Annotated in this window: 110 protein-coding genes, 1 rRNA gene and 1 riboswitch (1 of these 112 cut by a window edge); of the genes, 34 read left to right on the top strand and 77 right to left on the bottom strand. The window is 38.6% G+C overall.

The genetic code is table 11. The features are described 5' to 3' along the window. Positions 1 to 59, bottom strand: a 16S ribosomal RNA gene (locus ACIQCO_RS12515); the annotation flags it as partial. A 459-nt stretch (positions 60 to 518) separates the two neighbouring features. On the opposite strand from ACIQCO_RS12515, the gene ACIQCO_RS12510 reads away from it, so the two are divergent. Together ACIQCO_RS12510 and ACIQCO_RS12505 are read left to right on the top strand one after the other, a co-directional pair. Further along, entirely contained in the window at positions 519 to 1,340 is an 822-nt protein-coding gene (locus ACIQCO_RS12510; RefSeq protein WP_400428889.1) for a YitT family protein, read from the top strand. A gap of 71 nt (positions 1,341 to 1,411) precedes the next feature. Further along, a complete protein-coding gene (locus ACIQCO_RS12505) occupies positions 1,412 to 1,549 on the top strand; it encodes a hypothetical protein (protein WP_400428888.1) in 138 nt (45 codons plus the stop codon). Positions 1,550 to 1,603: 54 nt separating this feature from the next. Here the strand turns inward: ACIQCO_RS12505 and ACIQCO_RS12500 are convergent, their stop codons facing one another. From ACIQCO_RS12500 to ACIQCO_RS12475, 6 genes are all read right to left on the bottom strand, one after another. Then, complete coding sequence (locus tag ACIQCO_RS12500; protein ID WP_400428887.1) at positions 1,604 to 2,374, bottom strand: class I SAM-dependent methyltransferase; 771 nt, start codon at positions 2,372 to 2,374, stop codon at positions 1,604 to 1,606. A 112-nt stretch (positions 2,375 to 2,486) separates the two neighbouring features. Continuing rightward, positions 2,487 to 3,239 carry an exodeoxyribonuclease III gene (locus ACIQCO_RS12495; RefSeq protein ID WP_400428912.1) on the bottom strand — a complete coding sequence of 251 codons (753 nt, stop codon included), beginning with the start codon at positions 3,237 to 3,239 and terminating at the stop codon, positions 2,487 to 2,489. A 98-nt stretch (positions 3,240 to 3,337) separates the two neighbouring features. Next, positions 3,338 to 4,123 (bottom strand): divergent polysaccharide deacetylase family protein, encoded by a 786-nt coding sequence (locus tag ACIQCO_RS12490; protein ID WP_400428886.1) that lies wholly within the window; start codon positions 4,121 to 4,123, stop codon positions 3,338 to 3,340. A 108-nt stretch (positions 4,124 to 4,231) separates the two neighbouring features. Further along, positions 4,232 to 4,672, bottom strand: a complete 441-nt coding sequence (locus ACIQCO_RS12485) for a peptidylprolyl isomerase (protein ID WP_400428885.1) — start codon at positions 4,670 to 4,672, stop codon at positions 4,232 to 4,234. Between the two features lie 218 nt (positions 4,673 to 4,890). Then, entirely contained in the window at positions 4,891 to 5,292 is a 402-nt protein-coding gene (locus ACIQCO_RS12480; RefSeq protein WP_400428884.1) for a CBO0543 family protein, read from the bottom strand. Continuing rightward, positions 5,261 to 6,388, bottom strand: coding sequence for a DUF2515 domain-containing protein (locus ACIQCO_RS12475; RefSeq protein WP_400428910.1), 1,128 nt, complete (start codon positions 6,386 to 6,388; stop codon positions 5,261 to 5,263). Before ACIQCO_RS12475 ends, ACIQCO_RS12480 begins: the two co-directional genes overlap by 32 nt. Before the next feature lie 85 nt (positions 6,389 to 6,473). Here ACIQCO_RS12475 and shc point away from each other — a divergent pair, with 85 nt between their 5' ends. Further along, positions 6,474 to 8,360 (top strand): squalene--hopene cyclase, encoded by a 1,887-nt coding sequence (gene shc / locus ACIQCO_RS12470; protein WP_400428882.1) that lies wholly within the window; start codon positions 6,474 to 6,476, stop codon positions 8,358 to 8,360. A gap of 17 nt (positions 8,361 to 8,377) precedes the next feature. Here the strand turns inward: shc and mug are convergent, their stop codons facing one another. From mug to ACIQCO_RS12425, 9 genes are all read right to left on the bottom strand, one after another. Further along, positions 8,378 to 8,884, bottom strand: a complete 507-nt coding sequence (mug, locus tag ACIQCO_RS12465) for a G/U mismatch-specific DNA glycosylase (protein WP_400428880.1) — start codon at positions 8,882 to 8,884, stop codon at positions 8,378 to 8,380. 50 nt (positions 8,885 to 8,934) lie between these two features. Beyond that, complete coding sequence (locus tag ACIQCO_RS12460; RefSeq protein WP_400428878.1) at positions 8,935 to 9,519, bottom strand: YitT family protein; 585 nt, start codon at positions 9,517 to 9,519, stop codon at positions 8,935 to 8,937. A 123-nt stretch (positions 9,520 to 9,642) separates the two neighbouring features. Then, on the bottom strand, positions 9,643 to 11,511 hold the full coding sequence (gene abc-f, locus ACIQCO_RS12455; protein WP_400428876.1) for a ribosomal protection-like ABC-F family protein: 1,869 nt from the start codon (positions 11,509 to 11,511) through the stop codon (positions 9,643 to 9,645). A 159-nt stretch (positions 11,512 to 11,670) separates the two neighbouring features. Beyond that, positions 11,671 to 11,805, bottom strand: coding sequence for an RAxF-45 family protein (locus tag ACIQCO_RS12450; RefSeq protein WP_400428875.1), 135 nt, complete (start codon positions 11,803 to 11,805; stop codon positions 11,671 to 11,673). A 169-nt stretch (positions 11,806 to 11,974) separates the two neighbouring features. After that, the gene (locus ACIQCO_RS12445) at positions 11,975 to 13,426 is read right to left on the bottom strand and encodes a S1C family serine protease (protein WP_400428873.1); all 1,452 of its coding nucleotides are present in this window, start codon (positions 13,424 to 13,426) and stop codon (positions 11,975 to 11,977) included. Between the two features lie 170 nt (positions 13,427 to 13,596). Further along, a complete protein-coding gene (locus tag ACIQCO_RS12440) occupies positions 13,597 to 15,009 on the bottom strand; it encodes an ATP-binding protein (protein WP_400428871.1) in 1,413 nt (470 codons plus the stop codon). Continuing rightward, positions 14,999 to 15,700, bottom strand: a complete 702-nt coding sequence (locus ACIQCO_RS12435; protein ID WP_400428908.1) for a winged helix-turn-helix domain-containing protein — start codon at positions 15,698 to 15,700, stop codon at positions 14,999 to 15,001. The genes ACIQCO_RS12440 and ACIQCO_RS12435 overlap by 11 nt, the downstream gene beginning before the upstream one ends. A 177-nt stretch (positions 15,701 to 15,877) precedes the next feature. Next, entirely contained in the window at positions 15,878 to 16,444 is a 567-nt protein-coding gene (locus ACIQCO_RS12430; protein WP_400428869.1) for a TetR/AcrR family transcriptional regulator, read from the bottom strand. Between the two features lie 111 nt (positions 16,445 to 16,555). Further along, positions 16,556 to 16,753 carry a hypothetical protein gene (locus ACIQCO_RS12425; protein WP_024028964.1) on the bottom strand — a complete coding sequence of 66 codons (198 nt, stop codon included), beginning with the start codon at positions 16,751 to 16,753 and terminating at the stop codon, positions 16,556 to 16,558. Between the two features lie 191 nt (positions 16,754 to 16,944). Between ACIQCO_RS12425 and ACIQCO_RS12420 the strand changes: the two genes are divergently transcribed. Beyond that, the gene (locus tag ACIQCO_RS12420; RefSeq protein WP_400428866.1) at positions 16,945 to 17,826 is read left to right on the top strand and encodes a VanW family protein; all 882 of its coding nucleotides are present in this window, start codon (positions 16,945 to 16,947) and stop codon (positions 17,824 to 17,826) included. A gap of 32 nt (positions 17,827 to 17,858) precedes the next feature. On the opposite strand, the gene ACIQCO_RS12415 is transcribed toward ACIQCO_RS12420, so the two are convergent. The 3 genes from ACIQCO_RS12415 to ACIQCO_RS12405 all read right to left on the bottom strand — a co-directional run bounded on the left by ACIQCO_RS12415 (position 17,859) and on the right by ACIQCO_RS12405 (position 19,738). Further along, positions 17,859 to 18,134, bottom strand: a complete 276-nt coding sequence (locus ACIQCO_RS12415) for a hypothetical protein (RefSeq protein ID WP_400428865.1) — start codon at positions 18,132 to 18,134, stop codon at positions 17,859 to 17,861. Between the two features lie 107 nt (positions 18,135 to 18,241). After that, entirely contained in the window at positions 18,242 to 18,814 is a 573-nt protein-coding gene (locus ACIQCO_RS12410) for a YkoP family protein (RefSeq protein WP_400428863.1), read from the bottom strand. 117 nt (positions 18,815 to 18,931) lie between these two features. Continuing rightward, positions 18,932 to 19,738: a metallophosphoesterase gene (locus ACIQCO_RS12405; protein WP_400428907.1), complete on the bottom strand. Its 807-nt coding sequence runs from the start codon at positions 19,736 to 19,738 to the stop codon at positions 18,932 to 18,934. Between the two features lie 172 nt (positions 19,739 to 19,910). On the opposite strand from ACIQCO_RS12405, the gene ACIQCO_RS12400 reads away from it, so the two are divergent. From ACIQCO_RS12400 to ACIQCO_RS12390, 3 genes are all read left to right on the top strand, one after another. Beyond that, on the top strand, positions 19,911 to 20,621 hold the full coding sequence (locus ACIQCO_RS12400; protein WP_400428861.1) for a class I SAM-dependent methyltransferase: 711 nt from the start codon (positions 19,911 to 19,913) through the stop codon (positions 20,619 to 20,621). Between the two features lie 351 nt (positions 20,622 to 20,972). Then, positions 20,973 to 21,209, top strand: coding sequence for a hypothetical protein (locus tag ACIQCO_RS12395; RefSeq protein WP_400428859.1), 237 nt, complete (start codon positions 20,973 to 20,975; stop codon positions 21,207 to 21,209). Between the two features lie 135 nt (positions 21,210 to 21,344). Next, positions 21,345 to 21,596, top strand: a complete 252-nt coding sequence (locus ACIQCO_RS12390; protein ID WP_400428857.1) for a sigma-G-dependent sporulation-specific acid-soluble spore protein CsgA — start codon at positions 21,345 to 21,347, stop codon at positions 21,594 to 21,596. Positions 21,597 to 21,814: 218 nt separating this feature from the next. Here ACIQCO_RS12390 and ACIQCO_RS12385 read toward each other — a convergent pair whose 3' ends face one another. The 3 genes from ACIQCO_RS12385 to ACIQCO_RS12375 all read right to left on the bottom strand — a co-directional run bounded on the left by ACIQCO_RS12385 (position 21,815) and on the right by ACIQCO_RS12375 (position 23,717). Next, the gene (locus ACIQCO_RS12385) at positions 21,815 to 22,732 is read right to left on the bottom strand and encodes a YitT family protein (protein ID WP_400428855.1); all 918 of its coding nucleotides are present in this window, start codon (positions 22,730 to 22,732) and stop codon (positions 21,815 to 21,817) included. A 130-nt stretch (positions 22,733 to 22,862) separates the two neighbouring features. After that, complete coding sequence (locus ACIQCO_RS12380) at positions 22,863 to 23,021, bottom strand: hypothetical protein (RefSeq protein ID WP_400428854.1); 159 nt, start codon at positions 23,019 to 23,021, stop codon at positions 22,863 to 22,865. Positions 23,022 to 23,111: 90 nt separating this feature from the next. Then, positions 23,112 to 23,717, bottom strand: coding sequence for a hypothetical protein (locus ACIQCO_RS12375; protein ID WP_400428852.1), 606 nt, complete (start codon positions 23,715 to 23,717; stop codon positions 23,112 to 23,114). A 240-nt stretch (positions 23,718 to 23,957) separates the two neighbouring features. Between ACIQCO_RS12375 and ACIQCO_RS12370 the strand changes: the two genes are divergently transcribed. From ACIQCO_RS12370 to ACIQCO_RS12360, 3 genes are all read left to right on the top strand, one after another. Beyond that, on the top strand, positions 23,958 to 24,161 hold the full coding sequence (locus ACIQCO_RS12370) for a DUF1657 domain-containing protein (RefSeq protein WP_400428850.1): 204 nt from the start codon (positions 23,958 to 23,960) through the stop codon (positions 24,159 to 24,161). An 87-nt stretch (positions 24,162 to 24,248) separates the two neighbouring features. Beyond that, the gene (locus ACIQCO_RS12365; RefSeq protein WP_400428848.1) at positions 24,249 to 24,455 is read left to right on the top strand and encodes a DUF1657 domain-containing protein; all 207 of its coding nucleotides are present in this window, start codon (positions 24,249 to 24,251) and stop codon (positions 24,453 to 24,455) included. A gap of 20 nt (positions 24,456 to 24,475) precedes the next feature. Further along, complete coding sequence (locus ACIQCO_RS12360) at positions 24,476 to 25,336, top strand: DUF421 domain-containing protein (protein ID WP_400428846.1); 861 nt, start codon at positions 24,476 to 24,478, stop codon at positions 25,334 to 25,336. Positions 25,337 to 25,380: 44 nt separating this feature from the next. Here the strand turns inward: ACIQCO_RS12360 and ACIQCO_RS12355 are convergent, their stop codons facing one another. The 3 genes from ACIQCO_RS12355 to ACIQCO_RS12345 all read right to left on the bottom strand — a co-directional run bounded on the left by ACIQCO_RS12355 (position 25,381) and on the right by ACIQCO_RS12345 (position 28,675). Beyond that, on the bottom strand, positions 25,381 to 26,367 hold the full coding sequence (locus tag ACIQCO_RS12355; protein ID WP_400428844.1) for a DMT family transporter: 987 nt from the start codon (positions 26,365 to 26,367) through the stop codon (positions 25,381 to 25,383). An 81-nt stretch (positions 26,368 to 26,448) separates the two neighbouring features. Beyond that, positions 26,449 to 27,678, bottom strand: coding sequence for an MFS transporter (locus ACIQCO_RS12350; protein ID WP_400428842.1), 1,230 nt, complete (start codon positions 27,676 to 27,678; stop codon positions 26,449 to 26,451). A gap of 181 nt (positions 27,679 to 27,859) precedes the next feature. Beyond that, positions 27,860 to 28,675 carry a YitT family protein gene (locus ACIQCO_RS12345; RefSeq protein ID WP_400428840.1) on the bottom strand — a complete coding sequence of 272 codons (816 nt, stop codon included), beginning with the start codon at positions 28,673 to 28,675 and terminating at the stop codon, positions 27,860 to 27,862. Between the two features lie 179 nt (positions 28,676 to 28,854). Then, a riboswitch (Lysine riboswitch) is annotated at positions 28,855 to 29,046 on the top strand. A gap of 139 nt (positions 29,047 to 29,185) precedes the next feature. Between ACIQCO_RS12345 and ACIQCO_RS12340 the strand changes: the two genes are divergently transcribed. Continuing rightward, positions 29,186 to 30,673 (top strand): amino acid permease, encoded by a 1,488-nt coding sequence (locus ACIQCO_RS12340; RefSeq protein ID WP_400428839.1) that lies wholly within the window; start codon positions 29,186 to 29,188, stop codon positions 30,671 to 30,673. 87 nt (positions 30,674 to 30,760) lie between these two features. Here ACIQCO_RS12340 and ACIQCO_RS12335 read toward each other — a convergent pair whose 3' ends face one another. The 4 genes from ACIQCO_RS12335 to ACIQCO_RS12320 form a co-directional block, all read right to left on the bottom strand. Further along, entirely contained in the window at positions 30,761 to 31,030 is a 270-nt protein-coding gene (locus tag ACIQCO_RS12335) for a hypothetical protein (protein WP_400428838.1), read from the bottom strand. 3 nt (positions 31,031 to 31,033) lie between these two features. Beyond that, entirely contained in the window at positions 31,034 to 31,417 is a 384-nt protein-coding gene (locus ACIQCO_RS12330) for an SHOCT-like domain-containing protein (RefSeq protein WP_066061813.1), read from the bottom strand. After that, positions 31,418 to 31,789, bottom strand: a complete 372-nt coding sequence (locus ACIQCO_RS12325; RefSeq protein WP_400428836.1) for a DUF2089 domain-containing protein — start codon at positions 31,787 to 31,789, stop codon at positions 31,418 to 31,420. Positions 31,790 to 31,985: 196 nt separating this feature from the next. Continuing rightward, complete coding sequence (locus ACIQCO_RS12320) at positions 31,986 to 32,204, bottom strand: helix-turn-helix domain-containing protein (protein WP_400428835.1); 219 nt, start codon at positions 32,202 to 32,204, stop codon at positions 31,986 to 31,988. A 154-nt stretch (positions 32,205 to 32,358) separates the two neighbouring features. Between ACIQCO_RS12320 and ACIQCO_RS12315 the strand changes: the two genes are divergently transcribed. Continuing rightward, on the top strand, positions 32,359 to 32,532 hold the full coding sequence (locus ACIQCO_RS12315) for a hypothetical protein (RefSeq protein ID WP_169802710.1): 174 nt from the start codon (positions 32,359 to 32,361) through the stop codon (positions 32,530 to 32,532). A 68-nt stretch (positions 32,533 to 32,600) separates the two neighbouring features. Here the strand turns inward: ACIQCO_RS12315 and asnS are convergent, their stop codons facing one another. After that, a complete protein-coding gene (asnS, locus tag ACIQCO_RS12310) occupies positions 32,601 to 33,992 on the bottom strand; it encodes an asparagine--tRNA ligase (RefSeq protein ID WP_400428833.1) in 1,392 nt (463 codons plus the stop codon). Between the two features lie 269 nt (positions 33,993 to 34,261). Between asnS and ACIQCO_RS12305 the strand changes: the two genes are divergently transcribed. Both ACIQCO_RS12305 and ACIQCO_RS12300 read left to right on the top strand, forming a co-directional pair. Next, positions 34,262 to 34,492 carry a hypothetical protein gene (locus tag ACIQCO_RS12305; RefSeq protein WP_400428831.1) on the top strand — a complete coding sequence of 77 codons (231 nt, stop codon included), beginning with the start codon at positions 34,262 to 34,264 and terminating at the stop codon, positions 34,490 to 34,492. 126 nt (positions 34,493 to 34,618) lie between these two features. After that, on the top strand, positions 34,619 to 34,753 hold the full coding sequence (locus ACIQCO_RS12300; protein ID WP_400428829.1) for a BA3454 family stress response protein: 135 nt from the start codon (positions 34,619 to 34,621) through the stop codon (positions 34,751 to 34,753). Positions 34,754 to 34,818: 65 nt separating this feature from the next. On the opposite strand, the gene helD is transcribed toward ACIQCO_RS12300, so the two are convergent. Further along, entirely contained in the window at positions 34,819 to 37,143 is a 2,325-nt protein-coding gene (helD, locus tag ACIQCO_RS12295) for an RNA polymerase recycling motor HelD (RefSeq protein WP_400428827.1), read from the bottom strand. 370 nt (positions 37,144 to 37,513) lie between these two features. On the opposite strand from helD, the gene ACIQCO_RS12290 reads away from it, so the two are divergent. Beyond that, the gene (locus ACIQCO_RS12290) at positions 37,514 to 38,047 is read left to right on the top strand and encodes a YceI family protein (RefSeq protein WP_400428825.1); all 534 of its coding nucleotides are present in this window, start codon (positions 37,514 to 37,516) and stop codon (positions 38,045 to 38,047) included. A 36-nt stretch (positions 38,048 to 38,083) separates the two neighbouring features. Here ACIQCO_RS12290 and ACIQCO_RS12285 read toward each other — a convergent pair whose 3' ends face one another. Beyond that, a complete protein-coding gene (locus tag ACIQCO_RS12285; protein ID WP_400428823.1) occupies positions 38,084 to 39,016 on the bottom strand; it encodes an ATP-grasp domain-containing protein in 933 nt (310 codons plus the stop codon). Between the two features lie 198 nt (positions 39,017 to 39,214). On the opposite strand from ACIQCO_RS12285, the gene ACIQCO_RS12280 reads away from it, so the two are divergent. After that, positions 39,215 to 40,174 (top strand): urea transporter, encoded by a 960-nt coding sequence (locus ACIQCO_RS12280; RefSeq protein ID WP_400428822.1) that lies wholly within the window; start codon positions 39,215 to 39,217, stop codon positions 40,172 to 40,174. A gap of 44 nt (positions 40,175 to 40,218) precedes the next feature. Here the strand turns inward: ACIQCO_RS12280 and ACIQCO_RS12275 are convergent, their stop codons facing one another. The 15 genes from ACIQCO_RS12275 to ACIQCO_RS12205 all read right to left on the bottom strand — a co-directional run bounded on the left by ACIQCO_RS12275 (position 40,219) and on the right by ACIQCO_RS12205 (position 51,228). Beyond that, entirely contained in the window at positions 40,219 to 40,437 is a 219-nt protein-coding gene (locus ACIQCO_RS12275; RefSeq protein ID WP_400428820.1) for a hypothetical protein, read from the bottom strand. 127 nt (positions 40,438 to 40,564) lie between these two features. Continuing rightward, positions 40,565 to 41,389, bottom strand: coding sequence for an urease accessory protein UreD (locus ACIQCO_RS12270; RefSeq protein WP_400428818.1), 825 nt, complete (start codon positions 41,387 to 41,389; stop codon positions 40,565 to 40,567). Between the two features lies 1 nt (position 41,390). After that, positions 41,391 to 42,002 (bottom strand): urease accessory protein UreG, encoded by a 612-nt coding sequence (gene ureG, locus ACIQCO_RS12265; protein WP_400428816.1) that lies wholly within the window; start codon positions 42,000 to 42,002, stop codon positions 41,391 to 41,393. A gap of 23 nt (positions 42,003 to 42,025) precedes the next feature. Then, positions 42,026 to 42,712, bottom strand: coding sequence for an urease accessory protein UreF (locus ACIQCO_RS12260; protein WP_400428814.1), 687 nt, complete (start codon positions 42,710 to 42,712; stop codon positions 42,026 to 42,028). Then, on the bottom strand, positions 42,702 to 43,160 hold the full coding sequence (ureE, locus tag ACIQCO_RS12255) for an urease accessory protein UreE (protein WP_400428812.1): 459 nt from the start codon (positions 43,158 to 43,160) through the stop codon (positions 42,702 to 42,704). Before ureE ends, ACIQCO_RS12260 begins: the two co-directional genes overlap by 11 nt. Positions 43,161 to 43,170: 10 nt before the next feature. Then, entirely contained in the window at positions 43,171 to 44,883 is a 1,713-nt protein-coding gene (gene ureC / locus ACIQCO_RS12250; protein WP_400428810.1) for an urease subunit alpha, read from the bottom strand. Next, positions 44,880 to 45,203: an urease subunit beta gene (locus ACIQCO_RS12245; RefSeq protein ID WP_400428905.1), complete on the bottom strand. Its 324-nt coding sequence runs from the start codon at positions 45,201 to 45,203 to the stop codon at positions 44,880 to 44,882. Before ACIQCO_RS12245 ends, ureC begins: the two co-directional genes overlap by 4 nt. 32 nt (positions 45,204 to 45,235) lie before the next feature. After that, entirely contained in the window at positions 45,236 to 45,538 is a 303-nt protein-coding gene (locus ACIQCO_RS12240; RefSeq protein ID WP_400428808.1) for an urease subunit gamma, read from the bottom strand. Between the two features lie 190 nt (positions 45,539 to 45,728). Beyond that, positions 45,729 to 47,237, bottom strand: a complete 1,509-nt coding sequence (locus ACIQCO_RS12235) for an aminotransferase class V-fold PLP-dependent enzyme (protein ID WP_400428806.1) — start codon at positions 47,235 to 47,237, stop codon at positions 45,729 to 45,731. A 156-nt stretch (positions 47,238 to 47,393) separates the two neighbouring features. Further along, positions 47,394 to 47,741, bottom strand: coding sequence for a hypothetical protein (locus ACIQCO_RS12230; RefSeq protein ID WP_066088620.1), 348 nt, complete (start codon positions 47,739 to 47,741; stop codon positions 47,394 to 47,396). 122 nt (positions 47,742 to 47,863) lie between these two features. After that, complete coding sequence (locus tag ACIQCO_RS12225) at positions 47,864 to 48,604, bottom strand: polysaccharide deacetylase family protein (RefSeq protein WP_400428804.1); 741 nt, start codon at positions 48,602 to 48,604, stop codon at positions 47,864 to 47,866. Positions 48,605 to 48,694: 90 nt separating this feature from the next. Continuing rightward, positions 48,695 to 49,357 carry a DUF2306 domain-containing protein gene (locus ACIQCO_RS12220; RefSeq protein WP_400428802.1) on the bottom strand — a complete coding sequence of 221 codons (663 nt, stop codon included), beginning with the start codon at positions 49,355 to 49,357 and terminating at the stop codon, positions 48,695 to 48,697. Positions 49,358 to 49,369: 12 nt separating this feature from the next. Further along, a complete protein-coding gene (locus ACIQCO_RS12215) occupies positions 49,370 to 49,873 on the bottom strand; it encodes a GNAT family N-acetyltransferase (RefSeq protein WP_400428800.1) in 504 nt (167 codons plus the stop codon). A gap of 79 nt (positions 49,874 to 49,952) precedes the next feature. After that, positions 49,953 to 50,549 carry a TetR/AcrR family transcriptional regulator gene (locus tag ACIQCO_RS12210; RefSeq protein ID WP_400428798.1) on the bottom strand — a complete coding sequence of 199 codons (597 nt, stop codon included), beginning with the start codon at positions 50,547 to 50,549 and terminating at the stop codon, positions 49,953 to 49,955. 34 nt (positions 50,550 to 50,583) lie between these two features. Further along, positions 50,584 to 51,228, bottom strand: coding sequence for a VC0807 family protein (locus ACIQCO_RS12205; protein ID WP_400428796.1), 645 nt, complete (start codon positions 51,226 to 51,228; stop codon positions 50,584 to 50,586). A gap of 245 nt (positions 51,229 to 51,473) precedes the next feature. Between ACIQCO_RS12205 and ACIQCO_RS12200 the strand changes: the two genes are divergently transcribed. Together ACIQCO_RS12200 and ACIQCO_RS12195 are read left to right on the top strand one after the other, a co-directional pair. Then, positions 51,474 to 52,382: a MerR family transcriptional regulator gene (locus ACIQCO_RS12200; RefSeq protein ID WP_400428794.1), complete on the top strand. Its 909-nt coding sequence runs from the start codon at positions 51,474 to 51,476 to the stop codon at positions 52,380 to 52,382. Beyond that, positions 52,369 to 52,893: a MerR family transcriptional regulator gene (locus tag ACIQCO_RS12195; protein ID WP_400428793.1), complete on the top strand. Its 525-nt coding sequence runs from the start codon at positions 52,369 to 52,371 to the stop codon at positions 52,891 to 52,893. Before ACIQCO_RS12200 ends, ACIQCO_RS12195 begins: the two co-directional genes overlap by 14 nt. Before the next feature lie 76 nt (positions 52,894 to 52,969). On the opposite strand, the gene ACIQCO_RS12190 is transcribed toward ACIQCO_RS12195, so the two are convergent. Then, the gene (locus tag ACIQCO_RS12190) at positions 52,970 to 53,434 is read right to left on the bottom strand and encodes a GreA/GreB family elongation factor (RefSeq protein WP_400428791.1); all 465 of its coding nucleotides are present in this window, start codon (positions 53,432 to 53,434) and stop codon (positions 52,970 to 52,972) included. 398 nt (positions 53,435 to 53,832) lie between these two features. Between ACIQCO_RS12190 and ACIQCO_RS12185 the strand changes: the two genes are divergently transcribed. Then, a complete protein-coding gene (locus ACIQCO_RS12185; RefSeq protein ID WP_400428904.1) occupies positions 53,833 to 54,768 on the top strand; it encodes an NAD(P)H-dependent flavin oxidoreductase in 936 nt (311 codons plus the stop codon). Between the two features lie 58 nt (positions 54,769 to 54,826). Here ACIQCO_RS12185 and ACIQCO_RS12180 read toward each other — a convergent pair whose 3' ends face one another. Next, positions 54,827 to 55,510, bottom strand: a complete 684-nt coding sequence (locus tag ACIQCO_RS12180; RefSeq protein ID WP_400428789.1) for a M50 family metallopeptidase — start codon at positions 55,508 to 55,510, stop codon at positions 54,827 to 54,829. Between the two features lie 203 nt (positions 55,511 to 55,713). Here ACIQCO_RS12180 and ACIQCO_RS12175 point away from each other — a divergent pair, with 203 nt between their 5' ends. Both ACIQCO_RS12175 and ACIQCO_RS12170 read left to right on the top strand, forming a co-directional pair. Beyond that, complete coding sequence (locus ACIQCO_RS12175; RefSeq protein WP_400428787.1) at positions 55,714 to 56,838, top strand: ABC transporter ATP-binding protein; 1,125 nt, start codon at positions 55,714 to 55,716, stop codon at positions 56,836 to 56,838. Next, the gene (locus ACIQCO_RS12170; protein ID WP_400428785.1) at positions 56,838 to 58,397 is read left to right on the top strand and encodes an ABC transporter permease/substrate-binding protein; all 1,560 of its coding nucleotides are present in this window, start codon (positions 56,838 to 56,840) and stop codon (positions 58,395 to 58,397) included. The genes ACIQCO_RS12175 and ACIQCO_RS12170 overlap by 1 nt, the downstream gene beginning before the upstream one ends. Positions 58,398 to 58,428: 31 nt before the next feature. Here ACIQCO_RS12170 and ACIQCO_RS12165 read toward each other — a convergent pair whose 3' ends face one another. Then, positions 58,429 to 59,046 carry a GntR family transcriptional regulator gene (locus tag ACIQCO_RS12165; RefSeq protein ID WP_400428783.1) on the bottom strand — a complete coding sequence of 206 codons (618 nt, stop codon included), beginning with the start codon at positions 59,044 to 59,046 and terminating at the stop codon, positions 58,429 to 58,431. Between the two features lie 166 nt (positions 59,047 to 59,212). Between ACIQCO_RS12165 and ACIQCO_RS12160 the strand changes: the two genes are divergently transcribed. Then, on the top strand, positions 59,213 to 59,779 hold the full coding sequence (locus tag ACIQCO_RS12160) for a DUF2238 domain-containing protein (protein ID WP_400428781.1): 567 nt from the start codon (positions 59,213 to 59,215) through the stop codon (positions 59,777 to 59,779). A 54-nt stretch (positions 59,780 to 59,833) separates the two neighbouring features. Here the strand turns inward: ACIQCO_RS12160 and ACIQCO_RS12155 are convergent, their stop codons facing one another. The 11 genes from ACIQCO_RS12155 to ACIQCO_RS12105 form a co-directional block, all read right to left on the bottom strand. Continuing rightward, a complete protein-coding gene (locus tag ACIQCO_RS12155) occupies positions 59,834 to 61,195 on the bottom strand; it encodes an aspartate kinase (RefSeq protein ID WP_400428779.1) in 1,362 nt (453 codons plus the stop codon). Positions 61,196 to 61,386: 191 nt separating this feature from the next. Then, positions 61,387 to 62,001, bottom strand: a complete 615-nt coding sequence (locus ACIQCO_RS12150; RefSeq protein WP_400428777.1) for an NUDIX hydrolase — start codon at positions 61,999 to 62,001, stop codon at positions 61,387 to 61,389. Between the two features lie 114 nt (positions 62,002 to 62,115). Continuing rightward, positions 62,116 to 63,279 (bottom strand): homogentisate 1,2-dioxygenase, encoded by a 1,164-nt coding sequence (locus ACIQCO_RS12145; RefSeq protein WP_400428776.1) that lies wholly within the window; start codon positions 63,277 to 63,279, stop codon positions 62,116 to 62,118. Beyond that, positions 63,279 to 64,211 (bottom strand): fumarylacetoacetate hydrolase family protein, encoded by a 933-nt coding sequence (locus ACIQCO_RS12140; RefSeq protein WP_400428774.1) that lies wholly within the window; start codon positions 64,209 to 64,211, stop codon positions 63,279 to 63,281. Before ACIQCO_RS12140 ends, ACIQCO_RS12145 begins: the two co-directional genes overlap by 1 nt. Positions 64,212 to 64,317: 106 nt before the next feature. After that, positions 64,318 to 65,433: a 4-hydroxyphenylpyruvate dioxygenase gene (gene hppD, locus ACIQCO_RS12135; RefSeq protein ID WP_400428773.1), complete on the bottom strand. Its 1,116-nt coding sequence runs from the start codon at positions 65,431 to 65,433 to the stop codon at positions 64,318 to 64,320. A 245-nt stretch (positions 65,434 to 65,678) separates the two neighbouring features. Further along, positions 65,679 to 66,473 carry an ABC transporter ATP-binding protein gene (locus ACIQCO_RS12130; RefSeq protein WP_400428771.1) on the bottom strand — a complete coding sequence of 265 codons (795 nt, stop codon included), beginning with the start codon at positions 66,471 to 66,473 and terminating at the stop codon, positions 65,679 to 65,681. Then, positions 66,448 to 67,479 (bottom strand): ABC transporter permease, encoded by a 1,032-nt coding sequence (locus tag ACIQCO_RS12125; RefSeq protein WP_400428769.1) that lies wholly within the window; start codon positions 67,477 to 67,479, stop codon positions 66,448 to 66,450. Before ACIQCO_RS12125 ends, ACIQCO_RS12130 begins: the two co-directional genes overlap by 26 nt. An 86-nt stretch (positions 67,480 to 67,565) precedes the next feature. After that, positions 67,566 to 68,564 (bottom strand): ABC transporter substrate-binding protein, encoded by a 999-nt coding sequence (locus tag ACIQCO_RS12120; protein WP_400428767.1) that lies wholly within the window; start codon positions 68,562 to 68,564, stop codon positions 67,566 to 67,568. Between the two features lie 260 nt (positions 68,565 to 68,824). Then, a complete protein-coding gene (locus ACIQCO_RS12115; RefSeq protein WP_400428765.1) occupies positions 68,825 to 68,953 on the bottom strand; it encodes a hypothetical protein in 129 nt (42 codons plus the stop codon). A 200-nt stretch (positions 68,954 to 69,153) separates the two neighbouring features. After that, positions 69,154 to 70,314, bottom strand: coding sequence for a cation:proton antiporter (locus ACIQCO_RS12110; RefSeq protein ID WP_400428763.1), 1,161 nt, complete (start codon positions 70,312 to 70,314; stop codon positions 69,154 to 69,156). Between the two features lie 188 nt (positions 70,315 to 70,502). After that, positions 70,503 to 73,946, bottom strand: coding sequence for a hypothetical protein (locus tag ACIQCO_RS12105; RefSeq protein WP_400428761.1), 3,444 nt, complete (start codon positions 73,944 to 73,946; stop codon positions 70,503 to 70,505). 212 nt (positions 73,947 to 74,158) lie between these two features. Between ACIQCO_RS12105 and ACIQCO_RS12100 the strand changes: the two genes are divergently transcribed. Beyond that, the gene (locus tag ACIQCO_RS12100; protein ID WP_400428759.1) at positions 74,159 to 74,635 is read left to right on the top strand and encodes a hypothetical protein; all 477 of its coding nucleotides are present in this window, start codon (positions 74,159 to 74,161) and stop codon (positions 74,633 to 74,635) included. 83 nt (positions 74,636 to 74,718) lie between these two features. Here ACIQCO_RS12100 and ltaS read toward each other — a convergent pair whose 3' ends face one another. Next, a complete protein-coding gene (gene ltaS / locus ACIQCO_RS12095; protein WP_400428757.1) occupies positions 74,719 to 76,677 on the bottom strand; it encodes a lipoteichoic acid synthase in 1,959 nt (652 codons plus the stop codon). Between the two features lie 419 nt (positions 76,678 to 77,096). Here ltaS and ACIQCO_RS12090 point away from each other — a divergent pair, with 419 nt between their 5' ends. Then, complete coding sequence (locus tag ACIQCO_RS12090; RefSeq protein WP_400428755.1) at positions 77,097 to 77,285, top strand: hypothetical protein; 189 nt, start codon at positions 77,097 to 77,099, stop codon at positions 77,283 to 77,285. A 63-nt stretch (positions 77,286 to 77,348) separates the two neighbouring features. Further along, entirely contained in the window at positions 77,349 to 77,552 is a 204-nt protein-coding gene (locus tag ACIQCO_RS12085) for a hypothetical protein (protein ID WP_400428753.1), read from the top strand. A gap of 52 nt (positions 77,553 to 77,604) precedes the next feature. Here the strand turns inward: ACIQCO_RS12085 and ACIQCO_RS12080 are convergent, their stop codons facing one another. Both ACIQCO_RS12080 and ACIQCO_RS12075 read right to left on the bottom strand, forming a co-directional pair. Further along, positions 77,605 to 78,258 (bottom strand): potassium channel family protein, encoded by a 654-nt coding sequence (locus tag ACIQCO_RS12080; RefSeq protein ID WP_400428751.1) that lies wholly within the window; start codon positions 78,256 to 78,258, stop codon positions 77,605 to 77,607. Between the two features lie 30 nt (positions 78,259 to 78,288). Continuing rightward, complete coding sequence (locus ACIQCO_RS12075; RefSeq protein WP_400428750.1) at positions 78,289 to 79,626, bottom strand: TrkH family potassium uptake protein; 1,338 nt, start codon at positions 79,624 to 79,626, stop codon at positions 78,289 to 78,291. Between the two features lie 405 nt (positions 79,627 to 80,031). Here ACIQCO_RS12075 and ACIQCO_RS12070 point away from each other — a divergent pair, with 405 nt between their 5' ends. Further along, entirely contained in the window at positions 80,032 to 81,537 is a 1,506-nt protein-coding gene (locus ACIQCO_RS12070) for an MFS transporter (RefSeq protein WP_400428748.1), read from the top strand. Between the two features lie 215 nt (positions 81,538 to 81,752). Beyond that, the gene (locus ACIQCO_RS12065) at positions 81,753 to 83,051 is read left to right on the top strand and encodes an MFS transporter (RefSeq protein WP_400428746.1); all 1,299 of its coding nucleotides are present in this window, start codon (positions 81,753 to 81,755) and stop codon (positions 83,049 to 83,051) included. Between the two features lie 49 nt (positions 83,052 to 83,100). Here ACIQCO_RS12065 and ACIQCO_RS12060 read toward each other — a convergent pair whose 3' ends face one another. From ACIQCO_RS12060 to ACIQCO_RS12050, 3 genes are all read right to left on the bottom strand, one after another. Continuing rightward, positions 83,101 to 83,931, bottom strand: coding sequence for a LysM peptidoglycan-binding and 3D domain-containing protein (locus ACIQCO_RS12060; RefSeq protein WP_400428744.1), 831 nt, complete (start codon positions 83,929 to 83,931; stop codon positions 83,101 to 83,103). Between the two features lie 189 nt (positions 83,932 to 84,120). Then, positions 84,121 to 86,160, bottom strand: a complete 2,040-nt coding sequence (gene fdhF, locus ACIQCO_RS12055; RefSeq protein ID WP_400428902.1) for a formate dehydrogenase subunit alpha — start codon at positions 86,158 to 86,160, stop codon at positions 84,121 to 84,123. 165 nt (positions 86,161 to 86,325) lie between these two features. Beyond that, a complete protein-coding gene (locus ACIQCO_RS12050) occupies positions 86,326 to 88,479 on the bottom strand; it encodes a PAS domain S-box protein (protein ID WP_400428742.1) in 2,154 nt (717 codons plus the stop codon). Positions 88,480 to 88,759: 280 nt separating this feature from the next. Between ACIQCO_RS12050 and yhfH the strand changes: the two genes are divergently transcribed. Both yhfH and ACIQCO_RS12040 read left to right on the top strand, forming a co-directional pair. Further along, the gene (gene yhfH / locus ACIQCO_RS12045) at positions 88,760 to 88,897 is read left to right on the top strand and encodes a protein YhfH (RefSeq protein ID WP_007086707.1); all 138 of its coding nucleotides are present in this window, start codon (positions 88,760 to 88,762) and stop codon (positions 88,895 to 88,897) included. A gap of 119 nt (positions 88,898 to 89,016) precedes the next feature. Beyond that, positions 89,017 to 89,202 (top strand): hypothetical protein, encoded by a 186-nt coding sequence (locus ACIQCO_RS12040; protein WP_400428740.1) that lies wholly within the window; start codon positions 89,017 to 89,019, stop codon positions 89,200 to 89,202. A 69-nt stretch (positions 89,203 to 89,271) separates the two neighbouring features. Here the strand turns inward: ACIQCO_RS12040 and ACIQCO_RS12035 are convergent, their stop codons facing one another. After that, positions 89,272 to 89,475 carry a cold-inducible protein YdjO-related protein gene (locus tag ACIQCO_RS12035; RefSeq protein ID WP_400428738.1) on the bottom strand — a complete coding sequence of 68 codons (204 nt, stop codon included), beginning with the start codon at positions 89,473 to 89,475 and terminating at the stop codon, positions 89,272 to 89,274. 62 nt (positions 89,476 to 89,537) lie between these two features. Here ACIQCO_RS12035 and ACIQCO_RS12030 point away from each other — a divergent pair, with 62 nt between their 5' ends. Continuing rightward, positions 89,538 to 89,669: a hypothetical protein gene (locus ACIQCO_RS12030; RefSeq protein ID WP_400428736.1), complete on the top strand. Its 132-nt coding sequence runs from the start codon at positions 89,538 to 89,540 to the stop codon at positions 89,667 to 89,669. A gap of 44 nt (positions 89,670 to 89,713) precedes the next feature. Here ACIQCO_RS12030 and ACIQCO_RS12025 read toward each other — a convergent pair whose 3' ends face one another. The 3 genes from ACIQCO_RS12025 to ACIQCO_RS12015 all read right to left on the bottom strand — a co-directional run bounded on the left by ACIQCO_RS12025 (position 89,714) and on the right by ACIQCO_RS12015 (position 93,069). After that, the gene (locus tag ACIQCO_RS12025; RefSeq protein WP_400428735.1) at positions 89,714 to 91,642 is read right to left on the bottom strand and encodes an endonuclease MutS2; all 1,929 of its coding nucleotides are present in this window, start codon (positions 91,640 to 91,642) and stop codon (positions 89,714 to 89,716) included. A 370-nt stretch (positions 91,643 to 92,012) separates the two neighbouring features. After that, positions 92,013 to 92,690 carry an LrgB family protein gene (locus tag ACIQCO_RS12020; protein WP_400428733.1) on the bottom strand — a complete coding sequence of 226 codons (678 nt, stop codon included), beginning with the start codon at positions 92,688 to 92,690 and terminating at the stop codon, positions 92,013 to 92,015. Continuing rightward, positions 92,674 to 93,069 (bottom strand): CidA/LrgA family protein, encoded by a 396-nt coding sequence (locus tag ACIQCO_RS12015; RefSeq protein WP_400428731.1) that lies wholly within the window; start codon positions 93,067 to 93,069, stop codon positions 92,674 to 92,676. The genes ACIQCO_RS12020 and ACIQCO_RS12015 overlap by 17 nt, the downstream gene beginning before the upstream one ends. Before the next feature lie 138 nt (positions 93,070 to 93,207). Here ACIQCO_RS12015 and ACIQCO_RS12010 point away from each other — a divergent pair, with 138 nt between their 5' ends. Beyond that, a complete protein-coding gene (locus ACIQCO_RS12010) occupies positions 93,208 to 93,810 on the top strand; it encodes an SCO family protein (protein ID WP_400428729.1) in 603 nt (200 codons plus the stop codon). A 58-nt stretch (positions 93,811 to 93,868) separates the two neighbouring features. Here the strand turns inward: ACIQCO_RS12010 and ACIQCO_RS12005 are convergent, their stop codons facing one another. Beyond that, entirely contained in the window at positions 93,869 to 94,003 is a 135-nt protein-coding gene (locus tag ACIQCO_RS12005; protein ID WP_400428728.1) for a hypothetical protein, read from the bottom strand. 187 nt (positions 94,004 to 94,190) lie between these two features. Between ACIQCO_RS12005 and ACIQCO_RS12000 the strand changes: the two genes are divergently transcribed. After that, positions 94,191 to 95,810: an ABC-F family ATP-binding cassette domain-containing protein gene (locus ACIQCO_RS12000; RefSeq protein WP_400428726.1), complete on the top strand. Its 1,620-nt coding sequence runs from the start codon at positions 94,191 to 94,193 to the stop codon at positions 95,808 to 95,810. Between the two features lie 51 nt (positions 95,811 to 95,861). Here the strand turns inward: ACIQCO_RS12000 and ACIQCO_RS11995 are convergent, their stop codons facing one another. Next, positions 95,862 to 95,993: a YuzL family protein gene (locus ACIQCO_RS11995; protein WP_400428725.1), complete on the bottom strand. Its 132-nt coding sequence runs from the start codon at positions 95,991 to 95,993 to the stop codon at positions 95,862 to 95,864. A gap of 99 nt (positions 95,994 to 96,092) precedes the next feature. Here ACIQCO_RS11995 and ACIQCO_RS11990 point away from each other — a divergent pair, with 99 nt between their 5' ends. Further along, a complete protein-coding gene (locus ACIQCO_RS11990; protein ID WP_400428724.1) occupies positions 96,093 to 96,335 on the top strand; it encodes a YkuS family protein in 243 nt (80 codons plus the stop codon). A gap of 29 nt (positions 96,336 to 96,364) precedes the next feature. On the opposite strand, the gene ACIQCO_RS11985 is transcribed toward ACIQCO_RS11990, so the two are convergent. Together ACIQCO_RS11985 and ACIQCO_RS11980 are read right to left on the bottom strand one after the other, a co-directional pair. Next, entirely contained in the window at positions 96,365 to 96,775 is a 411-nt protein-coding gene (locus ACIQCO_RS11985) for a hypothetical protein (RefSeq protein ID WP_400428722.1), read from the bottom strand. Between the two features lie 92 nt (positions 96,776 to 96,867). Continuing rightward, complete coding sequence (locus tag ACIQCO_RS11980; protein ID WP_400428720.1) at positions 96,868 to 97,356, bottom strand: Hsp20/alpha crystallin family protein; 489 nt, start codon at positions 97,354 to 97,356, stop codon at positions 96,868 to 96,870. Positions 97,357 to 97,530: 174 nt separating this feature from the next. Here ACIQCO_RS11980 and ACIQCO_RS11975 point away from each other — a divergent pair, with 174 nt between their 5' ends. Further along, complete coding sequence (locus tag ACIQCO_RS11975) at positions 97,531 to 97,785, top strand: hypothetical protein (protein WP_400428718.1); 255 nt, start codon at positions 97,531 to 97,533, stop codon at positions 97,783 to 97,785. A 40-nt stretch (positions 97,786 to 97,825) separates the two neighbouring features. On the opposite strand, the gene ACIQCO_RS11970 is transcribed toward ACIQCO_RS11975, so the two are convergent. Together ACIQCO_RS11970 and mprF are read right to left on the bottom strand one after the other, a co-directional pair. Further along, positions 97,826 to 98,995, bottom strand: a complete 1,170-nt coding sequence (locus ACIQCO_RS11970) for a D-alanyl-D-alanine carboxypeptidase family protein (protein WP_400428716.1) — start codon at positions 98,993 to 98,995, stop codon at positions 97,826 to 97,828. A 145-nt stretch (positions 98,996 to 99,140) separates the two neighbouring features. Then, positions 99,141 to 101,376 carry the 3' portion of a bifunctional lysylphosphatidylglycerol flippase/synthetase MprF gene (mprF, locus tag ACIQCO_RS11965; protein ID WP_400428714.1) on the bottom strand. Its footprint extends 290 nt past the window's final position, so 2,236 of the gene's 2,526 nt are visible here — the last part of the coding sequence; the start codon falls outside the window, past its right edge — the gene reads right to left on this strand; it ends in the stop codon at positions 99,141 to 99,143.

Here is a 101,376-nt window from a genome sequence, read left to right as displayed (position 1 = left end):
TGCATGTATTAGGCACGCCGCCAGCGTTCGTCCTGAGCCAGGATCAAACTCTCCAAGAAAGTTGATTAGCTCATTTGTTACGTTGGCTTAGTTTTATAAAAAAACTAAAAAATATTGTTTGTTGACGTTTTTGTTTGTTTAGTTTTCAAAGAACAAAACTTCTACTATCCGCCTCCTAATCTATCAATTAGCGGCGTTTATTATCTTAATAATATTTTTCCACCCTGTCAAGCTACTTTTTTAAAAATTGATTGCTTATTAATTCAGCAAAAATATAATATTTCGTAACAGCGACATTAACTATCATACTATCCCAAATCACTTTCGTCAACTATTAATTCTTTGCTATTTGAATTCCTTCCCTAAACACTTTCATCTTTTTATAAAAAAATTCTCCATTCTCAAAGCCTATGTCACAATTTATACTCTGGTCAATACATACTAAAGCTAATAAACTACTAAATAGATAGTATAGCAGTTCAATTAAATAAAAATGAATTTAATGAGGTGCGTTAAAAGTGAAACAAACTGTTGTTCAAACCATTGCTGTAACCTTTTTCACATTAATTATGGGTTATGCTTTGAATACCTTCCTAATTCCCCATAAAGTTCTGACTGGTGGAATTGCCGGGGTGGCAATCATTATTAATAATTATCTTCAATTTAACACTGGCTGGATTATACTTGCTATTAATCTCCCATTATTTGTTATCGGCTATATTCATTTAGGAAAAAAGTTTATGTTCTTAACCGTTTATTCAGTCATTCTTTTGTCAGTTTCAATGAAATTGATTCCTATCCATGCTTTTAGCGAAGACATCTTATTATCCAGCGTATTTGGTGGTGTGCTATTCGGATTAAGCGTTGGAGCCAATATTCGCGTCGGTGCTTCAGCTGGCGGTGTCGATATCATTAGTTTAATTTTAGCCAAAAAGAAGGATATGTCAGTTGGCTTTATCATTACTTGTTTGAATTTTGCCATTGTATTTGTTTCAGCACTCGTATTTGGTGTAGATAAAACACTTTATACGCTCTTTGCCATCTTTGCCTCTGGCAGGGCGGTCGATGCCGTTCACACGAATCATACAAAACTAACAATCACGATTGTCACAGATAAATGGAGTGAATTGAGTGAAGCGTTACTGAAATTGCATCCACGCGGGATTACAATGACCGACGCCGAGGGCGTATACTCCCACCATCCTAAAAAAGTTTTAACTACCGTTATCACAAAATATGAATTAGCAGAGACGAAAGAAACGATTAAAAAAAATGACCCCGGTGCATTTGTTCATATTACAAAAGCGATAGAAGTGATGGGAAAATTCCGCAGAGATTAAAAAAAGGTTAATTTCCTTATTTTACGGAAAAAATACTAACGTAAATCAATTAAAAAGGAGATGCCGCTGCTGTGACATTAATTCAGCCGAGAAATGAGGATGACACTGGGTCTGTCAATTCTGCCGGCCAAGACGAACTAGAGAATTCGGGGCAAAAGGAGAAAACACCTGAATTCGATGTAATCGGTACCGCTCTTAACGATATCTAGGTTTTAAAAAATCCTTTACAAAAAGAGAGTCCTCCCTTCTTGCAAAGGATTTTTTTATTTTTTTATAGCCTTTAACACGATGGCTTCCCCTTGAAAGGAAATCACATGATTATTTTCAATCACAATCCTAAATTTATCTTTTACTTTTTGGGAAGCCCCGAGGATGTGCTCGGATAATTTGTCCATTTCACTTTGAGGTAAATTCATCCGCTTACACCATGGTTCAAAACGGAAGGTTTTTTCAAAACGATGCCACTCGCTTATTTCAAAACCGGTCATTTCCAGCATTCGAAGCCATTCGGTTTTTTTCCAGGCCCGAAAGTGACTGTAATCCCGCCATTTTTCTATTGTGTTATAAAATAGATCATAATCATCATTTTCGGGAACAACATTGTCATCAAGCAAAAATTGGCCATTGGATTTTAGAACGCGATAGACCTCTTCGACAAATTTATTTACATTCGGAAAATGATGCGGGGCAATTCGGCAGGTCACAATCGCAAAGGCTTCATTAACAAATGGGAGCTGTTCCGCATCAGCTTGTTTGAATTCAACATTTTGATGTCCATTTTCATTAATAAATGTTTCTGCCTCCCGCAACATTTCAGCCGTCAAATCTACTGCAATTACTTTTTTAACGAACGGAGCAAAGGCGTTTGCTGTATGACCGCCGCCTGTCGCAATATCAAGCAGCTCTTCTTCCCCATTAATCGCCGCCATCTGCACTAACTTTTGTAAGTCCTTCCCGTCTTTATGAATTGTGCTGCTGACGTAGGAAGCCGCACTTTTTCCAAATTGCTGCTGCACATCATTTTTGATATCCATGATTCATTCACTCCCCGAAATTTCCTTTGTACTGTAACTATAAAACAGAAATAACATAAAGAAAATTACGGGTTTTTTATAATTTAACATAAGAAAATGTTATCACCAAACATTATTGAATTTCCAGAACTACCGGACAATGATCACTTCCCATTATCTCGCAATGAATATCAGCATTTTTTAGTCTCTTTTTCATTGATTCGGATACAATAAAATAATCAATCCGCCAGCCAATATTCCGCTCGCGTACCTTATTCATGTACGACCACCACGTATAGGCGCCTTCTTGATTTGGATAAAAATAACGATAGCTATCCACAAATCCTTCAGAAAGCAAGGCGGTCATTTTTCCTCGTTCTTCATTAGTAAACCCTGAATTACCGACATTGGATTTTGGATTACGCAGGTCAATTTCTTGATGGGCGACATTAAGATCGCCACAAAGGATGACGGGCTTAATGGCATTTAATTCTTGCAAATGTTGTAGAATCCTATCTTCCCATTCAAGGCGATAACCAATTCTCGCCAAGTCACGCTGTGAATTCGGTGTATAAACATTGACGAGAAAAAACTCAGAAAACTCTAACGTAAGGATTCTTCCTTCTCCTTCCGATTCTTCATTTCCTACACCATATCTAACCGAAATCGGTTTAGCCTTCGTAAAAACAGCCGTTCCGGAATAGCCTTTTTTGAGGGCATAATTCCAAAATTGGTGGTACCCTTCTAATTCCAAGCTGATTTGTCCATCCTGTAATTTTGTTTCCTGTATGCAGAAAATATCCGCATCAACATCATGAAAATAATCCAAAAAACCTTTTTTCACGCATGCCCTGAGGCCATTAACATTCCATGAAACTAATTTCATTTTTTCCGTTCCTTCTCCCTTGCTGACTTTGTCACTAATTAAATTCATTTTAATTTAAATAATAAATTTCAGCAAAAAAAGCGACTCGCGGCCGCTTTTTACTGTGGTGATAATAACTTTTCCGTTAATCTGTATGAAAATAGATATGAGACTGGCACAATTTTGATATTCCGCTTATCAAGCTCATCTTTTGACTTAAAAATTCCAAGGGAGCAAACTTTTCCAGTCACCCCTACATGCCCAATCGCAATTCCTGTTCCCTTCATTTCAGTTACCTTTGCCAAGCGGATCATTTGTCTAAATACATAAGAAGATGAGGAGATGTCATCAAGAAATACATCTCTTTTTAAGAGGGGTACGCCAAGTTCATTCGCAATTTCCGGGAATTTTGATTTTGGGCTTGTACCGCTATCGATAATATAAAGACTTTTTTCTTTTGCCACTTCTACAATTGCTCGGACAATTTCTTTGTTTTCAACGGCACGAGACCCCATATGATTGTTAAGCCCGACTGCATGTGGCACAGTCATGATTGCCTCGTTTACGCGCTGTTTAACTTCTTTAGGAGAAAGGTCCACTGTTATCGGCTTTGGTCCAAGCCATGATCGTTTCCCTCGTTTTGGCTCCATTGGCAGGTGAATCATGACTTCAAAACCATTTTTATGGGCCCAATCGGCATGTTTTCTTGAGTTTTCGGTGAATGGCATAACCGCAGCGGTAATTGGAATATCACCTTCTAAAAAGTCGCGTACTCCACCAGTACCGCCGCCAAAGTCATCAATGATAATGGCAGCTCTCAATTCTTTCGTTTCACTTTTTTCGGCAGCATTTACTTGAAATGAAATCAATAGCATGGGAATAAACATGAACGGAAACCTTTTCATAATTACCTCCAAAAGTAATCTCTTTCAAGGTAATTTGCCCACAATATGCTGCATAAATTCTAAAAAATGTATCTAAAAAAGAGAGCTATTTCAGCTCCCTTATCCTACTTATTCAGCATCAAAAACCTTAACTTCGACCATTTTGTCGCCATTTCTCATTGCCTTTGCAGCTTCTAAACCAGATGTCACTTGACCAAACACGGTATGAACCCCGTTTAAGTGCGGCTGTGATTCATGAACGATAAAGAATTGGCTTCCCCCTGTGTCTTTTCCTGCGTGAGCCATTGATAGTGATCCAGGAATATGTTTGTGCGGGTTTCCTTCTGTCTCACATTTAATTGTGTAACCAGGACCGCCTGTTCCACGACCTTCTGGGCAGCCCCCTTGGCTTACAAATCCAGGAATAACACGGTGGAAGGTTAATCCGTCGTAGAAACCTTTGTTTACTAATGTTTCAAAGTTCTCAACTGTTCCAGGTGCTTCATTTGGAAATAAATCAAACTCAATCTTATCTCCGTTTTCCATTAATATGTATCCTTTTTTCGCCATTTCCAACACTCCTTATGTAAAAAATTCATTTTAATCATACACTTTTCAAAAAAGAAAAGAAAGTATTGGCACTTTTGACCATTATCTTTTTACTATGGTTGTGGTAAAATATTATTAAGGCTCCCTTCCGAACATTCGCTTGTTGCGGGACACTTAACCACTGTACGGACGGAAGGGAGCCCCCAACAAAAAGCCGGGACTCTTCCCGGCTTTTTGTTTTATTTATCTAACCATTGATAATATCCAGAAATAATCGACAGAAACAGGAAGTACCCAAAAAACGTGTACAGATGCTCCCACTGATTGGAATGAACAAAGAAGCCAAGCTCTTCCGCAAATTTTTCAATAATGGGCATTAATAAGCTGGCAAATAAAATCAGACCTGCCCTTCCCCATTTATTCACTTGAGAAGTGCAATAAACAAAAACAAGCACGAAAATAGGCAGTCCAATTAGCGTAAAAGCAATATTGACGGAAAAAATCTCAGGGAGCGGTCTTACCGGAAACTGATACATTTGCATCCCAACAAAATAAAGGTCTAAATACGTTCCAAGCAAGGTGCCGAGGACCATACAAGCAAAATAATTCTTATTCCAAAAAGTTAATCGTTTTTTTGGCAAGGGCTGCAACCTCGAGCCGTTCAAGTGTTTTACAGTATTCATTTCTTATCTCCCCATCTATCGGATCGTCATCATCCACTAAATAATCCACAACCCGCCAGTCATCAAACCAATCCCCCTTTTCCGCTTCCCGCTGGCTGACATTTTTCCAGGCATTTTCAAGTCTTGGACTATAAAACCTTTTTGCTCCTTTTCTAAGCTGGCATGCTTTTAACCGAATCGGATAGGTAAAGCCTGGAAGTCCTTCCTTGATATTATTAAAGAGATGCGGCCAATAATCTTTTCTTGAACCCGTATGCGGATGACTTTTTGCCCACTCCACAGCCCCCTTTAGAAAATCATTATTTTTAAAGAGGACAGAATATAACCTTTTTCCAAGTAATATCCGTTCGTTTACGGATTCAAATTGATGAAGTGTCTGTCCCGCCAGCTCCCCGTCATCATACGGAAAAAGAATGTGATTAAATGACAGCAGGTCCTGGAGCATGAATTCAAACTTGTTTAACACTTCCTTCTGATAAACCGGATTCTGAACCACTCTTTTTTCCAAGTAGCTTTGTTCATTTATGACTAGGGCAATACAAAGAATATAGGTATCCTGATTACTCCAAAAATGGTTCCAAATCGTCTCCATGAACGTCGAGATATTTAAATAAGTTAATAAGTAAAACAAGGGTTTCTTTTGTTTTAAGCTTTCCTGATAAAGCAGGAATTGCGGATAGACGTCTTGAAATATCAGCCAGTTGCCGCGCTCTAAAAAGTGAAAAAACGAATTTCGTTCCTTTTTAGACAACAAACGAGTAAGAAACTCCCCCTTTAAATCCGTCATATTCCAACCGCCATTCCGGGAAACCATATGTCCTAAAAACGCCCATTGGATTTCCGGATAGAGCAAATAAAAATCCAGATAGGCCTTCGTTCTCGTGACATTGTTTAGATTATGTTCCCCCGTCACAACTCTTATTTTTTCTAATAACTTCCGATCGTTTAAAGTTAAATGATGGGAGGTAACAAAGTTGTTGCTGCTTTTTTTCTTTAGTTCATCCCTAATGTCTACAAGTGGTGCTTTTTCGTGACTTCTCGCAAAAAAAATGATAGTTTCCCCCCTTAAGAATTCTCCTTGCCTAAACTGAATATGTATGAATTGAGAATACTTTCTGGGAGAGGAATGATTACCTGAGATGTTCGATACTAGGAAAGGCATGGAATGGATCATTAACGCGCTTAGAAAAGACCAATCTCCCGACGGCTCGTGGGACTATCCATTTGATACAGGGATTTCTACTGATGCTTATATGATCATTTTATTACGGACCTTGGAGATAAATGATGAGGAATTAATTCAAGGGCTTACAAAGAGGATTTTAAGCAGACAGGAAAAGAATGGGGCTTGGAAGTTATTTTTTGATGAAGGCGACGGGAATGTAACGGCAACCTTGGAGGCCTATTACGCCCTCCTTTATTCAGGATATTACCCGAAAAATGACAAGCGGCTCCGGGCAGCGAAAAAATTTATTTTAGCTAATGGAGGGATTAAACAGGCCAGCACGTATACAAAAATCATGCTTGCTTTAACTGGACAACAAAAATGGCCGGCATTTTCCCCGTTTCCGATTGAGGTGATTCTATTACCAGAGGTGTTCCCGCTCAATTTCTATTCCTTCTCTGTTTTTGGGAGAGCAAACTTAACACCAATCATGATTCTTGCAGAAAAAAAATTATCAATCAGGACGGCTAACAGTCCGGACCTCTCAGAATTACATTTACACCGGGATGAGGAGGACGCATGGATTCGCTCCACCGAAATGCGCTCGTTGTTATCTTTTCTAGACGATGGTGTAAAAAGTTTAATTGGCATTCCTAAAGAACTTCGCCGGTTAGCGATTGAGCGGGCGAAAAAGTATATGCTCAATCACATTGAAGCAGATGGGACCTTCTACAGTTATTACAGCTGCACCTTTTTAATGATCTTCGCCTTGCTTTCATTAGGGTATAAGAAAACCGACCCTGTTATCTTAAAGGCAATTGAAGGTATAAAGTCGATGAAATGTGAAATCAACGGTTTGCCCCATATGCAGTATACAACAGCCAACGTCTGGAACACTTCATTGATTGGCTTTGCCCTGCAAGCTGCGGGAATCCCTACAACAGATCCGATGGTGGAAAATGCCAATCGATACCTCCTCGAGCGGCAGCACCATAAATTCGGCGATTGGGTGATTCATAATCCCAATACTTTACCAGGCGGCTGGGGCTTTTCCGATGTGAATACCATCCTGCCTGACGTTGATGATACAACCGCCACTCTTAGATCGATTTCGAGAATCGTTCCAACCGAACTTTCTGCCTGGGAACGGGGGATCAACTGGACGTTTTCGATGCAAAACGATGACGGCGGCTGGCCGGCTTTTGAAAGAAATACGGATTCAAAGCTGGTTGAATTTTTACCGCTTGAGAAAGCTGAATTCCTTCTGATGGACCCTTCTTGTGCCGATCTTACCGGAAGAACGTTAGAGTTTTTCGGAAACTATACGAATCTCCCTAAAGATCACACTGCAATTAAAAAAGGGATCAAGTGGCTGATGAAGGATCAAAAGCGGGATGGTTCTTGGTATGGCCGCTGGGGTATTTGCTATCTTTATGGAACATGGGGCGCTATAACAGGACTATCAGCTGTTGGGGTACCGAAAAATAATCCAAGCATTCAAAAGGCGGCCAGTTGGTTACAGGGCATCCAAAACGAAAATGGCGGCTGGGGTGAATCGTGTCATAGTGATAGTAAGAAAAGGTATATACCGCTGCGCGCAAGTACTTTAACACATACCTCATGGGCGCTGGATGCCTTGATCACCGTGTCAGAAAAACCAACATCTGAGATTCGCAAGGGAATTCAATATTTATTAGATTCTCTCGATAAAGAGGATTGGACCACTGCCTACCCAAAAGGGCAGGGCATGGGAGGCGCCTTTTATATTCACTATCACAGCTACCGCTATATTTTTCCACTGCTGACATTAGCACACTTTCAAAAAAAATTTGAACAAAAAGAAAAAACATCGACGGTTTAGTGTCCCCGTCGGTGTTTTTATTTAGATATTATGGCCGGTAACTTCTTATAGATATCGACCATTTCTTCCAGCCGCATCCTAACTAACCCACTTGAGGAAGGAGCAACAAAGTCAATCGTCCCCGGCACTACCGCCCCTGCCTGGACTCCCCATGGAACTGTTTTCCGGCCGCTATATTGTTGATAAACCCCTTTTCCGACAAAACAAATGACTTTGGGCATAAATCGGTGGATCTTCTCCTTTAAAATCTCTCTTCCCGCAATGTATTCTTCCTTGGTAATTTCATCGGCTGCTTTCGTTGGTCTTTGAACGATATTAGAAAAACCAAATCCCAAGTCTAATAGCGCTGCATCCTCATGAGGCTCATACTTGCGGTCCGTCAAGCCCGCTAAGTGAATAATTTTCCAAAACCGATTATTGGGATTGGCATAATGATGCCCAAGCTCACTGGAACGAATACTCGGGTTAAATCCAACAAATAAAATCTGCAAACCTTCTTTTAGATGATCACTAACCGGGTTCATGATTTCTCCCTCTTTTCCTCCAATAAGGATTTCTTTTTATTTTACCCTATTCAAGTTGTTGGAGTAATCCCATTTCGAAAGGAAGTAATAATAGTGGCCAGCAAGCCAACAATCGCAACAATGATCAACGAATAAAAAAATCGTGCATCCTGAAGGAGAAGGAGCCCAGTAATGATGATCACCGTGTCAGTAGCAAAGATAATCACACCTACATTCACTTTTGACCATTTTGCGATTAATAGGGCAAGCAGGTCCATTCCGCCCGGACTGATATGGGATCGTAACATGACCCCTACCCCAATTCCAATGATTATAGCTCCGATAATCACACTGCAGATAATCGGCAGCTGGATAGTCCCATTTAATGGCAGCAAAATTTCAATCATCATACCTGAAACGATGGCTCCCATCAATCCATTAATGAAATATAATGGGTCAGCCTTATAAGCAAATAAGTACACAGGTATATTTAGGAGAATAAACATTACTCCAGCTTTCAAACCCCATATATAGTTCAGCAAAAGACTGATACCAAAAAAACCCCCATTAATCAAATGAAAAGGAAGAATGAAACCGTTTATTCCTACCCCAATCAGCGTGCTTCCAAATCCGATTATTGCCAATCTCTTCAACATATTATCAGCCCTTGTCCACGTTCATTATTACACTAATATGTTTAAAATAGCTAGTTCATTCGATGTGGGGGTGATTTAAGAAAAATAGAGCCGCTTTTGGCGGCCCCATATAAATAAAAAAGGTTAATATTCATCTAATTGGAGGTAAAGATCTTCACATTCACTTTCCCTTAGCTCGATTACACGATAAATTCTTTGCAGCTTTTCCAATTCATTTTCAGCTTCAAGCTGTTGTTTTAACTTATGAATTTCAGCTTCGATTTTCTCTATCTTGTCTTCAATTTTATTTATATTTAATTCTTCTTCCACTTTCCTCACTTTTTGCGGCTTGATTTTATTTTGCACAGCCCGTTCAATCGGCTTTACCTCAAGCTCGTTCAGCTTTGTTTTTGCCCAATCATAATTTCCAGCGAAAGAGTGAACCGTCCCATCCTGAAGCCAATAGATTTTATTAAACAATTTATTGAGAAAATAACGGTCATGGGAAACGGCTAAAATCGTGCCATTAAATTGTTCCAAGGCTTCCTCGAGTACTTCGCACGAATCAACATCCAAGTGATTAGTTGGTTCATCCAAAATTAGCAGATTGATATCCTGGTACATCAATTGCGCAAGGCGCAGCCGCATCCTCTCACCGCCGCTTAGCTGGTTTACCTTACGAAACACTGCTGGACCGTAGAATAAAAATCGCGCTAAAATATGACGGGCCTCTCCTTCATTTACAACAACTTCAGAGCGAAATACGTCAATGAGTTGTTCATCGCCAATATCCTCGAACACATGCTGTGATAAATAGCCAATCTTTACATTGCTTCCAACCTTTACGACTCCGCTATCTGTTTCGCATTCTTTAAGAATCATTTTTAAAATAGTGGATTTTCCTGTACCGTTTTCACCGACAATCGCCGTTCGATCCTTATATTGGATGTGCATATTCACATGGTCAAATAGGGTTCGAATTCCAAAGCGCTTCGAAACATCTTCCAAAACGATAACATCCTTACCACTCCGATTATTCGCTTCAAAATCAATCGCCATTTTTTTAACATCGATTTTTGGGCGATCAAATTTTTCGATGCGATCAAGCGCCCGCTGCATATTAGTTGCACGTTTATGAAGGGCTGCACTTGGCGGATTCGCCCTGTTAGCCCAGTCTCGCAGCCGCTTTATTGCTTCTTTCATCTTTTTTATTTTTCGCTGTTGTTCTTGAAACTCCTGAAATTCGCGTAAAAGTTTTTCCTCTTTCTCCTTTACATAGCCGCTGAAATTCGTATGGTACAAATCAATTTCACCATCCTCCATCTCCAGCACTTTTGTCACGACCTCGTCTAAAAAGTAACGATCATGGGAAATCAAAATTATTGTTCCTTTGTAGTCTTTAAGAAAGGAACCCAGCCATTCAATCGCCATCAGGTCGAGGTGATTCGTCGGCTCATCCAGTAATAGTAATTCTGGATTTTTTAATAAACTTAACCCAAGCCCGACCTTCGTTTTTTCTCCACCACTTAATGTGGAAAACGTTTTATCAAGAAGGCTGGTAATATTCAAACCGTTAGCAATCCGCTCTAACTGCGCATCCATTTCATAGCCGCCATTAAGGATAAAATCATCCTGGAGCTTTCCATATTGCTCCATTAATCTTTGCAGCAAATCAGGGTCCAATTCATGCCCCATTTCCTTTTCTAATTGTCGCAGCATCGTTTCCGTTTCCGTCAAATGATCAAAGGCTGTTTTTAAAACTTCCTTGGCAGTTAATTCATGAAAGTCAGGAATCTGTGCTAAATAGCCGATTTTCAGTCCCTTTTTCCAATGAATAACCCCCTCGTCTATAGTTTCCTGATTGGCTAACAGTTTTAATAATGTCGTTTTTCCGCCGCCGTTACGACCGACAAGGCCAATCCGGCTTCCTTCTAGCACTTCAAATGATAAATCTTTAAAAATGATATTACCGCCAAATGATTTCGCTATATGATTTACACTACAAATAATCATGTTCATTCTCCTCACTAATAATAATTAAGATGAACATCTCTCCAACGTAAAAAAAGCCGCAGGCATCTTTAATAACCCGCAGCTTGTATATTTGGGCATGAAAAAAGAGTGCATGGACGCACTCTTTACATACCTAATTATAGTGGGTAAAGAGATGTGTTATCGTTCCATATTCACAATGAATTTTCGTAAAAAGGGCAGACTCCCCCCTTTGAAAACTACATCATGAAAAATTGCACGATAAATAGTAAGGGCTTCAAGCCACTGTAAGCGTGCAAAAATAGAACATTTCATCTCTTATCCACCTCCGTTTCCAAATAAGTTAGTTTCATTGTAATTTTTTCCGGTCAAAATAGCAAGACCATTTTAGCTGAATTGTCTAAAGTTTCAAATTCAGAGCGAAAAGAGCGAACATCTCCTGTTCGCTCTTTCGTTTAATGGTCTTATTGAAATTTTAGAGTACTCAGGCCCCTTTATTAGCAGATAATTTTGCCTTCAAAGTAATCAATTTGCCCTCGCGATACACTTCAAATTTAATCTCATCACCGGTCTTCACTTTTGAATATAAATATTTTCGTAATTCCGATGAATTAGCTATTTTCGTTCCATTCATCGAAACAATGACATCCTTCGGCTGGAATCCGGCCCGGGCTGCGGTTGAATTAGGATCAATATTCATTACCAGCACACCCTGCTTCACGTTGTTTGGAAGGCTTTGCCAATAAACTTGCGGAACTTGGTCAAGATCGGCAAGGCCGACACCAAGATACGGTCTGTCAACTTTGCCGCTTTTGATTAATTGGTTCACGATGGGAATCAAATCATTACTAGGAATCGCAAAGCCTAATCCTTCGACACCACTCTCAGAAATTTTCAGACTATTAATGCCAATTACCTGTCCCTGTGGATTAATTAAAGCGCCGCCGCTGTTTCCAGGGTTAATTGCTGCATCCGTTTGAATAACATTGGTCTCCCAGTTTCCTGCCGAAGTCGAAACAGGAATGCTGCGGTCGACGGCACTGACAATTCCCTGTGTAACTGTCCTTGAAAGGTTAAGGCCAAGCGGGTTCCCAATCGCAAAAACCTGATCCCCGGGGCGAAGTTTTGCAGAATCCCCAAAATCAGCCGTTGAAATAACATATTTTGCCTCAATCTTTAATACAGCAAGATCAGTTAAGGCGTCTGTTCCAACCACTTCCGCCGTTGTTTTTTGACCGTCATATAAAGAAATCTCCAGCTTCGAAGCCCCCTCGACTACATGATTATTTGTAACTATAAAGGCAATATCATTATTTTTTTGAAAAATAACCCCGGAGCCGGAACCTGCTTGAACACTTTGCCCTGAACTAGAATTTCCCCAAACATCGTTATTTTGCTGCTGCTGGAAGTTAACAACGCCGACAATTGCCTTGGATACTTTTTCAACAGTATCAGCAATCGAACCATTTGAGGCCATTGCTGGCTGCGCTGATACTGGCTTGACTGGATTATCAGAACTGCTCGTCACTTGATTCTCCACATTCGGATAAAAGCTTTTTATGTAATCCGTGTGCGGAAGAATCGTTAACGTCAATACTGAGCCAATTACTCCGGCTGCAAGTGTAGAGGCAAATCCTTTTAGATTCCGTTTTTTAGGTTTCTCTTGCTCAACCTGGCTCGTTATTCGGGTTTGTTCGGAAACTGGCGGAACCGCTGCTTCCTCTAATCTAACCGCTGCTTTTGAGTCTGCACTCTTGCCTGCATTGACGGAATCAACTGGCTCGACTGTGAACTCAACATCGACTGCATTCCTATTTCCCTCCCTATTCTCGAAATCGCTTGGATCATTAGAAAATGCTTCTGTATGGGTACTATCCGTTATCTCAGATGAATTTGTTTGATCTTGTTCGAATTCATTTTCATTTTTATAATCCATCTTGATCATTCTCCTTTAGGATTGCTATTTGTTATTCTATAATCCTTACTTTAACCGACAAATTTTAACAAACTATTAACAAACTTTAACGACTTTAGGAATTTAATAAGAAATTATCTTGAATTAGCAATGTAAAAAGCCGCAGGCTTTATCCCGCGGCTTTCAAGTAATTATTCATTCTTAATGCGAATGACAAATTTTGTACCTTTTCCCTCTTCACTAGACACTTCAATGTCACCGTTATGAAGGAGAACTAGTTGTCTTACAATCGACAAACCCAGCCCAAATTCACCATAGGGATTACTGGTTCTGGAGATATCTGCTTTATAGAATCGACGCCAAATGTTTTCAATCTCGGTTGAATTGATGCCAATTCCGGTGTCTTCCACCTCGATAATCGTATCGTTCTGCTCGGTTCTTCCCCGCAGCCAGATGGTCCCGTTTTCAGTAAATTGAATACTATTTTTGGTGATGTTAATTAAAATTTGCACAAGGCGATCATAATCGGCGTTCACCATTACATCTGGTGCGGCATCAACAACAATTTGATTATACTTCTCTTCCGCCTGAAGCATCAATTGTTCCTGAATGATTTCCAGCACTTCCAAAAGCTGAATTTCTTCTTTAAAAAGCTGGATTTGATTCGAGCGGATTTTCTCATAGTCTAGGTTTTCATTGACTAGGCGAATCAATCTTTTTGCTTCGTGGCTAACTAGGTTGATTCCCCGCTCTTTGTCTTCTTCGGGAATCATGTTATTCTTTAACCCTTCAATCACGCCGCTAATTGTCGTTAACGGTGTCCGCATCTCATGAGACACATCGGCCATAAACTGCCGTCTGCGATTTTCAAGACTCTCAATTTCCTCCATTGAGGCGTTTATTTTATCGACCATATGATTAAAATCATTGGCTAATTCACCGATTTCATCAAAATTAGAAGAATGTACATGGACATGGTAATTCCCTGCCGAGACAAGCGAGGTTGCCTCACGCAGACGTTTTATCCGGTTCACATGAATTCTTGATAAATACCAACTAAACAAGAACGATACACCAAGGGCGATTAAGATGGTATAAAGCAAAAATTGATTGATTCGGTGGATCATCACACTTGACCCGCTTATCGGGGAAGTTAATAAAATGCCGCCAATAAATGTCCCGTGGTCTATAAAGGGTAAGACAACAAAGGTCACACCTTCTTGGCCAAACCTTTTAAAATCACTGTTTACCACTAGCGTTTGGCCCTTGGATATTTTATCCCAATCAGAAGAGGATAACCCGCTAATCCTCTGAGAAGGTCTTCCCACGCTATAAAGAACTGCATCCTGATCAAACACACTAAAACTCATTTTTCTTGCAGCTAATACATTACTATATTGTTTAAAAATTTGCGGCTGATAATCACGAGGGCTCTCTTCAATATCTGACAAGATTGCCTTTCCATAAGTGATTAACTCTTCTGCTTTGTTCTCATAAACTAAATTTTCAAGATAATGGGCAAACAACAGGCTTAAGATTAAAAACGCAACGATAATGATGCTAATATGGCTGAAAAACTGTTGATAAAAATACTTAAATTTCATCTGTTTTGCTTGCTTCATCAAACTTATACCCTACTCCCCAAACAGTATGGAAGAATGGCTGCGACGCAGTTTCTACTTTTTTCCGGAGCCGCTTAATGTGCACATCAACAGTCCGTTCATCACCGTAAAACTGATATCCCCACACTCTTTCTAGCAGCTGCTCTCTTGAGAATACCTGCTTTGGATGCTCCACCATATAATAAAGTAAATCGAACTCTTTTGGTGTTAGATTTGTAACGGGCGTTCCGTCAACAAACACTTCTCTCGTGATTTTATTAACGTTAAAATGTTCGGTTTGCAGAAAACCCTCCATCTCCTTCGGTGCCTGGTTTTGGAAACGGCGGGTTACCGCCTTAATTCTTGCCATCAGGGTAAGAGGACTAAACGGTTTCGTCACATAATCATCTGCCCCCATCTCAAGGCCAAGCACTTGGTCTGATTCACTATCCTTCGCTGTTAACATAATAATCGGAACGGCAAACTTTTCTTCTCGTATCTTCCGGCAAATCGTCACGCCATCCATTCCTGGAAGCATCCAGTCAACAATAAGGGCATCCCATGTCCCGCTTTTAAAGCGCTTATAGCCTTGGACGCCATCATTAACAAACTCGCCTTCAATTCCTTCTTTGGCAAAAAACATCTCAATCATCGAGCAGACACTTTTATTATCCTCAATCACTAATATTTTCAACATACTTCAACTCCCAGCATAGAAACTCACATCTTTAGTGTAATCGAATTTATAGCTATATCAAACCATCTGCCTAAATCTTCTCGACAATTTAATACTTTGTTCATAGTTTATTAATAGATGTGGTGCGAGCTGAGTCTGGCTTCTAGGTCGGAAGGAAGATAGTGGTTCAGTTCTTCAATCCATTTGAATTCCTTTTAAAATCATTTCGACAAATATTTCAGCTACTTCCCTGTCAGTACAGCTTCCGTTTGGATTAAACCACTGGTAACTCCAATTTGTGATCCCCAAAATTCCAAAGGTAATAATCGCGGCATTTAAATCAGGGCGCAATTCACCATTCTTCATTCCGGATTCGATTAACTCCTCAATGTTCAGCCGGAAACGGTCACGCTTTAGGTCAATTAAGGCGTGGCGCTCAGGACTCAAATTTTTTAATTCTCTAAAAAATATTTTTGCTTTAGGGCCCCGGAGTTTAATGTCGGAAAGCAGCATAAAAACAATCTCAAATAATTTTTGTTTGCAGGAATTCTTCTCGTCTTTAAAAATCCGTTCCTGCTGAACAAGCAATCCATTGATGTATCCTAAATGAATATCCATTAATAATTCTTCTTTACTCGAGAAGTAATAGTAAAATGTCCCCTTTGTCACGCCAAGGGAATCGACAATATCCTGGATTGATGTTTCACTAAATCCCTTTTTTTCAAATAAGCGGATGCTTTGTTCCGTTATTTTTTCTTTCACCTTTATGTCCTCACAATCCATTTTTATACTAACCGGTTGGTATCTCTTTACAACAATTATACTTCCCAAAATGTAAATATTCAAATTCGTTTTTTATTATCCTTAAAAATCTTACGGATATCTCTTAAATGACTTCTTTTGCTTATTCATCACTTCATACGATTTTTCGATAATATCCGTTAGGACATCGCCTTTGTAGATCCTGCCAAGCTTTAATCCCTGTTGATAATACTCGACAATTTCATCAAGTTTTGCAGAGGTTTCCTTCGTGATTCTCACATTTAATTGAATTCTTTCGGTTTCAGTCAAGAAAGACACTCCTTTTTTAATGCTAGCTAATTGCTAGCAGATAACTATTTCATTGTTATTATTCGCTAGTATACTATAATCCTTCAAATTTTTCATCAAAATAAAAAAATGGCCCTCATTTAAATTCTTCTCATCCTTGTTACATGAAATGGCAAACATCTAGCAATATTATAACAAGGGAGGTGTGCTGAATGATTTTATCTTGGATATTTGCAGCAGCGCTGGCTGCACAACAAATACATGCTCCAGACAGTTTAACCATTACCAAAGACGGCCAAAATGTGACAAACATCAATCGGTTAGATTTTTCTTTTCCATATACTGATTTACCAATTATTGATTCCAACAAATACAACCAATTTTTGGACAAATTAGATAAACAATTTGCGGTCCAACCGGAAAATGCCATTATTGATCGGAATGGAACTATTTTAGCTGAACAAGTTGGCTATCGAATTCATCGTCAGGCCTTCACGGAACAATTCTATATTTACTATTTTTCACATAAACAATCCCAATTGGAAATTCCCATGCTTACTGTTTATCCTAAAGTAGATAGTGAATTGCTTAGTAATATCCGCAGTTTGCGTATTGGCCGTTATGTCACTTCTTTCAATTCGCATAACAAAAACCGCTCTACCAATATTGAATTAGCAGCAAAAGCGATTAATAATCATGTCGTCTTTCCTGGAGAGGTGTTTTCTTTTAACAAAGTAGTAGGTAAACGGACAGATGCACGGGGCTACCTGCGGGCTAAAGTGATTGTCAGAGGCGAGTATGCTGAGGACATTGGCGGAGGTATTTGTCAGGTTTCCTCAACACTCTTTAATGCTGTTGATAATGCCGGGCTGAAGATTGTCGAACGATTTTCTCACAGTCGGTCTGTCCCCTATATTCCACCAGGGCGTGATGCAACTGTTAGCTGGTATGGACCAGACTTTGCATTTAAAAATAATTATTATCAGCCAGTGTTAATCCAAGCAAGAACGCTTGGCCATTTATTAATCATAAAGCTCTATTCTGCCGAAAACATCGAGTACATACCGCGGAAAGTACCCTCCGCCATAAATTAACAAAAGTCCGCTAAGAATGCGGACTTTTTTAATTATTGTTTATTTTTATTTAAGGCACTTGTTAAAAGCTCTTCTGAAAATTCGGTTAAGGCTGCATCATCCATCTTATTAAAATTCATCTTTGAGGAAAAGTTTTTTACTGCATTTTGTAAAGGAAGTGCTAAGTCTTTACGCCTTCCTCTTCCTCTAGCTGCGCCAAAAACGGCCGCGCCTAAGCCGATCCCCACGAGAGATGCCCACATTGCGCCCCTGCCTTTTCGTTTCGGTGCAAATAATTTAATAAACGGCTGCCTCCTAATGTCCCTCATCAACAGCACTCCTTCCGCAAATATGGAAATTGGATTTTACCCCTTTCCATTTGCTTAATTTGTGCATTTTCAGCTGAAAATATGTTTTAAAAACTGTTTTTGCTTTGTTACTTACTGGAAGGATTTTGACCATATAGATGGTAAAGTTTTTCTTTGGATAAAAATAAATAATTGAGACTATTGGTATGAAAGTTTTTGATGGAGGAACTAGAGATTAAGGAAATAGGCAGCTGGCCCAGCTTTTTAAAATATTTATACCAGCGGTTACTCGGAGGATAACATTCAAAGCCTAATGACCTAATCCCCTTATTAATTGTAGTAATTCCAATAATCCCTTTAATATTAGACTCCTCAGGGTGGTCTTTCAGATAACTTGCAAGCAAAGGCATAGAGCTTAGAACTAGCTTATACATCAGCCTTGCCCTCATTAAATCATTTTTTATTTTTTTAAATTCATGTAATAGCCTAATATTATGCAAATGAATTTTTAATAAACAATCGTTTCTGTTTATCTTTGTACCATCGGCAAGAGTGAAATTCCCACCTTTGTATTTGGTAATTCGAACCCGAAATACGGATTGGTTATTTGGGTCATCATTAATATAATGCAAACGGGAACATAAATAAAATAGCGGGTCTATAAGCTTCCAGATCCATAATATTGTTAGACGTAAAATCATCTTAGAGTCACTCCCTTAACGGTCTTCATCCATAGGATGATAAAGATGTTTCGTTTTTAGTTTGGTAATCTAAGGATATGTATCGGATATGAAAAAAAGCCGGTAATTAGCCCGGCTTTAAGAAATTTGGTGTAAGGTAATTTCAGGACGACTGCCAATACGGATATTAACACCTGTCTGACCAAGACCTTCACTTATATAAAATGGCTTCCCGTTGTGATAGTGCAGTCCTTTAATAATGTTCATCCGAACAAGTTTCCCCATCTTCATTAAATGAAATGGTTTTGGCCAATGGATTTGTCCGCCATGAAAATGGCCAGATAACAGGTAATCAAAAGTGTAGTCCTTCATTTGCAGAACCACGTTTGGATCATGTGTCAAAACAAGATTATAACCATTAGGTAAATTTCGATAAGATTCTTCAATATTGCTTCGTCCTGAATGATTATCATCAATTCCGATAATATTAAGTGTATCGTCATTAATGTTTAGGGATATATGCTGGTTTTGAAGCGTGATACATCCATTTTCCTCTAAGGTTTGTTTTAAGCAATCGAAATTTTCACCTTTAAGGTAATAATCATGATTACCGAAAACAGCGTAAATCCCAAGTTTTGGATTTATTCTACCTAAAACGTTTAAATATGGAATTAATTTCGGAATACTTTTTTTTCTGTCAAGAAAATCACCCGTTAAGGCAATCAAATCAATCGATTCCTTCGAAACAGATTGATATAATTCCTCGGGTGAAATCGATATATTTTCAAGATGAATATCAGAAAGATGAAGAATATTCAAGTTAGGATGCGCTAATTTGGAGTGAGAAACATTAATCGTATTGATGGCTACTTTCTTTGTATTTTTATAAGCCCGATAGAAAATAACGAATAGAATGATGATGCACATTAGAAAAATCAAAGATATCCCCTCCCACTACTGAGTATAGTAGCAAGAGCAGATACATTATAGTGGTAGTTGATGGGAAATAAAGTTTACATAATATCATTATCGTTAATTTAAAGTTAAACTTAATTAGAAGAGAACCTCTCTCCGCTTCTTATCATACTATGCAAAAAAAGATAAGTGGGTGGAGTCTATGGGAGGATTAACATATATTGATTTCTTAGCCAAGTTTGGTGTTGGCGGTGCCCATCCTGGTGGAATTCCTTTAACCAAGAACATGCTTTCCAGAGAAAATATTACTGAGAACACAGTTATTTTGGATGCAGGCTGCGGCACAGGACAAACTACTGCTTATTTATCCCAGCAGTATAACGCTAACGTATTCGGTTTGGAGCTCAATCCAATTATGCTTGAAAAGGCGAAGGCCCGATTTGAAACCTTACAGCTTCCAATTCAATTATTCCAAGGTTCAGTAGAAGAGCTTCCGTTTGAAGATCATACTTTCGACATTATTTTGTCTGAGTCTGTTTTAGCTTTTGTTAATAAACCGACAGCATTAAGGGAATTTTACCGCGTTTTAAAAAAGGGCGGCCGCTTAATTGCCAACGAAATGACAATAAATACAAAATTAGATTCACTAGAGGAAGCAGAAATCAAGGAATTTTATGGCTTAGATTCATTATTACTTGAGAAAGATTGGAAGCGCTTATTAGAAAAAACTGGGTTTCAAAATATTGAAATACAAACCCAGAAACAAACGATGAGTCAAGGTAATCCGTCCCAAGAATTTAATTTTTCAAAGAACTTTGAACCTGAGCTATTTGATATTCTTAATCAGCACGGAAATATTGTCATCAAGTACCATGATATTTTAAGCTATCGTACTATTTTCTGTACAAAATAAGAAAAGCGCAAGCGCCCTGTTCAGCGGCGTATGGCCTGGAGCGCTCCAACTGAGATAAAGGAAACACGGTGAGCTTCGCTGCCCGATGTTGACTTATCGTAGGGCGGAGCTCGAAGGACACTAGCCGCTAGGGCGCTGGAGCTGGACAATTCTCAAAGTAAAAAATTTATACTTTATCTTTTAATAATATGCTGCAAAGCCCCTTATTTTTCTGATGGGGCTTTTTTACTTTATTAATTAATACATCCCGCCCCTTTTCAAATAAAGGACAAGAACTAGTTCATTTGCCTGTGCAACCAATAACCTCTTTTCATATTTTATAGCAAGTACAAGTTAAAGGAGGCATTTGGCATGAATCTAAATTATGAGCAAGCACGCGGATTAGAGGGCAAAGTTATCAAGGTTCAAAATCATGAAGGAAAATGGGTAATGGCACGGGTGGTCAAGGTAAGAAAAGATGGCCTTGAGGTCGAAGAAGTTAATTCCACAAGCTCTAATGATGGATACGGTTACGGCTTTTGGGGTCGTAGACCGTTTTTCAGACCGTTCTTTGTCCCATTTATTGGTTTTCCATTCTTCTTTTGGTAAGCAAGTATAGCTTAATACTTGCTTTTATTTGCCTATTTTCTCCTCTTCACGACAGTTAATAGGATGAACGCCTTTCTTGAAGTGAATATTATTGACATTTCGTTAAAAAATAACGCTGAAAGGATGGGTGAAGTTATGGATAAAACATTAGGATATCTTAGGGAAATTTTAGCTAACTATACTGATGAACATACAGAGGGCAGACATTTATACCGAAAATTAATGGAAGGCGATTATGCTTCCGAAGGAGCTTTTGTCCGTGATTTAAGCCAAAAGGAAAGTCGTTTTTTAAATAAGATTCTTCCAAATGAAATTAGCTATGCCAAAGAGGAACATGACAAAAAAAGAGCATTTGAACTAAATGAAGTATATGAACTACTTTTTTAACAAAGAAAGATGGCAGAAACTATTCTGCCATCTTTTAACGAAATATTTCATTTTTTGCAAAAAATATTTCCGAGGTAAGCGCACAGTACGACAAATGAAGATAGATATACGGTGCTCATTTCCCTACTAAACGACACAAAACACCTTGAAACTACAAAAATCAATCCTGTCTATTTGCTAATTCCTTCTAATACGACAAATCCACTTTCATCAAGCTGTTAATGAATACCTTTTTTCTTAAATCTTCCGCCGCGTACCTCGGCAATATCCGCAACAGCTAAAAAGGCACTATCGTCATTTTCGGTAACGATTTCCTTCAATTTTGCTTCTTCAAGACGATTGATGACACAAAAAATTACTTTTTTATCGTCACCAGAATAGGCACCCTCTCCATTGATGTAAGTAACACCGCGCCCAAGTCGATTCATAATCGCATCGCCAATTTTTCTGGCGTTATCACTAATGATCCAAACCGATTTGGATTCATCAAGCCCTGTAATGGTAATATCAATCGTTTTGTAAGCGACAAAATAGGCAATCAAGGAATACATAGCCCGGTCCCAGGTGAAAACAAAACCGGCACAACCTAGAATAAAGAGATTAAAGAACATGATGATTTCCCCGACGGAAAAAGGGAGTTTATTATTAAAAAGAATGGCAAGGATCTCAGTACCATCTAAGGAGCCGCCGTAGCGAATAACCATACCTACGCCAATACCGAGTACGATTCCACCGAAAACAGTTGCAAGAAGGATATCTTGGGTAAAGGCTGGAACCGGGTGAAGCAGGGTAGTACCTATTGATAGGACTATAATGCCATATAAGGTTGATAAGGCGAAGGTTTTACCGATTTGTTTGTAACCAATAAAGAAGAAAGGGATATTAAGAATAAATAGGAAAATTCCTAGTTTCCAGCCTGTAATGTAGGAAAGCATGATAGAAATTCCAGTAATCCCGCCATCAATAACATTATTGGGAACCAGGAAGATTTCGAGTCCTACTGACATCAGCGTGGCACCAATCGTTATTAAAAGTATCCGTAGAAAAAGCTTTCGTTTCGTCAATCTGCGATGCTGAATTTTAGCCATAATCGCTTCCTGCTGTTCAAGTATAGTTAATTCTTGTGTTCCTGTCATTATCTTGCCCCTTTCGAAATAGTGTTCTAAATACAGTATAGCGAATTTAGCCATTGTTTTATATAAATATGCCTTAAATTAGTCGATTAGAAAAAGAAACTGCCTGAATTCAGGCAGCCGGTTTGTTTCATTAACTTGGGTCAACCTCGTCGTATGATAGTGTGATAACTCTCGTATATTCTCCGTTGTCAATCTCTTTCTCTGAGGCACTTTGCTCTAATTCTTCCTGATCATCGATTCCCGGAGCAAGTGTTGGCCGATCATTTTGGCTGTCTTTCCTTTTAGACAATGTGAAACACTCCCTTCCGAGAATATTTTCCCAAAAACTTTGGGTAATATACCGGGATATTAAAAACCGCCAAATCTGGAGGCTATTTATTTAGTCCACAATTGGATTTTTGAAATTGTCCTGAACGGGAATATTGTTCTCTTTAATTTTCCCCTCGATTTGCCATTTGTGACTCGACAAGTAGTCATCAAACGGAAGGGTTACTTTACTGCCATCCCTATCCTCAAATTTATATTGATATAAACTAGTGGTGCCTTGGTGGTTTCGATATACAACATTTACTTTGGTGATTTCATCCCATTTATACTCTGTTTCCTTTATGCTTGTTAAGTAATTATAATGAATACCAGCCTCATCCAAGTAATAATAATTGGTAAGGCTAAGGAAAAAAGCCGGTATACTGGCAATCAGTAAGACAGCTATTAGCCATTTGAAAGTACGCCCTTCGAAGCGCTCCCTAAATAGTAAATAAACGGTAAATACAACCGCGATAAATAACATTCCACACATAAAGGTTATATAGGCAGAAAATGGCGTCGAAAAAAACCATTGAGACCGCGAATAATAAACTAGACTTTGAAACGATGCCACCACCACAAACGGAACAAACAAACTGCTTATGTATAAAATAATCGTATATGCTACTAATTTTACATGATGATCCTCTGATGCTTCTCTTCTTTTTAATAACAACAAAAAAATCTCCCCTTATGTATTGATTTTATCTCTCTCCATTTTACCCTATAATTGCCAATATTTAAATTATTTGACGAGAATTATAAGAAAAAGTGGCAAGAAATCAATACTAATTTTTGTAGATTTTATCTGCTTTTAAAAAATTTTAGGATAAGATCCTTTTCTTAAAATACATATCCATTCATTATCTTGGCATACTACTTTTGTATTGAAATTTTTTAAAGAAAGAAGGAATATTTAATGACAGTAGGAACACAGGTAAAACAAGCATTAGCAGGCTTAAAAAGTGCACAGGCAAGCTTTGAAACCTTTGCATTGGCAACAGATAACCAAAATGCCAAACAACTATATCAGCAGGCAGCACAGCAAACTCAATCTGTTCTTGACAGCCTAGAAACACGTCTTCAAGAAATTGTCGCTGAAGAACCACAATACAATCAATAATGGCTTAGAATAGGTTGGCGATTCTGCCAACCCATTTTTCATTTTCCAACAAATCTTCAGCCGCACATAAGAAAGGAGGTCTTTGATGTGACCGTTGCTTCAAATGTAAAACAATGCCTTTCGACCATAAAAGGGATTGAAGCACAATTATCCTCCCTCGCTCTAAATTCTCTTGAAGAGGAAGCAAAGGCCGTTTTCCATGAAACAGCTTTAACGATGGCTGATGTTAAAAAAGACCTTCAATACCGAGTTTTGGAGCTTGAACGCCAGGAACCGCAGTACAAAGGTTCATAACAATTTTGAGGTGAAAAATAATGCCAGGTTGGTTTTTTATAATAACTCGGTCGTTGATTTTTTTGCTGCTCTTATTTATTACAACAAAAATACTAGGAAAGAAACAAATCTCAGAGCTCTCTTTCTTTGAGTACGTTGTAGGGATTACGATTGGAAGTATTGCCGGTGAAGTCGTTACCGGTCTTGAGTCTAACTTGTATCATGGCGCTTTAGCTATTTGTGTATTTGGCTTTATTACTTTCTTGGTTAACTTTTTATCCATAAAAAGCAAGAAATTCAGTGATCTCGTTGAAGGTAAAGGGACTGTTGTTATTAAAGACGGAAAAATATTAGAGAACAATCTAAAAAAAGAAAAGTATACCATTGATGAACTTTCAGCCCTCCTTCGGGCAAAGGATATATTTCGAGTTGCTGACGTTGAATTTGCCGTTTTAGAACCAAGAGGAAATTTAAGCGCATTATTAAAAAAAGAAAACCGTCCACTTACACCAAAAGATTTACAAATGAAAATGGGAAAGGAAAAAGAACCGCAAACCGTCATTATGGACGGAAATATTATGGATGAACCATTAAGATGGTCTGGAAAAGGCAGAGGATGGCTCTATACAGAATTAGAAAAACTAGGAGTAACGCTAGATAATGTCTTTTTGGGCCAAGTGGATTCATACGGTGAACTAACTGTAGACCTTTATGATGATAAAATCCAGGTACCTGAGGCAGCTCAGCGCCCCCTCTTACTTGCGACACTTAAAAAAACCCAAGCTGATTTAGAAATATTTACACTTGCAACCGATTGTGATCAATCAAAAGCAATGTATAAAAAAAATGCATCGATCCTACAGGATGCAATTGAAAAACTTGCGCCTTTTCTTAATGGGTAATGTAAAAATCCTTATCAACCAAGATTGATAAGGATTTAAATTTTTCAGGAGTTTATTGTGTTATCGTTTGTTGTTATTGAAATAGAAGCAGTACTGCTTTTGTTTGAAATATAGCTGTGCAGCACCATCCCCAGCATAACTAATACCATCCCGCACCATGATAAAGCATTTGGGAATAAGGAATTCAAAAGTAACAATTCGCCAATAACTGCGAATAAAACTTCCATGGATTGAGTCGCTTCAACGGCAGCTAATTTTTGCATATCCCCTCTCACAAGATCCGTGGCATGAAAGAAAAGAATCGTTGCGATGACACCAGACGAAATGGCAACCAAGCTGGATTGGATCGTTTGTCCGATGCTGGGTGGTCCAGCTGTTCGTAAACCATACACGGATAGAACTAGCCAAAAAGGCATGCTCGCCAGCGTCATTCCTAATACTCGTTGGAAAACATCAAGGCGCCCCCCGCACAAATCCATCATTTTACGATTTCCCAGCGGATAGGCAAAGGAGGCTAGGATAACAGGAAGCACACCCAAAGAGATTGCCGCAAAGGATAAATGATTGGCCTGCTGCAGCTGCATTAGGATGATTCCAAGCAAAATGATTGATGACATCGCCATTCCTTTAAAAGGAATTTTTCCTTTCAATTGAATGGTACCCTTTTCAGTCATAACCTGTTCGTAAAAGAGCGGCGCCAGCAATGATCCAGAGATAATCGTAATTTGCCATGTAGCTGCGATTAACCACCCAGGTGCATAGGAAGCAGAAAAACAAATCGGTGCATAGAACAAGCCAAACCCAATCGAACTCCATGAAGCCCAAGCAAATGGGCGGCTTTTCATTTCTTTAAGCAATGGTGTAAAGTTTTTTCGTGCAATTACGATGATAAACAGAAATGGAACCATAAAGAAATAGCGTAACGATGCGCTCCAAATCCAGCTGCCGCCTGCTAAATCCATCGACCTGTTTAAAATAAACGTAAAGGCAAAAAAGAAAGCAGCAAAGATACCTAATATTATGGGCCGCATTAAACAATCACCTTCTTACTATCAATATAGTGTTATTTTCTATGAAAAAAGGGAAACCATCAAGTAGTTTCCCGCTAAAAATTAATTTCTTTCCATATTGGACTCGCCAAAAAGATACCTTCTCCCCCTTAGAGCAATAAAAAAGGAACAAATGAACAGGGCAGCTGCAACCTTAAATGTCGTTCGTACCCCAAATTCATCTGTAATCCAGCCCATCACGAGCGACGAAATCCCAAACGCAGCAAAAACAAGAGTTCCCCGAGCAGAATAGACTTTGGCAAGCAGCTGTTCCCTTGCGCTTTTTTGAATGATCGTTGTCTCGGCAACATCCCGGGCCATTTGCGGCAAACCAAACATAAAGGAGACGAAAAGGGCAAACCAAGGAATCGAGGTCATGCCAAACATTAAGGTGATGGCAATTAAACTAAAGGTCGACCAAAGAATTGTTTTTCCTAAATTTCTTTCTACTAGGTAGGAGAAACGATAAATCAGCAGGCCGGCAAACAGCATTCCGGCAAAAAAGGAGCCATTAATAAACCCCCACCAATTCTCTCCTTTATTTAATGCTTCGGAAACATATACAAACAAAATGGCAGCAATCCATACCCCGTTTGCAAAGGTTTCAAGGATGTTCATATAACTGATGGTCCGAAGCTGTTTAGATTTCCAAATGATTCCCCAGCCCTCTTTCAAGGCATCCAAACGAGTTTGGTCCTCTTGAGCTTGGATGTGTACAGCTTGTTCAATTAACCCCATTAAAGCCGTTGAAATGAAATACAAGCTGAAGGTTAACCACAGAATATTACCGGCACCTAAGGATACTAACAGAATACTGCCGATTGGCCAGGCAACCAGCTGGACAATCTGATCGGATATTGAAAGTAAACTATTCGTTTTTACGAGTTTCCCCTCTTCGACCAGACTTGGTACCATCGCATTTCGTGCAGGTGAAGCCCATCCATCTAAAAAAGAAATAAGACAAATGAGCAAATAGATCCAAAACAAGCCTCCCATTTTAAACGTAGCAGCACTTATGGTCAATACAAACAGCAAGATGGTCTTACCGCTTTGTGAATAAAACAAGATTGACTTGAGTCTGTATTTATTAATCACCAATGGTGCCAATAAACCGCTAATCAAAGCTGAAATGGTATTAAAAAACGGAACAAGCGACATATAGGTAACAGAACCGGTCGCATCAAATATCAACTTAATTAAACAGACAATATATAAGATATCTCCCAAGTTGGCAAACATTTGCCCAAACCAAAGAAACCGGAAAGAAGTCTGTTTTCCGACAATAATAGACATAAAACACCCTCACTTTTTATTCAATTGATATGGATAAAAGTAAAGGATTTTACATCGGATTGCCTCCCGTTCATAATGCTTAATTATCTCTCTATTATAGCAAATTTTCGGATAAATCAGGAAACAATATTCTTAAATTCACAATAAAAAAACTTGCACAAAAATTAGATGTGCAAGCTTTTTATTGGGGACTAGGCCGATGAAACAGGCCCATCACTTCAATGGTTTCGGTAATGTTGACGAATGCGGCTGGATCTACTTCGGTAATTAGGTTTTTTACCTCATTCAATTCATACCTGGAAATGACAGTAACCAAAACATTTCGTTTATCATTTGAATAGCCGCCGACTCCGTCCATAATCGTCAAGCCACGATACAAATTGGTCAGTAAATGTGCTCTCATTTCTTGACCTTTTTCTGTAATGATCATTATCGTTAATTTTGCATGATCCGTATAAATGGCATCCACTACTTTACCAGTGACAAAAATGGATACTAACGTATTTAAGGCGGAATCCCAATTAAACAAAAATCCACTTATAACGATGACAACGGCATTCATCCCAGATAGCAGCACACCGATGGGAAAGTCCTTTTTCCTAGCAACAATCATGCCAATAACATCGAATCCTCCAGTTGATCCCGAAGAACGGAACACAATTCCTACCCCCAAACCTGTTAAAGCGCCGCCAAATATCGAGGAAAGAATCGAGTCTTTTGCAATTGGAAATACTGGTACTAAATAAAGTCCCAAGGAAATGATTGCTACCGAGAAGATAGAATTCATGATGAATTTTTTTCCAAGCATTTTATAACCGATAATCAATAACGGAAGGTTCAATATCAAGTTGACCAAGCCTGTATTTAGAGGGGAAATCATCCCAAAAACCATAGATATTCCACTCAAGCCGCTGCTTAACACCTCGTGAGGAATTAAGAATAGGTTAAAAGCGATCACAATAATAAGAGAACCTGTAATTATTCCCAGAAACCGCATTTTTATGTTTCCTCCAATACCTGATCTAATATAGTTTAAAATCATACCGATTCTCTCATCCAATGTAAATTGATAGTTTTTTCACAATAGTAATAAATTGTCTGTGGATATTGACAATAATAAAAGATTATTTATACTTTAGTAATATAATAAACTTCATAAAAAAATCCTCATCAAACCGATGAGGTAGAGGTCGCGGTTTTTATCAGTAAAGTGGACGAGATGGAAGAGACATCCCTGACTCCGTTTGAAAGGAAAAGCTGCCGAAGTGTGTTTTTCATCTCTAGAAAAGCATGCTGGGGCTGTCTCCAAATAGGAACAGAACTGTCACGTGAGGCTTTACCAGCCGAGCGTGTTGAGCTATCTTTCGGAAGGTATGATGCGGGGTATTGACAATGCCATCGATTCTACTTCGATGGCATTTTTTATTCCAAACTCCTTCCTGAAAAGCTATCATGAGTCTCATTTCCCAATCCTAGCATTGAACTGAAATGAAGAAAAGAAGGAGTCATGACAATGCAATCAGCACGAGTATTAAAAGAAAATGAATATATTGGTGAAATATCAGCGAAAAAGGATCCATCAGAATTAAAACGCAGTTTAAAATCGCGACACCTTACAATGATTTCACTTGGCGGAACAATTGGTACAGGCCTATTTCTTGCAAGTGGCGGTGCCATCCATGAAGCTGGTCCAGGCGGCGCCCTGTTATCGTACTTTATTATTGGTCTCATGGTTTACTTCTTGATGACAAGTTTAGCAGAAATGGGTGCCTATATGCCTGTTGCCGGAAGCTTTAGCACATATGCCTCTAAGTTTGTTGATCCTTCCCTTGGTTTTGCACTTGGGTGGAATTACTGGTTTAACTGGGCGATTACGATAGCAGCAGAATTAGCTGCTGTGACAATGATTATGAAATTTTGGTTTCCTAATACCCCATCTATATTATGGAGCAGCCTTTTTTTGGCTATTATGTTTTTATTAAATTATCTTTCGGTTAAAGGATTTGGGGAAGCTGAATATTGGTTCTCCCTCATTAAAGTCGTAACGGTAGTTATCTTTATTATTATTGGAACGTTGATGATTTTAGGTATAATGGGCGATCACGCTATTGGCTTTAAAAACTTCACAATTGGCGATGCTCCCTTCCATGGCGGTTTTATGGCCATGCTCGGAATCTTCATGGCAGCAGGCTTTTCCTTCCAAGGAACAGAGCTTCTTGGTATTGCTGCAGGTGAAACCGACAATCCTGCAAAAGCGATTCCACGTGCCGTAAAACAAGTTTTTTGGCGGATCCTTTTATTCTATATATTGGCCATTCTAGTTATTGGACTTATTATTCCTTATACAAATGGTAATTTGGCCGTTGAGAGTGTCAGGGTCAGCCCGTTTACACTTGTTTTTCAAAAAGCTGGAATCGCCTTCGCCGCTTCTGTCATGAATGCTATTATCTTAACAGCGGTATTATCTGCAGGCAATTCCGGGATGTATGCGTCGACACGGATGCTATGGGATTTGGCCCGTCAAGGTAAAGCCCCAAGATTCCTTGGTAAATTAAACAAACATGGTGTTCCAGTTAATGCTTTAATCGCAACATCTTTAGTGGGTACCCTAGCCTTCCTTGCTTCCCTGTTTGGAGATGGGAAAGTATACAATTGGCTGTTAAACGCTTCAGGTATGTCCGGCTTTATTGCGTGGCTTGGAATCGCTGTTTGTCATTATCGTTTCCGAAAAGCGTTTGCCGCACAAGGTAAGGATCTTAGCTTGTTACCATATAAATCGAAATTCTTCCCATTTGGTCCGATATTCGCCTTTTCTGTTTGTGGATTTGTGGTTTTAGGGCAAAACTATACTGCCTTCATGGGCGGCCATATCGACTGGAACGGTGTGCTGGTATCCTATATCGGCCTGCCGCTATTCGTACTATTATGGCTAGGTTATAAGTTCACGAAAAGAACCAAGGTTATTCCATTAGAGAAATGTGATTTGACAAATTAATTATTTTAGAAGAAGCACGCGAAATCGCGTGTTTTTTCTAAAATTAAAAAGAAAAAAAGGCATTATCCCTAAATTTCGGATAATGCTTTACAACTTGACCGTCACTTCAGTGCCATCGTTTAATTTTGTATCAACCAACGTTAACCCTTTATGCTTTACTAATGCCTTAAGCAGCGGTTTTAGGTCTTTCCTTTCTATTTGGGGGACTACGAATTTCCTACCGTCTCTTTCAATTGCCTGGTTTACAAAACGATTAAATCTTTTTGAAGTAATAACAGTACTAACAATATTTAAGACTGGATACGGAACAGGTACCGTAAACTTTTTATCCTTTACCTTTACACGGACCTTAAGCATCGGTTACTCAATCACTACGAACACTTTATCGCCATTTGCTGATGTGATATCGACAATTTGTCCGTCTAATTCATTTTCGATGGCTTCAATTAAGAGATCTACGTTAATATCCTTTACGTATTTTGCTGCTTCGGGAATTTTTTCAGCGATATTCGTTCCCACTTTAAGTACTGCCTTGACCAAATTAATTGGCAGATTTACGTTTACATTGTCACCCTTCTCTGAGGTTACTCGGATTTTTAACATTTTGTTACCGTACGGTATTTCTTTTTGTAGTTTGACTGGCTGATCCTTTCCCTGCAATACATTAATCAGCTCGGTTGCTTTTTCCTTATCAAGCTTGCCTTCTTCCACCATCGTTAACACCCTTGAGATTTCTTCCTTCATTTACGCTTCCCCCTCTTTTAATAAATGAATCGCCTCTTCAGCAGTAATTTCACCTTTTTCCAGCATGGAAACAACTTTTTGCTTATCGATTTCTGTCTTCTTACTTAGAGCAAATCCAAGAGAAGAAATAATATCATCCAATTTCCCTCGAACAGTTGGATACGAAACACCTAATTCTTTTTCAACTTCTTTAATATTTCCACGGCATTTTAGGAAAATCTCGATAAAATGGAGCTGTTCCTGGCTTAGAGCTGCTAATTTTGAAAACTGAAATTCATTTTCAACTGTCGTTTGGCAATGAGTACATTGTAACTTCATAATTTTTAATTGCTTACTGCACACAGGGCAATTTGTAATAACCGGATATGACATTTATTTCTCCTTTCCTTCTTTAACCATATCATACATCATTTTTCCAAATATTTAAATATAAATATTAAAATATTTCATTAAATTTAAACGAAAAATTAATTTTATTTATCATTTAATTAATTTTATTGATTCCAATTTCTTTCCGCTAAAAAAACAAAAAAAACAGACTCATCAATCGAGTCTGCTTTTTTCAAGTTTATGCTTCTTCTGCCGTCCAAACATATAGATCTTCAATACGGCAATTTAATTCTTTGGAGATTGTCATCGCATTATTTAAATTCATAACTCTCTTTGACAAGTAGTCATCGAGCTGATCCCTGGGTATATTTGTATTTTTTTCCAAACTATCCAGGTCCATTCCTCTTTTTGCTAATAATTCTTTGAGGTTACTCTTTTTTGCTTTAAAATTTGTCAAAACGACACCTCACTTTTATTTAGCATACCATAGTTAGGTAATAATTCAAAATGAATGCCTTTATCCTTACCCTATTTCTAGTATGAGATGAAGATACATAGTAGTTCATTCATTTGTGTTATACTAAGAAGGGAATATTAAAGGGGTGTTAAATTTGAAAAACGCAAATAATCGATACAAATCCGGTCAGACTGTTAATATTATTGAAACTGGAGAGGCAGTCACAATTTTAAAATGGCAATATGTAAAAAATATGAAGAGATACTCTTATATCGTTAAAGAGCACCCGGAAACCTTTTATTTCGAGGAAGAATTACAAGATCTTTAAAATGATGTTTGCAGCAGCACCAGAAGAAGACCAATTCAACGAATGAATTGGTCTTCTTCCTGTTTCATTTAAAATTCTGCATTACCTGGTGTTCTTGGGAATGGGATAACGTCTCTAATGTTTGACATACCTGTTAAATACATAATTAAGCGCTCAAAACCAATCCCATAGCCCGAATGTTTTGTACCCCCGTATTTTCGGAGTTCAAGGTACCACCAATAATCTTCCTCATTCATGCCAAGGTCTTTAATTTTTCCAGCCAAAATTTCTTCACGTTCTTCACGCTGGCTGCCGCCAATTAATTCTCCGATTCCAGGCACAAGTAAATCCATAGCAGCAACTGTTTTGTTATCTTCGTTTAACCTCATATAGAAGGCTTTAATTTCTTTTGGATAATCGGTGACAAATACAGGGCGTTTAAAGACATGTTCGCATAAATAACGTTCATGCTCTGTTTGCAGGTCCACTCCCCATTCAACAGGGTAGGCAAACGTTTCACCGGATTCGACTAACAACTTGATGGCCTCCGTATACGTCACACGGCCAAAGTCTGCCGTATAGGCACTATTAAGACGGTCTAATAACCCCTTTTCAATAAAGCTGTTAAAGAAATTCATTTCTTCAGGAGCTTGTTCCAGAACATAGCCAATTACGTATTTCACCATTTCTTCAGCTAAATCCATGGTATCAGGAAGCTCAGCAAAGGCTAGCTCCGGCTCAATCATCCAAAACTCTGCTGCATGTCGCGCTGTATTTGAATTCTCTGCTCTAAATGTCGGTCCAAATGTATAGACATTCCGGAATGCTAACGCAAAGGATTCGGCAGAAAGCTGCCCGCTAACGGTCAGATTGGTTTCTTTATTAAAGAAATCCTTTGTTATATCCGTTTTATCTTCGTCATTCTTTGGAGGATTGTCCAAATCAAGAGTGGTTACACGGAACATTTCTCCCGCACCTTCCGTATCACTGCCGGTAATAATTGGCGAATGCACATAAACAAAACCCTTATCTTGGAAAAATTTATGAATCGCATACGATGCAAGTGATCTTATACGGAATACGGCTGAGAATGTATTCGTTCTCGGTCTTAAATGGGCAATTGTTCGCAAATATTCAAATGAATGCTTTTTCTTTTGTAAAGGATAATCAACATTTGAAGTTCCTTCAATGACAATGTTAGTTGCTTTGATTTCAAAAGGCTGCTTAGCTTGAGGAGTATGAATAAACTCTCCCTCAACCCTTATCGAAGAACTAATAGGAAGCCTAGCAATATCCTTAAAGTTCTCCAATTGCTCATCAAACACAATCTGTACCCCTTTAAAGAAGCTGCCATCATTTAATTCAATAAACCCAAAGGTTTTGGAATCGCGAATGGTACGAATCCATCCAGTTAACTGTACCTTTTGTTCAATAAAGCTGTCGGTATTTCTGTACAATTCCTTAATTAAGGCGTGTTTCATTAGTTATCCTCCTAAATCATATGTAAAAAAGTAAAATACCTCCCACCCCATTGGGACGAAAGGTAAAATTCCATAGAACTCTCATCGTTTTTCTATTAGCCCCACAATATTATATAAAATGCACAACAAATAAGCAATATTCAACAAATTTTCTGGCACAGCTATTGTCAGATTTTTTCAATTATTTTCAGAAAATTGGCAGGAAAATCAACTATTGTGGCGAATTTATTATTAGAAGTTCGATTCTTGATCAATAGGGAGTGTTTGTCGTGGACAAAGTTACCTGTATTGCGTATCTCCTTTACAAGTCTTCTAAGAATCAAGACATCCAAGATAAGGCCATTCAATTATTAAATGGCGATGTATCAATTCGTGAATTAAAAAGAAATGTTTCCATTCAAGCCCACCTAGTCATTGCAGAATCCTTACTGAAAAAGAACAAAATAGACAAAAACAGGGTGCAATTATTCGCTGAGGAATTTATGGTCATCGAGGTTTAAAGCTTCCTATAAGGAAGTTTTTTTTTCAATCAGCATACTTTATAAGTTTCATTAATACAATAGATTGTTGTGGAATTTTTGATCAACAAATATATATATTCAATTTGTAAAGAAAGGTGATTTAATATGGTACAAGTAGATGTAACAATAACTTTTGAAGGAAAAAATTATTTAACAAATGTTATTACTAATCAGGATACGTCGGATGAAGAAATCCTCCGCCTTGCCTATGAACAAGTTCAAAAACAATGGAAAAAATAACAGTTCACCATTGTTTAAATAAAACAGCGGCATATGCCGCTGTTTTCTGTTTATTCTGTAAGTATTTATTTTAACTCATATTTATCCACCGTTACGCGATTTAATAATGGACTAATTTCATCTGTTGCGTACATATACAAATCATGCATGGCACGAGTACAGACAGTATAAAATAACTTCCGTTCACTTTCACGCTTATACTCCGAACAATCGTAAAGAATGACCGCATCAAATTCAATCCCTTTTGCCAGATAGGATGGGATAACCAGAATTCCTTTTTCATAAGAAACCGTTCCTTTTTCAATTAAATAAACGGGAACTTCAGTTTTAAGTGCTTCAAAAACTAGTTTACTTTCTGCATCAGTCCTGCAAATAACCGCAATAGTACGATGCCCTTCATTTTGATATTCCTTTATCTTTTCTAAAATCAACTGGTTGATCCTTGTACTTGTTGTTCGTTCAATAACGGGCTTCCTTCCTTTTCTGTTAAAAGGTTCGATCTTTCCCCCGCCATCAATCAAACCGCTTGTGAACTCAACAATTTCCCGTGTTGAACGGTAGGTTTTTGTTAAAACAATCGTTTCAACTTCCTCACCTTTCAAATTCAAATCCGTTAAAACGGTCGCAGAACCCGTCGCACCGGAAAAAATCGCTTGATTAAAGTCACCGAGCATCGTCATTTTACTATAAGGAAAAAGCAATTGAATAAAGGCAAACTGGAATGGAGAATAATCCTGCGCTTCATCTATAAATATATGGCGGATGGCAGTGTTCGATTTCCGCCCTTCAATTAAATCTTGAAGGTATACGTATGGAGTTGCATCTTCATAAGGAATTTCCAGCTTGTTTAATCGCTTCACTGTTTCATTGCAAATATAACCCCAATCCGGCGGCAATCCTTCACCGCTTCGCCAATCTTGTTCAAATAAATGACTATAGATACCTGACATGTCGATAAACTTCAACCTCTTTACCCTGTTAAATAAAGGCCTGAATTTTTCTTTCACCACCATTTGGGCTAAGAGCTTTTGTTCTTGCTCAAAATCATCAAATGTATTATCAGTAAAGCGGTTCTTTTCTTGCATTTTCTTGAATGCTTCAAGATAATCCTCTTTTTCAAGAAACTGAATTTCTTCCTCAACCCAGCTTTGCGACCGTTCCCTTCTTACAATTCGCTTCAATTCCTTTAAAAGCCACTCCTTAACCAGCTGTATCCGATTAGAAATAGAAAAGCTTTCATCTAAAGAATAAAAATAATCATGGATCTCTTTTTTCGAGATTAAAACGTCCCCTCTAAACAATAAATCCCTAAACATTAATCCATGTTTTGACAGAGACGAGGCATATTGATCAATCATCGTTTTAAAATCAAGACTTGCTTTATAGCGAATTCCCGCAACCCTAGTTGTATATAATTCGTCTTCTCTCCCATTAAGTAGGTACTCCATTTGGCTGAATGAATCCTCGACATCAAAATCACGATCTAATCGATGATTTAAATACTCCATGAACGTGGCTTGCTGCATATTCTCTTCTCCAAGCTCGGGCAGCACTGTTGCCACATAGCTATTAAACATTGGGTTAGGAGAAAATAGCATAATATTTTCCGACTTTAGCGTTTCGCGATAGCGATAAAGCAAATAGGCAACTCGCTGCAATGCAGCTGAGGTCTTACCACTCCCAGCCACACCTTGAACAATGAGCAATTTACTCCGCTCATTCCGGATAATTTGGTTTTGCTCACGTTGAATCGTGGCGACGATACTTTTCATTTGGGTACTGGCGTTATTTCCAAGTACTTCTTGAAGCATTTCATCACCAATCGTTACCCCTGTATCAAACATCCCTTTAATTTCCGAACCCCTTATTATAAATTGCCGTTTTAATTCCATTTCACCTTCGATATTCCCGTCTAAGGTTTTATACTGGGCAGGACCCGGAGAATAGTCATAATAAAGGCTCGAAATCGGTGCGCGCCAGTCATAGATTAAGAAGTTCTCATCCTGTTCATCCATAAACGAAGCAATCCCTAAATAAACTTGGTCAGCCGACTTTTCCCCATCTTCCCAAAAATCAATGCGGCCGAAGTAGGGGGAATATTTTAGCCTAGCAAGGGTTTTGAGGTGGTGATCTAATTGTTTATGCGTCCGTTCCCGCTCTGAAAGGAATTCAGCCTGCTGCTTAATACTCGCTGCCGTTTCTATGATATCATCCGGTTCATCCATATTGACGGTAACATCTTCCCAAAAGGTTTTCCGTATCTCGAGAACGTCTGAGCTAACTTTGCCGGCATTTTGTGTTAATTTACTTACTTTTTTTTCAATATCATTAACAACTAAATTGACTCGTTGCTGTTCCAATTGCCAGTCTCTGCTTTGAACATCGCTCATGAAACCACTCTCCAGCTAAAATTTTGATCCAAAATGTTGACAACCACAAATAGATGTGTTAATGTTATTATAGAGTAATTATGTTGAATGAAAATAATAACATTTTGTGCCAACTTTCATTTTATCATGCTCCTTTTTTATTTTCAATAATTTGCTTACAAAAAACGCTGTATTGGCGTTTTTTTTTATGGAAAATTTCCGAAACCAATCTTCACTTCTTTTTTCTCCTACACACCCGCATTATCTCATTCCCTAATTTTTTTAAAAAAACAATTGACAATATAGTGACTAACATCATATAATTTATCTTGAATTGAGTTATATTAATTTCAAGATAAATAATTTCAAAACAAAAAGGGAGAGATTTTTAATGACAAAAACAAAATGGGCTCTTGATGCTTCACACAGCAGTGTAGATTTTTCTGTTCGTCACATGATGATTGCCAACGTAAAAGGAACTTTTAATAGCTTCAATGCTACGATTGAAGCAGATCCAACTGATTTAACTACGGCAAATATTGAATTTTCAGTTGATACTGCAAGTGTAGACACTCGCAGTAAAGATCGTGATGGTCACTTGGTTTCTGCAGACTTCTTTGATGTTGAAAATCACCCAACAATGACCTTCAAAGCAACGAAAATTGAAAAAACAGATGATGATGAATACAATGTTACTGGTGATTTAACACTTCGTGGTACTACAAAACCAGAAACCTTCGCAGTGACTTTCGAAGGTCAAGGAAAAGATCCATGGGGAAATGAAAAAGTGGGCTTCAGTGCAGTAGGAACCATTAACCGTTCTGATTATGGTCTAGTATGGAACGCAGCTCTTGAAACTGGCGGCGTACTTGTTGCGGAAAAAGTAAAAATCAGCCTGCAACTTCAAGCAGCAAAAGCTGAATAATAGCAAAAGCTCTCCTTTTCGGGAGAGCTTTTTTTCTTAGTTAATTAGTTCGGATTTCAAAAACCTTGCGAGCTCGAGCATGCCGAATTTTCCAGCCTTTGCTTCTGCATCAGAATTATAGTTCGTATTCGTATTGATATCATAAGTATAAATTTCACCAGCTGAATTACGGATAAATTCAATACCGGCAACTTGTATGTGATTAGCAGCAAGTACCTGCTCATATTTTCCGAGGATAGGATCTGAAAACCCGTCAATAATTTCAAATTTTGGCTTTTCTTCCTTTTCTTCACCTACAGGACAGTATAAGTCTCCAATTTGACAGGCATCCGCAGGGCATAGCTGAAAGCCCTCAGAAGTATCCACTTCCACTGCATAGACGAATTTCCCGCCGACAAATTCACAACGTGTAATAACACTCTCAGGTGCTTGAATATACTCTTGGATTAAGGTTATTCCATCCACTGGTTCTTCGAATGCAGGACCTTCTACATAGTTTTTCAACCCATCAATGGTTTGAAACAACTGGACTCCAAGCCCTTTTCCGGCACGGTTATGTTTGGTAATAAACGGTGTATCCAAAAATTCAGCTGCTGCCTCTAGGATTTGCCCCTTCCCCACTGCAGCAATTGTTCGTGGTGTTCGAGTGCCAAATTTATTTAGTTCTAAGTATTGGAGGACCTTACTGACCTCAAGCTGAAGAGCCCCCGTACCATTAACTACTTTTCGGCCATGCGTCTCAAGCCAAGCAAGGACCTGTGCAGTAAATTCCGGTGCAAAGCGGTGTCCCCTTGTGTGTGAAGATGCACTCATGCGATTATAAAAAACACCTTCCGGCGGTTCTTTAGATAAATCCAGCCGGCCACTGTCTAGATGCCACTCTTCATATGGAACACCTAGTTCATCTAAGCGCTTTGTTAAATGAATGGTCCATTCGCTATTTTCGTGTATAATATGTACTTTTTTCAAAAGAAAATTCTCCCCTCGTGCTCCCGCGTCCACTGTTTCTTCTCCAGCCAGTACCATGTTTACCAGCCTGGCATATTTCCTAAATTCAATTGTATCATTTATTTTAAAATGTTTTTGGCGATTTGTGAAGACGTTCCACATTATTGTCCGGGTCATATTTCTGTTTATTTTAGGGAAATTAATTACTATTAGGATTACATGGGAGTGGTAATAATACTTCATAACAGGGTATCGAGATTTATTAGCAGAGAAACAATTAATTGGGTGATATCGACGTCCCTAAAAGGAGTTTCTCAAGTTATTTTGATTGAAAATGCAGCAACTGGATTCATAATATTAATTGCGATAATGGTGTCTTCCCTGCCTATGGGAATTATTGCCCTTTTATCATCTATTACTGGAACATTAATTGGAAAATTAGGGGGAGCAGATGGAAAGTCTGTTAACCAAGGGATTTATGGTTATAACTCAGTGCTGACCGGAATGGCCCTATCGTTGTTTTTAAGAGGCGATAACCGCTGGATTATTGCCTTAGCTGGAGCCGCAATCGCAGCCATATTTACAGCAGCAATGATTCATATCATGAGGCAAGTTGGACTCCCTGTTCTCACTTTTCCATTTATTATCTTAACATGGTTTTTATTGCTGACTGCTTACCGCTTAGTTTCATTTAAGATAGATCCTAAGCTTGCACCACAATCATTAGCTAATTGGACACTAAATATAAAAGGCGAGACAAATTGGCTTGACGGAGCCGTTAACGGAATGGGGCAAATTTTCTTTCTTGATAATAACTGGTCTGGAATTTTGCTTTATATTGCCATATTTTGGGCAGGGTGGAGATTCGGACTCTATGCAATAATAGGAAATGCATCAGCATTACTGACCGCGTATGCACTCGGCGGAGAACATAGCTTGATCTTTATGGGACATTATGGATACAATGCGATTTTAACCATGATCGCTGTAGCGGCAGTTTATAAAGAGGATCATCGATATGCACTTTTATATGGCGTATTGTCGGCTTGTTTAACCGTTCCTATTACGGCCAGTATTGCGACCTGGCTTTTACCATATGGACTTCCGGCACTGACAATGCCTTTTGTTTTCTGTACATGGCTTCTCCTCGGTGCAATGAAATCCCTCCGGTCTATTTGAAGAAAAAACAAAGCATCTCGAACGAAAGTTCGGGATGCTTTGTTTCATTTTACTAGATGACCCTTCATCATATTAAAAACCTTGGTCTCTACAGCATCGAGAAAATCTTCTTCATGCTTTTGCTTAGGATGAGGATGATACCAATGTATTTTATCACCATGGACCATTCCCTTATAATCATGACCTTGTATCCGTAAAGAAAAGTGAGGGCGTTCATGTACTTGCCCTTTGAATAGATGGTTTACTTTAAATTTTTCAAACATAAAGCACCCCCTATATATTTACAATTAAGTTTTTCCATTTACTTAAAATGATATTCGCATGGCTAAATATCCCATCAGCTGCATCAAAACCCCGAGAGTCCGAATTTATTCCACTGGGTCGTAACTATTAATATTTTCTAAGAAAGCTTGGTTCTGTATTAAACCATTCTTGACTAATGACACGGTGAATTTCAGAAAATAGTTTTTCTATAACTTGTGTGGTATTTGCTAACACCCGAATTGTCATTCCTGGAATCGCAAGTAAGGATAGTCCAAGTTTATAATCATCTGAATTCATATCAATCGCCAAATATAACTGATCAAGCAGGGAACTGTTCGTTTGCTTCCCTACTACAATCATGGAACCTAAATGCGAAAATCCTTCCATGAATCCAAGTCCCTTCATATTTTGTGTTGCAGGATTTAATTTAATATGGTCATAAACGACTAATTCATTATCCACGTAGATCTCATTTAATAACTGGATCGTTTGATAGCTAAATCGCCCTCCTTCTGGTGACCAGCCTGGAGTGACAATATCAGAATAAAGGAAAGTAGCTGTTTTATCCATTCGAATTACATTTTTTTGTTTGTATTTTGCATTTTGGTAGGCAATCAGCGGATCAGGGAGATACTCAAGGTAACTTCCAGGTTGAAGGGATATCTCTGCTTCTTGATAGGCAAAATTGTTCGGTGTTTTATACACTTTTGTTGCAGACTGTGTTGTTAGCGTCAGCTTAGCCTTTTCTGTAAGTGAGATTTTCATTTGATAGCGATCCCCATCTAAATACCCGCCGCCCGGGTTTAATATATAATAACAAGCCTGGCCGGATTCATCATGGTAAATAGGGCGCATAACTTTTAATGCACCCTGAAAATATACATTCTTTGCGACCGTTTTCCCTTTTCTGTCTTCCACTTCTAAGTTTAACGCACCCGTCCAATCCCCCATTTTAGGCCAACCCTTTTAAAAGAGCATTTTGCTTTAACCAATCGATAACATCATCAAGACCTGAATTGTCTTTTAAATTTGTAAACGCAAATGGTTTATCTCCACGGAAAGTTTTTGTATCTGACTCCATGACCTCGAGACTTGCTCCGACATACGGTGCTAAATCCGTCTTATTAATGACAAATAAATCGGATTTAATCATTCCCTGTCCCCCTTTTCGCGGAATTTTTTCTCCCTGGGCAACATCAATGATGTAAATTGAAAAATCAACTAATTCCGGGCTGAATGTTGCTGCCAGATTATCTCCGCCGCTTTCAACAAAAATAAGTTCTAAATCAGGATGTTTTTCTTTTAATTCATCTATTGCTGAAAAATTCATCGAGGCATCTTCGCGAATGGCAGTATGCGGACATCCCCCTGTTTCTACACCTATAATACGATCCGCGGGGAGTACGCCATTTTGGATTAAAAATTTGGCATCTTCTTTTGTATAAATATCGTTTGTGACCACTGCCATACTTATTTTATCATTAAAATGACGAGTTAATTTTTCCACTAGCATTGTTTTTCCTGCGCCAACAGGGCCTCCAACGCCAATTTTAATTGGTTCCATAAAAACACACTTCCTTTCCTCATTTATGACATAAAAATCCGAATATTAATTCGCTCATGCATCATTTGTGACATCTCTAAACCTGGTGAGACAATACCAAAATCTTCTTCATTTAACTGCCCAATTTTTGATGTGGCTGTGGCTAAATCACCTTGAATCTGGTGAATAATTTTTTGTCCGGCTGTCTGCCCTAACGGGATTGCACGGACAGCATTTTGGACAAGACTGGAAACAACCGAATACAGGTAAAATAAAGTAGTCTCGGCTTTTGAAACATTAATGTATTGTGCAATCATCGTAAACACAATTGCTGGATGACCAAAAGATTGCTTAGTCCCAATCCTATTTCTGTAAGTTGAGAGTATCGGGACGTCATATAATGACTCGACAAGATTTAACATCCGCTCTCCCATTCTTTGCGTGCCTTCCCTCGTTTCACGAGGTAAATTTTGTACTGTCAATAAACGGTCCAACTTCCACACTTTCTGAAGATCCTCCAGCTCCAACGCTTGATAAACAAGGTGACATGCCAGCCCATCTGAATAGATGAGCTGCTCATTCAAATACACCCGAAGCCATTCGGAGAATGTTTCTTGATTATGTACCTTATTCTCTTGAATATAACTCTCGAGACCGAATGAATGACTAAAGGCCCCGGTTGGAAAGTTGGAATCACAAAGCTGAAATAATGAAAGGATCTTATGCTCCATGACTATGTCCAATATGACGGAACGCCTGCTTCACTTTTCTTTCTTCCCGCTTAAAAGGAATTTGCAATTCTTTTAAAAGCTCTTCTACAAGGTAATCGTATTGAACCATCATCTCGTCATCTGCAAATTGGGCGGGCAGATGTCGATTTCCTAATTGATGAGCAATCGACCCCATTTCTGTTAAACTGCGCGGGCTAATCACTAATAAATCATCAGCAACCACATCAATCACAATCATATTGCGGTCATCCATATACAATACATCACCCGCAGCCAGGTCACGTGGATCTTTCAATCTAATGCCTATTTCCCGGCCGTGGTCTGTTTTAACCCGTTGAATCCGTTTCACTAGATGAGCACTTTCAAGGTAAACCTTTTCAATATGACGATTGATGAGATCATCCTTTTCCATGCATTCAATATTTGTTTCAATTCTTTCAATAATCAATTTTTTCACCTCAAAATAGGAAATATCGTTGCCCCATTGGTACTTGATCCACCGGATCACATGTGATTAGTTCCCCGTTTACCCGTACCTCGTACGTTTGTGGATCCACAGATAATTCAGGTGTTTCGGAGTTAAGCTTCATATCTTTTTTTGTTAATTTCCGAATGCTATGAACTGGAAGAATTATTTTTTCTAATCCAAGTTGTTCATGTACTTTTCCTTCATATGCGGCTTGAGAAATGAACGTAATCGAACTTTTTTGTAAGGCCTTTCCATAGGCACCATACATCGGACGGCTTATAATCGGCTGCGGCGTTGGAATCGATGCGTTTGCATCCCCCATCATCCCATATACAATGAACCCACTCTTTAGAACGAGTTCTGGTTTCACACCAAAAAACGCCGGTGACCACACCACAAGATCTGCAATTTTTCCTACTTCTACAGATCCGACATGATCAGCGATTCCATGGGTAATCGCAGGATTTATCGTATATTTCGCGATATAACGCTTTGCTCGATTATTATCAGATAGCTTGCTATCCCCTTGCATCGAGCCTTTTTGTTTTTTCATTTTATCTGCCACTTGCCATGTCCGAATGACCACCTCGCCAATACGTCCCATCGCCTGTGCATCTGAACTGGTCATGCTGAAAATCCCCATGTCCTGAAGAATGTCCTCAGCAGCAATTGTTTCTTTTCTAATCCGTGAATCGGCAAAGGCTATATCTTCAGGTACCGATGGATTTAAGTGATGGCAAACCATTAGCATATCTAAATGTTCATCGACTGTGTTAACGGTATATGGCATTGTTGGATTTGTTGATGACGGCAGAACATTCATAAAGCTGGCTGCCTTGATTAAGTCCGGAGCATGTCCGCCGCCTGCCCCTTCCGTATGATACAAGTGAATAACCCGGTCCTTAATCGCCGCCATCGTGTTTTCAACAAACCCTGCCTCATTCAAGGTGTCTGCATGAAGAGCCACTTGCACATCATATTTGTCTGCCACCTTCAATGAATGGTCAATGGCTGAAGGTGTAGCGCCCCAGTCTTCATGAACTTTTAGTCCGATTGCACCTGCTCGGATTTGTTCTGCTAAAGGTTCTTCGGTTGCTGCTTGTCCTTTACCCGTTAATCCAACGTTAATTGGAAGCCCTTCTATTGCTTCAAGCATTCGGTGTATATTCCATTCTCCAGGAGTGACTGTAGTGGCCCTTGAGCCTGCCGTTGCTCCAGTACCGCCGCCAATTAAAGTTGTCATCCCAGCGGTGAGGGCAACATCCACTTGTGCTGGATTAATAAAATGCACATGTGTATCAATTCCGCCTGCAGTCACAATCATACCCTCACCGGCAATAATTTCTGTGGAGGCACCGATAATGATATCCACTCCATCCATCACCAGTGGATTTCCGCTTTTACCGATTCCGGCAATTTTCCCATCACGAACTGCGATATCTGCTTTATAGATTCCCGTGTAATCTAAAATAACCGCATTTGTAATGACCACATCAGGTATTCCATCTCCCCGAGTTACAAGCGGATGCTGCCCCATCCCATCACGAATCACTTTACCGCCGCCAAAAACGACCTCGTCGCCGTAGGTAGTATGATCCTTCTCAATTTGAATAAATAAATTCGTATCTGCAAGCCGAATCGAATCACCAGTCGTTGGTCCGTACATTTGGGCATATTGTTTTCTCGGCATTTTAAAGCTCATTTTCCACACCCGCTTTCAACAGAACCATCGGTTTTATTATTAAACCCGTAAACTTTCCTTTCCCCGGCGAAACAGACCAATTCTATCTCTTTTTCATCACCCGGTTCGAAGCGAACGGCAGCACCAGCAGGGACATTCAATCTTTTACCGAAGGCTTCATCCCGATTGAATTGCAAGGCTTCATTCACCTCAAAAAAATGAAAATGAGAACCTATTTGGACTGGCCGGTCTCCCGTATTAGTTACTTTTAGCCTAGATTTATCTCTTCCCTCATTACAAATAATCGGTTCCTCTTTTAAAAACAATTGCCCTGGTTCCATTTCAAGTTCCATTATTTATGCCTCCCGCTCCATTATCGAATCGGATCATGAACGGTCACTAATTTCGTTCCATCCGGAAAAGTAGCCTCTACTTGAATGTCATCAATGATATCTGCAATACCTTCCATAACATCTTCACGTCTCAAAATAGTGGCACCAAATTCCATCAATTCCGCCACAGTTCTTCCATCCCTTGCACCCTCTAACACTTCATTGGTGATAAGTGCCACTGCTTCGGGATAATTTAATTTCAAGCCTCTTTCTCTTCTTCTTTTAGCAACATCGGCTGCGACAACAATCATAAGCTTGTCAATCTCGCGGGGTACTAATTGCATTGAAAAGCCTCCTTTGGGAATTAAGCCTAATTTTTTACCCATCCTTCAATAAAAATCTCCATATTGTGTTCTTTTTAAACAGGGGTATAATTTTATTAATTAAATAAAACGAAAAAAGGCTGATTAAAAATCGGCCTTTTTCATTGTATTTCGGTCAATAAAGGTCGAATACTTACACCCATTTAAACTATCATTCGAAACGGAATAATGGTGACATATCTTCCCGAATGTGATTAATAAAAAAATAATCATTACTTGCTTTATCATAAACATAATCTTTTTTCCATTCTTCAATGTTTATAATAATTTCTTTGATTGCCTTTACAAACAACAGGATCTCCTCATTTGTCATAATCGGATGCAGGGAGAATCGAACCCACCCTGGTTTATCTGACAAATCACCATGATTAATTTTTTCGGTAATTTGCTTAGAAGCTTCTTTATTAAGATGCAATAAATGATGCCCGTAAGTACCTGCACAAGAACAACCGCCTCTTACTTGAATGCCAAACCGATCATTTAGCAAACGAACGATTAAATTATAGTGAATGTCTTCAATTGAAAACGAAATAATACCTAAGCGATCCCATAAATGACCATCCAATAAGTGAAATCCTGGAATTCCTTCTAAATGAGGCAATAATAAATTTAACTGTTCTTTCTCTCTCTTTAAAATATTTTCAACACCCATTCGGTCTTTCAAATTCAAGCAAAGTGCCGTACGAATCGCTTGCAGGATCCCGGGTGTCCCTCCATCCTCACGCAGTTCAATATCGGCGTAATATTGGTGTTCACCCCATGGATTCGTCCAGGTAACTGTTCCCCCGCCTGGATGGTCAGGAATCTTATTGGTATACAGCCTTTTATCAAAAACTAAGACACCACTTGATCCCGGTCCCCCCAAAAACTTGTGTGGTGAGAAGAATACCGCATCCAGTTTTTCCAAAGGATCCTTCGGATGCATGTCAATAGCAGCATATGGTGCTGATGCTGCAAAATCAACAAAACAAATTCCACCATGCTGATGCATAATTTTTGCTAATTGATGATAAGGGGTTTTAATCCCTGTTACATTCGAACAGGCTGTAAAGGAGCCAATTTTCAACAGGCGATTCTTATAACGACGAAGGAGCTGCTCCAGTTGATTGACATCCACTTCTCCATTCGCATCAGGTCCAATTACCACCACGTCACCAAGCGTCTCAAGCCAGGATGTATGGTTCGAATGATGTTCCATATGCGTTATGAAAATAACGGGTCTTTCGCTCTCAGAAAGCTGAAGCTGCAACCGTTTTTTCCACTTTTCCTGTACCCTGATTCCTAATATCCGCTGTAATTTATTAATCACAGAGGTCATCCCAAAGCCATCAAGGATAACAGCATCATACTTACCCGCATTTACATGATTCTTAATAATATTCTTTGATTGCTTATATATCCCTGTCATCATTAAGCTGGTTATATTGGATTCTGTATGTGTATTTGCCATAAAAGGTCCGAATACCTCTGAAATCTTTTGCTCGATTGGCCGGTAAAGACGCCCGCTTGCCACCCAGTCCGCATAAATAATTTTCTTTTTTCCAAAAGGGGACTCAAATTCTTGATCCATCCCAATCACCTGTGAACGGAAGGTTTGAAAATATTTCTCGAGGTTATTCGGAACTCGATAGGTTTTGCTTCCAATAGTAGCGGTGATCATTTGTTTCACACCTCTCAAAACAGTCCTGCTATTCAATATATGCAGGACACTTTTCCAGTGGTTCACCCTTTCCGATTTAGAAAACAAAAAGGAGGCATTCTTCCAAAAGAATTGCCTCACTTTCTTAAAATTATTATAAAAGTCTTAAGATAATTCCTAATAAGTGGTGATTTTCGCAGATTCTTTCCTGCTTACTTCATCAATTTTTTGGATAAACATTTGAAATACGCGGCGTTTTTCCTCTAGGTCTTTTATGTATTCTTTCAACTGGTTATAACTTTCTTCAAAAGGTTTATGGTACATCTCACGAATTTTTTCGATGATTTCCTCATTTACCGTCGATTGAATCACTTGTTTAGTGATTCCATATTTATAGGAATACACCTTTAATTCCTGCGCAACTTCATCATATTCCTTAGCAATTTCAGTAAGGACTAAGGAAATATCATCCTTCCACTCATCCAGTGATTTTTGCAAATAGGATTTTACCATTGTTTCTTCCATATAGACACCCACCCTAATCGAGGATATAGTACGTTTCCACTATTATAACGGTGTTTGTTTACATGGAAGTTTCGTTCAGATTACATTGGTTTATCAATATCATTCTTTTTACGGAAAAGTTATCAATTTTTATTTCCTTCCACTAGTTTTATAAAGTCTGGGAGTGATGTTGAATATTTAATATATGTTCTTGGTAACAAATAAAGCTCATTTTTTGTACCTATTTCAGAAAAAGGGCCTGGTGTTGTTGTAAGTCCAAATTGGTAATGCTTTTTCGTTTCAGATACAACCTGGTTATTATAGCTGCCATAAGGGTAAGAAAGTGCTATGACCGCTTTTCCGGTTATTTTTTCAATCTTTTCTTTCGATTTTTTAAGTTCATAATCAAGATTATCCACTTTTGTTAAATCCGGATGTGTGGCCGTATGTGATTGGACAGAAATAACCCCTGATTCGGCCAGCATTTTTAAATCAGTTTTTGATAGGCGATTGGAACGGCCGATAAAATCAGAAATGATAAAAAAGGTTCCGGTTGGCGAAAAATGGTCCGTTTTCAGCTTTTGAAAAATAGTGAAGACTGTTAGGTTATTTTTGTAGCCATCATCAAAGGTAAGAAAAATAGGTTTGTTAACTCTCTTCCTTTCTTGCCAGCGTTCAAAGGTTAATAATGTAAAACCGTGCTCCCGTAAATAAGTCATTTGTTTTTCAAAATTTTCAGGAGTTACATAGAGCTCTTTAGAGCCATGGCCATTGTATTCGTCAATCGAGTGATAAATCAAAATTGGAACTGGGTCCGCAGCTGATACTTTTTCAGGAAGGCTTAAGAAGTGAATACAAAAGAATAGAAGTAATAACCTTTTCATCGCATGCCTCACTTTATGTCATTCATATGTTTTTCATCTTATTCTTCCTGAAAAAGATATCAACTATAACTATTTTCTAAAAAACTTCATTTATATCATGGGATTTGTCGATGCGATTTTTCGCCCTGTCGTAAGTTTCTTATTTTTCCGCTTCCTCCATTCAACAAATAAGAGGTTCATGGCGATACCTAGGTACACGGCGATGGGAAATGCAAGGGAACTGTCTAAGAATAATGAAAAGGGAATGACGACAATTCGAAACGTAACGAAAACCCAGGTAATTGCATAACTACGAAGAATCCACTCTTTATGTGCGCTGATTTTGCACTGAGTTGCTCTGATTACACCCATGGCAGTCGTCCACAGCCAAAGCGCATTTAGGACAAGAAAGGCAATCATTGTTCCCCTCCCACCTGTTGCAGACAGAGAAATATAGGGTACGACCAGGATATTTATAAAAATCGCCACTGCATAAATTTTCCCTAACATTTTATGCAGCTTAGGTTTCCTTCGGCTGATCTTCGTCAATTGAAAGGGTCCAATGGCAAGTGCAATTGTACCCAAAAAAATATGCGGGTAAAAAAACAACTTCCATGTTGCCAATGAAAAGTCTGGATTTTTCATCTTCCCTTTAACCATTGGTGCCCATTCTACTCCATTCAGTAGAAACATAATAAAGATATAGATTGCGAATAAGGCAATCGTAAAATATAATCCCCCGATTGTCAGTTTTCTTTTTTTCTCAGTCTTCATGTTCATTTCTCCCTATCCTAAAATTTTTTCAAAACATATATATGGTACTTTACGAAATGGAAATCTAATTATTCCTCTTTCTTGAAACCCTGCCCGTTCATACATGGTTAAAGCCCCAGGATTATCGCTAAACACATCCAGTCGAATGCTTGTATGACCATTTGTCAAAGCATAATCTTCTGCAAATTGTAGCAGCTTTTTCCCAAAACCTTTCCCTTGATATTGGGGGTGGACCGCTAAACGATGAATAATTAATGGGCTGCCATTTACATCCTCCCATAAAAGATCCCGGTACTTTTTGCTTTCATTCGTATCAAGGGCCACCGCTCCAACTACTTGTTTGTCTGCTTGTATCCCAAAAAGATTCCCTTTTTTTATGTCTGCTTTTATGACAAATCGATTGGGGTAAAACCGATCCCACTGATTAACCCCCTTTATCCTTAAATTTGCAGTAATCTCAGCATAAAATTGATTTACTTCTTTTAATTCATTTAGTCCAATAGTGTGAATCTCCATCCCTCTCACCTCATCATAAATAAACCGACTGTCGGTATGTCCTATGTTCCAAATCCCCTTATTAAAGGGGCAATAATCGTTACGTCAACGTCTTGATAATCACTTTAAATACATCACTTGCTTCCAATGCATCCTCTTCTGCTGTCGCTAATATTTGTGTGACCCGCAGTCCATATGAAAAGGTCATCATCAAAGTTGCCATTTTTACAGCATCAATGGTTTTCGGAATCACTCCATTCGCTTGCCCCATTTTAATCCAATGAGTACCTGTTTCTTTACTGTATCTGAAAATATCATTAAGAATTTTTTTAACCTTTTCATTATCCTGACTTAGCAAATAAATAAAAATTAAATTGCCGATATCATTGCTATTTTGCCGCGAATGAAAAAATTGGCTGACAACGCCGAATCGTCCTTGATTAGGGCTTTCTTCCTTAATAGAACGAGTGATGGTGCTATGAAACTTTTCATTCATTTCTTCAATTTTTGATTTTAAGATTAGCCCAAACAATTCATCTTTACTGTCAACGTAATGGTAGATGGCCCCCTTAGACAACCCCGACCTTTCAATGATATCCTTCAGAGTTGTACTTCGGCAGCCTTTTTCTAAAATGATTTCTTCAGTTGTAGAAAGAATATGTTGAAAGCTTGGATTATTATAAATTGAATTAGTCATTTTTCTACCTTCCTTATTTGTTCATCGAGTTGTGTTAACGACCATTGGTTAATAAGTCTAATCGTGTTTTTGCATACCTTCGATACACCATTGTAATTAAAATCGCCGCACCAATGACACCGTAAAAAATCAATTGTGAAATAGCTAAAAAGGCTGATATGGAAAGTTCATAGACAAGAATGATTTTTACTATAGCCTCACCCAAAAGCGCAATGCCCCAAATAGCGGTCATAAATCGCAAGACAAAACGAAAATATGGCAGCTCCCAATTCTTTGCAAATTGCCCCTTCTTTTCTGACGAATCCTGGGAACTAAATCTGATTGCGAAGTGATAAATCAGCGGCTTTGCAAAGAACAAGGAGGCGATAAAGATTAGGCCTAATAATCCGGTAACCATGGATTCCCTTAATAAAATGAGCCTTTCGTTCCCACCGAGCACAAATGCCAGTAAGCTTAATACAAACCCCGTTAGCATAAACAAGCCAAACGCATCTGCCTTTTTATATTTAACAATATGATACAGGTTATCCCCCAACGGAATCAAGGTTGCAATTAGCAGCGAGACAAAACTTGAATAATAGTTTAAAAGCAAATTATAAACAACAACAGGAATCGCACCATTTATCACAAGACTTAAAACAATCATTTGAATCAATTTCTTTTTTGATGAAACCTTCACTTCTCCTACACCCCTTTTCACTAACGTTAGCTTACAAATTTTATTTTACAAACCGACCGTCGGTTTGTTAATTATTTTTTAACTTTTTTTTCCTGAAGATAAAATTGCTCAATTTGCAAGAATATGTTGTTATTTCGTGATTTCAGTCTTGTTTTGATAGCTTTTGTCATTAGGCAGGAAAATGGGATACCAGTTGGTGAATAACTATCACAAAGATAATTATTTCCTAGATTCGATAGAGAGGAATGAATTTTATGAAGACCTATACCTTAAAAGAAGTATCCAGAAAAATAAATATTGCACCGGGGACGTTACGCCAATGGGAAAAAGACTTTGATGAGACTTTAGAAATTCCCCGTTCTAAACAAGGTGCAAGAATTTATTCAGAATTGCTGATTGACCAACTGATAGAAATAAAACAAATGACCACCAAGAAGTTAAGTAAAGACCAGATAGGACAATTAATGAAAAATGGACAAAAGGCTGGGGGTGAAGATCGTACAAAAACAGCGGAAGTGTCACTAGAAATCATTGCTGAACCGGTTCCTCCAATCCCTGTTGATGAAAATGCACCAAATAATGCTGACCTATTTTTTGAGGCAATGGAAACGTATAAGAAAAATTTCTTAAATGAAGTTAAGGATGAAATTCGAAATGTCGTTCGTAAAGAGGTAGTAGACGAACTGAAAAAAGAAATATCAAAAGGCACCTTTATTACGGTGAAATCACTTTCAGATTCCATTTACAAATCGACAGCCAACACAAAAGCTGATCTCGTGGAGTTATCCGAAACACTTGAAAAATCTTCAGAGTTGACCGCTGACTCTTTACTGTACCTTAGTAACAGCATTGCAAATGTTTCACTTGAGACTTCCGAAGAGATTCATATCCTTTCTAGGAAGCTGTCTGAAGCCTCTGAAGAGTTATCTCATTATGCCGATACCACAAATAACGAAATTTCAAGTCTAACTGAGGCTATTTCAACCGACCGTGAATTCTTTGTTGAAGAGCGTAATCAATACTTGCTTGAAATTACCCAAAGGGAACGAGCTTTCCAACAAATGTTAGTAGGCTTTAGAGATGTCGCCGCAGCCAAAGAGAGGAAATGGTGGAAATTCTGGTCTTTAAGGGGGAATTCACATGAATACAAGTGAAGTGGCAAAATTATTAGGGGTGTCGGCGAGCACTGTTCAGCGCTGGGTTAAACTTTTGGAGCTGCCAATGGAAAAAAATGACCGGGGACATTATCATTTTAATAACGAAGATATTGAACTATTAAAAAAAATTCATGAACAGCTTCAAAATGGAATATTGCTCCAGGATGTCGCCCCAGTGGTGGAAAAAAGGGGAATTCGAAAAGGTGCAATTAAAAGAGGCGGGGAAAAGGAAACAGTCATCGAAAGGTTGGTTACCAAGGTCAGCGAATTAGAAATGAATCTAAATACCAAGGCCGATTCAGTTGCATCCTATCAACTCCTCCAGCATCGTCGGGAAATAGACGATTTACAAAATCATCTAACCCAATTAGCACTTGAGCTTGAACGGCTTCAAATTCAAATAAAGGAAATGAACACATCCCCACAAGTGGACAAACCACTGGTTTTGGGTGGTGGCAAGGTAAGAAGAAAAAAGAAAAATATCGTCAGTTCTCTATTCGGTTTTTAAACAAAACCACCAATGTATAAAAAACATGACCGAACAGATTTTTCCTGTTTGGCCATGTTTTTTTATTTTGTCACTGTCATGCTTCTTTTAATCTCTCTTCGACTTCAAACAACTCTCCGGCATATGTTATCTCCTTGATAGTAACAGGAATTTCGCCAGTTGGAATCTTCAGAGAAAGCTGCTCACCAAGATTTTTTAGCAATAGCTGTCTGCCAACTGGTGATAAAAAGGAAATATGACCTTGATCGGGTTCAGACTGCTCCGGAAAACAGATAACATAATCTTCCGTCTCATTGTCATCGTCGTAGAGAACAGTTACTTTTGTTCCGATAAAAACTTTAGGAATCAATGATATATAGGTGTTTTTAAGATTTTCCTTTAGTAAATCATCAATCTCCAAGACGTACAGACTAAAAAAATGCTTCATTCTCTCTTGGACAGGGGTTGAAGAAAAATAAAGAGTGGTTAATTCCTGAATATTCTCCTCAATAAATACAACCTGCTGGCTGAAAAAGTCTTTGGAGGGTTTACTATGGTTCATAATAAATCGCCTCCAAGCTAGGGTCAAATTTCCTGCAGAACTTCATAAAGTTTTTCATGACAAATTCCTCCTAAATAAAAAAATGAACCTTCCATTTGTATAGATAATCCTCTGGTTTTCCCTAAAAGAGCAAAACCGTAGTATCCCTATACAAAATGAAAAGTTATCCTCTTCCTTTTAGTCAAGGAAAATCTTAGTATAATATTACCATATCTAGACAGAAAAGTCGCTACAACTGGTCAGTAAATGTTTGCGTATCAGAAATATCACAACCTGCTTTTATGACCAGGTGATAGAAATCACATACAAATGAATGGCAAGGTGATACCATACATTTGAAGGTATATTAATCGAAACGAGGTTATGAATTGAATTTTCCACAACTAAAAATAGGACATATGAGACCTGCAGTTCCCATTATGCAAGGCGGAATGGGTGTAGGTATTTCTCTAAGCAGGTTAGCTTCAGCAGTTGCAAATGCCGGTGGGGTTGGGATTATTTCTGGTACAGGAATTACTGTTCAAGAAATGCGTTCGCATATTAGACGGGCAAAGGAACTAGTCGCGGGCGCTGGATATATTGGTGTAAACGTATTATTTGCCATGAACGACTTTGCTGAAAAAATGAAAGCAGCCCTTGAAGAAAAAGTTGATTTTATTATTTCCGGCGCAGGAATCTCCAGGGATATGTATACATGGGGAAGACAAGCAGGAATCCCGGTTATTTCCATTGTCTCATCTGCTAAATTAGCAAGGATTTCCGAACGTTTAGGCGCGGCTGCCGTTGTCGTTGAAGGCTTTGAAGCAGGGGGTCATCTTGGAACCGATCGGCCCATGTTTGAAATACTACCCGAGATTGTTGAAGCCGTTTCAATCCCCGTTATTGCAGCTGGCGGCATTATGACGGGCAGTGATATCGCCAAAGCACTCTCCATGGGAGCATCTGGAGTTCAAATGGGCACTCGTTTTGTTGCCAGCGAGGAATGTGATGCCCCTATGCCGTTTAAGCTGAAATATGTCGATGCTGGTAAAGATGACACGGTTTTGGTTAAAACCACTGTCGGCCTGCAGGGAAGAGCCATCATAAATAATTTCACAAAATTAATCAGCGGACCTGATAAGTTAAAAATAGCTAAATGCCATGATTGCCTTAAGAATTGTTCCTATCGCTTTTGTACGCTTGATTCTCTTCTAACATCTGTTGGCGGTGATGTGGAAAACGGGCTTGTTTTTGCAGGTGCAAGAGTGGATGAAATCAAAGAAATTCTCCCAGTCAAAAAAATTATTGACAACCTCACAACAGAATATGGTGAAGCAATAAATGAAAGTTTCTAGTATTCAATCTCTTGCAGTAAGAAAAGACTCCAGCGCCTTGGTCGGCCGCAGGAGTCTTTTAACTTCCTAGTTTATAATAACCTCTTTTTAGCGCGAAATAACAAAACCATAGGGCTTGGAGAAAGAAAAACATCCCCCAAATTGGCGCTGGAAAAATAACTGTTAACTGGGCAAGGTTAGCAGCATCCCCCGCTCCATCCGGTTGAATAACACTTATATACAAGATTTCATAGGCACTTTGAACCGAATCAACTAATAGAATGGAGGCAATAAGAAGTAACAAATGATCCCGTACTGTTTGGCTCCCTTTGATAAGTAAAAAGAGAAAAGCGACAGCGAATGAACATAACCAAAAGATTCCATATGGGTTCCGCACCCAAAAGATAAGGTTAAGGAAAATAAAAGCTAGCAAAATATCAATCAAAATGGTTTGCCTCTTCCTTCCTATCAGTAAGAATGAGAGAAACGCCATAAACGAGGCAAAGGTATAGCCGGCAAGACTCGTAAAGAAGCTGCCAATCCAGGTAGACTGATTACTATATGTTGCCCCTTCTGAATTCATAAATAAAGAAATCCTTTCCACATTGCCGCCAAGCAAGGCAATCAAAGCATGGCCTGATTCATGAATAAGCGTATTAATGACCTTTGCATAATTTCCGAGAAGCGGTACGTGAATCAACAAAAAAGCTAACACGAGGAAAAGGAAAAACTTCATACTTAATTTTTCGCGAACAAAGCTCAAAATTGATTCTCCTCTTTTATAAATTTCTTCATACCTCATTTTAACATCTTTTGTTGAAACTATCGCAAATTTACGCCTAGTTGAAAATAATTTGCAAAGAAGGAAACCAGAATAGAAATCGATTCGACAAACCAACAACTTATATGTTATCATCGGGTTGTTGCATTAGCGAACGTACATTTTTATTTTAGGAGGAATGTAATTTGATAGAGTTTAAGAATATTGTAAAGAAATATCGAAGCAAAACCATCATTAATCCTTTTTCATTGGAAATTGATGCTGGACAGTTGGTGGTTTTTATTGGACCAAGTGGCTGCGGGAAAACCACCTTACTCAAAATGATCAATAAATTAATCCAACCATCTTCAGGAAAAATTTTTGTGAATGGGACGGATATCTCGACAATGAATCCGATTGAACTACGGAGGAATATCGGATATGTAATTCAAAACACTGGACTTTTTCCACATATGTCGATTAAAGAAAATTTAGAGTTGATTCCAAAGCTTAAAGGTGAAGAGCCAGCTTCAATTGAGAAAAAGACAAAAGAATTGCTTGAAATTGTCGGTTTAGACCCAAAGGAATTCTTACATCGTTTTCCAAAAGAACTGAGCGGCGGTCAGCAGCAAAGAATTGGTGTAGCAAGAGCTTTCTCTACAAACTCCGATATAATCCTAATGGATGAACCCTTCAGTGCACTAGACCCTGTTACTAGAAGTTCACTTCAAGATGAGTTGTTCCAAATGCAAAAGGAATTAAACAAGACCATCATCTTTGTTACCCATGATATGGATGAGGCTATTAAAATAGCAGACAAGATTTGTATTTTAAAAGACGGAGATATTCTCCAGTATGACACTCCTGAAAATATTCTTAAAAACCCTGCTAATGATTTTGTTGAAGACTTTATTGGAAAAAGAAGGGTTTGGAACAATCCTGAATTATTGATGGCAGAGGATATCATGATTCATCAACCTGTAAAAATCACCCCAATGCGCAACGTATTACAGGCCATTGAGATTATGAAGGACAATAAGGTAGACAGCTTAATGGTGACAGATAAAAATAATGTCCTCAAGGGTCTTGTGACCTTAAAAGCTATTCAATTGCTCAATCGAACGACTTCAATTGAGTTGATTATGGAGCAAAATGTGCTTTCCGTTTCACAGGATGCGAATTTAATTTCGGTTTTAGCAACAATGAATGAGCATAAAATTGGTTATCTTCCTGTTGTCAACAAGGCAAAACAGTTAACAGGACTGATTACAAGAAGCAGTATTTTATCAGCTTTAAGCAGTCAATTAATTGACTTGGAGGTGGCGTTTTAATGAGTGGCTTTTGGAATTATCTAACTGGTAACTATCAGCAAATACTCAATTTACTGGGTGAGCATCTTTATTTAAGTATTGTATCAGTAGCGATTGCCATTATCATTGGTATTCCACTTGGGATTCTAATTTCAAATGAACCAAAGCTGTCAAAACCGATTATCGGAACGACAAACGTTATTCAGGCCGTCCCAAGCTTGGCCTTACTCGGATTCCTGATTCCTTTTGTTGGAATTGGCAGTACGCCGGCGATTGTGATGGTTGTCCTTTATTCCCTCCTTCCAATCGTAAAGAATACGTACACGGGCTTAACAAACATTGACGGAGACATTCTGGAAGCCGCCAAAGGCATCGGTCTGACTAAGAGTCAAACAATGAGAAAGGTTCAGCTTCCGCTCGCCTTCCCGATGATTATGGCGGGTATCAGAATTTCAGCGGTTACAGCTGTTGGTTTGATGACCATCGCTGCCTTCGTTGGAGCAGGCGGACTGGGGTACCTCGTATTCTCAGGTGTGCAGACCGTCGATAATCATATGATTTTGGCCGGAGCGATTCCTGCCTGTATATTAGCACTCTTGATTGACTTTGTTGTTGGGAAACTTGAATCCTCCCTTTCATATACGAACAAGAAAAAATCTGCAGCTAAGTCAAGTAAAAAGGCAAAAAAATGGATAATTGGTGTGGCCTCTATTTTGTTACTTGCTGCAGGTTCACTTAAAGTTTATTCAATCGCCAATGCTGAAGACAAAATCGTCATTGGTTCAAAGAATTTCAGTGAGTCATTAATTTTAGGTAATATGCTTGCTGATCTAATCGAAAACAAGACGGATCTTCAAGTAGAAAGAAAGTTAAATCTTGGTGGTACGCAGGTTGCTTTTAGTGCGATTAAAAATGGGGATATTGATTTATATGTTGAATATACGGGGACAGGTTTGGTAAATATTTTAAATCAGCCTCCAGAAAGTAACCCGGACAAAGTCTATGATTTTGTTCAACAAGAATTCAAGCAAAAATATGGAATTGACTTATTAAAACCGCTTGGGTTTAATAACACCTATGCCTTAGCAGTACGCCAAGACACTGTTGAAGAGTATAATTTAAAGACGATATCTGATCTGGCAAAAGTAAGCAATGAATTAGTCTTTGGTCCAACCATTGAATTTCCAAACCGGGTAGATGGATTACCTGGACTTGCAAAAACTTATAATATCGAATTCAAAGATGTCAAAGCCATTGATGGGGGATTGCGCTATACCGCACTTGAGAATCATAAGAGTGATGTTATCGATGCCTTTTCTACCGATGGATTACTCGAGGCCTTTCACTTGAAGGTGTTAAAGGATGATAAAAACTTTTTCCCACCTTATTATGCTGTGCCAATTATTAAAGAAGAAACATTAAAAGAACATCCAGAATTAAAAAAGGCAATTAACACCTTATCCGGCAAGCTTAACGATGAAAAAATGCGGGAACTTAACTATAAGGTAGACAGCCTCAAACAGTCTCCTGCAAAAGTAGCAAAAGAATTTTTAGAAAAAGAAGGATTATTAAGTAAATAACTATAGAAAAAGCCGGTTATCCGGCTTTTTCTTATTCCTCCAAAAAATGAACGACTCTGTCATACGTTTTTTCATCACCAATGACAAGGAGGACATCCCCTTCAAGGATTTGAGCATACGGGCCCGGGGAGATGATCATTTCATCCCTTCGCTTCATCCCGATTACGGTGCCGCCGGTATTTTGCCAAAATTTCAGTTCCGAAATTGTCTTGCCGATATGAATGCTTCCTGGATATACCTCCACTTCAATTGGTGCTAATGGATTGGTGTGTCGTAGTTTCCCGGAATAATCCATGATTTTCCGCAATGTTTCGAAAACCTTTTCATCCAGTCTTTCTCTTTCTGTGATTAGAGAATTCATTTGCTTTTCAAGATCTTTGATGCTGGCCAGGTTAGAAAAACGAGAGATATATTTAAATGCATTCTCCCGGGAAGAGATCACGATGCCGCTCCCTTTTGCAGAATGAACAATTTCCACGTCCTCTAAAATTTTAATTGCTCTCCTTACTGTCTCTGGAGATACCTTATATTCACTCGCCAACGTAGACCTGCCGTGAATCTTTTCCCCTACTTTAAATTTCCCGTCATAAATGCGATTGGCCAAATCAATCGCAATTCGTTCATAAGTTGGGATTTGTGCCCTTTGCATAGCAGACCATCACCACCATTTAATCAATAGCATTACCATTTCACTATACCGTTTTACGCATATGTTTGCGAGGGAAAAAATATTAGGCTCCCTCTGACACCTTTTGTCTTTATTTTACGAACATTGGACATAATTGTAAGGAGTCTTTTTTTATCGAGGTGTAGAAATGAAACGGAAAATAATCATCTTTTTATGTGTGGGATTCATCATCTTTATGGCTGCATTATGTATTTATTACCTAGTGAAAGGTGATTCTTCAAGGTGGCAGGTTGCCCTCGGCGGTATTTTTGCTGGCGCACTCCCACTTCTACTATTACGGTTGAAAAATAACCCTTTTAACATTCCTATTATTGTTAGTTATTATCTTTTTTTATTTTGTTCATTGTATTTAGGTTCAATCGAAAGCTTTTATCTGCATTTGAAATGGTGGGATTCCACCCTTCATTTTTTAAAGGGGATATTCATTGGCTGTGTTGGAATAACATTATATAAACGCTGGATCCCAAATTATGCCCGCAATGAGGTTTCCCATTGGTTACTTTTTCTTTTCGTTCTATCTCTTGCCGCTTTGGCCAGTATAATTTGGGAGATTTATGAATTTGTTGGTGATTTGACAATTTCCCACACGATGCAAAGAGGCGGTAACAAAGATACCATGTATGACCTGATTTGTGGAGTAGCCGGAGGTTTGCTTCCTGCTATTTATTCAGTTATAAAGAAACAGCGGGTTTAATTACAAAGAAAAAAGCAGTCTAACGCAAGTTTAGAACTGCTTTTTCCATTAAAATTACACCGTAACAGCAACAAAGAACTCTTCATACAAAGCTTGAACGGCTCTTTTTTCATCGACTTCCTTTACGCCAAACATCATGCTGACCTCAGATGAGCCTTGATTAATCATTTCAATATTAACACTCGCCCTTGCCAAGGCTTTGGACGCCCTTGCCATCGTCCCGACATTATGGCGCATTCCTTCACCAACTACCATGATAAGAGCAAGGCTGTGCTCGAATTTCACTTCATCGGCATGCAATTCTGCGATAATCCGCTTGGTTATTTCCCGCTCCATTTCGACCTCAAACTGATTTTCCCTTAAAATGATCGAGATATCATCAATACCCGAAGGGGTGTGTTCATAGGACAAGCCAAACTCTTCTAAAATGCTTAACAGTTTACGGCCAAAACCAATCTCTCTGTTCATTAAGTATTTACTCACATAAATACTGCAAAACCCCTGATCGCTGGCAATCCCAATGACAGGACCATTCGTATTGTCACGCTCATAAACAATTCTCGTCCCCGGTGCTGCCGGATTGTTCGTGTTCTTGATTTGGACGGGAATCCCTGCCCGAAAGGCCGGCACAAGGGCTTCATCATGCAGAACGGTAAACCCTGCATATGAAAGCTCACGCATTTCCCGATACGTTAATTCCTTGATTTCCTTAGGCCTCTTGAGAATGTAGGGATTGACCGAATAAACGGCATCCACATCAGTAAAATTTTCATATAAATCAGCTTTCAAGCCATTTGCGAGGATAGAGCCCGTAATATCCGAGCCGCTCCTCGAAAAAGTGAATACTTCCCCTTCTTTGCTAAACCCGAAAAATCCGGGAAAGATTAATAAACCGCTTCTTTCCCGCAAGGAATGCAGCCGCTCATACGCTTCCGGTAAAACTTGAGCGTTTCCCGGCTCAGCACTAACGAGCAGCCCAGCCTCCCCAGGGTTAACATACGAGGCCTCTACCCCCTGCTCTTGGAAGAACGCAGCCACTAATTTTGCATGATTATCCTCACCACTTGCCTTAACCCTATCGATAAACCGTTCAGGTTTACTTCTATCCCCATTTAGTCTTGCTTCTAAATCAGCTTGAATTTCACTAATAATTTCAGAAGGAAGCTGTAGTTCCTCAGCAATCGTCGAATACCTTTTGATGACGGCTGACACTATTTCCTCTGAATCTTGATTGCTCAGGCATCGCTCTGCACATTCAATTAATAAATCCGTTACCTTTTGATCTTCGGCAAACCGTTTCCCTGGAGCTGATACGACGACAACTTTACGCTCGGGATCAGAAATAACAATCTGGAAAACCTTCTCAATTTGGTTTCCGGAAGCTAAAGAGGATCCTCCAAACTTTACTACCTTCATGCAAACATCTCCTAATCCCAAAAATATAATCTTAATTTTATCTAAATTCAGAAATAATTCAAGCATTTTCCACTGTACATGCACATTTGTTTCCCTCAGGGAGACAATCACCTTTTAAAAATGAAAAACAGTGAGATTTCATTAGTATCTCACTGCCTGATCCTGCCATTTTTTCATTAACTTTTTAGAATTTAACGGATGATCTCAATAAAATGAGCAAGGATTCTCGCGGTCATTCCCCAAATTGTTTTCCCCTCGTATACATAAAAATACTCCTCTACCCCTCTTGTCCTCCAATTGTAATTTTCGCCGCCAACAATTAAATCAAAGGGAAAATTCTCCTCAGGCACTGCCTTAAATTCAATATGATAAATTTCTGGGTCTTTATTGATAAAAAAAGATAAAGGAACCGTAAAAATTTCTCCAACCTCTGCCGGATTGGGTTGAATACATTCTGAATGACTAATTAATCCTGTATACGGATAAACCAACATACCAAAAGGAGAAACCATAAAATCAAGAGGATAAACTTCCGTGATATTTTCCCCGCTTATCCCTAATTCCTCCATTGTTTCGCGAATAGCCGCTTCTTTTTCATCCTTGTCTTCCAAATCGACTTTTCCTCCAGGAAAACAAATTTCGCCTGGCTGCCTTCTAAGCTCCAGCGAACGAACCTCAAATAGTACATGAATCCCATCCTCTTTTTGGATAAGAGGTAACATTACAGCATATTTTGAGAACTTCTCGCTCCCTAGTATTACAGGGTTATGTCTTTTTAATTTTGTTACAACAGTTTCTAACTCCATGATTTCACCTCTATTCATTATCAAATGTTCTTATTATCTACAATACCATTTTTAACCGTCTAATGAAAAAAAACAATCCAACTTCAACAAAGTTGGATTATCCCGGGAAAAATCTTATTCCTTTTTTTCATACCAAGAATACATATAAGCTGAATCTTCGAAGGCTTGAGCTTTTTTTACAATTTTCAGTGGATGGAAAGTATCAATCATCACAGCCAATTCCAGTGTTTGCTTTTTTCCAATACTTGCTTCTGTTTTCCCTGGATGTGGTCCATGAGGAATTCCCCCTGGATGGAGCGTGATTGACCCCTCTTGGACACCTTTACGGCTCATAAAATTGCCTTCCACATAATAAAGTAGTTCATCACTATTAACGTTACTATGATAGTATGGTGCAGGAATCGCCTCAGGATGGTAATCATACAATCTAGGCACGAAGGAACAAACAACAAAATTATTCCCTTCAAAGGTTTGATGGACAGGCGGCGGCTGGTGAACCCTTCCTGTAATCGGTTCAAAATCTTCAATATTAAAGGCCCAAGGATATAGGTATCCATCCCAGCCGACTACATCAAAGGGGTGATGTCCCAGAATATGGGAGGAAATCATCCCTCGCGATTTCGTCAAAACCTCAAATTCGCCTTTCTCGGCAAAAGTCATCAATGTTTCCGGACCGCGGATATCTCGTTCGCAAAACGGACTGTGCTCTAATAACTGACCATATTCATTACGATAGCGCCTTGGTGTGGTAATTTGACTATACGCTTCAACGATAAGCATTTTCGTCATTTCATTTGCATCAGGAATTATTCGATAAATCGTTCCAATCGGTATAATAAGATAGTCACCAGGAGAATAGGAAATCATCCCGAACATCGTTTCTAGTTTCCCCGATCCGGTGTGGATATAAAGCATTTCATCGCCATCACCGTTGCGATAAAAGCTTTCCATTGGCTCAGTGACATTTGCAGTTCCAATCAGCAAGTCTTGATTTCCTAAAATATATTCCCTGGCTTTTAAGGCATCGCCTTTTAGGGTTGTCTTATTCGTAAAAAAGTGGCGGTGATTAAGAGCCCTCTGTTCTTCGTATTCCGGCAAGTATTGACCAATCAATTCAGATTTCACCACTTCTGTAGGCATATAATGGTGATATAATATCGATTGGGTGCCTGAAAAACCTCGTGTTCCCATAACCTGCTCTCGGTAAAGACCGCCATCCTCTTTTTTAAACATCGTATGACGTTTATGCGGGACTTTCCCCATTTGCCGGTAATACATTATTTCACCTCAGTTCCTTCGATAATCGAATTCTGTAAAACACCAAGACAATCTATTTCTAATTCTACGATATCCCCGGGTTCAAGCCAGCGGTGCACTTCTTGGCCGAGCTCAAGGATGCATCCTGTTCCGACCGTTCCAGAACCTATCATCTCTCCAGGATAAAGGGTAACGCCTGCAGATGCCCTCTCAATCATCTCCCCAAAGGAATAAAAAAGCTCCCTCATATTTCCTACCGAAAGTAATTGTCCGTTTACCCGTGCTTTCATGGAAAGCTCAAAGCCCTTTCCCGTTTTCAAAGGTTCCAGCTCATCTTTCGTGACAATCCATGGACCAATCGAGGTGGCAAAATCTTTTCCTTTTGCAGGGCCAAGCCCTACTTTCATTTCCTTCCGCTGCAGGTCTCTCGCACTCCAATCGTTCAAAATACAATAGCCAAAAATATATTCATCAGCATCTTCCGCTCGAATATTTCTTCCTTCCTTTCCGATGATGCAGGCAATTTCGAGTTCATAATCGAGCCAGTCACAGCCTATTGGCTTGGTGATTTCTTCTCCAGGACCCTTTATCGCAAGGTGATTGGAAAAATAAAAGACTGGAGTTTCATACCATTCTGGTATCATCTCAAGACCGCGGTTTTCCCTTGCTGTTTTCACATGCTTCTCAAAGGCATAAAAATCACGAAAGCTTCTAGGGAAAGTGAGTGGAGCCAGTAAGCGGATTTCATTCAAAGGGTAAACCCCTTGCAGCTTGTTAGTTGGAGACATTAATGCCGCTTTTTTTAAATTCACTTCACAGTTATCAAGAAAGGCTACTAAATTATCAGGTAACTCCCCGCCTGACATTTCATACATATCGACTGCATGCGCTTGGTCCAGCAGAAACCCGGCCCTAATGGACCCATCATTTTTTTCAAAAGTAACAAATTTCATTGGTTCACCTTTTTTCCTTTTAAAAAAGGGAGAAATTTTCCTCCCTTTTTTCGCTCTGTTTGGTAGTTATCCCCTTAAAATATACCTTTTCTATCTTTTCGATAGTTTACAGGTTTCCGCGTTTTTCCTGCTCCCGCTCAATCGATTCGAATAATGCCTTAAAGTTTCCTTCACCGAAACCGCGAGCCCCTTTTCGTTGAATGATTTCAATGAAAACGGTTGGACGATCAACAATCGGCTTGGTAAAGATTTGCAATAAATAGCCTTCATCATCACGGTCAACTAAAATATTTAATTCGCGAAGTTTTTCAATTTCTTCATCAATTTTGCCAATCCGCTCACCTAATGACTCGTAATAAGTACTAGGGGTTTTAAGGAATTCAACGCCATTCTTCTTCAAAGTGGCAACTGTTGAGACAATATCTTCGGTTAAAATGGCCAGATGCTGTACACCCGGACCATTGTAGAATTCCAAATATTCCTGGATTTGCGATTTCCGTTTCCCCTCCGCCGGCTCATTAATTGGAAACTTGATGCGCCCGCCGTTATGCATGACCTTTGACATCAAGGCCGAGTATTCTGTGGTAATATCCTTGTCAGAGAAATGCTTCATTTCTTTAAAGCCCATTACCTTCGAATAATATTCAACCCATTCTTCCATCCGCTCCACATTACCAACGACATGATCAATCCCGATTAACCCGGCATCCTCATTTGGCAAATAGATTGAGTATGGCTCAAACCCTGGTAGAAACGCCCCTTGATAACTTTTGCGTTCAATTAACGTATGGATTGTGTCGCCATATGTACCGAGAACAGCTTTTTTAACAACTCCCTTTTCATCGCTCATTTCAAATGGGGCTACATGGGCAATGGCTCCTCTATTTACAGCCTCTTCGAATGCTTTGTCTACGTCTTCGACCAACAGGGCTACATCCTTTACGCCGTCCCCGTGCTTCTTGACAAACTGAGCTACCCGGCTTTCTTCGTTATAGGAGCCTGTAATCACGAGACGAATATTCCGCTGCTTAAGAACATATGAGACCGTTTCACGATTTCCTGTTTCTAGTCCGGAATATGCAACTGGCGTAAACCCAAAGGCCGTGCAAAAATAATGACAAGATTGCTTAGCATTCCCCGTGTAAATCTCAATATAATCCACATCCCGTACTGGAAAAAAGTCATCGACAAGTTGATCTGCCCTTACTCTTTGTTCTTTCATCTAGAAACCTCCATTTGTAATAATATTAATATTCTGAATTAATCTTAAATGAAGGCTTTTGATCTCTCAAGAGCAGGAAGTAAAGCAATAACGCTTTTAGGCAGTAAAGAAATACTCTATCATCATAATAATTATTTCAGCAAAAACAAAAAGAAACATACCTAGGACTAGGTTGTTTCTACTATTGGAATAGGGAATATATTTTTCACTAAAATATTCCTGCTTTTAAGGCAGTTAAAAAATTTTTACGAAAGAATCGCTCGGTCGCTTACCATTTGGACACCACGAATTCGTTTAAATTCCTCTAATAATCGTTCAATCGTCAGCTCCCGCTTATTATCCTCATCAACCTCCAAAATAACTTGGCCTTTGTCCATCATGATTAAACGATTCCCTAGATCAATGGCCTGCTGCATATTGTGGGTAACCATTATGGTAGTAAGTTTGTATTTATCAACTATTTCTTTGGTTAGGTTCGTTATCAACTCTGCCCTTGATGGATCCAGTGCTGCCGTATGTTCATCCAGCAAAAGGATGGATGGTTCCGTGAAGGTGGCCATTAATAACGATAGGGCCTGGCGTTCTCCGCCGGATAATAAACCGACCCTTGCACTGAGGCGGTTTTCCAAACCGAGATGCAAGGATTCAAGCACTTCCCGGAAAAAATCGCGTCTTTTTTTCGTGACAGCTTTTCGGAGTGTTCTTGATTTATTCCGAGAATATGCCATCGCCAGATTTTCTTCAATCGTCATACTTGGAGCCGTTCCTGCCATTGGGTCTTGAAAGACGCGTCCAATCATTTTCGAGCGATTAAATTCCGACATATTGGTAACATTTTTTTCGCCAATATGAACCTCTCCGATATCAGGAATAAAAACACCGGAAATGACATTCATTAACGTCGATTTTCCTGCGCCATTACTGCCAATTATCGTTACAAAATCTCCGGGTTTAAGGGTTAGATTAACATGATCTATCGCGATTTTTTCATCAGGTGTCCCCTCATTAAAAATCTTATGAATCTGATTTAAGTGCAGCATGATTGTCCCCCTTACCAGCGGCAGCAGCACGAATAGCCGATAGATGATCTGCCCTTCTCCGCGCTTTTCGCTTTTTCTCTTTCGATCGCTCGATCATTTTCGGTGTTGTTAAAGCAACAATGACAATTACTGCAGTAATCAGCCTCATATCACCCGGCTTCAAGAAATCAATCCTGAGGGCCATGGATACGACAATTCGGTAAATAATCGAACCGCCAATGACAGCAAGCTTTGTTCTTGCAATGGTTTTGGTCCCGAACAAAGCCTCACCTATAATAACAGATGCTAAGCCGATAATAATCATCCCGATTCCCATGCCGACATCGGCAGAGCCGCCTTGCTGGGCAATAAGGGAGCCTGAGAAAGCAACCAATGCGTTGGAAAGCCCCAGTCCAAGAATGACAAGAAGGTTTGTATTAGCCGAAAGGCTGCGAATCATTCGCCTATTGTCTCCGGTCGCTCTGATTGCTAGACCAATTTCCGTTTGTAAGAACAGATCGGTTAGGAACTTGATAACGAAGGTGACGAAAATCATAAAAATAAGAATGCCCCATGTATCCGGAAGACTATCACCAAGACCAACCATTGAAAGAAAACGATTGAAAAATGAATCAATTCCAGTACGCTCAAAAAAACCACTAATTTTAGTAAATGCTGTATCGGTATTTAATAGTGAGATATTGGGGCGATCCATGATTCTTAAATTAATTGAGTAGAGGGCAATCATCATTAAGATTCCGGAGAGCAAGTTATTTATTCTTCCAAATGTATGGAGAATCCCTGTTATACAGCCTGCAGCAAAACCAGCAATTAATGCCACGATTGTAGCGATAAATGGGTTAACCCCACTGGCGATCATAATCGCTGAAATGGCAGCCCCTGTTACAAAACTCCCATCCACCGTCAAATCTGGGAAATCCAGAATACGAAAGGAAAGATAGACGCCCAGTGCCATAATCGCATAAATGATACCTGTTTCAAATGATGAAAATATGGCTGTAAACATTGAGATCATCCTTTCAAATTACATTCATATGTATGAATCAAGGAGTGTCCCATTTAAAAGGCCCCCTCCTTGATAATGATTAAAGATTACTTACCATCGTAGAACTCGCCAAGTTTGCTCCATTCCTCATTCACTTTTAATCCTTGTGCTTCAGCCGCTGCCTTATTGATGACTAGCTTTAAACTGCTTGGAAGTTCAACAGGAATTTCTGAAGCCTTCTTTTTCCCCGTTAAAATCTCGGCGGCCATTAATCCGGATTGATAGCCAAGGTCAAAATAGCTGAATCCACTTGCCGCAACGGCACCTTTTTTCATCGAATCAAGCTCGCCGACGAAAAGGGGAATTTTTTTGCTGTTTGCTACAGCAATGACCGAATCAAGGGCGGTAACAACAGTATTATCAGTTGGAATATAGATAGCATCGACTCGACCGACTAGTGACTCGGCTGCCTGCTTAACCTCTGATGTATTCGCAACAGAAACTTCGACTAGAGCAGCGCCTTTTTCTTCCGCTAATTTTTTCACTTCTTTAACTTGGACTTCTGAATTTTGTTCCCCGGAATTATAAATCACACCAATTTTTTTAGCTTTTACTTCATCAGTAATAAAATGAATCGTCTTTTTGGTAGCTTCAGGATGGTTGTCAGTTGTACCGGTAATATTTTCTCCAGGTTTATCAAATGCCTTTACCAATCCAGCACCGACAGGGTCTGTCACCGATGTAAAAATAATCGGAATTTTCTTGGTCGCATTTAAGGCTGCCGTTGCACTTGGGGTTGCATTGGCAAAAATCAAGTCTACCTTGTCGCCGACAAAATTCTTGGCAATTACTTGCGGGTTATTCGGATCCCCTTGTGCATTTTGATCATCATACGTTACCTTTATTCCTTTGTCTGATAAAGCCTTCTTAAAGCCCTCTGTCGCAGCATCTAAGGAAGGATGCGGAGCATACTGGCTAATTCCAACCTTGAACTCCTTATCAGTTCCTCCCTTTTCTGAACCCCCTGCTGATTCTTTACTGCCGCAGCCGGCAAGCAAGAGCATTCCTGCCAAGGCAATTGAAAGTGCTTGAACCTTTTTCTTCATTAAGAAACATCCCCCTAATAGTATTCTTTTTAAACAACAAATTTTCTAAAAATTTAATATATTAGAAATTATTCTAGTATTTTTTTTGTTTAAAAGCAATAGAAATAGCAAAAATATTTTTTTGCTTTAAAGCGACATAATCTCCAATAAGGAAACATATTACCTCTTCCTCCCTTCTTCGAAAAAAAATGCCTTCTAACAAGTAGAAGGCATTGATGCATGTATTTTAAATTATGAATGGAGGAACAAAAATATGAATCTTACCAATCACGTGTGTTTTCGAGTAATTGATCTATCTCAACTTTTTTCACATTATGAATGTTTTTCTCAGATGTTAGATTTGTTGTTGCTTCAAGTAATTTGTCGATATCGATTAAAACGATGCCCATATCTTCTCTAACCTCCTAAGTTTTTAGTAAAATATCACTTTACTAAACATTTCGAGCTATTTATGATAAATACGGGGGTAATATAGAAATCAAAAGTAAAGAATCAAAAAGTACAGGTGATTTTTAAGTATATACTTGTGAAACATATAAATTCATTTCAAAAGCAAAAAATCCAGCTGCATAGGCTGGATTTTCTTACTTTAAGCAGTGTTTTTCATTTCTTTTCGTACTTTCGGCTGTTTAAAAAAATATTTCATCATCGGCGGAGTAACAAGCGTGGTTACTAGAACGACGATGACTAATATCGAAAATAGTTCTGGACTGATTAACTTTGTCTCTAATCCAATCGTGGCAATAATTAAAGCAACCTCCCCGCGCGAAACCATGGCGGCCCCAATTCCGAGCGAGTTTCTCCACGAAAAGCGGGCCATTTTCGCCCCAGCTGCTGCACCAATTAATTTGGTTAAGATTGCTAGAATACTAAGACCAATAATAAGACCTAAATGCTGCGAAAGACCTGCGAAGCTTGCTTTCACACCGATAGAGGTAAAGAAAACCGGCACGAAAATCGAATAACCAATTGTTTCTACTTTTTCAACTATTTCTTGCTTATATTTTGTTACACTAATCGCTACCCCGGCAATATAAGCACCAATGATGGCGGCAACACCTGTTAATTCAGCCACATAGGCAAAAAGAAAACAGATGATTAATGCGGAGGATAGGAGCGATTCCGTCACCTTTAATGGTGCAAACCTCTTTAAGACCCATGGCACAACCTTCCAAGCTACTAAAATAGCACCTCCAAAGAAGAGTACTTTTTCAATAATGACCATACTTAAATTTACATCTCCACCTGCCATGCTCATTAAAAACGCTAAGGCAATAATGACGAGCACATCATCAATGACCGCCGCTCCTAAAATGGTCGCCCCTTCTTTTGACTGCATTTTATTAAGCTCTTTAAGCGCCTGTACGGAAATACTTACGCTGGTAGCTGACAGCAGTAGTCCTAAAAATACCGCTTCAATTGTCGTCATTTTCAACATGATTCCCGCTAAGTATCCAACAAAAAGCGGGACGACTATTCCACTAACGCCCACGAGTGTCGATGCTTTCCCAGAGCGTTTAAATTCATCTAAATCGGTCTCCATGCCGGCAATAAACATTAACAGTATAACGCCAATTTGACTTAGCTCTTCCAATGTTTTCGTTTCGGAAACGAGCCCCAAAACCGCTGGGCCTAAAAGAATTCCTACAAGGAGCTTCCCTAAAACAGAGGGCTGGCCAAACTTTACACTAATATCCCCTGCTATTTTAGAAGCAAATAAAATAATCGCTAACTCAAAGATTAATTCCATCTAATCACCATTCCTTTTTTAGAAAATTAAAAAGAGCCTGTCACAACATTGACAGACTCTTCCCTAAACAATAGAAAAAGGCCTGTCAAACCAAAAGGGCATAATTCCCCCTTGGTGACAGGCTCCTCCATTTGACGAACATTAAGTTAACACTACAATACCATAGTTTATCCTATATTTCAAGCTGATTAATCCCACTGTTTTATTTTGCCGATTACCTTTTCCTTTATTTTAGTGATAAAGGTCGATTCACCCTTCAATGTCTTTTGCTTATTCCATTCATTGAAACTGGCAACGGTGATTAAGATTAGACCGGCAACTAATAAATAGAACCACCAAGGCATGTGTCCCCAATATGGTCTCGTTTGCAGAAATACATTTAATAATAACACACCGGTCCCTACGAAGAAGTATGATTTAATTTGCAGGAACATCCCCGCCATCATCGATAACAAGGAGAGTGACCCTAAGATAACCGCATCATAAATAGTATTGCTCGCTAACCCATCTTGTATTAAGACAAGTGAAACGCAAACTAGGACTCCCCATTGAATTGCTTTTGTAATATTTGAATATCGCCCTTTTAATAAGAGACGAGTAAAAATAATCAAACCAACAAATGGAAGGACTTGCACTTCCCTTTCCCACAAGGACGGGATATTTAACCTAGCAATAATTGAATAATAAGGCTGTAATAAATAGGCGGCTCCAAGGATAGACATAAAGACCGAAAGATTAGCTGGAACTCTTTTTCTCTGCATCCAAAAAGTAACAGCAATCAGGACGCCTGGGAGCGCTTTACTCCATATAGAAGGATGCTCAAAAAAGTACATCAGCCAAAAATACAAGAAGGAGATTGCTGTATATCCATCTATTTTAATGTCCGCAAGTTTTGTTCCACTTTGAAATAGCTTTTTATAAACACTCTGTCCGATTAAGGCCAACAGTACTCCTAACCCGCCAGCTAAAAGCAGTTTTTGGAGTGCATCCATTTCACTTTGGTACGAGAATTCAACTGTTGCCATAAAAGTGAGGAATAAGGGAATTAGCCCCACTAAATCCCATTTAATTTTATGCAAATAGAACAGGACAGTAAAAGTATATCCAGAGATGACCATGTACGGCACCCATGTAAATGGATAAATCAATAGCAGCGATCCAATTCCAATAATCGAAAATGGTACGATATAATAGGCTGTCCGTTTGTTAAATTCCTCCTTGGCTAAAAGTGCATACATGAGAATAAGACCACTTGTGATTGGAAATTCATACGGTCCGGAAAAGTGAATGTTTAAATAATCGATTCCTGTTGAAACAGCAAAAAATAAAGTTGTAAAACCTCCATAAAGGAATACTTTGATTTTCCATTCCCTATTGGCTAATTTTGTACTAATTCCATAAGCAAACAATGCCAATATAAAACTATAAATCGAATCAGTATGATAGACAAACCAGGTAAACACAAGGGCAGCTGGATATATACTGTGACCTGTCCAGGCAAAAGCAACGGCCAAAACCGAATCTTTTTTCCGGCTAAGGAACGCCGTAAACAGAAGCACGATTGCGCTTGTTGTGGCAATTAATGAATCCACTGTACCTTCAAATGGAATTCTCATCCTAATGGCATCAATCAATGAAAAATAGGCTAGCACGGTTGTGATACTAACAAGATATGGAACCCATTTCGTGCCAATCTTTTTATATAAATAGTAATACATCCCAATTCCGGCTGACAACACGATGGGTTGAACCCACAATCGATTGATTGGGCTTAATAGCGCATGGAAAATGGCAAATGTATATAATCCCTGGGATATAAAGAATGAAATCCTCTCTAATTCCTTTTCTCCTGCCTTTTTCCAGACAAAGCTCGACAATAGAACGAGGATTGCCCCCAATGCAAAATTAATTGCATAACCAAATTCCTCACGATAGTAAATGAAATTAACATTCATTTCTTCAGCAAACGCGGCAATTGAAAGACCTAGGGCACTTGGTAAGACCCATAAGGCAGCTTCCTTATAATAGCTCCTTGTTTCCTTTTTAATGACCAAAAAGGAAACGATCGTTATAAACAGTAGAATAACCCCGGCTTGCCACCATTGAAAGAGCGATATCGCGGCCAAAAGTGCGAGAGTCATAATCGCGATTCCTACGTCCTTAGAGCTATTCTGAAGGATTCTTAAATATTTGACAAATGGTACAACCCCAAACACGACAAACAAGATAAAGCCAGTCAAAGACAATGTAAGTGAAAAGTTTATACTATAGATTGGTTTGACCAGTAAGAGATTAGCCTCATAGATACCTGAAGCGGCAAAAACCGAACTCAAATACGTAAAAAGACGGTTTGGACTGTTATGGGATAAATAAACAAAGTTAACAGCAATGATAAAGTACGCCAGCATCAGGATAATCGACGGATTTCCTGCTCGAAGCAGAATTCCTTCCAGGGTAATGTAAATAAAGGCGAAACCGGAGATTACTGCACTCGTATATTGAAAAACCTTATCAAGAGAAAATCTTCCGTTCATCGCCTTTGGAACAAATACCAAACCAAATGCGATTAAGGCATAGACAACCTCGCCAAAATAATTAAGGAAGCTATGCTCGATAAGCTGATAGGCTCCATAAACAAGCATAACACTAAAAATAAAATGGTATTCCTTTCGACCGCTGACATACATCATCGATAAATAAATAACCGCAGTCAATAAAAGGTTGAAACTGTATAGCACCTCATTGTTGAATAAAAAAAGCATGAAAAGTGTACTAAGGACCAAATTAATCTGTACGTACGGAATAAATTCTTTTGTAAATAATTTGAGTGATTCCTTGTGTTTAACTTGAAGATAGCCAAAAATAAGCGCCGCATTAAATACCGTCATCCCGAGGTAAAAGAAATCAACCTTTAGGTGCAGTCCTGCCAATAAAAAGGCCATCCCCACAGATAGGGAAACAAAGGTAAACCAGACGAATAGTCTCGAGTTTAAGTTTTTGGCAAATAGAATATAAACAATCATTGGAAGAAAGCTGCCCAGCATCCCCAGCAGGTAACGCCCTTCTCCGTTTATCGCTAAATACGAACCCAAAAGGCCAAACCATCCAAGCGAAAGAATAAAAATTGGCAAAAATAAACTTCCTAGGACGATAAAGGCAAAGGCTGTTTTATCGATATGCAATACCTTCTTTGTTAACAAGGAAATTCCGTAAAATAGTAAAGCTACAAATGCAATCGACCCGCTTTTCATGTAGCTTGTCATTGATTCCCAGTTACTTGTGGCTACGAATAACCCGCCTATTAATAAAAAAATCACACCAATGTTTAACGACCACGTAATGTTCCTTTCACGAACCTCTTCCGGGGTAAGTGTTTTTTTCACTTTTGGCGGTTCTGGAGGCATTTCCTTTTTGATTAGAACTTTCGGTTCTGGAGGCGTCGCCTTTTTGAATTGAACATTCGCCTCTGCTGGCAGTGGAATCGCTTCTATTTCTACTAAATCCAGCTGGTACTGGTGGTGCGCCTTGGCGACTGTGTCTACGATATCCTCAGATAAGTACCCTTCCTCTCTTAAGGTAAACAGCTCTTGCCTAAAAATCCGTCTATTCGCTTCCCTTCTATTCGGCTCCATAATATCCTCCCACATTCAACCCTTTAATAGTTAACAGATCCTTGCCTTCATTAAGCAACTGTCTGTTTTTTCCTCTATAGTGTAATTTTACACTACCGTCAAATATTTTCAAGATTTTCTCTAAAAAAATCACTGTAAAAAAATAAAGTTGTATGTTTGAGGGTAAAATCTGTATGATATAAGAATGTTCATATTTAAAGATGGAGGAAATTATGCTTACATTTAATGAGAAATTAGCCATTATCGAATCGTTCCCGGAATTAGAAAGAAAGAATGTTTCTCTCGGCCGCGTTAATTTTCAATTCCCTAATAGTATTTCGGATAAAAAAAATATTGTTTATCATTTACATCCAAATGGAAATGGCTTTGTCTATGCTGGAAAGACAGGGAATTATGAAACAGACGAAAAGGGTTTGGTAAATATCCGCGACTTTTCTGCCGACCAACTCAGAGCAGTACTAAAATCAGCAATTCAAGGCTTGTCACCAATTGAAAAAACGGCATCTGAGGAAGCAATTATTGGAGATTCTTCGGAAGAACGCTGGATTGACGGTGAAGACAATCAGTTAATACTATTAAATGAAAATGAAAGCTGGAATATCTATTTTGGATTAAACCTCGATGCCAGCTTTGATACATACGGGGAAGCAGAAGCGTTTTTGCAGGAAGAGGGCTTTACTCGAAAATAGTCAAAAGGCTGTGCTGGAAGTGTCAGCACAGCCTTTTTTTAGTATCAAAAAATAAGAGAGAAGAATTAATCTTCTCTCTGTTTTTAATTATTTCCGGTGGATTTTACCCCTTTGTTTCCTTTAGGGCCTAAATAATTATAATTATCAGGATTAATAGGTGTATACCCTTCTGGTTTGTAGAAACGGAGCAAATCTTTATAGACGATTTCATCGGACATCTGCAGCTCAATATTCACTTTTTCAGAAATATCCTTACATGATTCAGTATTTTCCAGTAATTCGCCTGTCTCAGATGAGTAGCACTTATCTTTAATCTGAATGACATCTGAAGACACAAAATCACCATTTCGGAATAAAGCCCAATTTCGATGGTCCTTAGATAATAGGTCTGAACCAAACTCCATATAGTCCTTTGTATCAACACCTAATAAATGAAGAACTGTTGGACGTACGTCCACTTCTCCACCCACTTGCTTCTGAACGCCGCCTTTAACACCTGGAACATGGATAAATAATGGTACGCGCTGTAATTTTGCATTGATATCAGGTGTAATTTCGTCAACACCAAGCACTTTTGCCATTGCTTCATTATGGTTCTCAGAAATACCGTAGTGATCACCGTACATCACAATCACAGTATTATCATATAAACCATTAGCTTTTAAATCATTAAAAAATTGTTCAAATGCTTGATCCATGTAATTGGCTGATTGGAAATATTGGTTTACCACCGTATCCCCGAAATCACCTGCAGGAAAATCTGTGTCTCCCGGATCCATTGCAAATGGGAAGTGGTTCGATAATGATATGAACTTTGTATAGAAAGGCTGTTTCAAACCTTCAATCATCGGCATTGACTCTTTAAAGAATGGTTTGTCCTTCATTCCATAGTTCTTTGTATTTTCTTCTGACATGCTATAATAATCTGCATCAAAAAATTGATCATACCCTAAAGCCTTATACATCACGTTGCGGTTCCAGAACGTTTTGTAATTACCGTGGAAGACGGCGGAATTATAGCCAAGGCCTTTTAAAATTGCAGGTGCAGCTTGGAAGGTGTTCTGAGCTTTGTTAACGAATACAGCACCTTGACCCATTGGATATAATGAGTTTTCCATCAAGAATTCAGCATCAGATGTTTTCCCTTGTCCTGTTTGATGGTAAAAGTTTTCAAAATAAAAGGTTTGATTATCATGGGCCAAGGAATTTAAAAACGGTGTTGCTTCTTGGCCATCAGGCAATTTATAGTCAATCATAAAGGTTTGGAAGGATTCCATTGAAATATAAATTACGTTCATTCCTTTTGCCTTACCAAAGTATTCTGGATTTGGTGCTGCATAGTTAGCTTTCCGATAGTTCTCAACATCGGTAATATCGCTGCTGTCAGCTAATGCACGCTGACTCGAAGATTTAATGTTTTGAATTACATCATAAATCGTAAAGTTATAAGCACCAAGATATTTAACTAAATAATTTCGGTCGAAAGAACGTGTAAGTAACTGTGGACGGTCCTTTTCCGCTAAACCTAGATTAAATAAAAATGTGGTGATGGCAAACAAAAGGACGATTTTATATGATTTTCTGTTCGTTACCGTAACCTTCTTAAAAACGGTTAATGCTAATACAATTAATATAATGAAATCGGTAAAATAAAAAATGTCAAACGGAGACATTAAAGATAGAGCACTGTCTCCAAGCTGACCAGCATTTGTTTTTGTTTGCATTAAAACAGGTACTGTAATGAAATCATTAAAGAAACGATAATAGGCTATATTTGCGTACAATAAGAACGATAAAACGAAATTGATGATAATCATGACCAGCTTTGTACGCTTCTTAAACAGCAGGGCGAGTCCGAAAAAGAATAGTGCTGAACTCAATGGGTTAATTAATAACAGAAATTTCTGCAGGCTATTATCTATTCCTAGTTTAAATTCAATTTGATATGCCGTATAGGTCTTGATCCAAAATAAAACTACGGCAATTGCAAAAAACGTAATATGACTATTGTTTAATTTTTTAGGCAATCTTAGTTTATTCATTTCTATATTCTCCTCTCACTTACCAATTAAGCTTCGGTAAACGAACCTCAACTACTATAACATATTTTAATAAAAAATAAAAACATAAATCATGCCATTATTTGTCTTATGTACAGCAATAATTTATGTCAATATTCTTGTTAATTCGACTAAAACAAATATTCATGATGACGTTTTGACATATTTTTCGGGTGGTCCTTTGTGGACATGCTGTTTCAATCCTCATTAATATAAGACGTTGAAATTACTAAATAGTTTCACCTAATATTCATTTGCTAATTATCATAAACCTGAACCATTTTCTATGCAATATGAAATTAGCCTTATTTTTACAAATAAATGGAACAAGCTAATAATAGTAATAAAGATTGGATAGTATAATCGCAATGGAGAAAAATGTTCTGAAAGGGGATTGAAGTATGCCGAGAATTAGACCTGAATTTACCAAGAGCCCGTATTTTGTTGATGAGCCTGGAAATTGGCATTTAAAGGACGGAGCACCAAAAGAACTACAAATAGAGTTGGAAAATTATCTAAACAGCCTTGAAGACCTAGAGGACCCAGGATCCTTGAATGGAGTGGAAATTGATTATCCTTACAATCGTTAAATTGAAATATATATATATAATAGAAGAAAGCAGTTACAATTCACTACGTTGTTACCAAATGAATTGAAATTCATTGTAATGGATAAGGTAAGAAAAAGGAGTGAGGAAATGCCTAGAGGGAAAGAATTAGAACAGCTTCCAATGGCGAATATCGCACCGGGCGCTGGAAAAGATGCAAGTAGTCATAACAGAGAGGTCCTTGGGAGTATTGTCTCGCAAGAACAGCCGCAGCCAAGTGATATCGAAAAAGAAAACGAAGATATGTAGTAAGGCAGGAAACTTATCCTGCCTTTTATTTTTTTGTTGTTGTTCCCTAAGTTTATTTAAGATTTGCAAATCGTTCGAGATCACGATTTTCCCCTATCACGACCAGGACGTCCCCATGGTCAATTTTTTTATCCGGTGACGGCGATATATTAATTTCATCTTCATGGCGAATGGCAATAACGCTCAAATTATACTTAGCCCTTAAGTCAAGCTCCCTTAAGGTTTTATTCAACATCCGATCTGGAATTTTCACTTCCTCCACACTATAATTCTTTGATATCTCAATAAAATTCAAAACATTGGGTGATAAAAGCTGATGAGCAACTCGAATGCCCATATCCCTTTCAGGAAAAACAACCCAGTCCGCTCCTACCTTTTTTAACACTTGGCCATGAAGCTTGTTTAGAGCCTTGGCAATCACCTTTTTAACACCCAGCTCCTTTAAAAGCAAAACACTAAGGATGCTCGCTTGGATATCATTTCCTATCGCCACAATGACAGTATCAAAATTTCGAATCCCAATCGATTTTAATGCCTCAGCATCTGTTGAATCTGCAATTATCGAATGGGTTGCATACGGATGGGACTCTTCCACCCGTTCCTCATTCACATCCACCCCAAGTACTTCTTGGCCAGATTCAAATAACTTATTGGCAATACTTAGCCCAAATCTACCTAAACCAATTACTGCGTATTGGTTAGCCATTTTTTCATCGAGCCCCCTTGATGTTAAAACCTACCCAATCATTATTTTACCCTTAGGGTATCGGAATGAATCCGGATTTCTACGAATTGTTACAGCATAGGCAATTGTTAATGGCCCTACCCTGCCCGCGAACATCGTAAAGGTAATTAATGCTTTTCCAAAAGGAGATAATTCGCGGGACAAGTCCATTGATAAACCAACAGTGCCAAATGCAGACGTAGCTTCAAAGACAAGCCTTAAGAAATCCGTCCCCCGCTCCGTAATCGTTAATAACAGCGTAATCGTCATAACAAGAAACAAGGCACTAAATGTAACGGTCAATGCTTTGTAAATCGTTTCATAACCGATTCTTTGCCGATAAAAAATAACATCTTCTTTTCCTCGTATTTGTGACCAAACTGCTCCAATTAATGTAGTAAAGGTCGTTGTTTTAATACCACCGCCAGTCGAACCAGGAGAAGCACCGACAAACATTAATAACACAATTAACAATAATGAAGATTGGGTCATATCGCTAAGATTCAGCGTATTGGCACCGTCTGTCCTGGCAGCAACGGATTGGAAGAGCGCCCCCAGTATTTTTCCTGAAAAAGTTAATGGTTTTAAGGTTTTTTCATTCGAAAATTCTAATAAAAAGATACCAATCGTACCGCCTATTAACAAAAATCCACTTGTTACCAAGACAATTTTTGTATGCAAGGACAAGCGTTTAGAATGTCGGTAGTCATAAAGTTCATTCATGACGATAAATCCAATTCCTCCAAAGGTAATTATGGCACAAATTGTTAATACAACTGTTGGGTCATCGACATAAGTAGTCAAGCTTTGAAAATGACCAAAAAGATCAAATCCTGCATTATTAAAATTTGAAATTGAATGGAAAATTCCGAAATAAGTTGCTTTTCCAAGTGGCATGTCAAATGAAAAACGAATAGCCAAAATGACTGCCCCTGCAAATTCAATCACAGCAGTAAAAATTAAAATCCTTCTAGCTAACCGGACAATTCCTTCCATTGAAAGATTATTTAATGATTCCTGCAGCAAAATTCTTTCCTTTAGTGAAATTCTCTTTCCTAATAAAAAGGCAAAAAGCGTAGCGAACGTCATAAAACCAAGCCCGCCAATTTGGATCATAAATAGGATAACTAATTGGCCGAATAACGTAAAAGTGGTACCTGTATCCACTACTACAAGACCTGTAACACAGGTAGCCGAAGTGGCAGTAAATAAGGCGTTTAGGAATGATAATCCGTGTCCATTCACAGTTGAAGCTGGCAATGTTAATAATAAACTGCCCAATAAAATAATCGCGGCAAATCCCAATACTAGAATCTTAGGAGGATCCAGATAATACTTTTTTCGTTGCATAATTTCCTTCCTACCCTTTCATTATTTTGGCAATAATTTAATGCGTAAATAAAGGGATTGTCTATTGTACTTTTCCCAATGAAACCCTAAATATTTAGGATTTTTTGTCGACTGGCCCTTTTTTCCATTCATTCTATTTCTCTTTTTGTTAAAATTCGATATACTATAGCGGGAAATGTCATTACAGGAAAAATATACTACTCAACTAAATGGATGTAAATAAAAATTGTTATCATGATATTACGTGGAAAATTTCTCATATGTTTATAAAACAATTTACTGATTTTTTCCGTGAGCTATGACACAAGTCAAGAAAAAAGGGTAAATTAATGAAGATTCAATAGCTATCTACATAACGATTTGTTAAGGAAATATTAAGAGGAAATGGGAAATGGGGGGATGAAAATGAATCAAGGAACAAAACAGCTTTTTATTCAAACAGGTAGTCTTGTAGCTGGCTTTATGGTCTGGGTACTTATTTCTTCACTAATGCCTTTTATTAAAGAGGATATTAACCTTTCTACCACGCAAATTGCCTGGGCGACGGCAGTACCTGTTATCCTTGGCTCACTGCTCAGGGTTCCAATAGGTTTTTGGGCCAATCGTTATGGTGCCAGAATATTATTTACGATTAGTTTTATTATTTTGCTTGTGCCGATTGCCATTATTAGCTATGCAAATTCGATTTTCATGCTGATACTAGGCGGATTCATACTAGGAATTGGCGGGGCAGTTTTTTCCATCGGGGTCACGTCATTACCGAAATATTATCCGAAAGCTCGTCATGGCTTTATCAATGGAATTTATGGTGCAGGTAATATCGGGACAGCCATTACATCTTTTTCTGCCCCGGTACTCGCTAATTCCATTGGATGGAGAACGACGATAAAGATATATCTAATTGTTGTATTAATTTTTGTCATCATAAATTTCCTATTCGGGGACAAAAAAGAACATAAAGTAAAAAATTCCTTTTTGGCAAGCTTTAAGCAGGTTTATAAAAATCCTAAACTTTGGTTTTTAAGTTTATTTTATTTCATCACATTTGGCTCTTTTGTTGCATTTACCATTTATCTGCCTTCGTTTTTAGTTAATCATTTTGAATTAGATAAGGTCGATGCCGGCTTACGAACAGCGGGTTTCATTGCTCTTGCTACTTTTTTTAGGCCAGTAGGCGGATGGCTTGGTGATAAAATTAATCCTTTTCTTATTCTTATGGCAGTGTTTTTCAGCCTTACCTTTGCAGGCTTCCTGCTTTCGTTCACACCATCGCTGCCGATATATTCTTTTGGCTGTTTAATAGTTGCCTTCTTCGCAGGGATTGGAAATGGGGCCATCTTTAAGTTAGTTCCATTATATTTTTCAAAACAAGCGGGGATTGTCAATGGTATCGTTGCCGCAATGGGTGGTCTTGGCGGTTTTTTCCCGCCAATCATTTTAACGATACTCTTTAATTGGACTGGACATTATGCGATTGGTTTTATGTCTCTATCTGAATTCTCACTTGCAAGCCTTGTCATCGTTGTTTGGCTTTACTATCAAGACAAGCTCGACATTTCCGTTAAAATAGTGAACCATGCTGTTGACGGTATTTGCGTTACTGATGTCAATGGGATTATTCAAAGTGTCAACCCGGCATTCACAAAAATAACCGGGTATAGCCAAGAGGAAGTAGTCGGTAAAACACCAAGTGTCCTTCAATCTGGGGAACATGACAATGATTTTTATAAAAAAATGTGGGAAAGTCTAAAATCAAGAGGAATGTGGGAAGGCTACATCTGGAATAAACGCAAAAATAATGAAATATATAAAGAGTGGTTAACAATTACAGCCATCAAAGATGACGCAGGGGAAACAAAAAATTATGTTGGAATGTTCAACGAAGAAACCGAAAACTCAAAGAAAAATTAATATCAATCGAGAGATCTTCTCCCATAGAAGATCTCTTTTTTTTGATTTAAAAGATAAATATTACAACTTTTTGTCAATTAACTTGAGTTCACAGATCCTTCACCATTTTTGTGACGTACGTCACAAAAATCATGTTACCATGTGGTTTATAGTAACATCATAAACAACAGCAACTTGTAAATTAAAAACTAAAAACCATATAGGGGGAAACAATCATGGCCCGAATTAATTATTGGAATCCAGAAGATGAAAAGTTCTGGAACGCAGAAGGAAAAAAACATGCAAGAAGAAATTTATGGATCTCTGTACCATCTTTAATGCTCGCATTTATCGTTTGGCAAATTTGGTCAGTAGTAGCAATCAGACTTAACGATATCGGTTTTCATTTTACCGATGAACAACTATTCACACTAGCAGCAGTACCAGGTCTTGTAGGGGCAACACTTCGCTTTGTGTATACCTTCGCTGTCGGATCTATCGGCGGTAAGAACTGGACAGTAATCTCGACAGCGGTTTTAGCAATTCCAGCAATCGGAATCGGTTTTGCCGTTCAAAATCCAGAAACACCATTCTCTATTATGCTTTTGCTGGCAGCCCTTTGTGGCCTTGGCGGCGGTAACTTTTCATCATCTTCAGCCAATATTAGCTTTTTCTTTCCTAAGAAGGAAAAAGGAACAGCCTTAGGAATTAACGGCGGTTTAGGAAATATGGGTGTATCTGTTGTCCAATTCGTCACACCATTAATTATTACTTCAGGAACTTTCGCACTAGTAGGCGGCAAACAAGTATTAGCAAACGGTCAGGCAGTATATTTACAAAACGCAGCATTTATTTGGGTCATTCCGATTGTCATTATGACAGTCCTTGCAATGTTTAAGATGGATAATGTTCCCGGAGCAAAACAAACGGTAGCAGATCAATTCGTGATTGTGAAACGTAAACACACTTGGATTATGACTGCCCTTTATGTGGCAACCTTTGGATCATTCATTGGCTATTCTGCGGCATTCCCGCTGTTATTAAAATCTCAATTTCCTGAATACATCTCACTTGCCTTCCTTGGCGCTTTATTAGCAGCTGCTGCAAGACCAGTCGGCGGTTGGATGGCTGACAAACTAGGCGGTGCAAGGGTAACAGCATATGTTTTAGTGATCATGGGCATTGGAGCAGCAGGGGTTATATATTTCTTAAATGGCAAACAATTCGCCGGATTCTTAATTTCTTTCTTAGTCCTTTTCCTTGCATCTGGCATCGGCTCTGGATCAACATTCCAAATGATTCCAAACATCTTTATTCCAAAAGAAGCAGCACCTGTAATCGGATTTTCAGCAGCATTCGCGGCATACGGCTCCTTCTTCATTCCAAAGCTTTTCGGATGGTCTGTTAAAACAACCGGTACACCTGTTACCGCATTTTACTTCTTTATCGGGTTCTATGTAATTGCTTTTGGACTTAACTGGTTCTTCTACCAACGGAAAGCAACAGCTGCAAGAACATTAGCAAAACAAGCGTAAAAAAGTTTTATCAAAAAAACCTGCCTAAACGTTTAGGCAGGTTTTTTGATTAGTTATTTAATATTTTTACAGTCACGTGTTTATTACCCCAATTTAAAGCGTCTTGTTTTTCAGGGAGAAACACATCAATTCGATTGCCTTTAATCGCTCCCCCTGTATCTGCGGCGATAGCAGGACCGTAACCTTCTACATATACTTTACTTCCTAACGGGATGACAGATGGGTCAACAGCAATGACCTTTGCATCGGGGTTAGCATTTAAATCAACACCGGTTGCTGTTGTGCCGGAACATCCTTCACAAGAAGCTGTATAAGCGGTTGCTTTTACAGTAATTTCCTTTGAGTAGTTATTACCACTTGGGGCAGATTCCCTAACGCTGTCAGCTGCTTTTGCTGCGGTTTTTTTGCTCTCACTTGTCGCAGCCGCCGCTTGGGAAGAAGATTCAGCACGGCCAGTTTCACTTTGGTTGGTATTGCTCTTTTTGGATACTGGTGCTGACTCCGCATTTTTAACATTATTAGCTTTTTCATCATAGATGACAAGCTTTAACCCTGGATGAATCAGGTCTGTATTTAATTTATTCCATTCTTTAATTTGATTAACTGACACATCATATTTCACGGCCACATCCCATAAAGTATCCTTCTGTTGGACCGTATAATTTTTTTCTGTCGCAATTGTTAAAACATCTCCCGGATGAATAAGAGCTGTCGAAAGATGATTCCATTTTTGAATATTTTCCACAGTAGTATGATGTTCTTGAGAAAGATCCCAGAGGGTGTCCCCTTTTTCCACGGTTACCTCTGCAGCTTGTACATTAGCACCTACAGTTCCTGAGAGTGCAGCCACAGCAATGAATGCTTTAATTTTTTTAATCATTTCCTTACCTCCCATGATTTCACGCTAACTGTAGCAATGATAACATGGATTTTTCTGAAACAAAGAACAGGGGGATGTTAATTCGTTTACAAGAATGGCAATTATATTACAATAATATTTCTCGGCTACAAAATAGTTTTTAAAAAAGAATAGTGCGGAAATTACTTCCTGCACTATTCTTTAGATTCTTTATACCCTCGAAATCGCAACTGCACAGGCTTTATACTCTGCAGTCCCGGAAATAGGATCATATTCATTTAAGGTTAACACATTCGTAGGCGTTTCACTCCAATGGAAACTCATAAAGACAAGACCAGGCACCACTTGTTCTGTAACCTTTGCCTTCACCTCGAGCTCTCCTCTTCGCGAACGAACCTGTACCACATCTCCGTTCGTAATCCCTAGTACAGCTGCATCCTCTGGATGGATATCGACGGTTTCCTCCGTTTGTTTCACTTTGACCCCTGCTGCATAATGGCGGGTCTGTGTATGAGTATTATAGGATTCATAGCGGCGTCCAGTTGTTAATGTAAATGGATACTCTGCATCTGGCAATTCTAATGGTTCCGTATAGTCCACAGGGACAAATGGGGACTTCTTCACAACTGGCTGCTTGTTATGGAACCTTTCGTGCATAATAAATGTTCCTGGGTGGCTTTCATCAGGGCAAGGGTAATGGATGCTATACTCTTTTTCCAGCCGCTCGTAGGAAATGCCGCCGTACATCTCCCAGGCAAGCTTTCTAACCTCATCCCAGATTTCCTCACTATTATGATAGTGCATCGGATAGCCCATCATTGTTGAAAGATCACAAAGGATTTCCCAGTCTTCTTTTGTATTAGGATGGGCTTCTATTGCTTTGCGAACGCGTTGGATTCTGCGATCAGTGTTCGTATAGGTTCCTTCTACCTCTCCCCATGAACGAGCAGGCAGAACAACATCGGCCATCTTAGCCGTTTCCGTCATGAAAATATCCTGGACGATTAACAAATCGAGCTTTTCAAATAACTTTTTCGTATGATTCATATTTACATCGGCAAGCAGTGGATTTTCACCAATTATATAAAGAGCTTTTAACTCGCCCATTTCTAAACGATCAAAAGTACGGGTTTGTGTGTCACCAGCTTGTGGATTCAGCTCTACCTTCCAAACATTTTCGTATCGAGCTCGGAACTCATCATTTGCCAGGCTCATTGCACCTGCCAATTGGTTTGGTAAACAGCCCATATCACCTGCTCCTTGGACATTATTTTGTCCCCGAAGCGGCATAATCCCCGTTCCTTCTTTCCCGATGTTCCCAGTTAATAAGGCTAAATTAGCAATATCAAATACATTGTTCACACCACAATGGTGCTCGGTAATACCCAGTGTATAGGCTATCATTGAACTGCTCGAACTCGCATATTCCCTTGCTGTTGCTATAATATCTTCCGCCTTTAAGCCGGTTATTGCCGCGGCAGCTTCCGGTGTATACGGCTCAACTTGTTTTGCTAATTTATCGAAGTCGATTGTAAATTGCTCGATAAATTCCTGATTGTAAAGGCCTTCCTTCAGGATGACGCGAATGAACGCATTAATTAGCGCAATATCTGAGCCTACATTGATTTGTAAATGGCGATGGGCCACTTTTACCATATCAATTTTTCTTGGGTCAATGACAATGATTTTAAGACCCGATTTTACGGCCTTTTTCATCCGATTAGCGATAATTGGGTGTGCTTCTGTCGTATTCGAACCCATTAAAAGCAATACTTCTGCCTTATCAAAATCTTCAAGAGTATTCGTAGGGAAACCGCTTCCAAAAACAGTTGCCAGACCGGCAACGCTAGGAGCATGTCACGTTCGGTTACATCCATCAATATTATTGCTGTGAATGACGGTTCTCATAAATTTTTGCGTAATAAAGTTGGATTCATTTGTACTTCTTGCACAAGCAAACATACTTATTGCGTTTGAACCCCATGTTGTTTTAACTGCGGATAATTTATTGGCAATGAATTGATAGGCTTCTTCCCATGTTGTTTCCACTAGCTGACCAGCTTTTCTGATTAGTGGAGATGTTAATCTATTTTTTGAGTGGACATATTCATAGGCAAATGCACCCTTTACACAGGTTTGTCCTTTGTTCACCGGTGCTTCTTTATCCCCGCGGATCTTCATAATTTTATTATCCTGGACTTCTAGGACTAAGCCGCATCCAGTACCACAGTATCCACAGATTGTTTTCACAAAATTTGCTTCAGCCACTTCTTTCCCTCCTATTTAATACTTTTATACCTATATAACCATATTAATCTATTTATTCCATTTGTAGATTCCTTTTTCGAAAATATTTTGTCTTTTTTAAAAAGGATTAATTTGGATATAAAAAAAACGAGAGGGACCCTCTCGTTTTTAAGCAATTTTTGCTGGCAGTAATATATTAAAGGTTGTGCCTTTATTTGGCTCACTTTCAACAAATACTTTACCATTATGACTTTCAATAATTTTGAAGCTAACCATTAATCCTAAACCATTCCCGTTCTTCTTGGTCGTGAAAAACGGTTCCCCGAGCTTCTGTAATTTTTCCTTCGGTATCCCAACCCCTGAATCCTGAATCGAGATTTGCACCTTATTATCGTGAATAAATGTTTTAACGTGCAGGTCCCCGCCATTTGGCATCGCTTCGATTCCGTTTTTAATAAAATTTAGAAAAACCTGCTTTAAGCGGTTTTCATCACATTCAATCTGGATAATTTCATGATCACAGTCAAATGACAAGCGCACATTCTTCTTGCGCGCTTCAAATTCAAGCAGAGAAACAACATTTTTAATCACAGGAATGACATTCTTTTCTTCTAATTCGACTGCCTTTGGTTTTGCTAATACCATAAAGTCCTCAACGATTGTATTAACACGTTCAATTTCATCAAGAATGATATTCAAAAACTCCTGCCGCTCTGGATCATTTTCATCTAGCTGTAAGAATTCCGTATATCCTTTCATTGAGGTAAGCGGGTTGCGGATTTCATGGGCGACACCTGCTGCCAATTGCCCAACGGCGGCAAGCTTATCCTGGCGGTGCAGGACCTCCTCTGTTTTTTTCCGCTCCGTAATGTCATTACGAATGGCTAAATATTGGTAAGGCCTTCCCTGTTCATTTAAAAAGGGAACAATTGTTGTATCCACCCAATAATACGTCCCATCCTTTGCCTTATTTCTAATTTCGCCTTTCCATACATTTCCCTCACCAATCGTCTTCCAAAGGGTTTTGAAAAAGTCTTTTGAGTGGTACCTTGAATTGAGTATATTATGGTCTTTCCCAAGTATTTCTTCACGACTATACTTGGAAATCTCACAGAACTTGTCGTTAACATTGGTAATCTTTCCTCTTGCATCCGTAAAGGCTACGATCGAGGATTGATCAAGGGCAAATTTAATATCATTATTCTCTTTAATTGTTTCCTTTAGATGCCCCTCTGCCCTTTTTCTGTCAGAGATATCCGACCGAATCGCAATATATTGGATTGGTTTTCCTTTTTTATTCAAAAAAGGAACAATCGTGGTATCAACCCAATAAAATGATCCATCCTTTGCTTTATTACGAATTTCTCCGCGCCAAATCTTTCCGGATTGGATCGTTTTCCATAGGTCCTTAAAGAATTCCTTTGAATGATGCCCTGAATTTAATATCCGATGATTCATTCCGATAATTTCTTCTTGTTTATACTTTGAAATCTCTTCAAATTTATCATTCACATAGATGATTGTTCCACTAGGGTCTGTAATCGCAACAATTGTTGACGCATCAAGCGCTGCCTTAATGTCCTTTAAATTTGTATCTGTCGCCGCTAACTGCTTACTAATTAAAGTACTCGATACAATGAGACCGCCAATAATTAAAACTGAAACAAATAGGACTAAATAAATAAAAAAGGGACTTTCTGTGTTTGATTCTTTTAGCACTTCACTTGTTGTTACAGTGGCCCTTTTTAACAAGAAATGTCCTTCGACAATAGCTGCCGACATGATAATGGCACTAATAGGTTTTAACCAAGCCTGATGACTTTGATTGTAGCTTTTTGAGGAAAAAAGAATCCATAAAGAAAATAAAAATGACCCGGCGATTAACAACCCCGAAAAAGTAAATAAAGGTATATTGTACTTTACATTTAAGTTCATCGCATAAAGTCCAATTACTTGAATCGCAATAACGGCAAACGTTAAAAATAAACTGCCGACAAGTAAATGGTAAAATCGAATTGTTTTAGCATAAAGCGAAAGAAAGGCCATTCCTGTAAAAGCTACCCCCATAAAAATGGAAAGAATCGTTAGGGGTATGTGGTAGCTGGCAAATCGGTCTGTATCGGCGGAAATCAGCCCCATAAAATTCATTACCCATATTCCAATGCCCATTGAGAATGTACCACCAAGGAACAATAGCCGTTTATTTTGGTCGGATGTTCTAATTAAGGTAAACATATCTAATGCTGTATATGATGCCATGATGGTTAAGCCGATAGCAATAATAATAAAATATGGATGAAAAGCTCCTAACAATGCATTCATTATCCAGCATCCCCCGTTCCCTTATCTGTTTCTACTATGATTGTAATGTAAATAAGAATGTTATGGAAGTATAAAATCAATAGGAAATGAAAATTTATTTAGTGCTATATATTAATGATAAATAAAATTACTCTTTAGCGGTTTTTGGGATAAAAGACTTATTTTTTAAAATTTTTTGTTTTTTTCAGAAAAATGTCTACACAATTTTGTGTTTTTTGTTTATACTGTACTATAACAACGGTGGTTGAAATAAACTGTATTAATAAAGGGGGAGTTTTTTATGTTAATGAGTCCGGTTGAATTTTTTAGAAACTTGCCAAAGAAAGAATGTCCAGAATGTGGTCAGCACATTATGGAGGAACAAGCGGAAAGTTATTTAATGGAATGCGATCGCTGTTTATCTAAAAGAGAAGAGTAATATTTGAAAAAACTCTCCGTAATGGAGAGTTTTTTCATGGTATTTTCCTTTTTGAATAGGATTAGCCAGGGATAATCCTTGCCTTAAAAGCAAAACCTTTAGTAAAGGAGATGATGGGAATGGCGAAAAAGGAAGATTATTTAACAACTGCTCCACGAGAACCCCACGTGACAATAAATAATGGTGCTATTTTTCCTAATTTAAAAAATATTGCCGGGGATTCAGTGGATGAACATAAATTGCTTGAAGAAGCGAACACAATAATTGCAGGCGATGAAATTGGACAGCAGAACGAAAATCTATAGCAGTTTGATTTTTGGAGTAAAAAAGAGACTGTCCATTTCCCAGTGACAGTCCTTTGTTTTATCCCGTTGTTAAATTTTCGGAAGCTCTCTTATTTCATGCATCATTTCATTGCCGCACATAGGGCAAAGTAAGTCATCTGCAACAAAATCTTTTCTCATCCAACCGATACACGAATGATCCATACATGAATAGATTTCAGTATCCACCAGTATTACTTCAATTTCCTCTTCTTTACGTTTACCATAAAAAATGAGAACCGCCTCCTTTTTCATAGTATGTCCAAAAAGTCCCTTTTCATTTCCGGAAACCATTTTAACTTTGGAGGAATTTAAAAATGAAAAATAAAACAAGATATACCGTAGTAGGAACTGATATTGAAGAGGTCAAACGGTTAAACAGCCAGTCTGGATTAAGCTATAATGAAGTAAAAGCGATAATTGCTAAAAAATATATGAAAGAGAAATAATAAAGAGCTGGAACTTCTTCACAAAAGTTCCAGCTTTCTTTTCCTTATTCATTATAATCTATCGTTATATTTTCCTCATGTCCTTTAGAAAGAAGTTTGCTTTTCTTACGGTTTTCTTTCGTTTGGAAAATAATGTCGAAATCATAATCGTCAGGGTACAGCTCATTGGCCGCGATATATAGCGTAATCCTTTTATGGTTGATTGAAACTTTCTCGCCTTTAATCTGGACAAGATAATTTCCAAGGGTATCTGGACCGGAATAAACAATTCCAAACTCATTTGTTGACGGGATCTTTACATTATCACCTTGGTGAAACATTGACATTTTCATGTCGGTTTTGTTTGTGTCCCTTTTACGGTCCTTGTATTTATTGACCATCACTTGTTTTTCTAATTCCTTCAATTGCCAAGTATCTATTACTCCCGTTGTATACTGTATCTCTTCCTTATAAGTAATCTGATGGGCTCTCTCAATGATTTTCGGGTGAATCCCAAGCTTTAGAGCGATAGCAAATGCCTGACTATCCCCACCTCTGCCTATATTCAAACGATAGGTTGGACTAAGTGTATTTAAATCAAATTCCATCGAACCATTTATAAATCCTTGATGTGTTTCGGCAAAGTCTTTAATCTCACTATAATGTGTTGTTGCCAGGATGGCTGCTCCTTTTTCATAAAGGGTTTCCAGTATCGCTGTCGCCAGTCCCATTCCTTCCCCGGGATCCGTTCCTGACCCAAGTTCATCTAATAAAACCAATGTCCGGTTAGTAGTATCCTGCAAGATTTCAATGATATTGACAATTCTTGAACTGAACGTACTTAAATTTTCGGCAATACTCTGTCCATCCCCGATATCCACCAGTATTTTCTCAAAGATACAAAGGGTACTTTGTTCGGCTGCAGGAATATGAAGACCGCATTGGACTATTAATGTTAATAGACCGACCGTTTTAATTGTTACCGTTTTACCTCCTGTATTCGGTCCAGTAATGACTAACGCCTGCTGCTCACTACTTAACCGGAGTGATAACGGCACAGCTTTTTCTCCTAATAGCGGATGCCTCGCTTGAATCAAGTTAATTTCATCTGCTTCATTAATACCCACCTTAGATCCATTAATAAAACGACAATACTTTGCTTTTGCAAATAGGAAGTCATAATGGATCATTGTTTCCATTGCTAGGTGGATCAGCTGTTGCTTTTCCTCCACTAAACCGGTTAAGTAACTCAAAACCTTTTGCACTTCCATTTCTTCATCGGCAACGGACCATGTTAACTGGTCCTGGTAAATGGCGATTTCTTCAGGCTCAATAAACAGAGTGGAACCGGAAGCCGAAGTATCTAACACCGTTCCTTTTAGTTTATTGCGAAACTCCTTCTTAATCGGAATAACATAACGTCCATTTCTTTGGCTGACTACATTTTCCTGCAGAAAGGATTTATATTTATTCGAGCGAATCAGTTGCAGTGTTTTTTCTTTCAGCCGTTCCTCAAGTATGGCTATTTGCTTTCTTATTTTTAATAGCTCCTTGCTCGCATAATCATCCACTCTGCCATTTCGAATACAGCGGATGATTTCACTTGCTAACTCCGGTAATTCATCAATTGCATCTATATAGGCAGACACTCTGGGAGCATAGTAAACTTTATCATTCATAAAGCGGCGCATCTTGCCGCAGCAATCCAAAAAATCATAAAACTTTGTCAACTGATCTGGTCTAAGCACAGCACCTTTATTCATATTCCCTATCAGCTGTCCCATCCCATCCAACCCATGTACAGGAACACTCGCACTCTTTTTCAATATCTCAACCGCCTCCGAAACCTCATCAAGCCAAGCCTCTATTTGCCTTTTATTGGTAGAAGGTGTCAGGCACCCGATTTTTGTTTTCCCTTCTTTTGTTAAGGCAAATTGTGCGATTTGTTCTTTTATTTGATTGAATTCCAATATGTTTATGGTGTGCTGGTTCATTTTATTTTCCTCCTGAAATTAAAAATAGCCGCAATGAACAATGTCATTGCGGCTAAAGGATATGAGTGGATTCACTCATTTTCATACTCAAATTTAACCAAAATAAAACTGTCTACACGAGTGTACACAGCTACATTGGTAAAAGGATGTATGCTTATGCTTGCCCATTGTTCTTAACTTCATTCCATAGCTTAATAAGCCCCCGTTCAATCTAGAAAAAACGAGGTTAACCGGAATGAACCTATCCAATTGATTGGATTAGTTAAGAACGACACCAGACATAAAACAAACTCCCTTACAAGAAAGATTAAATTCTTCTAAAGTTTATGATATTTGGAACCATTTGTCAATATTGAAATGCGAACCTCGATTAAAATAATAAAGGAATAAGATAGGGGATGATAAACGACGTAAATACAGCCGCAATCCCCATGGCTGCACCTGCAACTGCTCCTTGTATCTCCCCTTCCTTTACAGCCTCGGCCGTTCCAATACCATGGGCAATCGTCCCGATTGACAGCCCCCGGGCAAATGGGTGATCAACCTTAAACAGATTCAAGAGGTTTGATCCAAACATCGCGCCAATCATTCCAGTTATTATCACATAGGCAGCGATTAAGGAGATATTTCCATGAATGATCTTCCCAATTTCCGTTGCGACCGGAACGGTAATCGATTTTACGGTTAAGGCAAGCGTAAATGCTTTCGGAAACTGAAAGAATTTTGCCAATAGAATGGCCGATGTTATCGTGGTCGCAATTCCGATTGATATCCCCATCATGGCCGCTCCAAAATATTTTGCAAACAAAAGCCGATTTTTGTAAATAGGTACCGCAAGTGCAACTGTTGCGGGCCCAAGCAAATAGGTCATGATGTTTTTTGCTGGAATGTATTCATCAAAAGAAACATTTGAAGCAACTAATATAAAAATGATGATGATCGTACTTATAAATACCGGACTGGTTATCGGAGAAGAATATCTTGCTGCTAAAAAGCGGGCAAAACAATAGACAGATACGGTTAAAAGAATACTATAAAGCGTGATCATGGTAGTTCACTTTTTCCTTTTCTTTTTTCATAATGACTGCTTGCGTTGCTTTTCCTGCAGCTAAAAGGCCAATAAAAGCACTGACGATAAGAACAAGAAGTAACGATAAGCCTTTATCTATTAACGCCGGCCCTAGTGTCATTAATCCTACCGAAATCGGAATAAAAAAGAAGCCTAAATGCTTTAGCAGCCAGCCAGCCGCCATTTCTATTTGGTCAATCTTAATGACACGCAGCCAAAGCAAGAAGAAAAGAATAATAATTCCGCTGGCATTACCAGGGATCGGCAAATGGAAAATCTGTACCGTTAGATTGCCCACCTGATAAATACCAATAAGAATCAACATTTGTATCAAAAATTTCCCTAGCTTTCTTATCATGGTTAACACCTGTCTTCCCAAAATTACAACTAATAACAAGTATAAATGAATGACAAATCAGATGCATTATGTTTGTTCACAGAATATCCATATCATTTTTCAAAAAACTTCTTTATCTTATTTGTAGGAGGGTTGGTAATGAAAAAAATCTATCTCATTTGCAGTCTTGCCGTGTTCTTAGGAGTTGCCGGAGGAATTTCTTTCTTTCTCATTCGGGATGCTAATGCGGCAATACCAGCAAATGTCAGCTTAATTAACCAAAATGGCGATACCTATAATTTTGGTAAGGATAAGACCAAATTAAAGCTAATTGAATTTATTTATACCCATTGTCCAGACATTTGCCCAACCACCACACAAAAGATGGTGGACTTGAAAAAGGATTTAGTAAAAAGCGGCGTTTTCGGTAAGGATATTGAATTTATCACGATTACCATTGACCCCTATCGTGATACCCCGGAGAGTCTTCAAGGCTATATGCAAGGATTCGGAATTAACAATGACAATCAGTGGATGTTTTTAACTGGGGAAAAGAAAAATATTAAAAGGGACCTAAGCAAACTTAACCAGGTAACGGATGCCTTGCAATTTCAATACAAAGACCCGGGAAATGGGCAGTTTGTCCATTCCACCTTTATTTACTTAGTAGATCATAACAATAAATTTGTAGCGAAATTTCCAATGGGAAAAGACTTTAATAAACAAGAGGTCTACAACAAAATAATGGGGAAAATTAGGTGAATAAAAAAAAGCGGTTAGTCTCTTGGATCAATCGCTTTTAATTACCAATTTTTCTTATTTAATTCACGGATGAAGGAAATTTTTTAATTTGCTGTAAAGATAAAAGGTAATTGGACTTTGGTTTGGTTAAACTCGCTTTGATACCTGCTTTTTTTAACTTGTTAACGAGTTCAGTAAGCTGTTTTTTTGCCATACTTTTCACCCTCTTTAAGACTTCTTTAAAACAATTCTACACCAAAATTATGAATAAAGTGTGAATATGGAAAAAATTTTTAAAAAATTTTTTCTTTGCAGAAAGGAAAGTCACAAAGGAATTCGCTCTTCTTCTATTTTCATGGTATAATATATGGCAATATGGTTTTTTGGAGGATGTTTTAAATATGATTACCGTTAGTAATGTAGGTTTACGATATGGAGACCGAAAGCTTTTTGAAGATGTAAATATTAAATTTACGCCTGGGAACTGCTACGGCCTTATCGGCGCAAATGGCGCCGGAAAATCAACTTTTTTGAAAATTTTATCCGGTGAAATTGAAGCGCAAACCGGAACAGTACAACTTGGACCGAATGAACGGATGGCTGTTTTAAAACAGAACCATTTTGAATATGAGGAATTTGAAGTCTTAAAAACCGTTATCATGGGTCATACAAGACTTTACGAAGTCATGCAGGAAAAAGACGCGATTTACATGAAAGAAAACTTTACAGATGAAGATGGCATGAAAGCAGCCGAACTTGAGGGTGAGTTTGCTGAATTAAATGGCTGGGAAGCTGAACCAGAGGCTGCCATTCTATTAAAAGGTCTTGGAATTGGCGAAGACCTTCACGATAAAAAAATGGCTGACCTTTCCGGCTCAGAAAAAGTGAAAGTCTTGCTTGCCCAGGCATTATTCGGCAGACCTGATGTGCTGCTTCTCGACGAGCCGACAAACCACTTGGACATCAAAGCCATTCAATGGCTTGAGGATTTCTTAATTAATTTTGAAAATACCGTTATTGTTGTTTCCCATGATCGTCATTTCCTAAATAAGGTTTGTACGCACATCGCTGATTTGGACTTTGGAAAAATCCAAGTCTATGTCGGCAACTATGATTTCTGGTATGAATCAAGCCAGTTAGCCACAAGACTGACATCTGACGCGAACAAAAAGAAAGAAGAAAAAATAAAGGAACTGCAAGCCTTTATTGCCCGCTTTAGCGCAAATGCATCTAAGTCAAAACAAGCAACATCGCGTAAGAAATTGTTGGATAAAATAACGCTTGATGATATAAGACCCTCCTCACGCCGGTACCCTTTTGTTGGGTTTACACCAGATCGTGAAATAGGAAACGATTTATTAAGAGTGGATGGGTTAACAAAAACAATTGACGGTGTAAAAGTCCTTGATAATATTAGTTTTACAATGAATAAGGGTGACAAAATTGCGCTTGTCGGGACCAATGAGGCTGCCAAAACGACACTTTTCAAGATCCTAATGGGTGAAATGGACGCCGATGCTGGAACTTTCAAATGGGGAATTACCACTACACAGGCTTATTTTCCTAAGGATAACTCCGAGTATTTCGAAAACAGCGAGCTCAACCTTGTAGATTGGCTTCGCCAGTTTTCTCCAAAGGATGATAGCGAAAGCTTCCTAAGGGGCTTCTTAGGAAGAATGCTCTTCTCCGGGGAAGAAGTGTTGAAGAAAGCAAGCGTCCTCTCAGGGGGAGAAAAAGTTCGCTGCATGCTCTCCAAAATGATGCTAAACGGCGCGAATGTGTTACTGCTTGATGAACCAACTAACCATCTTGACTTAGAATCGATTACTGCTCTCAATAATGGATTAATCAATTTTAAAGGCTCATTATTGTTTGCTTCACACGACCATCAATTCATTCAAACCATTGCCAACCGCGTGTTTGAAATAACACCAAATGGCTTAGTTGATAAGCAAATGACTTATGATGAATACCTTGAAAATGCAGATGTTCAAAAACAAGTTGCAGAGATGTATCAGTAATAGAACAGAAAAAGGCGCCCTGATTTTTAACTCTCAGGGTGCCTTTTTCTGTTAGTATCTTTTTTGTTTTTTTCTAGATGATGATTCTGCTCTTTCGCCTGTTTCGGTTGTTGTTGTTCCTTGACCTTCCACTTGCGCAGAATTAAGCCCGATTGTCGATGCGTCTTTTTTACGCTTTCCCATATGCACACCTCCCCTATTAGCTTTTGGAAAATTATCTCTTTTATACAGAATATTTACCTTAAACTTTGGCATGATAATCTAGAGGAGGAGGTGTTTTGTATGGCAAAAGTTGGAGTGGAACAATCTCTTACAAATATTCAGCAGGCATTAAGGGAAAAGGGTTATGATGTGGTTGAACTAAAACAGGAAGCAGATGCGCAAAATTGTGATTGCTGTGTTATTACCGGCCTGGATTCTAACATGATGGGAATGCAGGATACCTTTACAAAAGGTTCTGTTATTGATGCAAACGGAATGTCCGCAGATGAAGTATGTCAACAAGTGGAGAGCAGGCTGCAATAATTTTTTCAAAAGACTAAAGGACTTCCACTTTAGTCTTTTTTCGCTTTAATATTCACCTTCGGGCCTTTTTCTGTAAAGGGCTCTTGCTTTTTTTGGGTTCGGCTGTTTTCCTCTTTTTCTTCTCCAGCTAGATTAGGTGTATACTCACTGCCATATGTTGCCCCAATGTTTAATTTGCCTGTTAATTCTTTAATTCCCAGCTGGCCAAAATTATTATTGAGCTCATATTTATCCACTATTATCTTTTCAATATTAATTTTTTCGATGATAATCGGCGGTTCCTTTGTTTTGATAATCTTTTCTGTCGGAATTTGTTCTTGGAAGCTTTGCAGAGTACTTTTTATCTCCATTATATTTATTTCTAAGGAATACAATTTCTTCTTTAATTCCTTTTCATATTCATTTTTCCGGAATATAAGGAATAAATTTTTTAATGACATGTTCACAAACGCTCCCTTATTTTCTACCATACTACATTTATATGGAAAAAACAGCTTAACATGTCCACTTAAAAAGGAGTCGATTAATATAGTTAGTCGATGGGAATGATTTCTCCTTTTTCAATCGTGCGCTGATAACTTACAAACAGAAGACCATTCCAAAATTTGGCGTTAAGCTGATTTGGACGGACGGTATCAGGTATTTTAATTTGACGCTGGAATTCTCCATAAAACCTTTCAGAATAGGTGACTTTAAATTGTGGATGGATTGGCAGGGCCTTGCCTTTAATGGTTAGGATATCGCCGTTGAGCCCTAATTCAATATTCTCTTTCATAACTCCTGGAAGCTCCACTATGACCATCACTTCGTGCTCGCTTTCTAACACATCGATAATCGGGAATGTCCGCGAATTTTTCTCTTCCCGAATTGACTGCCCCTCGCCGCTTGAAAAAGGTGTTTTAAATTGTTGCTCATTCATAAATTGCTTAGTGAACTCTTGGTCAAATATATTACTCCAGAAATCACCGCCATGCATATTCTTGGCAACATCCATCCATTGTTTTAATTTTTCCATATCCATCTATCCACACCCCCTTCGTCCCTTTAAAAGGGTCCGTGAAAACCATGTAAATCATTTTTAACATGCCTACTTCCATATTACTAACCAGGTTTGTAATTTAATCCATTTATTCCTCTTCTTCATAAACGTTCAAGAAACGCATATATTTAAAAGCAAGAAAAAGGAGGAGATGAAATGCCCGCTCCAACTCCATATATTAATATTAATATCTTTATGATTAAAATTAATTCCTTTGAAAATGCTTCTGCGGTAAATATTGGTCAAAATTTGTTAGCTGATTGGCATAATTCGGATAAAAAAAATCAGGGCTACGGTCAAAATTTTGGAGATAAAAGTGACTTCGTGGCAACAAGAAGTTTTGTTGATGACAGAGATCAAATCGACTCGCCTTCCTCCTTCGACTCTCGTCCGCTTAATTTTGAACCGTAGTAATAAAAAAGCCGCGGAAAGAAATTCTTTCCACGGCCTTTTAATATTTGCTATTAATCTTTTTTCGAATACCGATAAAGATTCCTACAAATGCGATAATCATAAACCCAAAAATAACATTTACCTGTAAAAGAGGTTGTTCACTTTCTTTTTCTATTGGTTTTTGTTCTATTTTCTTTGCAACTGCCTTGGGCTTAGGCGGTTCGTTATACTTTAATTGAATCGATTGGAGCACTTGACCATTTTTAGTTTCTATCGACAGCATCCCGTTGCTATCTATATTTTTTATGCATCCATCGATATTTTCTGTAAAAAGAGTATCGTTTTCAGGATAAAATTCTTTATTACCCGTTTTAAAAATTTCACCCTGCTTGATTGTCGCATGCTGATAATCCTTAAACCCGTAATCAAACAAAAGAGCTGTGTCTGTATATTTATCTAGTTTTTGCTCAGACTTCAGGACAACAGCAGTTAACCTTATTTTCCCATTATCGGCAGTCGTGGCCAAAGTTTGTTTTGCTTCGGTTGTATAGCCTGTCTTCCCCCCAGTAATCCCCTCGTAAGGCAATTCACCTTTCAACATCCGATGATGGGTAAAGAGCGTCGTTTTCCATGACTGCCCTTCCCACTCAAGCCTTTTTGTGCCAAAAATTTCAGAAAAAACAGGGTTCTTAATCGCATAATTCGTCATTAATGCTAAGTCCATTGCGGTTGTATAATGATTTTGGTCAAACAATCCATTCGGATTGATGAAATGGGTATTTTTTACCCCAATCGTTGTTTTTAGATATTCATTCAGATGTTCTGCAAACTGTTCAACAGTACCATCCATATACTCAGCAATCGCCACTGCCGCATCATTACCGGAGTTAATTAGCATCCCTTGGATCAGCTTCTTTAACGAGACCTGTTCCCCTTCATTCAAATATACCCTGGTTCCATCTTGATTTACTGCATTAGCACTGACCGTAACGATACTGTCTAAATTCCCTTTTTCAATCGCATAAATAGCGGTTGCGATTTTGGTAGTACTGGCGGGATACATTTTTTCCTCCGCATTTTTTGCATAGAGCACAGCACCAGTATCTGAATCTAGCAAAACAGCACCTTCACTTTTTAGAGCTAATTGCTGATTTTCTGCTGCATTGACAGTTAATAGGTTCGTAAATAGTAGGAGTACAACCGCGAGAAGAGAAATAAATTTATTCAATCTTAAACACCCTTTTACGTTTAATTCCTCTTTGATTTTACCAGATTTTTTGGAAAAATAAATAGTTTTTCCTAAAGTTTGGTTCAAAGTGGAAATTAAACGGGACAAAAAGCCGGTTGGAGGAATATTCCCAACCGGCGGTAACCTAAGATCTTTTTTTCGAAATTAATAACGTAATTTGTGTCATGATGAGAGGTAAGGAGGTTTTTCGTCTGTAAGCCAAATATTTCGGTTCCCAAATATTTGTATATTTCGCTTTAAATTTTCTTAAGCTTTGAAAGTGGTAAATAAAGTGACCGTGCAAGAAAATTTGCGCGGCAATCTTTTCACTTAAGAAGGAAAATCTTGATAGTCCCACATTGGCCAGCGGTGCCATTCCCATATTAAATCGGTGATACCCCTGATCCTTTGCCCAATCAATTAAGGAAAGGAACAGAAAATCGATGGTTCCTGTTTCTGCTTCTGGCCTAAACCTCATTAAATCAACTGAAACGGTTTGATAATCATCATACACATACATGATGCTCATAAAGCCGATAATTCGGTTCCCACCATTTTTAACAATCGCAATCGGCGCTTTGTTTAAATAGCCACTATCAAAGAAGCCTAATGAAAACCCCTTCTCTTTTCTCCCCTGGAGCCATTCGTTTGAAACTTCTTCTAGTTCAGCCAAGAACTCATCCGTAAAAGGAGGATGCAATACTTCAAAATAAAATTTTTCACGGTTAAATTTGTTTTTTATCGCACGCAGGCTCTTCATTTTGTTTCCCGAGAGTGAAAAGGTCCTAAGATCGACAAAGGCCTCTTCTCCCAATTTAAAAAAAGCAAAGCCATGTCCGTGAAGATAGGGAAGCATCGCATCACTGACTTGGTAAAAAACAGGAGTAAATCCATGTAAGTCAGCAATTTCCTGAAATTCATCAATTGCGTTTGATATTTCGTCTTGCTCACCAATGGGATCTCCTAGAATAACAAGCTTGTCTGCATATTGCTGAAAAGGGATTAAGACATTTTTCTTGCAATTCCAAAAGATATATTTGTCATGCAAGAAGATCAAATGGGATAAAACCTTCCCTTGATAATTTTTCAAATGAGTGAAAATTTCCTTTTCATAGCCCTGCGATCTCTCAAATTTCCATTTTTTGCGGAAGCTGATTATATAGCCGGTAAATAGGATTAATGACGCAATAACCAACCCAATGAAGGCACTAGTAAATAAGTCACGGTAATCCACAATCACAAATGGTAACAATTTTTCTGGAATCGTTAATTTAGCAATTGGTAAATTTAAATAGCCAATTAAAATGTACATCGAAGTAATAATCAGAATGACTGTGACATCAAAAATGGTCTTTCCCCATGTCAGAACATAACTTTCTCGATAAAATTGTCCCTTTGATGTTCTAAGGATTAAGGCTACAATGATTAAAAAAATCGCTTCCTCATAATCTATACCTTTAAAAATAGAGAAAAGTGCCGCAAGAATTAAAGCGAACATTGTCAGCTCATATGTCCTTTTAACACTATATTCAATTCCGCGCGATAAACCCAACAGTAAAAATCCAGCCGCCACCGACAGTTGGTGGGAAACATTAATAATTGGAAAAGACAAGAGCTCCTGGGCTATCTTTAGCCTGGACATGATTCCTGGTACACTGGCAGATAATAACAAGATTAATCCTGATAAAAAAACCAGCATCGTTAAAATAACGTGACTTAAACCTTGGATAATCGCTTTCGGCAAATAATTCCAGGATTGGTTCCATTTTTCCCAATATAGCTTTACAAAAAACACAAGACTGATGATAAAAGGGATGAAATAATAGCCAATTCGATAAAACAATAACAGGACCAAAACTTTTTCCTCAGGAATTTGTAAATCCTGCATTCCCCAAATGAAAACTAAATCAAACGAACCGAGTCCCCCAGGAATCATACTAATGATACCGGCACATGCTGCCACAATATAAACAGGAAAAAGATTTTTAAAAGAGATTGGGATGCCCAAAATCCTGCTTAAAAAATAAATAGCGACGAACACTGCCAGCCATTCTACAATGGAAACGATAACAAGTTTAATACTAACATTGGCCGTAATCAGGGTCTGATTTTTTTTCGACTTAAAAGAATGTATAATGAAAAAAATCGGCAGATAAAGACCCACGCCTAGTACAGCAAAGTAAAGCCACTTTACATCAGCAAACAATGGAAAGTGGCGGAATCCAATCGTCACAATCCAGGTTAGCGCTGAAATCCCTGTTAAATAAAAAAGCGAAACCGAGGCAATGACCCCAAGCAGCCTTCGTTTATCGTGTTCAAGCTTGTGAAAAAAGTAGGTTCTCAGCATGGCACCAATCAGGCCGCCAAAACCGATTAAATTG

This window comes from Neobacillus sp. NPDC093127 (assembly GCF_044754175.1).
In the GTDB taxonomy this organism is placed as follows: domain Bacteria; phylum Bacillota; class Bacilli; order Bacillales; family Cytobacillaceae; genus Neobacillus.
The sequence above is the reverse complement of the archived record's forward strand: the minus strand, read 5'-3'. Positions and strand labels throughout refer to the sequence as shown.

Coding starts and splice junctions, on each gene's coding strand:
- ACIQCO_RS12500 (WP_400428887.1), bottom strand. CDS start 2,374: ATGGATATCAAAAATGATGTGCAGCAGCAATTTGGAAAAAGTGCGGCT.
- ACIQCO_RS12495 (WP_400428912.1), bottom strand. CDS start 3,239: ATGAAATTAGTTTCATGGAATGTTAATGGCCTCAGGGCATGCGTGAAA.
- ACIQCO_RS12490 (WP_400428886.1), bottom strand. CDS start 4,123: ATGAAAAGGTTTCCGTTCATGTTTATTCCCATGCTATTGATTTCATTT.
- ACIQCO_RS12485 (WP_400428885.1), bottom strand. CDS start 4,672: ATGGCGAAAAAAGGATACATATTAATGGAAAACGGAGATAAGATTGAG.
- shc (WP_400428882.1), top strand. CDS start 6,474: ATGTTCGATACTAGGAAAGGCATGGAATGGATCATTAACGCGCTTAGA.
- mug (WP_400428880.1), bottom strand. CDS start 8,884: ATGAACCCGGTTAGTGATCATCTAAAAGAAGGTTTGCAGATTTTATTT.
- ACIQCO_RS12460 (WP_400428878.1), bottom strand. CDS start 9,519: ATGTTGAAGAGATTGGCAATAATCGGATTTGGAAGCACGCTGATTGGG.
- abc-f (WP_400428876.1), bottom strand. CDS start 11,511: ATGATTATTTGTAGTGTAAATCATATAGCGAAATCATTTGGCGGTAAT.
- ACIQCO_RS12450 (WP_400428875.1), bottom strand. CDS start 11,805: ATGAAATGTTCTATTTTTGCACGCTTACAGTGGCTTGAAGCCCTTACT.
- ACIQCO_RS12445 (WP_400428873.1), bottom strand. CDS start 13,426: ATGGATTATAAAAATGAAAATGAATTCGAACAAGATCAAACAAATTCA.
- ACIQCO_RS12440 (WP_400428871.1), bottom strand. CDS start 15,009: ATGAAATTTAAGTATTTTTATCAACAGTTTTTCAGCCATATTAGCATC.
- ACIQCO_RS12420 (WP_400428866.1), top strand. CDS start 16,945: ATGATTTTATCTTGGATATTTGCAGCAGCGCTGGCTGCACAACAAATA.
- ACIQCO_RS12415 (WP_400428865.1), bottom strand. CDS start 18,134: ATGAGGGACATTAGGAGGCAGCCGTTTATTAAATTATTTGCACCGAAA.
- ACIQCO_RS12410 (WP_400428863.1), bottom strand. CDS start 18,814: ATGATTTTACGTCTAACAATATTATGGATCTGGAAGCTTATAGACCCG.
- ACIQCO_RS12400 (WP_400428861.1), top strand. CDS start 19,911: ATGGGAGGATTAACATATATTGATTTCTTAGCCAAGTTTGGTGTTGGC.
- ACIQCO_RS12395 (WP_400428859.1), top strand. CDS start 20,973: ATGAATCTAAATTATGAGCAAGCACGCGGATTAGAGGGCAAAGTTATC.
- ACIQCO_RS12390 (WP_400428857.1), top strand. CDS start 21,345: ATGGATAAAACATTAGGATATCTTAGGGAAATTTTAGCTAACTATACT.
- ACIQCO_RS12385 (WP_400428855.1), bottom strand. CDS start 22,732: ATGACAGGAACACAAGAATTAACTATACTTGAACAGCAGGAAGCGATT.
- ACIQCO_RS12370 (WP_400428850.1), top strand. CDS start 23,958: ATGACAGTAGGAACACAGGTAAAACAAGCATTAGCAGGCTTAAAAAGT.
- ACIQCO_RS12360 (WP_400428846.1), top strand. CDS start 24,476: ATGCCAGGTTGGTTTTTTATAATAACTCGGTCGTTGATTTTTTTGCTG.
- ACIQCO_RS12355 (WP_400428844.1), bottom strand. CDS start 26,367: ATGCGGCCCATAATATTAGGTATCTTTGCTGCTTTCTTTTTTGCCTTT.
- ACIQCO_RS12350 (WP_400428842.1), bottom strand. CDS start 27,678: ATGTCTATTATTGTCGGAAAACAGACTTCTTTCCGGTTTCTTTGGTTT.
- ACIQCO_RS12345 (WP_400428840.1), bottom strand. CDS start 28,675: ATGCGGTTTCTGGGAATAATTACAGGTTCTCTTATTATTGTGATCGCT.
- ACIQCO_RS12340 (WP_400428839.1), top strand. CDS start 29,186: ATGACAATGCAATCAGCACGAGTATTAAAAGAAAATGAATATATTGGT.
- ACIQCO_RS12335 (WP_400428838.1), bottom strand. CDS start 31,030: ATGCTTAAGGTCCGTGTAAAGGTAAAGGATAAAAAGTTTACGGTACCT.
- ACIQCO_RS12330 (WP_066061813.1), bottom strand. CDS start 31,417: ATGAAGGAAGAAATCTCAAGGGTGTTAACGATGGTGGAAGAAGGCAAG.
- ACIQCO_RS12325 (WP_400428836.1), bottom strand. CDS start 31,789: ATGTCATATCCGGTTATTACAAATTGCCCTGTGTGCAGTAAGCAATTA.
- asnS (WP_400428833.1), bottom strand. CDS start 33,992: ATGAAACACGCCTTAATTAAGGAATTGTACAGAAATACCGACAGCTTT.
- ACIQCO_RS12300 (WP_400428829.1), top strand. CDS start 34,619: ATGGTACAAGTAGATGTAACAATAACTTTTGAAGGAAAAAATTATTTA.
- helD (WP_400428827.1), bottom strand. CDS start 37,143: ATGAGCGATGTTCAAAGCAGAGACTGGCAATTGGAACAGCAACGAGTC.
- ACIQCO_RS12290 (WP_400428825.1), top strand. CDS start 37,514: ATGACAAAAACAAAATGGGCTCTTGATGCTTCACACAGCAGTGTAGAT.
- ACIQCO_RS12280 (WP_400428822.1), top strand. CDS start 39,215: ATGGGAGTGGTAATAATACTTCATAACAGGGTATCGAGATTTATTAGC.
- ACIQCO_RS12275 (WP_400428820.1), bottom strand. CDS start 40,437: ATGTTTGAAAAATTTAAAGTAAACCATCTATTCAAAGGGCAAGTACAT.
- ACIQCO_RS12270 (WP_400428818.1), bottom strand. CDS start 41,389: ATGGGGGATTGGACGGGTGCGTTAAACTTAGAAGTGGAAGACAGAAAA.
- ureG (WP_400428816.1), bottom strand. CDS start 42,002: ATGGAACCAATTAAAATTGGCGTTGGAGGCCCTGTTGGCGCAGGAAAA.
- ACIQCO_RS12260 (WP_400428814.1), bottom strand. CDS start 42,712: ATGGAGCATAAGATCCTTTCATTATTTCAGCTTTGTGATTCCAACTTT.
- ureC (WP_400428810.1), bottom strand. CDS start 44,883: ATGAGCTTTAAAATGCCGAGAAAACAATATGCCCAAATGTACGGACCA.
- ACIQCO_RS12245 (WP_400428905.1), bottom strand. CDS start 45,203: ATGGAACCAGGGCAATTGTTTTTAAAAGAGGAACCGATTATTTGTAAT.
- ACIQCO_RS12240 (WP_400428808.1), bottom strand. CDS start 45,538: ATGCAATTAGTACCCCGCGAGATTGACAAGCTTATGATTGTTGTCGCA.
- ACIQCO_RS12235 (WP_400428806.1), bottom strand. CDS start 47,237: ATGATCACCGCTACTATTGGAAGCAAAACCTATCGAGTTCCGAATAAC.
- ACIQCO_RS12230 (WP_066088620.1), bottom strand. CDS start 47,741: ATGGAAGAAACAATGGTAAAATCCTATTTGCAAAAATCACTGGATGAG.
- ACIQCO_RS12225 (WP_400428804.1), bottom strand. CDS start 48,604: ATGAAAAGGTTATTACTTCTATTCTTTTGTATTCACTTCTTAAGCCTT.
- ACIQCO_RS12220 (WP_400428802.1), bottom strand. CDS start 49,357: ATGAAGACTGAGAAAAAAAGAAAACTGACAATCGGGGGATTATATTTT.
- ACIQCO_RS12215 (WP_400428800.1), bottom strand. CDS start 49,873: ATGGAGATTCACACTATTGGACTAAATGAATTAAAAGAAGTAAATCAA.
- ACIQCO_RS12210 (WP_400428798.1), bottom strand. CDS start 50,549: ATGACTAATTCAATTTATAATAATCCAAGCTTTCAACATATTCTTTCT.
- ACIQCO_RS12200 (WP_400428794.1), top strand. CDS start 51,474: ATGAATTTTATGAAGACCTATACCTTAAAAGAAGTATCCAGAAAAATA.
- ACIQCO_RS12195 (WP_400428793.1), top strand. CDS start 52,369: ATGAATACAAGTGAAGTGGCAAAATTATTAGGGGTGTCGGCGAGCACT.
- ACIQCO_RS12190 (WP_400428791.1), bottom strand. CDS start 53,434: ATGAACCATAGTAAACCCTCCAAAGACTTTTTCAGCCAGCAGGTTGTA.
- ACIQCO_RS12185 (WP_400428904.1), top strand. CDS start 53,833: ATGAGACCTGCAGTTCCCATTATGCAAGGCGGAATGGGTGTAGGTATT.
- ACIQCO_RS12170 (WP_400428785.1), top strand. CDS start 56,838: ATGAGTGGCTTTTGGAATTATCTAACTGGTAACTATCAGCAAATACTC.
- ACIQCO_RS12165 (WP_400428783.1), bottom strand. CDS start 59,046: ATGCAAAGGGCACAAATCCCAACTTATGAACGAATTGCGATTGATTTG.
- ACIQCO_RS12160 (WP_400428781.1), top strand. CDS start 59,213: ATGAAACGGAAAATAATCATCTTTTTATGTGTGGGATTCATCATCTTT.
- ACIQCO_RS12155 (WP_400428779.1), bottom strand. CDS start 61,195: ATGAAGGTAGTAAAGTTTGGAGGATCCTCTTTAGCTTCCGGAAACCAA.
- ACIQCO_RS12150 (WP_400428777.1), bottom strand. CDS start 62,001: ATGGAGTTAGAAACTGTTGTAACAAAATTAAAAAGACATAACCCTGTA.
- ACIQCO_RS12145 (WP_400428776.1), bottom strand. CDS start 63,279: ATGTATTACCGGCAAATGGGGAAAGTCCCGCATAAACGTCATACGATG.
- ACIQCO_RS12140 (WP_400428774.1), bottom strand. CDS start 64,211: ATGAAATTTGTTACTTTTGAAAAAAATGATGGGTCCATTAGGGCCGGG.
- hppD (WP_400428773.1), bottom strand. CDS start 65,433: ATGAAAGAACAAAGAGTAAGGGCAGATCAACTTGTCGATGACTTTTTT.
- ACIQCO_RS12130 (WP_400428771.1), bottom strand. CDS start 66,473: ATGCTGCACTTAAATCAGATTCATAAGATTTTTAATGAGGGGACACCT.
- ACIQCO_RS12125 (WP_400428769.1), bottom strand. CDS start 67,479: ATGTTTACAGCCATATTTTCATCATTTGAAACAGGTATCATTTATGCG.
- ACIQCO_RS12120 (WP_400428767.1), bottom strand. CDS start 68,564: ATGAAGAAAAAGGTTCAAGCACTTTCAATTGCCTTGGCAGGAATGCTC.
- ACIQCO_RS12115 (WP_400428765.1), bottom strand. CDS start 68,953: ATGGGCATCGTTTTAATCGATATCGACAAATTACTTGAAGCAACAACA.
- ACIQCO_RS12110 (WP_400428763.1), bottom strand. CDS start 70,314: ATGGAATTAATCTTTGAGTTAGCGATTATTTTATTTGCTTCTAAAATA.
- ACIQCO_RS12105 (WP_400428761.1), bottom strand. CDS start 73,946: ATGGAGCCGAATAGAAGGGAAGCGAATAGACGGATTTTTAGGCAAGAG.
- ACIQCO_RS12100 (WP_400428759.1), top strand. CDS start 74,159: ATGCTTACATTTAATGAGAAATTAGCCATTATCGAATCGTTCCCGGAA.
- ltaS (WP_400428757.1), bottom strand. CDS start 76,677: ATGAATAAACTAAGATTGCCTAAAAAATTAAACAATAGTCATATTACG.
- ACIQCO_RS12090 (WP_400428755.1), top strand. CDS start 77,097: ATGCCGAGAATTAGACCTGAATTTACCAAGAGCCCGTATTTTGTTGAT.
- ACIQCO_RS12080 (WP_400428751.1), bottom strand. CDS start 78,258: ATGGCTAACCAATACGCAGTAATTGGTTTAGGTAGATTTGGGCTAAGT.
- ACIQCO_RS12075 (WP_400428750.1), bottom strand. CDS start 79,626: ATGCAACGAAAAAAGTATTATCTGGATCCTCCTAAGATTCTAGTATTG.
- ACIQCO_RS12070 (WP_400428748.1), top strand. CDS start 80,032: ATGAATCAAGGAACAAAACAGCTTTTTATTCAAACAGGTAGTCTTGTA.
- ACIQCO_RS12065 (WP_400428746.1), top strand. CDS start 81,753: ATGGCCCGAATTAATTATTGGAATCCAGAAGATGAAAAGTTCTGGAAC.
- ACIQCO_RS12060 (WP_400428744.1), bottom strand. CDS start 83,931: ATGATTAAAAAAATTAAAGCATTCATTGCTGTGGCTGCACTCTCAGGA.
- ACIQCO_RS12050 (WP_400428742.1), bottom strand. CDS start 88,479: ATGAATGCATTGTTAGGAGCTTTTCATCCATATTTTATTATTATTGCT.
- yhfH (WP_007086707.1), top strand. CDS start 88,760: ATGTTAATGAGTCCGGTTGAATTTTTTAGAAACTTGCCAAAGAAAGAA.
- ACIQCO_RS12040 (WP_400428740.1), top strand. CDS start 89,017: ATGGCGAAAAAGGAAGATTATTTAACAACTGCTCCACGAGAACCCCAC.
- ACIQCO_RS12035 (WP_400428738.1), bottom strand. CDS start 89,475: ATGAAAAAGGAGGCGGTTCTCATTTTTTATGGTAAACGTAAAGAAGAG.
- ACIQCO_RS12030 (WP_400428736.1), top strand. CDS start 89,538: ATGAAAAATAAAACAAGATATACCGTAGTAGGAACTGATATTGAAGAG.
- ACIQCO_RS12025 (WP_400428735.1), bottom strand. CDS start 91,642: ATGAACCAGCACACCATAAACATATTGGAATTCAATCAAATAAAAGAA.
- ACIQCO_RS12020 (WP_400428733.1), bottom strand. CDS start 92,690: ATGATCACGCTTTATAGTATTCTTTTAACCGTATCTGTCTATTGTTTT.
- ACIQCO_RS12015 (WP_400428731.1), bottom strand. CDS start 93,069: ATGATAAGAAAGCTAGGGAAATTTTTGATACAAATGTTGATTCTTATT.
- ACIQCO_RS12010 (WP_400428729.1), top strand. CDS start 93,208: ATGAAAAAAATCTATCTCATTTGCAGTCTTGCCGTGTTCTTAGGAGTT.
- ACIQCO_RS12005 (WP_400428728.1), bottom strand. CDS start 94,003: ATGGCAAAAAAACAGCTTACTGAACTCGTTAACAAGTTAAAAAAAGCA.
- ACIQCO_RS12000 (WP_400428726.1), top strand. CDS start 94,191: ATGATTACCGTTAGTAATGTAGGTTTACGATATGGAGACCGAAAGCTT.
- ACIQCO_RS11995 (WP_400428725.1), bottom strand. CDS start 95,993: ATGGGAAAGCGTAAAAAAGACGCATCGACAATCGGGCTTAATTCTGCG.
- ACIQCO_RS11990 (WP_400428724.1), top strand. CDS start 96,093: ATGGCAAAAGTTGGAGTGGAACAATCTCTTACAAATATTCAGCAGGCA.
- ACIQCO_RS11985 (WP_400428722.1), bottom strand. CDS start 96,775: ATGTCATTAAAAAATTTATTCCTTATATTCCGGAAAAATGAATATGAA.
- ACIQCO_RS11980 (WP_400428720.1), bottom strand. CDS start 97,356: ATGGATATGGAAAAATTAAAACAATGGATGGATGTTGCCAAGAATATG.
- ACIQCO_RS11975 (WP_400428718.1), top strand. CDS start 97,531: ATGCCCGCTCCAACTCCATATATTAATATTAATATCTTTATGATTAAA.